The organism is Priestia sp. JSM ZJ58 (assembly GCF_044383985.1).
GTDB classification, from domain to species: Bacteria; Bacillota; Bacilli; order Bacillales; family Bacillaceae_H; genus Priestia; species Priestia zanthoxyli.
This window is the reverse complement of the sequence record NZ_JBISEM010000001.1, coordinates 3,387,161-3,502,033: the sequence shown is the minus strand read 5'-3', so window position 1 is coordinate 3,502,033 and position 114,873 is coordinate 3,387,161. Positions and strand designations below refer to the sequence as shown.

Annotated in this window: 119 protein-coding genes and 3 riboswitches (2 of these 122 only partly in view); of the genes, 81 read left to right on the top strand and 38 right to left on the bottom strand. The window is 38.2% G+C overall.

Annotated features, from left to right (window positions below; all coding sequences use genetic code 11):
• The 9 genes from ACH6EI_RS18285 to ACH6EI_RS18245 all read left to right on the top strand — a co-directional run.
• Window positions 1–470, top strand: the 3' portion of a protein-coding gene (locus ACH6EI_RS18285; RefSeq protein WP_099330752.1) for a 2-hydroxy-3-keto-5-methylthiopentenyl-1-phosphate phosphatase. 196 nt of this gene lie to the left of the window's left edge; only the last 470 of its 666 coding nucleotides appear in the window; the start codon falls outside the window, past its left edge; it ends in the stop codon at window positions 468–470.
• A complete protein-coding gene (locus ACH6EI_RS18280; protein WP_028414166.1) occupies window positions 467–1,105 on the top strand; it encodes a methylthioribulose 1-phosphate dehydratase in 639 nt (212 codons plus the stop codon). The genes ACH6EI_RS18285 and ACH6EI_RS18280 overlap by 4 nt, the downstream gene beginning before the upstream one ends.
• A 15-nt stretch (window positions 1,106–1,120) precedes the next feature.
• The gene (locus ACH6EI_RS18275; RefSeq protein WP_099330753.1) at window positions 1,121–1,636 is read left to right on the top strand and encodes a 1,2-dihydroxy-3-keto-5-methylthiopentene dioxygenase; all 516 of its coding nucleotides are present in this window, start codon (window positions 1,121–1,123) and stop codon (window positions 1,634–1,636) included.
• A 122-nt stretch (window positions 1,637–1,758) separates the two neighbouring features.
• On the top strand, window positions 1,759–2,835 hold the full coding sequence (locus tag ACH6EI_RS18270; RefSeq protein ID WP_063247578.1) for a sugar ABC transporter substrate-binding protein: 1,077 nt from the start codon (window positions 1,759–1,761) through the stop codon (window positions 2,833–2,835).
• 16 nt (window positions 2,836–2,851) lie between these two features.
• Entirely contained in the window at window positions 2,852–4,357 is a 1,506-nt protein-coding gene (locus ACH6EI_RS18265) for a sugar ABC transporter ATP-binding protein (protein ID WP_028414164.1), read from the top strand.
• Entirely contained in the window at window positions 4,354–5,388 is a 1,035-nt protein-coding gene (locus ACH6EI_RS18260; protein ID WP_028414163.1) for an ABC transporter permease, read from the top strand. Before ACH6EI_RS18265 ends, ACH6EI_RS18260 begins: the two co-directional genes overlap by 4 nt.
• 86 nt (window positions 5,389–5,474) lie before the next feature.
• A complete protein-coding gene (locus tag ACH6EI_RS18255; RefSeq protein WP_028414162.1) occupies window positions 5,475–6,815 on the top strand; it encodes a CoA-disulfide reductase in 1,341 nt (446 codons plus the stop codon).
• A 126-nt stretch (window positions 6,816–6,941) separates the two neighbouring features.
• Complete coding sequence (locus ACH6EI_RS18250; protein ID WP_165573317.1) at window positions 6,942–7,079, top strand: hypothetical protein; 138 nt, start codon at window positions 6,942–6,944, stop codon at window positions 7,077–7,079.
• Between the two features lie 277 nt (window positions 7,080–7,356).
• Window positions 7,357–7,596 carry an aspartyl-phosphate phosphatase Spo0E family protein gene (locus ACH6EI_RS18245; RefSeq protein ID WP_013082228.1) on the top strand — a complete coding sequence of 80 codons (240 nt, stop codon included), beginning with the start codon at window positions 7,357–7,359 and terminating at the stop codon, window positions 7,594–7,596.
• A 64-nt stretch (window positions 7,597–7,660) separates the two neighbouring features.
• Here ACH6EI_RS18245 and ACH6EI_RS18240 read toward each other — a convergent pair whose 3' ends face one another.
• Both ACH6EI_RS18240 and ACH6EI_RS18235 read right to left on the bottom strand, forming a co-directional pair.
• Window positions 7,661–8,392 carry a ZIP family metal transporter gene (locus ACH6EI_RS18240; RefSeq protein ID WP_028414161.1) on the bottom strand — a complete coding sequence of 244 codons (732 nt, stop codon included), beginning with the start codon at window positions 8,390–8,392 and terminating at the stop codon, window positions 7,661–7,663.
• Window positions 8,393–8,548: 156 nt separating this feature from the next.
• Entirely contained in the window at window positions 8,549–9,316 is a 768-nt protein-coding gene (locus ACH6EI_RS18235) for a DUF4931 domain-containing protein (protein WP_028414160.1), read from the bottom strand.
• A 199-nt stretch (window positions 9,317–9,515) separates the two neighbouring features.
• Here ACH6EI_RS18235 and ACH6EI_RS18230 point away from each other — a divergent pair, with 199 nt between their 5' ends.
• Complete coding sequence (locus ACH6EI_RS18230) at window positions 9,516–9,986, top strand: MarR family winged helix-turn-helix transcriptional regulator (protein ID WP_033578375.1); 471 nt, start codon at window positions 9,516–9,518, stop codon at window positions 9,984–9,986.
• A gap of 170 nt (window positions 9,987–10,156) precedes the next feature.
• Window positions 10,157–11,851: a M3 family oligoendopeptidase gene (locus tag ACH6EI_RS18225; RefSeq protein ID WP_033578376.1), complete on the top strand. Its 1,695-nt coding sequence runs from the start codon at window positions 10,157–10,159 to the stop codon at window positions 11,849–11,851.
• A gap of 25 nt (window positions 11,852–11,876) precedes the next feature.
• Here ACH6EI_RS18225 and ACH6EI_RS18220 read toward each other — a convergent pair whose 3' ends face one another.
• On the bottom strand, window positions 11,877–13,460 hold the full coding sequence (locus ACH6EI_RS18220; protein ID WP_033578377.1) for a PAS domain S-box protein: 1,584 nt from the start codon (window positions 13,458–13,460) through the stop codon (window positions 11,877–11,879).
• Window positions 13,461–13,800: 340 nt separating this feature from the next.
• Here ACH6EI_RS18220 and ACH6EI_RS18215 point away from each other — a divergent pair, with 340 nt between their 5' ends.
• Window positions 13,801–14,067 (top strand): hypothetical protein, encoded by a 267-nt coding sequence (locus ACH6EI_RS18215; protein WP_049163559.1) that lies wholly within the window; start codon window positions 13,801–13,803, stop codon window positions 14,065–14,067.
• Window positions 14,068–14,119: 52 nt separating this feature from the next.
• Here the strand turns inward: ACH6EI_RS18215 and ACH6EI_RS18210 are convergent, their stop codons facing one another.
• Entirely contained in the window at window positions 14,120–16,234 is a 2,115-nt protein-coding gene (locus tag ACH6EI_RS18210; protein ID WP_049163562.1) for an ATP-dependent Clp protease ATP-binding subunit, read from the bottom strand.
• Between the two features lie 419 nt (window positions 16,235–16,653).
• On the opposite strand from ACH6EI_RS18210, the gene nhaC reads away from it, so the two are divergent.
• The 3 genes from nhaC to ACH6EI_RS18195 all read left to right on the top strand — a co-directional run bounded on the left by nhaC (window position 16,654) and on the right by ACH6EI_RS18195 (window position 19,424).
• Window positions 16,654–18,036, top strand: a complete 1,383-nt coding sequence (nhaC, locus tag ACH6EI_RS18205; RefSeq protein ID WP_155008285.1) for a Na+/H+ antiporter NhaC — start codon at window positions 16,654–16,656, stop codon at window positions 18,034–18,036.
• Window positions 18,037–18,329: 293 nt separating this feature from the next.
• On the top strand, window positions 18,330–19,211 hold the full coding sequence (locus ACH6EI_RS18200; protein WP_014461062.1) for an alpha/beta hydrolase family protein: 882 nt from the start codon (window positions 18,330–18,332) through the stop codon (window positions 19,209–19,211).
• A gap of 87 nt (window positions 19,212–19,298) precedes the next feature.
• Entirely contained in the window at window positions 19,299–19,424 is a 126-nt protein-coding gene (locus ACH6EI_RS18195) for a DUF6254 family protein (RefSeq protein ID WP_013082238.1), read from the top strand.
• Window positions 19,425–19,489: 65 nt separating this feature from the next.
• Here the strand turns inward: ACH6EI_RS18195 and ACH6EI_RS18190 are convergent, their stop codons facing one another.
• Window positions 19,490–20,209: a 3-ketoacyl-ACP reductase gene (locus ACH6EI_RS18190; RefSeq protein ID WP_028414153.1), complete on the bottom strand. Its 720-nt coding sequence runs from the start codon at window positions 20,207–20,209 to the stop codon at window positions 19,490–19,492.
• A gap of 207 nt (window positions 20,210–20,416) precedes the next feature.
• Between ACH6EI_RS18190 and ACH6EI_RS18185 the strand changes: the two genes are divergently transcribed.
• The 9 genes from ACH6EI_RS18185 (at window position 20,417) to ACH6EI_RS18145 (ending at window position 28,173) form a co-directional block, all read left to right on the top strand.
• On the top strand, window positions 20,417–22,015 hold the full coding sequence (locus ACH6EI_RS18185; RefSeq protein ID WP_028414152.1) for a spore germination protein: 1,599 nt from the start codon (window positions 20,417–20,419) through the stop codon (window positions 22,013–22,015).
• A 24-nt stretch (window positions 22,016–22,039) separates the two neighbouring features.
• Entirely contained in the window at window positions 22,040–23,239 is a 1,200-nt protein-coding gene (locus ACH6EI_RS18180; protein WP_028414151.1) for a Ger(x)C family spore germination protein, read from the top strand.
• 11 nt (window positions 23,240–23,250) lie between these two features.
• Window positions 23,251–23,487 (top strand): hypothetical protein, encoded by a 237-nt coding sequence (locus ACH6EI_RS18175; protein WP_033578382.1) that lies wholly within the window; start codon window positions 23,251–23,253, stop codon window positions 23,485–23,487.
• 22 nt (window positions 23,488–23,509) lie between these two features.
• Window positions 23,510–24,631 (top strand): GerAB/ArcD/ProY family transporter, encoded by a 1,122-nt coding sequence (locus tag ACH6EI_RS18170; protein ID WP_028414149.1) that lies wholly within the window; start codon window positions 23,510–23,512, stop codon window positions 24,629–24,631.
• A 72-nt stretch (window positions 24,632–24,703) separates the two neighbouring features.
• Window positions 24,704–24,747, top strand: a riboswitch (PreQ1 riboswitch).
• Window positions 24,748–24,977: 230 nt separating this feature from the next.
• Window positions 24,978–25,643 carry a 7-cyano-7-deazaguanine synthase QueC gene (gene queC / locus ACH6EI_RS18165; RefSeq protein WP_028414148.1) on the top strand — a complete coding sequence of 222 codons (666 nt, stop codon included), beginning with the start codon at window positions 24,978–24,980 and terminating at the stop codon, window positions 25,641–25,643.
• Entirely contained in the window at window positions 25,643–26,083 is a 441-nt protein-coding gene (gene queD / locus ACH6EI_RS18160) for a 6-carboxytetrahydropterin synthase QueD (RefSeq protein ID WP_013055983.1), read from the top strand. Before queC ends, queD begins: the two co-directional genes overlap by 1 nt.
• On the top strand, window positions 26,076–26,807 hold the full coding sequence (gene queE, locus ACH6EI_RS18155; protein WP_025749424.1) for a 7-carboxy-7-deazaguanine synthase QueE: 732 nt from the start codon (window positions 26,076–26,078) through the stop codon (window positions 26,805–26,807). Before queD ends, queE begins: the two co-directional genes overlap by 8 nt.
• Before the next feature lie 98 nt (window positions 26,808–26,905).
• Window positions 26,906–27,403: a preQ(1) synthase gene (queF, locus tag ACH6EI_RS18150; RefSeq protein ID WP_013055985.1), complete on the top strand. Its 498-nt coding sequence runs from the start codon at window positions 26,906–26,908 to the stop codon at window positions 27,401–27,403.
• Window positions 27,404–27,471: 68 nt separating this feature from the next.
• The gene (locus tag ACH6EI_RS18145) at window positions 27,472–28,173 is read left to right on the top strand and encodes an NAD(P)H-binding protein (RefSeq protein ID WP_028414147.1); all 702 of its coding nucleotides are present in this window, start codon (window positions 27,472–27,474) and stop codon (window positions 28,171–28,173) included.
• A 31-nt stretch (window positions 28,174–28,204) separates the two neighbouring features.
• Here the strand turns inward: ACH6EI_RS18145 and ACH6EI_RS18140 are convergent, their stop codons facing one another.
• Both ACH6EI_RS18140 and ACH6EI_RS18135 read right to left on the bottom strand, forming a co-directional pair.
• The gene (locus tag ACH6EI_RS18140; protein WP_033578383.1) at window positions 28,205–28,432 is read right to left on the bottom strand and encodes a hypothetical protein; all 228 of its coding nucleotides are present in this window, start codon (window positions 28,430–28,432) and stop codon (window positions 28,205–28,207) included.
• Window positions 28,433–28,748: 316 nt separating this feature from the next.
• A complete protein-coding gene (locus tag ACH6EI_RS18135) occupies window positions 28,749–28,934 on the bottom strand; it encodes a YkvS family protein (protein WP_013055988.1) in 186 nt (61 codons plus the stop codon).
• A gap of 308 nt (window positions 28,935–29,242) precedes the next feature.
• On the opposite strand from ACH6EI_RS18135, the gene ACH6EI_RS18130 reads away from it, so the two are divergent.
• The 4 genes from ACH6EI_RS18130 to ACH6EI_RS18115 all read left to right on the top strand — a co-directional run bounded on the left by ACH6EI_RS18130 (window position 29,243) and on the right by ACH6EI_RS18115 (window position 31,800).
• Window positions 29,243–30,088 carry a patatin-like phospholipase family protein gene (locus ACH6EI_RS18130; RefSeq protein ID WP_028414145.1) on the top strand — a complete coding sequence of 282 codons (846 nt, stop codon included), beginning with the start codon at window positions 29,243–29,245 and terminating at the stop codon, window positions 30,086–30,088.
• A gap of 17 nt (window positions 30,089–30,105) precedes the next feature.
• Window positions 30,106–30,300 carry a hypothetical protein gene (locus ACH6EI_RS18125; protein ID WP_033578384.1) on the top strand — a complete coding sequence of 65 codons (195 nt, stop codon included), beginning with the start codon at window positions 30,106–30,108 and terminating at the stop codon, window positions 30,298–30,300.
• A gap of 147 nt (window positions 30,301–30,447) precedes the next feature.
• Window positions 30,448–30,774 (top strand): hypothetical protein, encoded by a 327-nt coding sequence (locus ACH6EI_RS18120; protein WP_013082248.1) that lies wholly within the window; start codon window positions 30,448–30,450, stop codon window positions 30,772–30,774.
• A 312-nt stretch (window positions 30,775–31,086) separates the two neighbouring features.
• On the top strand, window positions 31,087–31,800 hold the full coding sequence (locus tag ACH6EI_RS18115; RefSeq protein ID WP_098112871.1) for a cell wall hydrolase: 714 nt from the start codon (window positions 31,087–31,089) through the stop codon (window positions 31,798–31,800).
• Window positions 31,801–31,963: 163 nt separating this feature from the next.
• Here the strand turns inward: ACH6EI_RS18115 and ACH6EI_RS18110 are convergent, their stop codons facing one another.
• On the bottom strand, window positions 31,964–32,323 hold the full coding sequence (locus tag ACH6EI_RS18110) for a YueI family protein (protein ID WP_033578386.1): 360 nt from the start codon (window positions 32,321–32,323) through the stop codon (window positions 31,964–31,966).
• Window positions 32,324–32,999: 676 nt separating this feature from the next.
• Between ACH6EI_RS18110 and ACH6EI_RS18105 the strand changes: the two genes are divergently transcribed.
• The 5 genes from ACH6EI_RS18105 (at window position 33,000) to ACH6EI_RS18085 (ending at window position 36,084) form a co-directional block, all read left to right on the top strand.
• Complete coding sequence (locus ACH6EI_RS18105; protein ID WP_097824009.1) at window positions 33,000–33,284, top strand: hypothetical protein; 285 nt, start codon at window positions 33,000–33,002, stop codon at window positions 33,282–33,284.
• A 230-nt stretch (window positions 33,285–33,514) separates the two neighbouring features.
• A complete protein-coding gene (locus ACH6EI_RS18100; RefSeq protein ID WP_108674520.1) occupies window positions 33,515–34,813 on the top strand; it encodes an NCS2 family permease in 1,299 nt (432 codons plus the stop codon).
• Window positions 34,814–34,986: 173 nt separating this feature from the next.
• Window positions 34,987–35,361, top strand: a complete 375-nt coding sequence (locus ACH6EI_RS18095; protein ID WP_099000146.1) for a cytochrome-c oxidase — start codon at window positions 34,987–34,989, stop codon at window positions 35,359–35,361.
• A gap of 204 nt (window positions 35,362–35,565) precedes the next feature.
• Window positions 35,566–35,829: a hypothetical protein gene (locus tag ACH6EI_RS18090; protein WP_013055998.1), complete on the top strand. Its 264-nt coding sequence runs from the start codon at window positions 35,566–35,568 to the stop codon at window positions 35,827–35,829.
• 48 nt (window positions 35,830–35,877) lie between these two features.
• Window positions 35,878–36,084 (top strand): hypothetical protein, encoded by a 207-nt coding sequence (locus ACH6EI_RS18085; RefSeq protein ID WP_014461041.1) that lies wholly within the window; start codon window positions 35,878–35,880, stop codon window positions 36,082–36,084.
• 57 nt (window positions 36,085–36,141) lie between these two features.
• Here ACH6EI_RS18085 and ACH6EI_RS18080 read toward each other — a convergent pair whose 3' ends face one another.
• The 3 genes from ACH6EI_RS18080 to ACH6EI_RS18070 all read right to left on the bottom strand — a co-directional run bounded on the left by ACH6EI_RS18080 (window position 36,142) and on the right by ACH6EI_RS18070 (window position 42,599).
• A complete protein-coding gene (locus ACH6EI_RS18080; RefSeq protein ID WP_028414140.1) occupies window positions 36,142–36,939 on the bottom strand; it encodes a Cof-type HAD-IIB family hydrolase in 798 nt (265 codons plus the stop codon).
• A 377-nt stretch (window positions 36,940–37,316) separates the two neighbouring features.
• Window positions 37,317–40,760, bottom strand: a complete 3,444-nt coding sequence (gene metH / locus ACH6EI_RS18075) for a methionine synthase (protein ID WP_108674521.1) — start codon at window positions 40,758–40,760, stop codon at window positions 37,317–37,319.
• Window positions 40,761–42,599, bottom strand: coding sequence for a bifunctional homocysteine S-methyltransferase/methylenetetrahydrofolate reductase (locus ACH6EI_RS18070; protein ID WP_047751399.1), 1,839 nt, complete (start codon window positions 42,597–42,599; stop codon window positions 40,761–40,763).
• Between the two features lie 107 nt (window positions 42,600–42,706).
• A riboswitch (SAM riboswitch) is annotated at window positions 42,707–42,813 on the bottom strand.
• 332 nt (window positions 42,814–43,145) lie between these two features.
• Here ACH6EI_RS18070 and ACH6EI_RS18065 point away from each other — a divergent pair.
• The 9 genes from ACH6EI_RS18065 (at window position 43,146) to ptsP (ending at window position 53,710) form a co-directional block, all read left to right on the top strand.
• Complete coding sequence (locus ACH6EI_RS18065; RefSeq protein ID WP_223546455.1) at window positions 43,146–44,180, top strand: YkvI family membrane protein; 1,035 nt, start codon at window positions 43,146–43,148, stop codon at window positions 44,178–44,180.
• Between the two features lie 107 nt (window positions 44,181–44,287).
• Window positions 44,288–44,438, top strand: a riboswitch (FMN riboswitch).
• 274 nt (window positions 44,439–44,712) lie between these two features.
• Complete coding sequence (gene ribE, locus ACH6EI_RS18060) at window positions 44,713–45,372, top strand: riboflavin synthase (protein ID WP_028414136.1); 660 nt, start codon at window positions 44,713–44,715, stop codon at window positions 45,370–45,372.
• 16 nt (window positions 45,373–45,388) lie between these two features.
• Window positions 45,389–46,582 carry a bifunctional 3,4-dihydroxy-2-butanone-4-phosphate synthase/GTP cyclohydrolase II gene (locus ACH6EI_RS18055; RefSeq protein ID WP_028414135.1) on the top strand — a complete coding sequence of 398 codons (1,194 nt, stop codon included), beginning with the start codon at window positions 45,389–45,391 and terminating at the stop codon, window positions 46,580–46,582.
• Between the two features lie 91 nt (window positions 46,583–46,673).
• Window positions 46,674–47,144, top strand: a complete 471-nt coding sequence (ribH, locus tag ACH6EI_RS18050; RefSeq protein ID WP_013056007.1) for a 6,7-dimethyl-8-ribityllumazine synthase — start codon at window positions 46,674–46,676, stop codon at window positions 47,142–47,144.
• A gap of 382 nt (window positions 47,145–47,526) precedes the next feature.
• Complete coding sequence (locus ACH6EI_RS18045) at window positions 47,527–48,399, top strand: hypothetical protein (protein ID WP_108674522.1); 873 nt, start codon at window positions 47,527–47,529, stop codon at window positions 48,397–48,399.
• Between the two features lie 131 nt (window positions 48,400–48,530).
• The gene (gene glcT / locus ACH6EI_RS18040; protein ID WP_013056009.1) at window positions 48,531–49,379 is read left to right on the top strand and encodes a glucose PTS transporter transcription antiterminator GlcT; all 849 of its coding nucleotides are present in this window, start codon (window positions 48,531–48,533) and stop codon (window positions 49,377–49,379) included.
• Between the two features lie 270 nt (window positions 49,380–49,649).
• Window positions 49,650–51,704, top strand: coding sequence for a glucose-specific PTS transporter subunit IIBC (gene ptsG / locus ACH6EI_RS18035; RefSeq protein ID WP_028414132.1), 2,055 nt, complete (start codon window positions 49,650–49,652; stop codon window positions 51,702–51,704).
• Window positions 51,705–51,722: 18 nt separating this feature from the next.
• Window positions 51,723–51,989 carry a phosphocarrier protein HPr gene (locus tag ACH6EI_RS18030; RefSeq protein ID WP_013056011.1) on the top strand — a complete coding sequence of 89 codons (267 nt, stop codon included), beginning with the start codon at window positions 51,723–51,725 and terminating at the stop codon, window positions 51,987–51,989.
• Window positions 51,989–53,710: a phosphoenolpyruvate--protein phosphotransferase gene (gene ptsP, locus ACH6EI_RS18025; RefSeq protein WP_013082261.1), complete on the top strand. Its 1,722-nt coding sequence runs from the start codon at window positions 51,989–51,991 to the stop codon at window positions 53,708–53,710. Before ACH6EI_RS18030 ends, ptsP begins: the two co-directional genes overlap by 1 nt.
• Before the next feature lie 41 nt (window positions 53,711–53,751).
• On the opposite strand, the gene ACH6EI_RS18020 is transcribed toward ptsP, so the two are convergent.
• From ACH6EI_RS18020 to ACH6EI_RS18010, 3 genes are all read right to left on the bottom strand, one after another.
• Entirely contained in the window at window positions 53,752–54,438 is a 687-nt protein-coding gene (locus tag ACH6EI_RS18020; protein ID WP_099000144.1) for an LrgB family protein, read from the bottom strand.
• On the bottom strand, window positions 54,435–54,803 hold the full coding sequence (locus ACH6EI_RS18015) for a CidA/LrgA family holin-like protein (protein WP_014461029.1): 369 nt from the start codon (window positions 54,801–54,803) through the stop codon (window positions 54,435–54,437). Before ACH6EI_RS18015 ends, ACH6EI_RS18020 begins: the two co-directional genes overlap by 4 nt.
• A gap of 497 nt (window positions 54,804–55,300) precedes the next feature.
• A complete protein-coding gene (locus ACH6EI_RS18010; RefSeq protein ID WP_028414130.1) occupies window positions 55,301–56,176 on the bottom strand; it encodes a LysR family transcriptional regulator in 876 nt (291 codons plus the stop codon).
• A gap of 241 nt (window positions 56,177–56,417) precedes the next feature.
• Between ACH6EI_RS18010 and ACH6EI_RS18005 the strand changes: the two genes are divergently transcribed.
• Window positions 56,418–57,194 carry a hypothetical protein gene (locus ACH6EI_RS18005; RefSeq protein ID WP_033578396.1) on the top strand — a complete coding sequence of 259 codons (777 nt, stop codon included), beginning with the start codon at window positions 56,418–56,420 and terminating at the stop codon, window positions 57,192–57,194.
• A 139-nt stretch (window positions 57,195–57,333) separates the two neighbouring features.
• Here ACH6EI_RS18005 and ACH6EI_RS18000 read toward each other — a convergent pair whose 3' ends face one another.
• Window positions 57,334–58,029 (bottom strand): GNAT family N-acetyltransferase, encoded by a 696-nt coding sequence (locus tag ACH6EI_RS18000; protein ID WP_099000142.1) that lies wholly within the window; start codon window positions 58,027–58,029, stop codon window positions 57,334–57,336.
• A 144-nt stretch (window positions 58,030–58,173) separates the two neighbouring features.
• Here ACH6EI_RS18000 and ACH6EI_RS17995 point away from each other — a divergent pair, with 144 nt between their 5' ends.
• Entirely contained in the window at window positions 58,174–58,959 is a 786-nt protein-coding gene (locus tag ACH6EI_RS17995) for an SDR family oxidoreductase (protein WP_099000140.1), read from the top strand.
• A gap of 36 nt (window positions 58,960–58,995) precedes the next feature.
• On the opposite strand, the gene ACH6EI_RS17990 is transcribed toward ACH6EI_RS17995, so the two are convergent.
• From ACH6EI_RS17990 to ACH6EI_RS17970, 5 genes are all read right to left on the bottom strand, one after another.
• The gene (locus ACH6EI_RS17990; protein ID WP_014461024.1) at window positions 58,996–59,607 is read right to left on the bottom strand and encodes a nitroreductase family protein; all 612 of its coding nucleotides are present in this window, start codon (window positions 59,605–59,607) and stop codon (window positions 58,996–58,998) included.
• Window positions 59,608–59,759: 152 nt separating this feature from the next.
• Window positions 59,760–60,923, bottom strand: coding sequence for an aminotransferase A (locus tag ACH6EI_RS17985; protein WP_028414126.1), 1,164 nt, complete (start codon window positions 60,921–60,923; stop codon window positions 59,760–59,762).
• Window positions 60,924–61,019: 96 nt separating this feature from the next.
• Window positions 61,020–61,241 (bottom strand): IDEAL domain-containing protein, encoded by a 222-nt coding sequence (locus ACH6EI_RS17980; RefSeq protein ID WP_028414125.1) that lies wholly within the window; start codon window positions 61,239–61,241, stop codon window positions 61,020–61,022.
• A 203-nt stretch (window positions 61,242–61,444) separates the two neighbouring features.
• On the bottom strand, window positions 61,445–61,639 hold the full coding sequence (locus ACH6EI_RS17975) for a hypothetical protein (protein ID WP_013056022.1): 195 nt from the start codon (window positions 61,637–61,639) through the stop codon (window positions 61,445–61,447).
• A gap of 113 nt (window positions 61,640–61,752) precedes the next feature.
• Entirely contained in the window at window positions 61,753–62,352 is a 600-nt protein-coding gene (locus ACH6EI_RS17970; RefSeq protein WP_013082269.1) for a TetR/AcrR family transcriptional regulator, read from the bottom strand.
• Between the two features lie 297 nt (window positions 62,353–62,649).
• On the opposite strand from ACH6EI_RS17970, the gene ACH6EI_RS17965 reads away from it, so the two are divergent.
• Entirely contained in the window at window positions 62,650–63,555 is a 906-nt protein-coding gene (locus ACH6EI_RS17965; RefSeq protein WP_048020021.1) for a chemotaxis protein, read from the top strand.
• A gap of 50 nt (window positions 63,556–63,605) precedes the next feature.
• Here the strand turns inward: ACH6EI_RS17965 and ACH6EI_RS17960 are convergent, their stop codons facing one another.
• Entirely contained in the window at window positions 63,606–64,073 is a 468-nt protein-coding gene (locus ACH6EI_RS17960; RefSeq protein WP_028414123.1) for a YkyB family protein, read from the bottom strand.
• A gap of 254 nt (window positions 64,074–64,327) precedes the next feature.
• The gene (locus ACH6EI_RS17955) at window positions 64,328–64,840 is read right to left on the bottom strand and encodes a L,D-transpeptidase family protein (protein ID WP_028414122.1); all 513 of its coding nucleotides are present in this window, start codon (window positions 64,838–64,840) and stop codon (window positions 64,328–64,330) included.
• Window positions 64,841–64,942: 102 nt separating this feature from the next.
• Here ACH6EI_RS17955 and ACH6EI_RS17950 point away from each other — a divergent pair, with 102 nt between their 5' ends.
• Together ACH6EI_RS17950 and ACH6EI_RS17945 are read left to right on the top strand one after the other, a co-directional pair.
• Window positions 64,943–66,469 (top strand): Ppx/GppA family phosphatase, encoded by a 1,527-nt coding sequence (locus tag ACH6EI_RS17950; protein ID WP_108674523.1) that lies wholly within the window; start codon window positions 64,943–64,945, stop codon window positions 66,467–66,469.
• A 73-nt stretch (window positions 66,470–66,542) separates the two neighbouring features.
• Entirely contained in the window at window positions 66,543–68,666 is a 2,124-nt protein-coding gene (locus ACH6EI_RS17945) for an RNA degradosome polyphosphate kinase (protein WP_034268157.1), read from the top strand.
• A 39-nt stretch (window positions 68,667–68,705) separates the two neighbouring features.
• On the opposite strand, the gene ACH6EI_RS17940 is transcribed toward ACH6EI_RS17945, so the two are convergent.
• Both ACH6EI_RS17940 and ACH6EI_RS17935 read right to left on the bottom strand, forming a co-directional pair.
• Window positions 68,706–69,044 (bottom strand): hypothetical protein, encoded by a 339-nt coding sequence (locus tag ACH6EI_RS17940; protein WP_014461015.1) that lies wholly within the window; start codon window positions 69,042–69,044, stop codon window positions 68,706–68,708.
• A gap of 145 nt (window positions 69,045–69,189) precedes the next feature.
• Window positions 69,190–70,056 carry a metallophosphoesterase gene (locus tag ACH6EI_RS17935; RefSeq protein ID WP_013082275.1) on the bottom strand — a complete coding sequence of 289 codons (867 nt, stop codon included), beginning with the start codon at window positions 70,054–70,056 and terminating at the stop codon, window positions 69,190–69,192.
• A gap of 171 nt (window positions 70,057–70,227) precedes the next feature.
• Between ACH6EI_RS17935 and fadH the strand changes: the two genes are divergently transcribed.
• The 3 genes from fadH (at window position 70,228) to ACH6EI_RS17920 (ending at window position 72,948) form a co-directional block, all read left to right on the top strand.
• Complete coding sequence (fadH, locus tag ACH6EI_RS17930; RefSeq protein ID WP_028414119.1) at window positions 70,228–70,992, top strand: 2,4-dienoyl-CoA reductase; 765 nt, start codon at window positions 70,228–70,230, stop codon at window positions 70,990–70,992.
• 105 nt (window positions 70,993–71,097) lie between these two features.
• On the top strand, window positions 71,098–72,309 hold the full coding sequence (locus tag ACH6EI_RS17925) for an EAL domain-containing protein (RefSeq protein WP_013056032.1): 1,212 nt from the start codon (window positions 71,098–71,100) through the stop codon (window positions 72,307–72,309).
• 156 nt (window positions 72,310–72,465) lie between these two features.
• Complete coding sequence (locus ACH6EI_RS17920; protein WP_028414118.1) at window positions 72,466–72,948, top strand: DUF3993 domain-containing protein; 483 nt, start codon at window positions 72,466–72,468, stop codon at window positions 72,946–72,948.
• Window positions 72,949–72,977: 29 nt separating this feature from the next.
• On the opposite strand, the gene ACH6EI_RS17915 is transcribed toward ACH6EI_RS17920, so the two are convergent.
• Entirely contained in the window at window positions 72,978–73,214 is a 237-nt protein-coding gene (locus ACH6EI_RS17915; RefSeq protein WP_013056034.1) for a glutaredoxin domain-containing protein, read from the bottom strand.
• Window positions 73,215–73,494: 280 nt separating this feature from the next.
• Between ACH6EI_RS17915 and ACH6EI_RS17910 the strand changes: the two genes are divergently transcribed.
• The 6 genes from ACH6EI_RS17910 to ACH6EI_RS17885 all read left to right on the top strand — a co-directional run bounded on the left by ACH6EI_RS17910 (window position 73,495) and on the right by ACH6EI_RS17885 (window position 77,970).
• Window positions 73,495–73,731, top strand: coding sequence for a YkuJ family protein (locus tag ACH6EI_RS17910; RefSeq protein ID WP_108674524.1), 237 nt, complete (start codon window positions 73,495–73,497; stop codon window positions 73,729–73,731).
• A 382-nt stretch (window positions 73,732–74,113) separates the two neighbouring features.
• The gene (gene cbpB / locus ACH6EI_RS17905; protein ID WP_013056036.1) at window positions 74,114–74,569 is read left to right on the top strand and encodes a cyclic-di-AMP-binding protein CbpB; all 456 of its coding nucleotides are present in this window, start codon (window positions 74,114–74,116) and stop codon (window positions 74,567–74,569) included.
• 99 nt (window positions 74,570–74,668) lie between these two features.
• A complete protein-coding gene (locus ACH6EI_RS17900) occupies window positions 74,669–75,547 on the top strand; it encodes a transcriptional regulator CcpC (RefSeq protein ID WP_013056037.1) in 879 nt (292 codons plus the stop codon).
• A 129-nt stretch (window positions 75,548–75,676) separates the two neighbouring features.
• Window positions 75,677–76,396, top strand: coding sequence for a 2,3,4,5-tetrahydropyridine-2,6-dicarboxylate N-acetyltransferase (gene dapD / locus ACH6EI_RS17895; RefSeq protein ID WP_098112880.1), 720 nt, complete (start codon window positions 75,677–75,679; stop codon window positions 76,394–76,396).
• Window positions 76,397–76,540: 144 nt separating this feature from the next.
• Window positions 76,541–77,668, top strand: a complete 1,128-nt coding sequence (locus tag ACH6EI_RS17890) for an N-acetyldiaminopimelate deacetylase (protein ID WP_098112881.1) — start codon at window positions 76,541–76,543, stop codon at window positions 77,666–77,668.
• A 56-nt stretch (window positions 77,669–77,724) separates the two neighbouring features.
• Entirely contained in the window at window positions 77,725–77,970 is a 246-nt protein-coding gene (locus tag ACH6EI_RS17885) for a YkuS family protein (protein WP_013056040.1), read from the top strand.
• Between the two features lie 35 nt (window positions 77,971–78,005).
• Here ACH6EI_RS17885 and ACH6EI_RS17880 read toward each other — a convergent pair whose 3' ends face one another.
• Window positions 78,006–78,869 (bottom strand): mechanosensitive ion channel family protein, encoded by an 864-nt coding sequence (locus ACH6EI_RS17880; protein WP_071276184.1) that lies wholly within the window; start codon window positions 78,867–78,869, stop codon window positions 78,006–78,008.
• A gap of 356 nt (window positions 78,870–79,225) precedes the next feature.
• Here ACH6EI_RS17880 and ACH6EI_RS17875 point away from each other — a divergent pair, with 356 nt between their 5' ends.
• The 6 genes from ACH6EI_RS17875 to ACH6EI_RS17850 all read left to right on the top strand — a co-directional run bounded on the left by ACH6EI_RS17875 (window position 79,226) and on the right by ACH6EI_RS17850 (window position 86,037).
• Entirely contained in the window at window positions 79,226–79,774 is a 549-nt protein-coding gene (locus tag ACH6EI_RS17875; protein WP_014461006.1) for a peroxiredoxin, read from the top strand.
• A 102-nt stretch (window positions 79,775–79,876) separates the two neighbouring features.
• A complete protein-coding gene (locus tag ACH6EI_RS17870; protein ID WP_028414116.1) occupies window positions 79,877–80,323 on the top strand; it encodes a TlpA family protein disulfide reductase in 447 nt (148 codons plus the stop codon).
• 187 nt (window positions 80,324–80,510) lie between these two features.
• On the top strand, window positions 80,511–81,407 hold the full coding sequence (gene gnd, locus ACH6EI_RS17865; protein WP_025749395.1) for a phosphogluconate dehydrogenase (NAD(+)-dependent, decarboxylating): 897 nt from the start codon (window positions 80,511–80,513) through the stop codon (window positions 81,405–81,407).
• 260 nt (window positions 81,408–81,667) lie between these two features.
• Window positions 81,668–83,404 (top strand): ABC transporter ATP-binding protein, encoded by a 1,737-nt coding sequence (locus ACH6EI_RS17860; RefSeq protein WP_033578405.1) that lies wholly within the window; start codon window positions 81,668–81,670, stop codon window positions 83,402–83,404.
• Between the two features lie 15 nt (window positions 83,405–83,419).
• Window positions 83,420–85,225, top strand: a complete 1,806-nt coding sequence (locus ACH6EI_RS17855; RefSeq protein WP_099000134.1) for an ABC transporter ATP-binding protein — start codon at window positions 83,420–83,422, stop codon at window positions 85,223–85,225.
• Between the two features lie 149 nt (window positions 85,226–85,374).
• Window positions 85,375–86,037, top strand: coding sequence for a potassium channel family protein (locus ACH6EI_RS17850; RefSeq protein ID WP_028414113.1), 663 nt, complete (start codon window positions 85,375–85,377; stop codon window positions 86,035–86,037).
• Between the two features lie 42 nt (window positions 86,038–86,079).
• Here ACH6EI_RS17850 and rnjA read toward each other — a convergent pair whose 3' ends face one another.
• Together rnjA and ACH6EI_RS17840 are read right to left on the bottom strand one after the other, a co-directional pair.
• The gene (gene rnjA / locus ACH6EI_RS17845; RefSeq protein ID WP_013056048.1) at window positions 86,080–87,747 is read right to left on the bottom strand and encodes a ribonuclease J1; all 1,668 of its coding nucleotides are present in this window, start codon (window positions 87,745–87,747) and stop codon (window positions 86,080–86,082) included.
• Between the two features lie 5 nt (window positions 87,748–87,752).
• Entirely contained in the window at window positions 87,753–87,962 is a 210-nt protein-coding gene (locus ACH6EI_RS17840; RefSeq protein WP_013056049.1) for a DNA-dependent RNA polymerase subunit epsilon, read from the bottom strand.
• 549 nt (window positions 87,963–88,511) lie between these two features.
• On the opposite strand from ACH6EI_RS17840, the gene ACH6EI_RS17835 reads away from it, so the two are divergent.
• Window positions 88,512–89,294, top strand: coding sequence for a Cof-type HAD-IIB family hydrolase (locus tag ACH6EI_RS17835; protein ID WP_033578407.1), 783 nt, complete (start codon window positions 88,512–88,514; stop codon window positions 89,292–89,294).
• A 29-nt stretch (window positions 89,295–89,323) separates the two neighbouring features.
• On the opposite strand, the gene def is transcribed toward ACH6EI_RS17835, so the two are convergent.
• Together def and ACH6EI_RS17825 are read right to left on the bottom strand one after the other, a co-directional pair.
• The gene (gene def, locus ACH6EI_RS17830) at window positions 89,324–89,878 is read right to left on the bottom strand and encodes a peptide deformylase (protein ID WP_397377734.1); all 555 of its coding nucleotides are present in this window, start codon (window positions 89,876–89,878) and stop codon (window positions 89,324–89,326) included.
• A gap of 174 nt (window positions 89,879–90,052) precedes the next feature.
• The gene (locus tag ACH6EI_RS17825) at window positions 90,053–90,163 is read right to left on the bottom strand and encodes a YjcZ family sporulation protein (protein WP_016763434.1); all 111 of its coding nucleotides are present in this window, start codon (window positions 90,161–90,163) and stop codon (window positions 90,053–90,055) included.
• A gap of 169 nt (window positions 90,164–90,332) precedes the next feature.
• On the opposite strand from ACH6EI_RS17825, the gene ACH6EI_RS17820 reads away from it, so the two are divergent.
• The 6 genes from ACH6EI_RS17820 to ACH6EI_RS17795 all read left to right on the top strand — a co-directional run bounded on the left by ACH6EI_RS17820 (window position 90,333) and on the right by ACH6EI_RS17795 (window position 96,987).
• A complete protein-coding gene (locus ACH6EI_RS17820; protein WP_028407940.1) occupies window positions 90,333–90,998 on the top strand; it encodes a YkyA family protein in 666 nt (221 codons plus the stop codon).
• A gap of 581 nt (window positions 90,999–91,579) precedes the next feature.
• Window positions 91,580–92,695 carry a pyruvate dehydrogenase (acetyl-transferring) E1 component subunit alpha gene (gene pdhA / locus ACH6EI_RS17815; RefSeq protein ID WP_013056054.1) on the top strand — a complete coding sequence of 372 codons (1,116 nt, stop codon included), beginning with the start codon at window positions 91,580–91,582 and terminating at the stop codon, window positions 92,693–92,695.
• 3 nt (window positions 92,696–92,698) lie between these two features.
• Window positions 92,699–93,676 carry an alpha-ketoacid dehydrogenase subunit beta gene (locus ACH6EI_RS17810; RefSeq protein WP_013056055.1) on the top strand — a complete coding sequence of 326 codons (978 nt, stop codon included), beginning with the start codon at window positions 92,699–92,701 and terminating at the stop codon, window positions 93,674–93,676.
• Between the two features lie 102 nt (window positions 93,677–93,778).
• Window positions 93,779–95,080: a dihydrolipoamide acetyltransferase family protein gene (locus ACH6EI_RS17805; RefSeq protein ID WP_099330765.1), complete on the top strand. Its 1,302-nt coding sequence runs from the start codon at window positions 93,779–93,781 to the stop codon at window positions 95,078–95,080.
• Window positions 95,081–95,083: 3 nt separating this feature from the next.
• The gene (lpdA, locus tag ACH6EI_RS17800) at window positions 95,084–96,496 is read left to right on the top strand and encodes a dihydrolipoyl dehydrogenase (protein ID WP_013082295.1); all 1,413 of its coding nucleotides are present in this window, start codon (window positions 95,084–95,086) and stop codon (window positions 96,494–96,496) included.
• A 248-nt stretch (window positions 96,497–96,744) separates the two neighbouring features.
• Window positions 96,745–96,987, top strand: a complete 243-nt coding sequence (locus tag ACH6EI_RS17795; protein WP_028414109.1) for a hypothetical protein — start codon at window positions 96,745–96,747, stop codon at window positions 96,985–96,987.
• Window positions 96,988–97,036: 49 nt separating this feature from the next.
• On the opposite strand, the gene ACH6EI_RS17790 is transcribed toward ACH6EI_RS17795, so the two are convergent.
• Window positions 97,037–98,557 (bottom strand): glycine betaine uptake BCCT transporter, encoded by a 1,521-nt coding sequence (locus ACH6EI_RS17790; protein WP_028414108.1) that lies wholly within the window; start codon window positions 98,555–98,557, stop codon window positions 97,037–97,039.
• 393 nt (window positions 98,558–98,950) lie between these two features.
• Here ACH6EI_RS17790 and ACH6EI_RS17785 point away from each other — a divergent pair, with 393 nt between their 5' ends.
• Entirely contained in the window at window positions 98,951–99,076 is a 126-nt protein-coding gene (locus ACH6EI_RS17785; protein ID WP_013056059.1) for a GapA-binding peptide SR1P, read from the top strand.
• Window positions 99,077–99,113: 37 nt separating this feature from the next.
• Here ACH6EI_RS17785 and ACH6EI_RS17780 read toward each other — a convergent pair whose 3' ends face one another.
• Window positions 99,114–100,589 carry an aminotransferase class I/II-fold pyridoxal phosphate-dependent enzyme gene (locus ACH6EI_RS17780; protein WP_028414107.1) on the bottom strand — a complete coding sequence of 492 codons (1,476 nt, stop codon included), beginning with the start codon at window positions 100,587–100,589 and terminating at the stop codon, window positions 99,114–99,116.
• Window positions 100,590–101,120: 531 nt separating this feature from the next.
• Between ACH6EI_RS17780 and ACH6EI_RS17775 the strand changes: the two genes are divergently transcribed.
• Window positions 101,121–101,390 carry a UPF0223 family protein gene (locus tag ACH6EI_RS17775; RefSeq protein WP_013056061.1) on the top strand — a complete coding sequence of 90 codons (270 nt, stop codon included), beginning with the start codon at window positions 101,121–101,123 and terminating at the stop codon, window positions 101,388–101,390.
• A 126-nt stretch (window positions 101,391–101,516) separates the two neighbouring features.
• Window positions 101,517–101,768, top strand: coding sequence for a hypothetical protein (locus ACH6EI_RS17770; protein ID WP_028414106.1), 252 nt, complete (start codon window positions 101,517–101,519; stop codon window positions 101,766–101,768).
• Here ACH6EI_RS17770 and ACH6EI_RS17765 read toward each other — a convergent pair.
• Window positions 101,749–102,384: a YktB family protein gene (locus tag ACH6EI_RS17765; RefSeq protein WP_028414105.1), complete on the bottom strand. Its 636-nt coding sequence runs from the start codon at window positions 102,382–102,384 to the stop codon at window positions 101,749–101,751. The two genes, ACH6EI_RS17770 and ACH6EI_RS17765, sit on opposite strands and share 20 nt — an antisense overlap.
• A gap of 268 nt (window positions 102,385–102,652) precedes the next feature.
• Here ACH6EI_RS17765 and ACH6EI_RS17760 point away from each other — a divergent pair, with 268 nt between their 5' ends.
• Both ACH6EI_RS17760 and ACH6EI_RS17755 read left to right on the top strand, forming a co-directional pair.
• The gene (locus ACH6EI_RS17760; RefSeq protein ID WP_013056063.1) at window positions 102,653–102,838 is read left to right on the top strand and encodes a hypothetical protein; all 186 of its coding nucleotides are present in this window, start codon (window positions 102,653–102,655) and stop codon (window positions 102,836–102,838) included.
• Window positions 102,839–103,033: 195 nt separating this feature from the next.
• Window positions 103,034–103,840 carry an inositol monophosphatase family protein gene (locus ACH6EI_RS17755; protein ID WP_014460992.1) on the top strand — a complete coding sequence of 269 codons (807 nt, stop codon included), beginning with the start codon at window positions 103,034–103,036 and terminating at the stop codon, window positions 103,838–103,840.
• A gap of 108 nt (window positions 103,841–103,948) precedes the next feature.
• On the opposite strand, the gene ACH6EI_RS17750 is transcribed toward ACH6EI_RS17755, so the two are convergent.
• Complete coding sequence (locus ACH6EI_RS17750) at window positions 103,949–104,134, bottom strand: YlaF family protein (protein ID WP_028414104.1); 186 nt, start codon at window positions 104,132–104,134, stop codon at window positions 103,949–103,951.
• A 113-nt stretch (window positions 104,135–104,247) separates the two neighbouring features.
• Between ACH6EI_RS17750 and typA the strand changes: the two genes are divergently transcribed.
• On the top strand, window positions 104,248–106,086 hold the full coding sequence (gene typA / locus ACH6EI_RS17745) for a translational GTPase TypA (protein WP_013056066.1): 1,839 nt from the start codon (window positions 104,248–104,250) through the stop codon (window positions 106,084–106,086).
• A 160-nt stretch (window positions 106,087–106,246) separates the two neighbouring features.
• A complete protein-coding gene (locus ACH6EI_RS17740) occupies window positions 106,247–106,564 on the top strand; it encodes a YlaH-like family protein (protein ID WP_013056067.1) in 318 nt (105 codons plus the stop codon).
• Window positions 106,565–106,590: 26 nt separating this feature from the next.
• Here the strand turns inward: ACH6EI_RS17740 and ACH6EI_RS17735 are convergent, their stop codons facing one another.
• Both ACH6EI_RS17735 and ACH6EI_RS17730 read right to left on the bottom strand, forming a co-directional pair.
• Complete coding sequence (locus tag ACH6EI_RS17735) at window positions 106,591–107,025, bottom strand: hypothetical protein (protein ID WP_028414103.1); 435 nt, start codon at window positions 107,023–107,025, stop codon at window positions 106,591–106,593.
• A 1-nt stretch (window position 107,026) separates the two neighbouring features.
• Entirely contained in the window at window positions 107,027–107,227 is a 201-nt protein-coding gene (locus tag ACH6EI_RS17730) for a YlaI family protein (RefSeq protein WP_013056069.1), read from the bottom strand.
• A gap of 185 nt (window positions 107,228–107,412) precedes the next feature.
• Here ACH6EI_RS17730 and ACH6EI_RS17725 point away from each other — a divergent pair, with 185 nt between their 5' ends.
• Window positions 107,413–107,868, top strand: a complete 456-nt coding sequence (locus ACH6EI_RS17725; protein ID WP_028414102.1) for a pyridoxamine 5'-phosphate oxidase family protein — start codon at window positions 107,413–107,415, stop codon at window positions 107,866–107,868.
• A 26-nt stretch (window positions 107,869–107,894) separates the two neighbouring features.
• On the opposite strand, the gene ACH6EI_RS17720 is transcribed toward ACH6EI_RS17725, so the two are convergent.
• Window positions 107,895–108,494, bottom strand: a complete 600-nt coding sequence (locus ACH6EI_RS17720; RefSeq protein WP_013056071.1) for a YhcN/YlaJ family sporulation lipoprotein — start codon at window positions 108,492–108,494, stop codon at window positions 107,895–107,897.
• A 216-nt stretch (window positions 108,495–108,710) separates the two neighbouring features.
• Between ACH6EI_RS17720 and ACH6EI_RS17715 the strand changes: the two genes are divergently transcribed.
• Window positions 108,711–110,039: a PhoH family protein gene (locus ACH6EI_RS17715; protein ID WP_013056072.1), complete on the top strand. Its 1,329-nt coding sequence runs from the start codon at window positions 108,711–108,713 to the stop codon at window positions 110,037–110,039.
• Between the two features lie 38 nt (window positions 110,040–110,077).
• On the opposite strand, the gene ACH6EI_RS17710 is transcribed toward ACH6EI_RS17715, so the two are convergent.
• On the bottom strand, window positions 110,078–110,578 hold the full coding sequence (locus ACH6EI_RS17710; RefSeq protein WP_014460988.1) for a hypothetical protein: 501 nt from the start codon (window positions 110,576–110,578) through the stop codon (window positions 110,078–110,080).
• A 281-nt stretch (window positions 110,579–110,859) separates the two neighbouring features.
• Between ACH6EI_RS17710 and ACH6EI_RS17705 the strand changes: the two genes are divergently transcribed.
• The 3 genes from ACH6EI_RS17705 to pyc form a co-directional block, all read left to right on the top strand.
• Window positions 110,860–111,126, top strand: coding sequence for an Fpa/YlaN family protein (locus tag ACH6EI_RS17705; protein WP_370506486.1), 267 nt, complete (start codon window positions 110,860–110,862; stop codon window positions 111,124–111,126).
• A 143-nt stretch (window positions 111,127–111,269) separates the two neighbouring features.
• Complete coding sequence (locus ACH6EI_RS17700) at window positions 111,270–112,460, top strand: FtsW/RodA/SpoVE family cell cycle protein (protein ID WP_028414100.1); 1,191 nt, start codon at window positions 111,270–111,272, stop codon at window positions 112,458–112,460.
• 133 nt (window positions 112,461–112,593) lie between these two features.
• Window positions 112,594–114,873, top strand: the 5' portion of a protein-coding gene (gene pyc, locus ACH6EI_RS17695; protein ID WP_108674525.1) for a pyruvate carboxylase. 1,170 nt of this gene lie beyond the right edge of the window; the window shows 2,280 of its 3,450 coding nt (coding positions 1–2,280); its start codon is at window positions 112,594–112,596; its stop codon lies off the right edge, out of view.

The window sequence follows — 114,873 nt, the reverse complement described above, 5'->3', positions numbered from 1 at the left end:
TTTCTTATATTTTAGAGACGTCTGCTATTCGAGATGGATTTGATGATTTTATTGCCTATACAAAAGAGCATCATATTCCGCTTTATATTGTAAGCGGAGGAATTGACTTTTTTGTAAAACCGCTTTTGGGAAATCGAGTTGCAGAGGAAATGCTCTACTGCAACGGATCTGATTTTTCCGGTGAGCATATTTCCATTACGTGGCCTCATACATGTGATAAACAGTGTACAAATGACTGCGGCTGCTGTAAGCCAACGATTATTCGCCATCTTGCAGATGAAAGAGATCATATGGTTGTTATTGGCGATTCAATTACAGATTTGCAGGCTGCCAAATTAGCTGACACTGTCATTGCGCGTGACTTTTTAATTAAAAAATGCGAAGAGCTATCTCTACCGTATCGTCCTTTTTCTACTTTTTATGATGTGATTCACCATTTACAAGAATTAACAGAAGAGGTGAAAGCATGAGTATTATGGCTCAGCAAAGATTACACGAGCTTGCAGATATAAAAGATGAGTTGGCAGAGCGCGATTGGTTCTTCGGTACAAGCGGAAACTTAGCGATTAAAGTGGATCAAAATCCGACAACTTTCTTTGTATCAGCAAGTGGAAAAGATAAAAGAAAACGCACAAATGAAGACTTTTTGTTAGTTGATCAATACGGGAAGCCTGCAGAAGAAACGCATTTAAAGCCTTCTGCTGAAACGCTTTTACACGTTAAGATTTACGAGTCAACGAATGCTGGGTGCAGCCTTCATGTACATACAATCGACAACAACGTGATCTCTGAACTGTACGGAGATGAAGGGTTTATTTCATTCAAAGGCCAAGAAATTATTAAGGCACTGGGTATTTGGGAGGAAGATGCGGAAATTACTGTTCCGATTATTCCGAATTACGCGGATATTCCGACACTAGCAGAAGAATTTTCTCACCATATAAAAGGCGATCAAGGCGCGATTTTAATTCGTAACCACGGGATTACGGTATGGGGGAAAAATGCGTTTGAAACAAAAAAAGCGCTAGAAGCCTATGAATTTCTATTTAGCTACCATGTGAAATTACTATCACTTAAAGGCATTAAGCCAAAGGTGCATTTATAAAAGGAGGAAATAAAAATGGCGCAAATTCGCTTACATGTAAATAATAAAAGAATTGAAACTCAAGAGGAAGTATCAGCTTTTCTGGCAAACAATGAAGTTATTTATGAAAACTGGGATATTACAAAACTTCCAGAAAATCTTCGTGAAAAATATGATTTAACTGATGAAGAAAAAACAGAAATTTTAAACGCTTTTGGTGAGGATATTAAAGATATTTCTGAACGCCGCGGCTATAAAGCTCAAGATGTTATCTCGTTATCGGAATCTACACCAAACATTGATGAATTGTTAAAAAACTTTCAGCGCAAGCATATTCATACAGATGACGAAGTTCGCTTTATCGTAAGCGGTCATGGAATCTTTGTTATTCAAGGAAAAGAAGGCGAATTTTTTGATGTTGAATTAGAGCCAGGCGATTTAATTTCAGTACCAGAAAACATTCTTCATTACTTTACACTAATGGAAGATCGTAAAGTAGTCGCTGTGCGAATTTTCGTGACAACTGAAGGATGGGTACCTATTTACGCATAACAACTACTTGTAAAGCATAGGTCATGATCACCCCGCTTTTACATCTAAAAGCGGGGTATTCTTTGGATTATTATAAAACTAACTATTTTTATATGAATAATAAGTATAATAGGAGGAACACCATGAAAAAGAGTAAAAAAATGCTGTGGCCACTTACTTTGCTCGTACTTCTAGTTTTTGCGCTGGCTGCCTGCACGAAAGAACAGCCAAGTCTAAACGAGAAAGCACAGGCAGCTCCAGCGCAGCAAGCGGCTTCTGCTAAGCCTGTACAGCAAGAAGGAAAACAGATTACGAAAGATACAAAAATTGCGCTTATTTCTGAATTTACATCAGGCACTCACGCTGCTCAGTACATAACAGGTGTGACAAAAGCGGCTAAAAAAGCCGGAGTACAGCTATCCGTTTCTGATTCTAATAATGATCAATCTAAAATGGCTGCGTATTTAGACACGGCTATTAACCAAAATGTTGACGGTATTATGATTGACCACGGCCGGGCTGAAACCCTTGAACCTGGCGTGAAGCGCGCGATTGCAAAAGGGATTCCCGTTATTGCAACAGACGTAGAATTAAAAGTAGAAGGCGTTACAACGATTGACCAAGATGATTATATGCTTGCGCTCCAGGGGTTAAAGCAAATGATGCAGGACATTAACGGAAAAGGAAATATTGTATATGCGTTTGTTGGAGGCTTTGCACCGATGGAAAAACGCGACAGCATTTATAAAATTATGATGAATCGCTATCCAGATGTAAAACAAATTGCCACGTTTGGAAGCGCAACGGACAACACCTCTCTAGACACTCAAAATAAAATGGCGGCTGTATTAAAGCAGTATCCAAATAAAGGAGACATTGCAGCCGTTTGGGCACCTTGGGACGAATTTGCAAAAGGAGTCACAAGAGCGATTAAAGAAGCAGGACGAGATGAGATTAAGGTATACGGAGTGGACTTATCTGATGAAGACCTGCAAATGATGCAGGCAAAAAACAGCCCGTGGAAAGCGTCAGCTGCTGTAAACCCAGCTTCAGTAGGAGAAAAGCAGGTTGATCTGCTTCTTAAAAAGATTTCCGGTCAAGAGATCCCTCGTTATTATTCCTTTGATCCGGTTTTAGTCAAACAAACTGACTTGCCTAATCAAACGATTAATATGGACCAGCTTAGTCAGTACGTAGAAGAATGGGGTAAAAAAGAGTAGAAGTGGAGGGACAGACATGACGAACGAGCTTTCAATGAAGAACATTACAAAAAACTTTGGTTCTTTTCAAGCGCTGAACAAAGTTGATTTTACTGTTCAAAAAGGGGAAATTCATGCTTTATTGGGAGCCAATGGTGCCGGTAAAAGTACGTTGATGAAAATATTGTGCGGAGCTTACGACGAGTACGAAGGAAAGATCTACAAAGACGGAGGAGAAATCTCTATTTCTTCTCCTAAAGAAGCGAAGAGCCACGGCATCGGCATTGTACACCAAGAAGTCGATGTAGCGCTGATTCCTTCGCTATCAGTAGCTGAAAACATTGTGTTAGACGTGCAGGTTTCTAAGAAAAGTAAGACATTTGTAAACTGGAAATCTATTTATAAGAAAGCGGAAGAAGCTCTTTCTTTACTTGGTTCTTCTTTATCCGTTAAAAAAAATGTTGTTGATCTAACTCTATCAGAAAAACAGCAGGTGCTTATTGCACGTGCAATTGTACAGAATGTTGATTATTTAATTTTGGATGAACCAACCGCACCTCTTAGTGTGGAAGAGACGAAACAATTGTTTTCTGTGATGAGAGAGCTGAAGAAAAGCGGAGTAGGCATTATTTATATTTCACATCGTCTTCAAGAAGTGGTTGATATTTGCGACCGCTTAACGGTTTTAAAGGACGGACGCTATGTAGCTACAAAAGAAACTTCACATACATCAATTGAAGACGTGATTACGCTCATGTTAGGAACGTCTTCTGTAAAACAGTGGGTCAAAAAATCAGTAGAAGTTGGAAACGAACTTTTACATGTAGAAGCATTATCCCTTCCAGGGCGCCTTTCGAATATCTCTTTTCATGTAAAAGAAGGAGAGGTAGTCGGTATTGCAGGGCTTGTAGGAGCAGGGAAAACGGAGCTTTGCCGAAGTCTATTTGGTTTAGAGCAATATGTCAGCGGCAGCGTTCGGTTAAAAGGCAAGAAACTAAAGTTGAATAAGCAGCCGTATTATTATATTGCACAAGGTCTTTCTCTTGTTCCTGAAGAACGAAGAAAAGAAGGAATTTTTGTTCATGAATCGATTGCCGATAACTTAGTTTTGCCAAGTCTGTCCCGCTTTACAAATTATTCGTTTCTAAAGCGAGGAAAGATCAAAGAAAAAGCGCAGAAAACGACTGGGCAAGTTGGCGTAAAGTCTCATTCTATCGAGCAGTCAGTTGGAACGTTAAGCGGTGGAAATCAGCAGAAAGTAGCAATCGGAAAATGGCTTGTTACGGATTCTGACGTACTGTTGTTCGATGAGCCAACTAAAGGGGTTGATGTGGGCTCTAAGCGAGAGATATTCGACTTAATTACAGGGCTTGTGTCACAGCAAAAAGGCGTTGTTTATGCAACCTGTGAATTCGAGGAGCTGCTAGGGGTAGCGGATCGAATTTATGTTATGTACAACGGGAAAATCGTGAAAGAATTATCCAAAGAAGAAGCAACTAGTGAAAAATTATTTTATTATACAGCAGGAGGAGTAAAAGGATGAGTGCGGAGTATGTAACAGAACCTGTAGCGAAACCAAAGAGAAAAATAAGCGTTTTCGACTTTTTTTACAAATATGGGACAGTCTTAATGATTTTTGTTATTATGATTATTTTTTCCATTGCCACACCTAACTTTTTAACAGGAGAAAACATTAGTGATATTCTGCGCTCTATTTCCATTGTTACCTTAATTGCGCTTGGTGTAACGATATCGTTAACCGTCAACGGACTCGACTTATCTGTAGGATCTACGGCTGGTTTAGCCACTATTTTATCAGCTTCTATGCTCGTTTTACATAGACAAGAAATTGCAGTCGCGATCATTGTTCCGATTATTGCATCGCTTCTCATCGGGTTAGTGAATGCTTTTTTAGTAGTGAAAGTAAAGATTCCTGATATTTTAGCCACGCTTTCCATGATGTTTATCGTACAGGGGATTTTATTAACGTATACAAAAGGCTCAGCTATTTATACCAATATGCCTTTACCAAGCGGAGAAAGAGCTCCGGGAATTTTCATTCCTTCTTTCCTTGCGCTGGGGCAAGGTCACTTTCTAGGTATTCCCGTCCCTGTGATCATTATGCTGCTGACTGTGCTGCTTGTTCATATCGTTTTTTCCTATACAAAGTTTGGTCGTTTTTTCTACGTAACAGGAGGTAACATAGAAGCAGCAAGACTTTCGGGTGTACCGGTTAATCGTTATCGTATGTATGCCTATATGTTTTCAGGTTTGCTTGCTGGAATTGGAGGAGTCGTTTTAGCTGCCCGTATTGGAGTAGGAGAAGTGAACGCAGGCTCACCATTTTTAATGGATGCCGTAGCTGCGACATACATTGGCTTTTCCGTATTTGGAGCAGGGAAACCGAATGTATTCGGGACGCTGATTGGCTCTATTTTAATTGGTGTGCTGTTAAATGGATTAACGATGCTAAATGTTCCGTATTATATGCAAGATATTATTAAAGGAGCTGTATTAGCAGGAGCCTTGGCTTTAACGTATTACCGCTCGAAACAAACATCTACGGCTGTGTAAACAGCCGTTTTTTTTCGTTTGAAATCGGGAAGAATAAGGAAAAACAATAGTATAATCTATTATTTATGTAGAAAGAGGGAGTATAGATGAAACGTGTCGTCATTATAGGAGGAGTAGCCGCCGGAATGAGCGCAGCTTCACAGCTTCGCCGGATGAAAGAAAAAGAAGAAGTGGAAATCCTTGTGTTTGAAAAAGGTGGAGATATCTCTTACAGCGCATGTGGCATGCCTTACTATTTGTCAGGTGTTGTAAAAGAAAAAGACGATTTGATTGCTCGTACGAAACAAGAGTTTGAAGAGCGAAATATCTCCGTCCATCTTTTTCACGAAGTTAAAGAAGTAAACCATACAAAGAAATACATAGTAGCACAAAATGTCAAAACGCACGCTGAAAAAGAGATAACATATGATGAACTCATCATTGCAACTGGAACAACGGCTGTTAAACCTAATTTTATGAGTGATAACATGCCGAATGTATGCACATTAAAGTCATTAGAAGACAGCGAAAGAATCTATACATATCTACAGGCTCACTCCGTAGAAAAAGTCACTATTATTGGTGGAGGATATGTCGGAATGGAAGTAGCTGAAGCAATGAAGGCTTTGGGAAAAGAAGTACGGGTCATTGAACAGGGAAAGCAGATTCTATCTATTTTAGATCAAGACATGGCAGAGCATCTACAAAAGCAGCTAGATGACGATATTTTATTTCATTTCGAAGAAGAAGTGGAAGCATTGCTGCATTCAGATGGTTCCGTCACTCACGTTCAAACAAACCGTCAAACGTACCAAACGGATTTAGTGATTGTAAATGTAGGAGTTCGTCCGAATACGCAATTCTTAGAAAGAAACGGACTAAGAATGCTTGAAAATGGAGCTATTTTAGTAAACGAGAAGTTGGAAACCAACGTGCCTCATATCTACGCAGCGGGAGATTGTGCAACGAGCTATCACCGCGTATTAAAAAAAGATGTTCATATTGCTCTTGGAACCATTGCCAATAAGCAGGGAAGGGTTCTTGGTTACCGATTAGGGGGAGAAAATAGAAAATTTCCGGGTGTTCTAGGTACAAGCATTGTCAAAGTGATGGACTATGAAATCGGAAAAACCGGCATTTCAGAAAGAGAAGCAAGAGAAAATTCTCTTTTATACAAAACCATCACAGCCGGGGCTCCGAGTCATGCTTCTTACTATCCAGGAGCTGAAAAGATTGTGATAAAACTTGTTTATCATCCTGAAACAAAAGAGATTTTGGGGGTTCAAATGATTGGGAAAGAAGGAGTTGCAAAAAGAATCGATGTATTTGCGACAGCTATTACTTGCCGCCTCACAACAGATGAAATAACCATGCTAGATCTTTCGTATGCCCCTCCTTTTGCTACGGTATGGGATGCTGTACAAATCGCTGCTCAAAAAGCTGAATAAAAAAGAGGCTGGGACAAAAGTAGTTGAGTCCAAGTAAAAAAAGAACCATTCATCAACCTGTTTGATGAGTGGTTCTTTTTTTTTTGATGGTGCACATCGTTTTATTTGTTTCGTTCCTTCTAGCAATTGATTGGAGGGCAAGGAGAAGACTCCTGCGGGAAAAGCGGAACAGGTGAGACCCCGCAGGAGCGAAAGCGACGAGGAGGCTCAGCGGCCGCCCGCGGAAAGCGAAGCCTTGCACGGAAATCAATTGCGGTGTCATAAGCAGTCCAGCTCATGTATCTCATTTGTTCGTCTTTCGTTTGGATTTATTTCGTTATGTCTCAACCTCTTTTTTATTCGACAAGCAGCATCTTTTGTCGAAAAACAACTTGTAAAAAAAAGATAAACGGTATTCCTATAGTAATGTAAGCGTTTGTAAATTCCGACAAAATAATTTTTTTGCGAAAAAAATGTCTATTATTGCGACTCTATTTACATATTTAGTAGAATTTGTAATAATGCGTTATAAGCTAATTTCTTTGTCATAGGAGAGGATTTTGTGTTTGGAGTGAGAAATAGAACGAAATCAGAGAGATTATTAGTGGAAATCGTCCAAAAAAGACAAAAGATGGTGCAGCTCGGAGAAGAAAAAGGTCTGACTAATGAAGAAACCGTTACCTGTAGTCAAGAGCTTGATCAGCTCTTACTCGTTTATCAAAAGCAGCGTTTAAAAGAAGAGGAAGAAAAGACATCGTTTGCCACACTGATTAGCCGCTTTTTATCTTTTTCAAAGCTGTAATGCAGGACAAGCATTCGGGATCGGGCAGTGAAACAATTACGCTGCCCGTGGCCTCTCTTCAGCTTTAAAAAATGTTAATTAAAAAAATCATAAACAAAATACCAAAAATAAACGAATAAGTAGCAAATCTTTCGTTTCCATCGCCGTGACTTTCCGGAATTAACTCTTTATAAATAATAAAAAGCATGGCTCCAGCAGCAAACGCTAATCCATATGAAACGAGAGACTCCACAAAATTAGTTAAATAAAACCCGAGTAAAGACGTTACAATTTCAACTGATCCTGTAAGGGTAGCAATTAAAAATGCTTTTATTTTACTGATATTTTGCTGAGCTAAAAATAGCGCGACCAACAGTCCTTCAGGTGCATTTTGAAGACCGATTGCAAGGGCAATTAAGTTCCCTGTATTTTCAACATTTGAAGCGTAGCTAACACCAACAGACAGTCCTTCAGGAAGGTTGTGCAACGTAATAGCGGAAACAATTAAAAGTGCTTTTTCATCAAACTGTATGCCGGTTTTAGAATGCTCAAGATCAATGTGAGGAATATTCTGCTCCAAGAGTGTTAATGTTACCACGCCAAGCAGTAAGCCAATCGCTAAGGAAAAAAAACCGCCGCTTTGAAGAGATTCTGGAATTAAGCTCATAGTAGAAGCTGCTGTCATAATGCCTGCAGTGAGCGCAAGAAGTATATCTTTCCAGCGATGAGTGAGTTCTTGATTCAAAAATAGAATAGGCAAAGCGCCTACTCCAGTCGATAGCGCAGAAAGAATGCTTCCAATTAGTACCTCAGTCATAAACCGTCTCCTTTTACGTATTCTTCTTTTTATCCTCAATTCACATCGTTCTTTTAGTGTATGTTTTTTTGTTTTCTATGAGCATGACTATTTTAAAAATGAACAGCTTTATGCAATAATTTTACAAAAAAGTTGAACCAGTGAAGGTTCAACTTTTTAGGTGAAGTACAGCTCCTGAACTTGGTTAGCAATGTGCTCAAGCTTATTGGAAACTTGAGGAATGCCATATCCTACATACAAAGGAGATGTGGCAAAGCGAGGAATGATTTTCGCTGCAATTTTGCCGTTTTTAAGATTATAAAAAAACAAGTTGTAGCTCGTGCAGCTACGATGAAAATGATTTAATAAATAGTGAGCAGCCGTTTGAAGATAATCTGCAAACGTGTGCAGCTCTTTGTCAAGCTGATCTGTTATCACGTTAAATTCAAAAAAGCCCATTCGAGGTTTTACAGATAAATTAAATGTGACGTGTTCATTTTTGGCAATTGTGACTCCTTCAAACTGCTCTAGCTTCACATTTTCATTTACATCCATCTCATTTAAACCAATAATTTGCATATGAGGATGTCGTAATGATCCTCCGGACATCGGGCCGTGGTTTTTAAAGAAAAGAACAGAAGCATATTCTCCGCTGTTCATCATCGATATCCATCGTTCAGTAGCAAAACTCAGCAAGGTATACAGATGTTCTTTTGGATAAATAGATAGTTCTGACGAACACTCATCGGTCTCAATAATAACCGTCTGATAAGCATCTTGCAGAACGGGAAACTTATTTTTTAGCCAAATGATAGGTCCTTGTTTTTCAATGATGCCTGTAAGAGATTCTACGTCGCAAAAGGGACAGGGGTTTTGCCGGTTAACGATTGTTTCAGGCTTTTGCGAACCAATCGCGGAATTAAATAATAAATGGGTTGGTTTCATAATCATTCACCTTTTTATGTAATGTTCATATGTTTATTGTATTAAAAGCATATGTATAAATCCACTTATATACATTTTTTATCAAAAAAATTGTACAAGCAGAGAGAATAACCGATGAAATAAGCCTGCTTTGATTGACTTTGAAGGGAAATTTTAGTATTATCTTGATATCAAGATAATATCAAAGGAACTGATTAAAATGACGAATGATGTAACTAGAGAAGAGTTAGACCAATCTCTTAAATTATTTATTGTACTATCTCGTGCCAATCGTTCAATTAATGATCATGTGCATAAATTTATTCAACAGCATGGAATGAATCCAACCGAATTTGCTGTCCTAGAGTTATTGTACCACAAAGGCCAGCAGCCTCTTCAGCAAATTGGCGGAAAAATTCTGTTGGCAAGCGGCAGTATTACGTATGTAGTAGACAAGCTTGAGAAAAAAGGCTTCTTGGAGCGCGTTGCTTGTCCGAACGATCGTCGCGTAACCTATGCAGCTATCACCAAGCAAGGCAAGGGAATGATTGAAAGCATGTTTCCGAGTCACGAAAAAAGAATTCATGAAATTTTATCCGTTTTATCTAGCGAAGAAAAGGAAGTTGCCATTTCGATGCTTAAGAAACTAGGGCACTATGCAGATGAATTTTTGCCGGAATCGACTAATTAAGTAAGGAAAGCTCGTTTGTTTCTGTTGAACAAACGAGTTTTTTCTATGACTTCTTTCATGACCAATCGACATAAAAAATAAAAAGTGACAAAAAATTGAAATTAACAGGAATACAGCTGGATAAAAACGAATTAGGTTACATACAGACAATAGAGGAAGGGGAATAAATGATGAAATTTGAGAATTATACATATACGCGACCTGATATGAATGAAATTGAAAAGCAGTTTGAAAAGGCCATTACACATTTTACGGAAGCAGGGTCAGTCAGTCAGCAAAATGAGGCAATTCGTCTAGCAAACGATGCGTATTCTCAGTACAGTACAATGGGGAACATCTGCTATATTCGTCATTCTATCGACACAGCCAATGAATTTTATAAAGAAGAACAAGACTATTTTGATGAAACACAGCCGCTTTTAGAAGGATACGTAGAGAAATTTTACAAAGCTTTAATCTCTTCACCTTTTAAACCGGAACTAGAAGAAAAGTGGGGAAAGCAGCTGTTTTCTCTTGCTGAAATGCAGTTAAAAACGTTCTCTCCTGAAATAGTAAAAGAGCTGCAGGAAGAAAATAAGCTATCATCTCAATATACGAAGCTAGTGGCGTCAGCTAAAATTGTATTTGAAGGAGAAGAAAGAACGTTAGCTCAGCTCGATCCGTTTATGGAGTCATCTGATCGAGAAATGAGAAAAAAAGCAGCAGAAGCGAAGTTTCAATTTTTTACTGATCATGAAGAGGAATTTGATGATATTTACGACAAGCTTGTAAAAGTGCGGACTAAGCTTGCTGAAAAATTAGGCTATAAAAATTTCGTAGAAGTGGGCTATGCTCGTATGTCTAGAATAGGGTACGATGCTGAAATGGTTGCCGCTTTTCGCCAACAAGTGAAAGAGTATATTGTTCCCCTTACTGAAAAACTAAAAAAGCGTCAGCAGGAAAGAATTCAAGTAGAGAGCTTAACTTATTATGATGAACCGTTTCAGTTTGAAACAGGAAACGCAGTGCCAAAAGGTGATGAAAAGTGGATTATTGAAAATGGACGGGTTATGTATAAGGAGCTTTCTAAAGAAACGGACGAATTTTTTTCCTTTATGCTTGAAAATAATTTAATGGATTTAGTCGCTAAAAAGGGCAAAGCAGGCGGAGGCTACTGTACGTTTATTGAAGAATACAAAGCGCCGTTTATTTTTTCAAACTTTAATGGAACATCAGGCGATATTGATGTGTTAACGCATGAAGCAGGGCATGCTTTTCAAGTGTATTCCAGCCGAGATATGGAAACCAATGAGTATCACTGGCCTACGCATGAAGGAGCTGAAATTCATTCGATGAGCATGGAGTATTTTACATGGCCTTGGATGGAGTTGTTCTTTAAAGAGGACAAAGATAAATACCAGTTTTCTCATTTAAGCTCAGGCTTAACTTTCTTGCCTTACGGGGTAGCAGTTGATGAATTTCAGCATGCTGTATACGAACGCCCTGAGATGACGCCTTCGGAACGAAAACAAACGTGGCGAGAAATTGAAAAGAAATATATGCCTTCTAAAAACTATGACGGCCATCACTATCTAGAAAGCGGGGGCTTCTGGCAGCGTCAGCTTCATATTTACACGTCTCCGTTTTATTATATTGATTACACGCTCGCTCAAATTTGTGCATTTCAATTTTGGAAAAAAGATCGGGAAAATCATGAACAAGCATGGCAAGATTACGTTCATTTGTGTAAGCTTGGCGGAAGTAAGCCATTTTTAGAATTAGTAGAGGAAGCGAATTTGATCTCTCCATTCGAAGAGGGCTGCGTGCAGTCTGTAGTAGATGAAATTGAAAGCTATTTAAATAGTATTGATGATAAAAAGCTATAAAAAAAGCCGCGTTTGCGGCTTTTTTTTATTGACATGTTCCTTCTTTCCATAAAGGAATCGTAAGGGTAACGCTGGTTCCTTCGCCCACAGTGCTTTTAATCTCAAATGTTCCTTTATGCTGATACAGAATGTTTTTAATCACAACAAGTCCAAGACCGGTGCCTGATGGCTTCGTGGTAAAAAAGGGCTTTTGAATGTGCGTAAGCAAATTTGAGGGAATACCCACTCCTGTATCTTTAATGAAAATAGTAAGGCCTTTAGTATGCTGAGTAACGTTTAAATGAATTTCTCCTCCGCTAGGCATAGCTTCGAGCGCATTTTTTAATAAATTAATGAGTACTTGCTTAATTTGATTGGCATCACAGCAGATGTATGTATGCGGAGCTTCCACCTGCGTTTTAACTACGACGTTTTTTAATACACATTCTGATTCATACAGAAGAATAACGTCATTTAAAATAGTAGAGAATGCATGTTTTTTCATAACCGTATCATGAGGTTTAGCGAGCAATAAAAATTCTCCAACGATTGAGTTAATACGATTCAGTTCACTCAGCATGATGGTTGTATAAGAATGGTAGCGGCTGCTGTCTTCATGAATAAGCTGAATAAATCCATTCAGGGAAGTAAGCGGATTTCGAATTTCATGAGCGATGCCCGCTGCCATTTCGCCGGCTAAAGATAATTTATCGGTTTGGCGAAGAAATTTTTCTGTTTCCTTTTCTTCTGTAAGATCGCGTGAAATACCAAAAAGCGCAACGACTTGCTGATCACGATTAAAAATAGGTGAAACAGTAATTTCTACGTCAATTATTTTTCCGTCTTTTCGCTTATCTTGGGTTTCAAAGGCTACCAGTTTTTCTCCTTTTTTAACCCTTTCTAATCGGTTTTCAGCGTCGCCTTTTAAGCCAGCAGGAATAAATGGGATGGCTTTTCCGACAATTTCTTCCGCTTTCCATCCGTATATTTGCTCAAAAGCATCGTTTACTTTAATCACTTTGCCGTCTAGACTGAATACGGAAATGGCGTCGCGATTGTATGTGAAAAAAGATTGTAAATACTCTTGAGCTGAGTAAAGTTCATCTTCGGTTTTGTTCATTTTGACCGTCGTAATAGCAATCAATTTTTTAGAGAAATGAGCACAATACAACAAAATAATCATTGTGATCAGCGTAAACAAAATGAAATAAACGATATCTAATTTCACGAAAGTCACAGATGTAAAAAGAGTGTTGCTTACATAAAAGTACAAAACAATTATTATGGACATTAATGTAGAAGTTACAATAGCGATATAGCTATAGTAAATAAAGCTAACAATTATTCCAAGAAACAAAAACAAATAATTAATAACAGCAGGTTCAATAGATGTTATGTACGCAATATAGGCATAATAGCATATAAAAAAAGAATACATAATGATAGCAGGATGAAAATGAAAGTAATACATAGCCGTCACTACCAATAATAAAACCCCTCCGCTTATAAAAACAATCAGATGAGGATCAGCTGCAATAAAGTGGTATAACACAATGTGGACAAAATACAGCAGCCAAAAAATAAGTAAAAGAATAAAATTACGTTTTTTTATGAGGTTGTGTGATTCCATAAAAAATCCCTTTCTTAAATGGTGAATAACTTTATAGGAGAATAACTTCATAGTCAGCTAGTCGCACGATACAGTAATATATCACTCATATTAGCATAGTTACAACTATGTGAATAGCCGAATTGAGCACTTAGACCAAGGAAGATAGATCTAGAATGTGGCTGGTCATAAACTATTAAGGAAATATGAGGGGAATATGAACGAAATGAAGGAGATGTAAAGCTTTTGTGATAACCTTGTAAAAGTGAACTTTTTTCCAATTAGATAGGCTATACTGCCAGTAGAGCCATATGAATGGTGACTACATAGAGGCTCAGATGATTCGAAAGGAGACGGTAAAATGAACAAAAGTTTATTAGTCAAGTTATTTGGATCACTTCTAGCAATTATGTTAATCACAGCATGCAACTCACAAACGGATGAAAAAGATGCAACAGAACAGCAAACTGAACAGTCGGATGATACTCAATCGGAGGATACAACAACAGATGATTCACAGGAAACAATGAAGCAAGACGAAGCAGATGACTCATCTGGGGATGAAGCAGCTGATGATCAAGAAGAATCAACGGATAGTGCGGACGAAAAAACAGATGAAAGTAAATAAACGAAAGTATTTCTATAAAAAAAAAGCGACTCAAGTAGAGTCGCTTTTTCTATTAGTTTTGTACGGTGATTTCGTTTGCTGCATTTAACGTTACGTTCACTGTTGATACGTCCGCATCATCTAACAGTAAATCTGTAATTCGATCTTCAAGCTGTTCTTGAATTGCTCGGCGGAGTGGTCTAGCACCGAATGCAGGGTGATAGCCAAGTTCAGCCAGTTTTTCTTTTACCTCATCTGCTACGCTCAGCGTGATGTTTTGTTCTTGTAATGTTTCTTTTAATTCAGCAAGCATAAGGTCAACGATTTTAATCAAGTTATCTTTTTCAAGGTGATTAAATTCAATGATTGTATCAAATCGATTTAAAAACTCTGGTTTGAAATAAGATGAAAGTGAATCTAAAACGGATGCCTGCTTAAGCGCATCATTTTCTGCGTCAAACCCAACCGTAATTTTCTTTTCACCTACACCAGCGTTACTTGTCATAATGATAACCGTGTCTTTGAAGCTTACTGTGCGACCTTGACTATCCGTTAGACGTCCATCTTCTAAAATTTGCAAAAACATATGCTGAACGTCTGGATGAGCTTTTTCAATTTCATCTAGTAAGATGATGGAATAAGGATTACGGCGTACTTTTTCTGTTAATTGTCCTGCCTCTTCATGACCTACGTAGCCAGGAGGTGAGCCGATTAATTTAGACACCGCGTGTTTTTCCATATATTCACTCATATCTAGACGAACCATTGCATCTTTTGAGCCGAACAGTTCTTCAGCTAATGTTTTGGTTAACTCTGTTTTACCGACACCTGTTGGACCGACAAATAAGAATGAACCAATTGGGCGATGCTTCGCTTTTAATCCAGCGCGAGAACGTCGAATTGCTTTTGCTACTTTTTCGACAGCTTCCTGCTGTCCGATTACTTTTTGAGCTAAGTGCTCTGCTAAATGCTTCATTTTTGCTGATTCATTTTCTTGAAGTTTACCAACAGGGATACCCGTTTTCTTTTCAATAATGGCTTGAATGTCAGCAATATCCACATTCATTTTTTGCTGTTCTTCGTTTAGTTGTTTTTCAAGAGCAGCTTCTTCATCGCGAAGTTTTGCCGCTACTTCATATTTTTCATCCTTTAGCGCCTGCTCTTTTTCTTTTGTAATTTCTTTTAAGCGAGCGGCTGCGTCGTCTTTATTTGTAATGCCTGCCTGTAAGTTCATTTTTGAACCTGCTTCGTCTAGCAAGTCAATTGCTTTATCAGGCAAGAAACGATCTTGAATGTAGCGGTGTGATAAATTTACACAAGCGCGGATCGCTTCATCTGTATAGCTAACGCCGTGATAATCTTCATATTTACTTTGAATTCCTTTTAGAATTTCAACGGCTTCTTCTACAGACGGTTCATGAACCATAACCGGCTGGAAACGTCGTTCAAGAGCCGCATCTTTTTCAATGGAACGGTACTCTTTTAAAGTTGTAGCTCCGACTACTTGAAGTTCACCTCGTGCAAGAGCAGGTTTTAAAATATTGCTTGCGTCCATTGAACCTTCCGCTGAACCTGCTCCTACAAGAAGGTGGATTTCATCGATAAATAAAATCACGTTTTTTCGCTGTTGAAGCTCAGAAATTAACTGTTTCATACGCTCTTCAAATTGACCTCGCACGCCCGTATTAGCTACGAGTGATGCTACATCTAACAGATATACATCTTTATTTAGCAGCTTTGCAGGAACTTTTCCTTCCGCAATTTTTAAAGCTAACCCTTCGACTACAGCTGTTTTACCAACACCGGGTTCTCCAATTAGTACCGGGTTGTTTTTGTTTCTTCTATTTAAAATTTCAATGACGCGCTCTACTTCTTCTTCGCGGCCAATAACAGGGTCAATTAATCCCGTTTTCGCAATTTGAGTTAAGTTTCGACCAAATTGATCTAAAAAGCCTCCGCCGCCGTTTCCTTGCTGTGGCTGCTCCGGTGCAGCTTGTTCGTGCGCCATTTGCTTGAATAAATCATCGATGTTCATAAAGCCGCCACCTCCAAAGCCTGATGGGATTTTATGTTCTTTCATTAGTGCTTGATAACATGTATGACATAAACGATATTGAGATTTTTGATTATTTGTTTGTACATTTAATTGAATAGATGCTTCACGTTTATTACAGTTTTGACAAATCATTTAATTAGCCTCCCTAAATGATTTTAATCGAAGATCAGCAGGTGTTTGACCTTTCTTGACCTTTCGTAATCTCATTATACTTTGACCTTTTTTGACTTTCAAGTCTTTTGCTTAAAAATTTTTTGAGGGAAGTTCCTCGCTTATGTACAAAAGGTAGTACATTAAAAAAACGTGTGTTTTGTGTGTACCCGTTTTATATATATAAAAACATTAGAAGCATTTTGTACAATGATTTGCTTAGATAGAGAATAAATATTAATAAGAAGAAAAGTGGAAAAATGAGTGCAGAGCCTGCCGTTGGATAAAATAAGTTATTGACAGCAAGAAGGATAAAAATTATACTCAAGAAGGTTTGCACTTAACTGCGTAAAAGCATAAAAGCGTTTAAGTGAAAAAGAAAGATAGAAAGGGAATACCTCATGAAAAAAGAAATTTCATTTATACAATCAATAGCGGTGGTTTTGGTGCTATTAGCTATTATTTTTATTTCATTATTTATGTTAAAGCTCCCGCCTCATATTCCGCTAATATTTGGTGTAGCATTTATTAGTGTGATTGGCTTTTTGTTGAAATATAAGTGGACAGAAATGGAGAAAGGCATTTTAGACGGTGTTAGACTTGGCATTAAGCCTATCCTTATTCTAATGCTGATCGGGATGCTCATTGCGATTTGGATGGTAGGAGGAACGATACCGACGATTTTATCCTACGGCTTCCACTGGATTTCACCGCAGTACTTTTTAATTAGTGCTTTGGTTATCACCGTGTTAGTTTCAACATTCACGGGAAGTTCATTAACAACCGTCAGTACGGTAGGAGTCGCTTTATTTGGCGTGGGAACTGCTATTGGTGTACATCCAGGGCTAGCAGCAGGGATGATTGTTTCAGGAGCTGTGTTTGGAGATAAGATGTCTCCATTGTCTGATACAACAAATTTTGCTTCTGGTATCGTTGAAGTACCGCTCCCTAAACATATTCAGCATATTACGTGGACGACGGTTCCAAGTATTGTTATTACAGCAATCATTGCATTGGTAATTGGAATGAACGGAAATCATGAAAGCGTCAATTACGGAGAAATTCAAGGAATTCAAGAAGCATTAAAACATACGTTTAATTTACACGTGTTAACGTTGCTTTCTCCACTCTTAGTTCTTATTTTTTCGATGAGAAGAGTCGATGTATTGCCAACGTTAGTTTTAGGGATTGTAACGGCCATTATTACAGGAATGATTACACAGCATGAATTTACGCTGAGTCAATTGCTAGGGGTTCTTCAAAGCGGGCCGGCAATCGAGTCAGGAAATAAAGTAGTCGATGCGATTGTAAACAAAGGCGGATTACAGTCCATGATGTTTTCTATTTCTCTTATCATGATTGCCTTGTCGCTAGGTGGCTTGATGAGAGCGGTTGGAATTATTGATGCTTTATTAGAAGGATTAGCAAAACAAATCCGCCGCAGCGGAGACGTTATTTTTGCTACGCTTCTATCTTCAATTGGAGTGAACGTTATTACAGGAGAACAGTATTTATCAATTCTTCTGCCTGGGCAAACGTTTAAGCCGCTGTATGAAAAGTGGAACTTAGACCCGAAAAACTTATCACGAACGCTTGAAGACGGTGGAACGGTTATTAATGCTATTATTCCGTGGGGTGTCAGCGGAGCTTTTATTTCAACTGCATTAAATATTCCAGCGGCTGACTATATTCCATTTACATTCTTTAGCATTTTATGTCCGATTTTTTCAATTATTTTAGCATATACAGGCATTGGTATTGCCAAGAAAAAAGCTCAGTCTTAACTGGGCTTTTTTCTTTTTAAAAAAGGACAGGTAAAAAACGACAAAAAAAGTATCATTCCACTTTTCAAATCTATAATTTAATAATACAATTTACTATACGTCTTTCCTATTCATGTACTTGTATGAATTCTTATTTCTTTATTAATGAAGAAATTTGGGTTTTGCGGTATGATAAATAAGCTGTATTGGCGATGGGATGAATGCCCTTTTTAGCAAACATTTAAGAAGGGTAAAGGCAAATGAAAACACTCATTATAAAAGAGAAAAGATATTTATTGAGGAGAGGGTTTCTGTTGAAAAAATGGGGCATCATTGCATTAATCACTGTAGCTGTGCTCGGTGTGACAGCGGTTTTTAACCGAGCTGAAAGTGATGATGTAAATAAAGAAAAATTGAATTTATTATCGCCTTATTCAAATAAAGTAGATGTATATAGCATTACGTATCCTAGTGATAATTTAAAGATAAAAGGGTTTTTAGTACAGCCTAAAGACATTGCAGACAAACATTATCCGCTTTTAGTATATAATCGCGGAGGAAATCGCGAACATGGCATGATTCGCGCAAAAACACTTCAGTATTTGTCATACTGGGCAAGTAAAGGCTACGTCGTTGTTGCGACTCAATACAGGGGAAATGGCGGAAGTGAAGGAACAGAGACGTACGGCGGTAAAGATATTGACGACGTATTAAATCTTATTAAATGGGGAGAACAGCTTCCTTATGTAAATCACCAGCAAAAGGTAGCGCTAGGATATTCACGCGGCGGTATGATGACGTATTTAACGATGAAAAACGGCGTTAAATTTGATGCTGTTGTCGTACAATCAGGTATTACAGACATGTTTCAATTCTACGACCAAAGAGGGCCTGAAATGAAACAAGTGCTGCGGACAATTGTAGGAGATCCGGCGCAGTATCCAGAGAGGTATAAAAGTCGTTCTGTTGTCTACTGGAGCGATAAAGTAAATTCACCTCTTTTAATTTTACAGGGTGATCATGATCGTAAAGTTCATCACACTCAGGCTGAAAAGCTTGTGAAACAACTAGATGAGCAGGGAAAAGAATACAAATATGTACTGTATAAAAACGGAGACCATCCGCTAACTGCTTATTATGATCAATATAACGCGGAAATTGATAAATGGTTTAAAATACATTTAGCTAAGCAGTAAAGAAATTGGAAGCAGTTTTGATGAATGGAAAAGAGCAGCTTGTTTTATCCTACTACATGTAAGCATATAAAAAGGGGATGAAGCAAAATGACTCAGTCTAAAAGTCAAAAAGAGCGTCAGTGGAACGTACGAAAGCAATCACAAAACCCATCGCATGGAAAAGTAAAGTCTTTTGAAGAACTATCAGAAGAAATCACGCCTAAACGTAAATAAGCTAACCATCATATAAAAGAAGACACAAAAAAGGAGAGCTGAAGCTCTCCTTTTTCTATGTTTGTTTATGGATTTGTAGACCACATGCCCGCAGATTTGATAAAAATACGCGGATGCAGCTTTAATTGTGCTACCATAATTTCTGCTAGGTCTTCAGGCTGCATCACTTTATCAGGATTGCCATCCGTTAAGTTTTCTTTATATGCTAATTCCGTTGCTACTGTACTTGGTGTTAGAGCTGTTACACGAATATTGTGTTTGCGCACTTCTAGCGCTAAAGATTCAGTTAAGCCAAGCACGCCAAATTTTGAAGCGCTGTAAGCACTTGTAACGGGAGCGCCTTTTTGACCAGCAGTGGATGAAATATTGATGATGTCTCCACCATTTTTTTCGATTAATTGAGGTAGAACGGCGCGCGTTACGTAGTAAACGCCCATTAAATTCACATCAATGATTTGTTTCCACTCAGCTGGGTCTAGCTCTAAAAAGCCTCCGAATTTACCGATTCCCGCATTGTTGATTAAGATATCCGTTGCCCCTAATTTTGTATGTAGATGCTCAACTGCTGCGTTTACTTCTTCCATAGAAGAAACGTCTGCTGTTGCATAAGCAACTTGTACATCAAATGCTTCCAGTTCAGAAGCAACAGCCTTTAAATCTGCCTCTGTACGAGCAATTAAACCGATATTTACGCCTTCTTTTGCTAATTCAATTGCAGTTGAACGACCGATGCCTTTTCCTGCTCCTGTAATAAGAGCTACTTTGCCTTTAAGTGATTGTGCCATGTATAGACTCCTTTCAATGTTCCGTATAAACATTCTTCATAATAACGAAGAATTATCCATTACTATCCTATAGAAATGCACAAATGATGTCAAAAATAAAGATTATTAAAATGGCTTCAAGTATAAATTTCCTTTTCATACAAAAACTATAGAGACTAAAAAGAAGAAATTCCGTTTCTTTTCGTTCAATGTAGTGGAGGATGAACAATGCGTATTAAAAAACTATCGGAGTTAACGAATAAATCCAAACAGCGGAAAGAAAAAGCTGGTGAATCGAAGGACTCTAAGGCAACTAGTGCTTCTTCCACTGAGGAAGAGCAGAAATTGTCGGAGAGAGTGGGAGATAATATCTTCCACATGAAAAAAGCATTGGGACAGAGCACGGACTTAGTGACAAGAGAGTTTCGAATTTCAATTGAAGAAAAATTCACTTTAGGTGTTGCTTACATCGACGGATTGGTAAATAAAGATGAAGTTGAACACTATGCGCTGGACTCCATTATGCATTATCACGATGAGCATTTAACTCATGATGACGGTGTCGTTAATATGTACGAGTTGATTAAAAGCTATAGTTTGGCGGCCGGTGAAATTATGGAAGCCAAAACATTGGATGATGCTCTTCTTCATGTTTTATCAGGAGATACCGTGCTGTTTTTAGAAGGGTATCAAACGTGTATTGTGGCAAGTACAAGAGGGTGGAGAGACAGGGCTGTTTCTGAACCACAATCTCAGACCGTTGTAAGAGGACCTCGAGACAGTTTTACAGAAACACTGCGAACGAATACCGCATTGATTCGGCGCCGAATAAAATCTCCAAAACTTTGGATTGAATCTCAGCAAATAGGAGAGTTTACAAAAACGGATATTGCGCTCGTTTATATAGACGGCATTGCGGATGAACAGGTCATTCAAGAGGTAAAAGAGCGTCTTTCTAAAATTGATATAGACGGTATTTTGGAGAGCGGATATATCGAAGAGTTGATTCAAGATGAAGATTATACACCTTTTCCTACTATGCATAACACGGAGCGTCCAGACTCCGTGGCAGCAGGTCTTTTAGAGGGGCGGATAGCCATTTTAGTAGACGGTACACCTTTTGTATTGATGGTTCCTGCCCTATTTATTCAATTTTTTCAGGCGGCCGAAGATTATTACCAGCGCGCAGATATTAGTACATTGATTCGCTTAATGCGCTACATGGCATTTTTCTTAGCCCTTTTAACACCTTCTGCTTATATTGCTTTAACTACTTTTCATCAAGAGATGCTTCCTTTTGCTTTGTTAATTAGTATTGCAGCTCAAAGGGAAGGTGTGCCTTTTCCAGCTATTATTGAAGCGTTTATTATGGAAATCACGTTTGAAATTTTGCGAGAAGCGGGAGTCCGATTGCCTCGAGCAGTAGGTTCAGCTATTTCAATCGTGGGAGCACTCGTTTTAGGAGAAGCCGCCGTACAAGCTGGATTAGTATCGCCTGCAATGGTTATCGTTGTATCCATCACCGCTATTAGTAACTTTGTTTCACCGGTGTATGATATGGCCATTGCAGTAAGGATGCTGCGCTTTATTTTAATGGTTTTAGCAGCTACTTTTGGCTTGTTCGGTATTATCCTCGGGCTAATTTTAATGATTTTACATTTATGCAGCTTAAGGTCATTTGGAGTCCCTTATATGACACCTATGGCTCCCTTTGTGAAGCGTGATCAAAAGGATGTTCTAATTAGACGTTCGATCAAAAAAATGAAAACAAGGCCAAAGCTTATTAACGAGAAGAATATTTCACGTCAAAAGACGCAAAAAAACTAAACTGTGCAAAGGTGGCCGGTTACTATGAAAGCATTTCTGATGTTATGTATCTGTTCATTGCTGTTAAGCGGCTGCTGGAGCAGTCGAGAGTTGAATGAGCTAGCCATTACGGTTGCTGTCGGAATTGATAAAGCAGAAGATGGCATTATTGTTACAGTTCAGCTGATTAACCCTGGTGATATTCAGGCCAAAACCCCTACAAACGGGCCTTCTGTTACCACATTCTCTATTAAGGCTTCGTCTGTAATGGAAGGGTTAAGAAAAATAACGACAAAATCCCCGCGGAAAATTTATCTTTCTCATTTACGAATGCTAGTCATTAGCGAAAGCATGGCGGAAGAGGGTATTGCTGAAGTGCTTGATTTCTTTGCTCGGGATCATGAAGTGCGTACCGATTATTTTGTTGTTGTTGCTAAAAACACGAAAGCATCGAGCGTTCTGAACGTATTAACAACAATTGAAAAAATACCAGCTAACCATATGTTTGCTTCATTAGACGTCTCTCAGCGTATTTGGGCACCCACTAGAGGCGTAAAGTTAAATGAACTGATCAGTAACTTAACGAGCGAAGGAAAGCAGGCGGTGTTATCGGGAGTATTGGTCAAAGGCGACGTGAAAAAGGCAGGAGATATGTCGAGCATTTCCCGGACCAATCTGTCCACCCTGCTCAATTTTAAAGGATTAGGTGTCTTTCAAAATGATAAGCTGATCGGCTGGTTCAATGAAGACGAAAGTAAAGGATATAACTATATTACAGGAAATGTAAAAAGTACGTTAATTGTTATTCCATGCGAAGGAAAAGAAAAACAGCACGATATCATCGGAGTAGAAATGCTTCGAACGAACGTGAAGGTAACGGCTTCTATGAAAAACCATAAGCCTCATATTCACGTGGATTTAAAAGGTGAAGCAAACGTGGCAGATGTAGAGTGTCAAGTAAACTTACAGGACCCAGCTGTAATCAATATGCTCGAACGAAAAACAGCAGCGGACGTAAAAGAAAAAATGAATGACGCAGTGGAAAAAGCTCAAAAAGATTATAAAAGTGATATCTTCGGTTTTGGAGAAACGTTTTACAGACAAGATGTAAAGAGATGGTACAAAATGAAAAGAGACTGGAACAGAATTTACGCAGAAGATTTAACCGTCGATTTAGATGCCAAAGTTCAAATCCGTCGCTTAGGCACGTTAAATAACTCATATATGAAGCAAATGAAGCATTAAGGAGAAAGAAAATGGAGGGATTTATCGCCTTACTCGTACTTCTTGCTTATTTGACTAAAAAAATTATGATTAACTTCCGAAAGGAAAAGTATTACCGTGAAATCGTTGTCTATCTTTGTCTTATAGGTATGGGTTTATTCTTTTGGGGAGCCATTACACTCCGTAAAGAAGTACCTACGCCTCTGTACTTTTTAGAGGAACTCATTAAGCCTCTTACTAAAACCGTTCATCATCTGTTATTTACGTAAGCATGTAGGAGAGAAGGGGTGTATGATGCAAATAAAAGAATTTATTACTCCGAAACAACTTCTTTTTCTCATTTATTTTTTTTGTATCGGAAGCGCTATTTTGGCAGTTCCGGCTACGTTATTAGAAACGAATAGACAAAATGCCTGGGTATGTAGTGTGCTTGCTATTGGCTTTGCCCTTTTAATTGTTGCGGTGCTGTTATGGCTGATGCACCGTTACCCTCAGCAAACGTTCATTGAAATAGCTAAAAAAGCGCTAGGTCCTTACGCCGGAGCGTGTATGTCTCTTATTTACATTTTTTTTATGTTCATTCAATCTACGTTTTCCCTTCGAGATATCAGTACATTTATGACGACGCAAATTGTCCCTGAAACGCTGCCTACGTGGATTCATGCTCTTGTGATTTTAGCGGTTATATACGGAGGGTATTTAGGCATTGAAGTGATAGCGAGAACCGCGGAAATCTTTTTACCGTGGATCGTCGTCCCTTTTTTATTGTTAATTTCGTTAAATATTCCTCAGATGAAACTGGATCGTCTTTACCCTTTGTTTGAATTCCGCATGGATGATTTAGTGTTAGGAACCACGTATTTCTTAGGAAATCCGTTTATGGAATTGATTTTTGTGCTAATGATTACGCCTCATATAAAAGATGGCAAAAAGGTAAAAAGAATGATTGTTATCGGCACTGTGGCATCGGGCTTGACGATTACGATTGCAGTTGCGGCTTGTATATTAGCTCTTGGCGCGAATATTGCATCAATGCACAGCTACCCAGTTTATTTATTAGGAAAAATGATTTCGTTAGGTGCAACGATACAGCATGTTGAAGTATTAGTAGCTATTATTTGGATGTTATCTATCTTTTTTAAAGTTGTCATTGTGTTCTATGCTATTCAGTTAAGTATCGCTCAATTATGTAATTTACGGGTGCGCAATTTTTTGAGCTTTCCTTTAGGTCTAATCATTACAGGCGTGGCGTATTACATTATTCCAAATACAGCATACTTCAATTATTTTGAAAAATATTACTGGCCGTTTTATTTATTTGTACTAAGCGTCTGTTTTCCGTTGTTATTTATTGCGCTTTCTTATATAAAGAGAAATAAGGCAGCTAAAGGTGATAGAAGCCAACAAACATAGCATTATTTATACGTATGTGGTATAGTATACGATGACAATTCAAGAAGAAACGCCGTACACGTTTGTATATGTACGGGAGAGGTTCGAAAACTCCCTCTATAAAAAACTAAGATCATCGTTGATGACAAAAGACACGGTTTTAGCGTGTCTTCTTTCACGTGCTTTTCTATCAACACGTCTTTTTGACGTGTATGCTGGCGAGGACGTGTATCTTAGTTGCTTTTTAGGGAGATTGCTGGAAAAGAGCAGTCTCTTTTTTGTGTTATAAAATTAGTCACAAAGGGAACGAACGGTTCAATAAAGTTTCTTCTTCTTTTGATTTCAATCAAAAAGGAGACGAACAATAATGATGAAAAATGAAAAAGCTATTGTTGTATTTAGCGGAGGTCAAGATAGTACAACATGTCTATTTTGGGCTTTGAAAAACTTTAAAGAAGTAGAAACGGTTACTTTCCAATACGGTCAGCGTCATAGTCAAGAGATAGAGGTAGCAAAAGCTATCGCAGCTGATTTAGGTGTGAAGCATACCGTCCTAGATATGTCACTTTTAAATCAATTAGCACCAAATGCCTTAACGCGAGATGATATTGAAATTGAGCAAAAAGAAGGAGAGTTGCCTACAACGTTTGTGGATGGCCGCAATCTGTTATTTTTATCATTTGCTGCCGTACTGGCTAAAAACAGCGGAGGCCGTCATATCGTAACAGGCGTTTGTGAAACTGATTTTTCGGGATATCCAGACTGTCGAGACGTATTTGTGAAATCGTTAAACGTCACGCTTAATTTATCAATGGACTTCGAGTTTGTGATTCATACGCCGCTTATGTGGATTGATAAAGCAGAAACGTGGGCGTTAGCGGATGAGCTAGGAGCGCTTGAATATGTGCGTGAAAAAACATTAACGTGCTACAACGGTATTGTTGCTGATGGGTGCGGCGAATGTCCCGCATGTCAATTGCGAAAACGCGGGTTAGATCAATACTTGCAAACAAAAGAAGGAGGAGAAAAATAATGCTGCAACAAATGTATCCTCAAGTCTTTCATGACTATGAATATGAATTGAACAAAGATATGCAGTTTGCTGCGGCACATTTTGTTCCTCATACAGAAGCAGGAAAATGCCGTCAAGTCCATGGACATACGTATTTTGTAAATTTAACTGTTGCCGGAGATACATTAGACGAAGCGGGCTTTTTAGTAAACTTTGCGCTATTGAAAAAAATTGTTTCTGGTCAATTTGATCATACATTATTGAACGATCATTCTATCTTTAACGAAGAAAATCCAAATGATTTTCCTACAACTGAAGTTGTTGCTCGTAAAATTTATGAGTTGGTTCAAGAATATCTAGACACACTACCAAATAAGCCTTCTTGCGTACAAGTATTCGTGCGGGAAACGCCGACAAGTTACGTGGTTTACCGCCCAAAGAAGGTGAAAAAACGTGGCTAATACAATTCCAGTACTTGAAATATTCGGCCCAACGATTCAAGGGGAAGGAATGGTTGTAGGACGTAAGACGATGTTTGTTCGTACCGCAGGCTGTGATTATTCCTGCAGCTGGTGTGATTCAGCTTTTACATGGGATGGATCAGCTAAAAACGATATTCGTCAGCTAACAGCAGAACAAATTTGGACGGAGCTTAAAGAAATTGGAGGAGAGTGCTTTGATCACGTCACCATTTCTGGAGGAAACCCTGCGCTTATCAAGGCGATTGGTTCACTTGTAGAGCTTTTGCACAGTCATGGGGTAAAAGCAGCTCTTGAAACACAGGGAAGCCGTTATCAGGATTGGTTCCTAAAGATCGATGATTTAACGATTTCTCCTAAGCCTCCAAGTTCATTAATGAAAACAAATTTCTCCGTATTAGACGATATTATAGAGACATTAATAAAGGAAAAACGCATGGCGCACATAAGCATAAAAGTCGTTGTATTTAATGATGAGGACTTTGAGTATGCAGCGTCTGTTCATGAACGTTATCCTGAGGTTCCATTTTTTGTTCAAGTAGGCAACGAGGACTTAACGACAATCGATAATGCGTCGTTAACACAAGAATTGCTTAAAAAGTATGAGTGGTTAATCGACAAGGCAGTGGCAGCTAAAAACATGAACGATGTAAGAGTTCTGCCGCAGGTTCACGCCCTTGTTTGGGGAAATAAACGAGGCGTGTAAGCGCATAGCAAAAAATTTACAAAGAAAAATAAAAACAGATATATACAAAATAAAAAAACGCTGTTAGAATGACAATCGTAGAAAGAGAGGAAATGCAAATGAGCGGTCGAAAAGATGAAGAATTAGAAGGTGTATCACTCCTTGGAAATCAAGGAACAAACTATTTGTTTGAATATTCACCAGAGATTCTAGAAGCATTTGATAACAAACATCCAAATCGTGATTATTTTGTGAAATTTAACTGTCCGGAATTTACGAGCTTATGTCCAAAAACGGGTCAGCCGGATTTCGCAACCATTTATATTAGTTACATTCCAGATGAAAAAATGGTGGAAAGCAAGTCGTTAAAGCTTTATTTGTTCAGCTTCCGTAACCATGGAGATTTCCATGAAGACTGTATGAATATTATTATGAATGACTTAATTAAACTGATGAATCCAAGATATATTGAAGTATGGGGAAAATTCACACCACGCGGCGGGATTTCAATTGATCCATATACAAACTATGGCCGTCCTGGTACGAAGTATGAAGAAATGGCTAATTATCGCCTGATGAATCATGATTTATACCCAGAAACAATTGATAATCGTTAATTCGAACAAACAGGTTGTGTATGCAACCTGTTTTCCATTGCAAAAACAACAGATGAGAAGGTGAAAGAATGTCACAGAGATCAGCATTAGTATTAGGTGCAAGCGGACTTGTTGGTCAAGAACTTTTAAAAATGTTATTAAGCAACAGCTTATATAACCATGTGACAGTGTTTGTTCGAAAAAAGCTACCAATCGAACACACAAAGCTACGTCAGCTTGAAATTGATTTTTCAGAGCTTGATAAGCACGAAGAATGCTTTGCAGTTGATGATGTATATTGCTGTTTAGGCACGACAATGAAAAAAGCAAAAACAAAAGCGAAATTCATTAAAGTTGACTACGAATTTCCTTTAAAAGCGGCTAAATGTGCAGAAAAATATCGCTGCAAAAACTTTTTAACGATTACAGCAATTGGTGCTGATCTTCGTTCGCCATTCTTTTACAGTAAAGTAAAGGGGCAAGTAGAAGAAGATATCGCAAGCTTGTATATCCGTTCTACTCACTTTTTCCGCCCATCGTTATTATTAGGCAAGCGCCAAGAGTTTCGCCTATTTGAAAAGCTTGGGGGATACACGTTAAAGTCGTGTTCATTTTGCCTTGTAGGAAAGTGGAGAAAATATCGTCCAATTAAAGCGTATAACGTAGCCAAATCCATGATGAAAGCTGCACTTGAAGATAAATGTGGTGTTCATGTACATGAAAGCCAAGACATCTATACAGGTGAATGCTATTATTCGTTTACCAACGGCAAGCGCGTGTTATCAAAATAAAAAAAGCCTCTTCATAAGAAGAGGCTTTTTTCTATCTTCCGTCAGCATCCGCGTTCCCATCACCATCACCATCACCATCGTGATCGTGATTAGAAGCAGATTCACTCCAGCTTGTGTAAGAGTTAGAATCTTCTTCGGCATAATTCATGGGTTCAGCGGATGTTTTTTTATTTGAAGTTTGCTTGCGTTTAAAAACGAACTGCACGATGAAAAAAAGAATGACAATAAGTGCAACGATAAACAATACAGTATCAAACATGCTAGTAATTCCTTTCAGTAAGTAGGTAGTAGTAGCTTGTTCTTATTGTCACACGAAAATAAGACCCTTTCAAGAAAAAATGGGGCCTGGTTTTGTTTCTTTAAGGAAACTTTTTTTATCTTAGCCATATATTATTGTATGAAGAAACATTTTAGAAAAGAGGGAGTACAGTGAAAAAAAGTTCGAAGGATGTTAAGGTTCAACAGTATATTTATCTCATGTATAAGCTGGGAATTATTACAGAAGAACAAAAGAATCAGTTCTTTCAAAACCACTAAAAAAGCAACCGTTTTTGCGTTCCGGTTGCTTTTTCCCTTTACATAGCGGGATTAATAATCGTGTAGTTTTTGTGATTGACAACAGTTCGCTGTTCTAAGTCTAAATCCCGGTAGTTTGTCATGTAAGTCAAATCAACAATCACGGAGTTTTCATTTACTTTTTCGACAATGCCCTGTAAGCCATTTTTAAATTCTATCAAGTTTCCTACCTCTGCTATTTTCATCATTCATCGCTCCTTTGTTTTAAATTAGTTCATTATTAATTTTTTAAATAATTTTAATTTTGAAAATAGTAAAACTAGTTAGCGTTTTCTTTTTTTACAATTTTGCCTTAAAACTGGGAATTAGTAAAGGGTTTTTTGAAAAAATATAAAATAAAATTGAAAAAACAAGTAAAATGTGCTGAGGAATAAAAGGAATTGGTAGCTTTAACGAAAGAGAGAAGCAACACAGTTCCATCTTTGTTCATCTTTCGTTATAATAAACGAGGTATAATCTTGTCATAAATTATAAGAATTAGAAGGTGTAGAAATTGAAAGATACTGGACTCGTGCTCGAAGGAGGCGGTATGAGAGGCCTTTATACAACCGGAGTTTTAGATTACTTTATGGAAAGAAATCTGTACCTTCCGTATGTAATTGGCGTTTCAGCCGGCGCTTGTCATGCCACTTCTTATTTATCTAGACAAATAGGAAGAAGTCGCAAAGCTAATTTAGATTTTTTAGAGGATCCTCGCTACTTGTCGTGGAAAAATTATTTTAAAACAAAAGAGATATTTGGAATGGATTTCGTTTTTGATGAAATTCCTAATCAGCTTCTTCCATTTGACTTTGAGGCATTTGCTGAGCGTACAGAGAAGCTTGTAGTAGGAGCAACGGACTGCGTGACGGGAGAACCCGTTTATTTTGATGAGTATGATCGGGATATTTTGACAGCGGTTCGCGCTTCTAGTTCCCTTCCATTTTTAGCACCTGTCGTTACATATAAAGGAAAAGAGCTGTTAGATGGAGGAATCAGTGATCCGATTCCAATCAAAAAAGCAGTGCAGGATGGATATAGAAAAAATATTGTTGTGCTAACGCGAAACGAAGGATATCGAAAAAAGAAATCAAATATGCTTTGGTTATTGAAGCGCAAATATCGTCATTATGATGGGCTGACTCGTGCGCTTGAGAACCGCTATAAATTGTATAATGAAACATTGTCATATATTGAAGAGCAGGAAAGACAGGGGAATATCTTTGTGATTCGTCCGCAATCCCCTCTTGTAGTAGGGCGAATTGAGAAGAATCGTGAGCGTCTCGACGCTCTTTATAACCAAGGATATAAAGAAGCTGAAGCTCAATTTGCGTCTCTGCAAAATTGGCTGAACAGCTAAAAACGAGGTGGAACTGAATGGATGAACAAACAGTAATCAATATGTTAAATGAGTTAAGTGAAGGAAAAGTAACCGAAATTAAAGTTAAAAAAGAAGACTTTCTTGCTTTTCGCCCTTTTTTAGTAAATCGCCCTGATTTCAAACATTTTCGTGGAATCGCCGGACGCGGAGGCGATTTTACCTATACGTATCTAGAAATTCCTAGGAGTTAAACGAAATGATGGCATTATTTGATTATGCCTTATATAATGGATGTATGAGCCTGTACAGTAGAGAATATACTGTTACAAGTGCTTGTGCGTTTATTTAGTAACGTATAGTAAGAGCGAATAAACGTGTTTAGTTATAGGAGGGATATTATGGATGAGTTTCGAAAAAGTACAGCACCTTTTTATTTTGCAGATCATATATGGAAAGATAAAAATGGAATGACGACTTATGGGATGCTGTTAACGAACCGGCCCGAAGATGACGGGGACTATGACCTCCATTCGTTATTAGAAGAAGCATATGTAGATCATAAAAAAATTCTAATTACTACTGTTTACGACAACAGTGAACAGCAGTTGACCGGATACGTGATACATTTATCAGATGATCAAGACGTTTTTACGTTTATGGATGATACGGGTGCTAAGCTAGTGATTGATTTCTATGATGTTGTAGAAATTGAGATCGAAGATTAAAAAGAGCTGAATGTTGATTACAACATTCAGCTCTTTTGTGTAAAAGTAGATGAATTTAAATGTTTATCATAAGAATTATAAGGGAAAAACGAATGAAGAAATTTCTGATTAAACTGAAATAATGCGGGAAAATATACCTGTATTTTAGAAAAATTACCGTGATTATGACAAAAAATAAGGTACAATGTCATATTTGTGTTCCGAACGTAATTTTGTTCATCAAACTTAAAGAAATGTAATTGAATCGTTCGGTGAAACCCCCATATAGCTATGATAGAGTAATACCATACGAAATTTCAGGAGGTATTACCTATGAAACATAGTTATATGAAATCAATGGTAGTAGCTTGTTTAGCTACTCTTTCATTTATAGGTTTTAATGCAACAGCTACGGCTGCAACTAATTATAAAGTAGTCAAAGGCGATAGTCTTTGGAAGTTAGGTAAAAGATATAGTGTAACAATTGACGATATTAAAAAATTAAACAATCGTCAAGGAGATATGATTTATATTGGTGAAACATTAGCTATTCCGAGTAAGACAAAAGTGCTGGCTGCTGAAACAACGGAACCTTCAACGGCAGCACCTGCTAATACGGCTAAGCCAGAACCAAAACCAGAAGCCAAACCTGCAGACCAGGAAACACCTGCAGTTTCGATTTCGTCAAGCGAAAAAGATTTATTAGCTCGCTTAGTAGAAGCCGAAGCAAAAGGCGAATCGTATGAAGGAAAAGTAGGGGTAGCAACAGTGGTGTTAAACCGTGTAGATTCTCCGAAGTTTCCAGATACGGTAACAGGAGTTATTAAACAAGTTGTCGGAAAAGCATACGCTTTTTCACCGGTTCAAAACGGATCAATTAACAAACCTGCTTCAGAAGATTCGAAAAAAGCAGTAGAGCAAGCGTTGACTAGAAAAGATCGTTTAGACGATTCCATTTACTTTTATAATCCAAAAACAGCTACCGATAACTGGATTCGTTCACGTGCTGTAATTAAAACAATTGATCATCACGTGTTTGCTAAATAAAAAAGAGGCTGCAACAAAAGTATTTTAGACGAAGTGAAAAACGAACCATTGATCACATGTTGATCAATGGTTCGTTTTTTTTTTGATGGTGAATATAGTTTTATCTGTCTCGTTCCTTCTAGCAGTTGATTGGATTCATTTCGTTATGTGTCAACCTCTTTTTTTAGTCTAAAAAGATATCTCGTTCCAAACTGCCTTCAGAACCCGTTAAAACTAGACCAATATCGGTATCAGCTTCTAAGTTCTGAACGATGGTAAAAGGCACTTTATGTTGGTTAGCCACTTGAATATAAGGGGAGAGGTATGAATAAGACAAAGAGCCATTTAAAAACAAATGACCGTCTTTCACTTTTTTTAAAAGAGGCTTTATTTTTGCTGCATCCTTTTTCATGACTTGCCCTTTTTTTAGCGCAATTTCAATATTCTCACGTAGAGCAGTTAAGAAATATCTTCTTTCGTCTCTTTTTGTTTCCTTTGCTCCGTACATTCCTCGTTCTAAGTATTCTTCTAGTTGATCAGACATTATGTCACTTCCTTTCGTTATAAACTATAAACGATTATGGATATAAGTAAAAGGGACAGGAAAAAAGGAAAATCACTGTGCTATATCACCTGTTTTTTTTGCTGAGTACAAAGAAAAACAAAAAATGTGTTGAAATTTAGCCTAAAATATTGTTTAATGTAAATAGATAGAAAATCATATCGGTTTTTTATTAAAGGTTTGTAAGCGATTACAGATATACATACATAGCAGCGTTTGGGGAGACGCTCCTATGATTTTATGTTCAAAGCGCATTGTATAAAAAGGGGATTATATAGCTTTAGGGCATATACGGTCAAGCAAAGGGTCAGATAAATTAATAAAAAATCGCTATGTATTTTCATAAGAAGAACGGTCAACATGTTTGTTGAGCGTTCTTTTTATGCTTTCATATTATGTTTATTTCTCATTGCAGCAGCTGCTGCAAATTATAAAGGTGCATTCCTCGTTTCATCTCTCTTATTTTACATAAGTTACATGTAGTATGTTTCAAAGCCTTAAAAAATATATGTTTGTACGCTTGTTTAATCCTAATGAGGTGGTAGAAAATGAATATTTTTTAAGAAATCACAAAAAAAGAGGCGATTGCCTATGCAAGAAGTAGGTGAATAACATATGTAATAAAGAGAATGAAATATAATTTGAGGAGGCATGTATCATGCAAGAATTTGATATTAATGACATAAGAAGACCATTCGGTGGTTTTGGAGGATTTGGTCGTCCAGGATTCGGTTTCGGTCGCCCAGGTTTTGGTTTTGGTCGTCCTGGTTTTGGCTTCGGCCGTCCGGGGTTCGGCTTTGGCTTTGGTCGCCCTTGGGGTTGGGGCTTTGGAGCTCCATTTCTTGGAGGATTAGTTCTTGGAAGTGCACTAGGAGGTCCAGGTTATTACGGTTATCCAGCCCCATATTATCCGCCGTACCCACCATATTATCCTTATTATTAAAACAGTGAGCGCTGATAAAGCGCTCTTTTATTATGTCCAATCCAAGGTATATATAGAATGAATGCAAGACGTTGCGTTTAGAAAATGATAACAGTTTTAAATAAGGAATGAACGCTTAAGCTAAAGAAGACAAGTTTTCCTTGCAACAATTGTTGATTTTGCTATAATAACTTCGGTGGCATTTTTGGTCACTGGGTGGGCGAGGGATAGATGAAAAGAAGGAAATTAGATTGAACGCATTATTTGAAAAGTTGTTTCGTTTAAACGACCACCAAACAACTGTCGGAAAAGAAAGCTTAGCTGGGGTCATTTCATTTCTTTCCATCGTGTATATTATAGCTGTTAATTCAACCATTTTGTCTGATGCCGGTATTCCGCTTGAAGCAGGAATATTCGCAACAGTAGCTTCGGCTTTTGTAGGCTGTGTTATTATGGCTTTTTGGGCAAATGCGCCTCTCATCCTGGTGCCAGGTATGGGGATTAATGCGTTGTTTACGTATACGATGGTTCAATCAATGGGGTTATCTTGGCAAGAAGGGTTATTAGCAGTAGTGATATCCGGCTTTCTTTTTATAGCATTAGCTTTTTCACGACTGTCTGCCAAAATTGTCTCTTCGATTCCGCATTCGCTAAAAGAAGCGATAACAGTCGGTGTTGGCTTATTTTTAACATTTATCGGTTTGCAAAAAGGGAAGCTTGTAGTTCCAAGCGAGAACACTTTTGTAGCACTTGGAGACTTGTCAGATCCGTTTGTAATCAGTACGCTGTTGACGTTAATTATCACAATCGTACTGTTTATCCGAAATGTGAAAGGTAACTTTTTGTTAAGCATGATTGCTGGATCAGTCCTTGCCTTCTTACTTGGTGTAAGAAGCAGTGCAGAAAAAGGACATTCCGCTGGGAGCGTGAACGCCTTCTTTAGCAGCTTTGGCACATTGTCTTTTGGAGCTATTGGAGACGTTGCGTTTTGGGCAGCTGTCTTTTCATTAACAATGGTATTGATTTTTGAAAATATCGGGTTGCTGCATGGTCAGCTAGGTATGATGAATCAAGATAGCAAATTTCCGCGGGCCTTTCAAGCAACAGCTGCCTCAGCGTTACTAAGCGGCGTGTTTGGAACAAGTCCAACGGTGTCTTCTGTAGAAGGAGCATCTGGTATTGCAGCTGGAGGGCGAACGGGTTTAACATCGCTGATTACAGGAGTTTTATTTTTAAGTTCACTTCTGTTTATTCCATTTATCAAGCTGGTTCCAGATAGTGCTATTGCACCTATTCTTATTGTTATTGGAGCATTGATGATTCAAAATATCAAAAACATCAATTTACAGGACTTAACAGAAGGTTTCCCTGCATTTTTAATTATTGCGCTTATTCCTCTTACGTACAGCATTGCTGATGGAATTGCATTTGGGTTCATTGCGTATCCACTGCTTAAATTATTCCTTGGTAAAATGCGTGAAGTATCGATGTTTATGTATGTAAGCGCGCTATTGTTTTTCTTGAATTTTGTGCTGCATTATATTGCTTAAAATAGACGGCTGAGTACTTTTGCTCAGCTGTTTTTTGTGTTTGCGGTAAAGAATCCTCTTTTTAGATATCATACTCCGTATTTCGTGTCCTTTGGTTAATCAGCCGCTTCTAAAATGATGTTTCCTGCGTAAAGTAGTACAGAAGTCGGAGGGGATATAAGGGGGAGAAAACGATGGGAATTAAATTAATTAAAATATCAGCCGTTTATTTTGGAATTGGCATCATATTGGGGTATTATATGTCAATTGTTCACAGCTACGCTTTGACGCCTGTTCACGTGCACATTAATTTATTAGGATGGACGTCGCTTACGTTAGCGGGACTTATTTATTATTTGTTTCCTGCGTTTAGCGAAAGTAAATTAGCTAAACTGCACGTATGGTTGCATAATATAGGATTACCGGTCATGATGATTGGTTTATTTCTCATGATCGTACTAGAAAACCAAGCTTTTACACCCCTAGTGGCAGTAGGAGCAACACTTACGGCTATTGGCGTTTTAATTTTCGTATATCACACCCTTAAAAATTTGAAACCTGAACGATAAACCAAGAAGGTCGTTGACGATGGCTGCTAATTTCAAAAGGAAAAAGAACCAGCTATAGCGAATATACATGTAAACAAGGTGAAAGTGCGATTTACATAAAGGTGTGCTAGGCATCTTTATAAGGAGGGGTAAGCTGCAGGAATTTCTAGCTCTTATAAAAGCCAATAAAAGGGCTGATTATAAGTTTCTTGCGGCGGAGATACTATGGGAGAACATCAACAATTAGTGCGTGTTAGGGAGCTAGCAAATGAAATTATTCGACTTCGTCTTCAAGACCGTACGACTTATGACGAATTAGAGTTGCAAAATAATGTAGAGTTGTTGTCTCGTTCTGTGGTTGACTTAGTAAACATTATGTTAGCCGAAGATGTGGATTCGTCTACGTCTTTAAAAGCTACAGCTTCTAAAATGAAAATGGTGTATAATAACATGCATCAAGCTGAGAAAAAAGATTATTTGCATTTCTAATTGCTAGGCTCCTTTTCGCCACAAACGAAATGGAGGTGTACGAGGCAGATGCTATCGTCACTAACGACTTCTGAAGCTATTGTAGCATCCGTTCTTGCACTGGTTGTCATTGCCGTTTCCATTATCTTTTTTGCCACTCTTATTATGGTTGTTGTTCGACGAGAAAGAATCAGCAGCTTGGTTAATCATGGAGAGCATGCAGATGGGAAGCAAAAAAGCTTAGGTGATTTTTTTCGTTCTTTACGAAAAAAATAAATACCATTTTCTTATTAAATAGATAAAAGCGGTCAATTTAAACGTTGACCGCTTTTTTTAGATTGTTTGCTTATTTTTTTCTAAAACAATACGCGCTGCTTCACTAACAGATGACACAACAGCAGAGGCATGGCGCTGAACAGCTTCAGGAGCTGTAGCCATAGCGAAACTGTTCGGTGTTAATTGAAACATAGGAATATCATTAAATGAATCCCCCACACATGCAATTTCCTCTGGTTTTAGCTGAAGATGATTTAATAAAATTTCAATGGCATTTCCTTTGCTGATATGTTTAGGCATAATATCCAAACACTGCTTGGCAGAAATATATGTATCAATATAATCACCAAACTCTTCGTTCACTTCTTTTTGCAGAGCTACCATTTCATCATGATCTCCAAGAACCGTGATTTTAGATGGAGAAAGAGCGTGACCAAATGAATCTGTCATTTCAATTTGTTCTTCGATAGGGAAAAACATGTGAGTTTCAATTGCTTCAATAATTTCATTTCGCTGCTCTACATAATTCGTGTCGTTTGAACAGACAAGCGTAATACGGTTAGGATCTATCGTTTTTTTATAAAGTTGAACCGCTAAATCATCTTCAAACACTTTTCCATGAAGTTCTTGATTTTCTTTGGTCCACACAAATCCTCCGTTTTGGCTAATGCGATGAAATGTATTATTAATATCAGTAGAAATCTTTAAAATTTCCGTATCCATTCGTCCAGAAGCAAGACAAACCTCTACTCCTTGGCGCTGAAGTTCACTAAGTGCGTCTGCATTATGCTGTTCTACGTATTTTTCTTCGTGTAAAAGAGTTCCATCTAAGTCGCTTACAAATAATTTAATCATCTCTTGAAAATTCCTTTCCCTAAAAAAATTACCTTGATAAGAGTGTTACAAATTTATTACATTCCTTATTCTATCAGTGTTTCCCAAGAAACTCATAAAAAAAGCTCAAACCGGCGGTGAATTCAAAGAGATTAAGACATAACTACATCACTTTTTTTCGCAGGAGTCTTCGCCTTGCCCTCTAATCAACAGCTAGAAACAGCTACATGAAATCTAGTTTGCCATCATAATGAAAACAATCCGAACGGAGTTGATTCTCAATTAAGAATTAACTCCGTTCGAATCTTTCTTCAACTAAAATCCATTTGTCGCAGCCTTTTTTTTAGGTTTGTTCACTGTAAAAAAACAGCCGCGGTCTAAAAGACCGCAGCCATGTTTTACAATACGTTAAAATATTTCGCTTCAGGATGTGCAAAAACAAGGGCTGTAACAGAAGCTTCTGGTTCCATCATGAAACCGTCTGTTAACTGAATGCCGATGTCTACAGGTTTAATTAATTTAAACAGTTTTGCTTGGTCTTCAAGGTCTGGACATGCGGGATATCCGAATGAAAAACGCTGACCTTGGTATTTGGCTGAAAAACGCTCCGCCATTGTAAAGTCAGGCGAATCGGGGAATCCCCAGCGGTCACGAATTTGCTGATGAACACGTTCTGCTAATCCTTCAGCTAGTTCAAGCGCAAGAGCTTGGAACACGTGACTCTTTAAAAACTCGCCGTTTTCTTTGAATTTCGCCGCGCGTTCGCGAATGCCTGTTCCTGCTGTTACAGAGAAGAAACATACATAGTCCATCTCTTTTTCTTTAGGCTTTGCAAAATCAGATAAGCACAGGAACTGTCCTTTTGCTTGTCGAGGGAAGGTAAAGCGTTCAATTTCTGTTTTTTCATCAGCAGGATCATAAATAATTAAATCATTTCCGTCTGCTTGAGCAGGGAAGAACTGATAAATAACCGCTGGTTTAATTAAGTTTTCTTTTAGTGCCAGTTCGAGAAGGTCATCAACGGTTTCTTTTAATTGAACAGCACGCTCGTCTTTTTCAGCAAGCAGCTTATTCACTTTTCCTTTTAGTCCTAAGTGATGGCCTAAAAGCATCTGCCAGTTAATATACGGAAGAACCTGTGCCAAATCGTAGTGTTTGACAACGTGGCGCTTTAAATCAGCCGGTACAAAAACAGGAACATCCGTTGAAATGGCGGATCTTTCTAAAACAGCCGTAGCTGCTTGAGCGGTTTGAGGCTGGCGTTCTCGAACCGTTACTTTCTTTTCTTGACGCGTTTTTAAATCTGCTAAAAGCTGAATAACTTCTTCTTTGTTCTGCAGCTTATTTGCTAACGCTAATCCGTCCATCGCATCTTTGGCGTAGAGGACGGCACCTTCATATTCCGGGGCAATTTTAAAGTCAGTAAATTTACGGGAAAGGGCAGCGCCTCCTACCATAATTGGAACATCAATGCTTGATTGCGTTAAATCTTGTGCAGTTAAAACCATTTGCTGAGCAGATTTTACTAAAAGACCTGACAGGCCAATGATGTCTGGCTTTTCGTCTTTTACTGCTTCAATCAGCTGCTGCGGCGTTACTTTAATTCCTAAATCAATGACTTTAAAACCATTGTTGCTTAAAATGATGTCTACTAAGTTTTTACCGATATCGTGCACGTCGCCTTTAACCGTTGCAAGAATCACTTTTCCTTTTCCAGAATCATTTTCAGTTGCTTCCATATGAGGTTCTAAAAAGGCAACGGATGCTTTCATAACTTCCGCACTTTGAAGCACTTCTGCTACAATCAGCTGGTTGTCATTAAACAAACGTCCGACTTCCGCCATCCCCTTCATAAGCGGTCCGTTAATAATATCTAACGGATCATCATATTGAGCTAAAGCCTGTTCTAAATCAGGAAGCAATCCTTCTTTTGTACCTTCGACAATATACATTGCCAATCGTTCTTCAAGTGTTAACGTAGAAATTTCTACTTTTGCTTCTTTCTTTTTATCACGATAAAAGTCTGTAAACGTGCTTAGCGTTTCATCAGTTGTGTTAAATAATAACGCATTAGCAAGCTCAATTTCAGCTTCTGGAATAGAAGCATAGCGCTCTAATTTTTCTGTATTAACAATGGCATAATCGAGTCCAGCCTGCGTACAGTGATAAAGGTAAACCGCATTTAGTACTTCACGTCCGACTGGAGGAAGACCGAATGACACGTTACTTACGCCAAGAATGGTCAGGCAATCAGGCAGGGCTTCTTTAATCATTTTAATTCCCTTAACTGTTTCTTCAGCAGAACCAATATATTGTTCATCACCAGTCCCTACAGGAAACACAAGAGGGTCAAAAATAATATCTTTTGGATTAAAGCCATGTTTTTTAACAAGCAAATCATGTGAGCGTTTAGCAATCTCTACTTTTCTTTCTGCAGTAACGGCCATGCCTGTTTCATCGATTGTACCGACAACCAGAGCTGCACCGAATTTTTTTACTAGCGGCAAGATTGCATCAAAACGCTCTTCACCATCTTCTAAGTTAATGGAGTTGATAATGACCTTACCTTGCGAGTACGTTAAAGCTTTTTCAATAACTTTCTCGTCAGTTGAATCGATTACAAGAGGAACCTTCACTTTTTTTACAACTTCTTGAATAAATTCCTCCATGTCTTCCATTTCTTCACGGTCTGGATCTGCTAAGCAAATATCAATAACGTGAGCACCATTTTTAACTTGAGCACGCGCAATTTCAGATGCTTCTTCAATTTTTCCTTCCGCAATCAGACGCTTGAACTTGCGAGAACCGATTACATTCGTACGTTCTCCCACAAAAAGAGGGCGCATAGAATCGTCATATACAAGCGGTTCAATACCGGTTACAGCATGATTATGCTCGGAGCGATCAAGCGAACGAGGCGCAACCTCTTTTACTGCTTCAGCAAGTGCTTTAATATGAGCAGGCGTTGTACCACAGCATCCGCCTACAAAGTTCAGCCAGCCTTTATCAGCAAATCCTTTAATTTTTTGAGCCAGCAGCTCAGGGGACTCATGATAATTGCCTTCTTCATCCGGAAGTCCAGCGTTTGGATAACAGCTAACAGCTGAAGTGGCTAGGTCTGAAAGAGAGCGAATATGATCCGTCATAAATTCAGGACCTGTCGCGCAGTTAAGTCCGACTGAAAGAGGCTTCATGTGTTCCAGTGATAAGTAAAAAGATTCGATATCTTGACCAGCGAGAGTTGTTCCCATTGGCTCAATCGTTCCTGAAATCATAATTGGAACTTCTATTTTCAGTTTTTCAAACGCCGCTGTAATGCCTAAAAACGCAGCTTTTACGTTCAGCATGTCTTGACAGGTTTCGACTAGAAGTAAGTCAACGCCGCCGTCTAACAAACCCCGAGCTTGCTCTTCGTACGATTCTACTAACTCAGGGAATGTAATACCTCCCGTAACAGAGAGAGTTTTAGTGGTAGGACCGATAGCTCCAGCTACGAACCTAGGCCATTCGGGAGTTGAATATTTATCGCGGGCTGCACAAGCAAGCTTCACAGCTTCGATATTCAATTCATACGCCAAGTGGCCTAAATCGTATTCATCAAGTACGGTAGATGTTGAGCCAAACGTATTGGTTTCAATGATGTCAGCACCCGCTGCAAAGTACTCTTCATGAATGCGCTGAATCACATGAGGCGCTGTTCGGGTCAAATATTCGTTGCAGCCTTCATATTCTTCGCCGCCAAAATCTTCAGCGGTTAAATCAGCATCTTGAATCATCGTTCCCATTGCTCCATCGATGACGAGTATTCGCTTCTTTAGTTGTTGTTCGATAAGTGAGCTCATTTATATCTTCCTTTCTGATGTAACGAGTTGCTTGTCATGAATATAGCGTGTTAGAATTTCGGTCATTTCATAGCGCATAAACGGCGTAATTAAGTAAATACCGTCAAATAGCTCATATGCTGTATCAATTAAGTTTTTTGCAATCGCAAGGCCTTCGACTTCACCGCGAATCCGGTCATTTCCCGTTGCGTCCATACGTTCTAGAATATCTTCTGATAATTTAATTCCAGGTACTTCATGGTGAATAAATCGAGCATTTCTTGCGCTTGTTAACGGCATGATCCCGATGTATACCGGTGTTGTTAAATGTTTGGTTGCTTCATATACCTCTTCAATTTGCTTAGTTGAATAGAGAGGCTGAGTAATGAAATAGTGAGCCCCGCAGTCGATTTTCTTTTCCAAGCGCTGAACGGCTCGGTCTAAGTGACGCACGTTTGGGTTAAAGGCAGCTGCAATGGAAAAATTGGTTTTTTGACCAAGCGGTTTGCCGGAATAAGATAGTCCTTCATTAAACTGAGCGATTAAACTAATCAAGTCAAATGAAGATAAATCATAAACCGAAGTGGCGCCAGGGAAATCGCCAACTTTTGACGGATCACCGGTAATTGCAAGCACTTGATTCATTCCTAGCGTATGAAGTCCCATTAAATGAGATTGAAGTCCAATTAAATTTCGGTCGCGACAGGTAATATGAATAAGCGGTCGTGCTTTTGTTTCTTGTTGCATCAGTGTTGCCATTGCCAAGTTGCTGATGCGAGGTGAGGCAAGAGAATTATCAGCTAATGTAATAGCATCTACGCCGACTTTATCAAGTGCTTTTGCGCCTTCTAAAAATTTCGTCGGACCAAGCTGTTTAGGCGGATCCAGCTCGACGATAACCGAGCGGCGCTTCTTCACAATTTCGTGCATATGAGGTTTATCCTGCTGCTCACGCTCTTGAACCGTAACGGCTGGTCTCATTTTAACGACTTTGCTTGTAATCGGAGGCAGGTCTTTTAAGGCAGACGACATGGCGCGTACGTGAGCTGGTGTTGTACCGCAGCATCCTCCAATTAAGCGAACCCCTTGTTCGCGGAATAAACGCGCGCTTTCTACAAAGTAGTCTTCATTCGTTTCATATTCCAGCTTGCCTTCCACATACGCCGGAAGGCTGGCATTAGGGTAAGCAGATAAGAAAGCACGATCAGGAAGCGGTACTTCTTCAAGAGACTGAATCATATGATAAGGACCTAAACGGCAGTTTAGCCCGACAACATCTGCTCCCAAGTCTTCTAATTCTTTTAATGCATCTGCTAAAGGACGCCCATCTTGCAGTACGCCAATATCATGCAGGGAAACGTGGGTAATAATAGGCTTATCCGTTTCTTTTCTTGCTAGTGTAAGAACGGTCTTTAATTCTTCGAAATCATAGTATGTTTCAAATAAAAGGCCATCCACGCCTTCATTTAAAAGCCAAAACATTTGTTCACGAATGCTTCGCTTAACCTCTTCTAAGCTAATAGCATTTTTTTGGAAAGAACGAATTCCGCCGAGTGTACCAACCACGTAAGCCTGATCGTTTGCAGCTTGTTTCGCTAATTTTACACCAGCAACATTGATGTCTTTGACTGAATCTTCTAATCCATAACGGGCAAGTTTTTGATAATTAGCAGCGTACGTATTTGTTTGAATAACGTTTGCACCAGCTTCTACATAGGCTCTGTGAATACGAGAAACCTCTTCTGGTTTGGTGATATTTAGTTCTTCAAAACAGCTGTCAATACCGTGTGAGTAAAGGAGGGTACCAGTGGCACCATCCCCAATTAAAATTTTAGACTTTAAATCTTCAAGTAACCCCATGTCAAAACCTCCTTAAATTGTTCCGCTTCTATTTCACGAGTGATTCGTTTTATGCAATATGCCGATAAAATAGAAAAAGTCTTCTTAAGAAGAAGACTTTTTTCGCCTTCTTATCTTCCAAGCAATAAATTGCTTGCTGGATTTAGCACCATGTCTCTAACGACTGGTTGCTGAGGTTTCAAAGGGCCAGTCCCTCCACCTCTCATGATAAGAATCAATTGTATATAATTGAAACATATTTTTTTAAATAGAAAGAATACTTATTTAATAATTTATCTGATTTTTAGAAATTATACAACAGTAAATTGTGAATTTCCAGCAAATATTGAGGAAAATTTAAAAGCTAAAGGGAAAATATCCGTATATTTTGTTTGAAAACTGCCGTTATGTTAAGGGATAAAGGGTTTTCATGAAAAAAACAAGAAGGAAATAAAAAAACGAAAAAGGAACAGCACCGGGTGAGGCGAGGATTTACATATAAAAGGCTCGTCTTTTTTTAACCGTTTCTACATATAGTGAACTATGAAGGGTAGAAGGGTGATGGGCATGAAAAGGTGGAAACTCACGCTGCAGGTTGCTGCTACGTATGTAGGCACCGTTGTAGGAGCCGGTTTTGCAACAGGCAAGGAAATTGTTCAATTTTTTACACAGTACGGGGAACTTGGAATGGTTGGAATTTTGGTCAGCGGCTTGTTTTTTATTTGGCTAGGTTCGAAAATGATGCTGCTTTCGCACGCAATTGGGGCTTCTTCTTATCAGCAGCTTAATACATATTTATTTGGTGATGTACTTGGAAAAGCGGTAAACGGTGTAATGATCGTCATTTTATTTGGAGTAACTTCAGTCATGCTAGCGAGTACGGGGGCAATAGGAAAAGAACAGTTCGGGCTGTGGCCTCCTGTTGGGATGATTTGTACAATTGTTTTAACTTATATATTTATCGCAAGAGGAATTAACGGTATTTTAATGGTTAATTCTCTTGTTGTGCCGATGATGCTTTCATTTGCTTTTATCATCTTTGTGCCAAATGTCAGCTATTTCTCACTGATTCAAACGAAGCCAGACTTAACGCTCGTCACACAGTGGAAGTGGGCGGTTAGTCCCTTTTTATATATTTCCCTAAATCTAGCTTTGGCTCAGGCCGTTTTAGTTCCATTAGGAAGCTCCGTGAAAGATAAGAGCGTGATCAAAAAAGGGGCCGTAATAGGAGGATGTGTACTTACGTTTATGCTTGTTTCTACTCATCTTGCCCTTTCCAATTTGCCTTATTCATTTCAACTTGATATTCCTATGAGTGCCGTTGTTAAAAATATCTCAGCGTGGGTGAATGTTTTATTTACGGTAGTTGTGTTAGGTGAGATTTTTACTACATTGATTGGAAATGTATTTGGAATCGCTAAACAGCTTCAATCATTTCTTCCCCTGAATGACAAACAAGCTTTTGCGTTTATTATCTTGGCATGCTTTATTATCGGGCAATTTGGATATGCTCAGCTTCTTGAGTTTTTGTATCCGATATTTGGCTATATTGGACTAGCTTTTGTATGGATGCTATGTATTAAAAAAGAAAAAATAAGCTAAAAGCTGGATTTTGAAGAGCAGATGTGAAAAAACGAAGTTAAATGATGTGACAAGTCGATTTTACTTTGCTATAATGTAAAACAAATAAGACTCTAGCAGTCGAATATATTATCCTTCGGGGTCGGGTGTAAGTCCCAACCGGCGGTGATAAAGCATATGCTTTTAAGCCCGTGACCCGTTTTCATACGATGTATGTTAGCGGTGGATCTAGTTAAAATCTAGAGCCGACAGTAAAAGTCTGGATGGGAGAAGGATCAGGAAGCACAGTTGTTTTTTTGTGTTGTATTAGGGACAGGTTTGCCTTTTTTAAAGCTACCCTTGTTTTTGTACACAAATTATAACTGTTTATTTCGTATACAATTAGCGGAATTTTGCATAGATAAAACTGATTCAGCTCAGCCGACCCCTTGGACATTTGTTCAAGGGGCTTTTTTATTTTCAGTGGTTGGGGGAAAGATAAATATGAAAAAAAAGCAGCTGCTATTTCAAAAAGGCATAAGAAGTTGGAATAGCGCCAAAGCAGGTGAAGAAAATGTTCACAGGTATTATTGAAGAAATTGGAAAAATAAAACGGATTCAAAAGGCTACAGAAGCAATTGTTCTTACGATTGATGCGAAGACCGTGTTAGAAGATGTGAACTTAGGGGACAGCATTTCAGTTAACGGCGTTTGTTTAACCGTAACGGCTTACTCTCAAAATGAATTTACGGTCGACGTCATGCCGGAGACGATTAAAGCAAGTACCCTGCAGCTTCTAACCGTTGGATCACGTGTTAACTTAGAACGGGCGATGGCTGCAAATGGCCGCTTTGGAGGGCATTTCGTCAGCGGACACGTTGATGGAATTGGAACCATTGTAAGCAAAACACGTAAAGGAAATGCCTTTTATTATGAAATTCAAGTGGATCCTGAACTTCGTGAATTTATGATGTTAAAAGGATCTGTTTCTGTAGACGGAACAAGTCTTACTATTTTTGATGTCAGCAACCAATCATTTACTATTTCTCTTATTCCTCATACGGTACTTCACACAGTCGTGGGAGACAAACAGCGAGGAGACAAGGTGAATATTGAATGCGATATGTTAGCTAAATATATGCATCAGATGATGGCTAACAAGTCAACTCCTGGCGCCTCGAATCGGTCAGGTAATATGAAGGATTTATTGCAGCAGCATGGTTTTACAAATTAACAGTGAGGTGAAAGAGATGTTTCATAAAGTAGAAGAAGCCATTGAAGAGTTAAAAAAGGGAAAAGTGGTTATTGTATGCGACGATGAAGATCGAGAAAATGAAGGAGATTTTATTGCATTAGCCGAAAAAACGACGCCTGAGGTTATTAACTTTATGGCTACTCATGGAAGAGGATTAATTTGTACACCTGTTAATGAAGAAATTGCGCATAAATTGAATCTTCACCCGATGGTAGTGAACAATACGGATGTACATGGAACAGCATTTACAGTAAGTATTGATCATATTTCAAGTACAACAGGTATCAGTGCGTACGAACGTTCTGCTACCGTTATGGCTCTTGTAAATGAAGCAACGGTAGCAAGTGATTTTCAACGACCAGGACACATTTTTCCGTTGATTGCAAAAGACGGGGGCGTTCTGCAGCGTGCGGGTCATACAGAGGCCGCTGTTGATTTAGCCGTGTTAGCAGGAGGAAAGCCTGCGGGTGTTATTTGTGAAATCATGAATGAAGATGGAACAATGGCACGCGTACCGGATTTAACAAAAATTGCAGAGCAATTTGATTTAAAAATGATTACAATAAAAGATTTGATTGCCTACCGCCGCAAACATGACCAGCTGATTAGCCGTGAAGTAGAAGTAAGCTTACCTACGGCATTTGGTGATTTTAAGGCTGTAGGATATACAAATAAACTTGATAATAAAGAACATGTGGCTCTTATCAAGGGTGATATCGATCATAATAGCCCCGTTCTCGTGCGGGTTCACTCCGAGTGCTTGACTGGAGATGTGTTTGGCTCTGAGCGCTGTGACTGCGGTCCTCAGCTTCACGCAGCTCTTACGCAAATTGAAGAAGAAGGACGCGGCATTCTGCTGTATATGCGTCAAGAGGGCAGAGGTATTGGCTTATTAAATAAGCTAAGAGCATATAAGCTGCAGGAAGAAGGATACGATACCGTAGAAGCGAATGAAAAACTCGGGTTTGCTGCGGATTTACGAGAGTATGGAATCGGTGCTCAAATCTTAAAGGACCTTGGAGTCAAACAAATGAAGCTTTTAACGAACAATCCTCGCAAAATTACTGGGCTAAAAGGCTACGACCTTGAAGTGGTAGAGAGAGTGCCTCTTCAAATGCCGGCAGTGGATGCCAATAAAAAATACTTAGATACCAAAGCTAAAAAACTAGGTCATTTATTACATTTATAAGTTTACACTTTTTTTCGTTATAACAAATGAAGCTAATTCATGAAAAGAAATGTAAATAACTATATATTACTACTAGCAGGAGGAACAAGAGATGAATCATTTATATGAAGGAAATTTAGTTGGCACAGGATTAAAAATCGGAATCGTGGTAGGGCGTTTTAATGAATTTATTACAGGGCGTTTACTTAGTGGAGCAGAAGATGCGCTTAAACGTCACGGCGTAGCTGATGAAGATGTAGATGTGGCTTGGGTACCGGGCGCTTATGAAATTCCATTAATCGCTAAAAAATTAGCTGAATCTAAAAAATATGACGCGGTTATTACACTAGGAACGGTTATTCGAGGAGCTACTCCACACTTTGATTTTGTATGTAATGAAGTAGCAAAAGGCGTTGCATCTCAAAGCTTACAAACAGGCGTACCAATTATCTTTGGTGTATTAACAACTGAAACAATTGAGCAAGCAATTGAACGTGCAGGAACAAAAGCAGGAAACAAAGGATGGGAAGCTGCAGCATCAGCTATCGAAATGGCTAACCTTTCAAAAATGATTGAAGGATAATAGAGGACGTTCCAATTTTTGTAAGTTAAAGAGTTAAAAGAGGCTGAAACAAAAGTATGGTAGTTGAAAGAAGATCCGAACGATGAATCGTTCGGATTTTTTCATGGTTAGGGTTACATTACAACGTAGGTTTCCTGTATGTAGGCTTCTAACTGTTGAGTGGAGAGCAGGGCCAAGGCTCCTGTAGGGAAAGCGAAGCCTTGCAGGGAAATCACCTGCAGTGCAGCAAGCCATCCATACTATCTCATGTATCCGATTTGTTCGCCTTTAGATTGGATTGATGTAGTATGTCTCAATCTCTTTTGAATAGAAGCTAGCTATGTATAATTTGGCTAAAACGTCTTACTCTAAGTAATAATTAGGTCGTAAAAGGGAGACGTCTATGCCTCATTATACTGCTTTTTTTGCATTGATTATTATCAGCACAGCCGTTTTGCTTACAGTATTCATACGTAAAAAAGATAAAAAGCTAGTCGTTTTGCTTTTTTTTATCATTGGAATGGCTTATGTACTAGAGTATGTTGTATTTGTGTTGTTTGAAAGTTACGAGTACGATCCTGATTTTATGACCAATGAATATTTTGATAATTTGTTTGGGTCCTTAACTTCTCAAACGTTTGCTTTTCCAATCATGGCTATGGTGGTAGCTGCTTATCAATTAAAATTTCGCTATATTTTAATCATTTCGGCTATGTTTATGGGGATTGAAGAATTATTTTTACACTGGGATATTTATACACATCACTGGTGGAAAACAATTTATACAGGCGTTTTAATGACTATAGGCTTTAGTATTTCAAAGATTTGGTATGTATGGCTAACAGAACGGTATATGACATTTGTACATTACGCTACATTTTTTCTGGGAATGCTCGCCATTACTTCTACTATTATGTTTCTGCTGTTAGCATATTTTCATAACAATTGGTTTTATACAGGATGGTTTGCGTCGGCTACTCATGATTCCGTAAATGCAACGATGATTTATGTTTGTATTGTTACGATTCTCCTCGTTTGGAGTGTAGTCAAAGAATTTTTTATTGGAGCTGGGATCATTATAGCGGGGCTGCGTATAGTAGATATTTTACTAATTCACTATGGGATTTTACTGGTATATATTACCACTTCACTTGTTCTTTTTACGCTTTTACAAGCGGGTATATTCATTCTGAGCGTTATGCTTCAACATTTTATTATGAAAAATTGTTATGGGACGAGTAAAAAAGACGTTGCGTTTCCAGCGAAGAACTACTAAGATAATACGTAACTCAAATAGTTTAGTTCAATAATATTTGAAACAAAGAAAAATGAATTGACGGTTATGCGTATTATTTGTAAGATAGGAAAGCAAATAATAGAAAGCCGAAACAGGGGAGTGAAGGATTCGTGAAAGAGTCCTTTTTTGTAGAAAAGGTACTTAATAATAATGTATTAATTGCTAAACACCTTACCTATGATGAAGTTGTGCTAATTGGGAAAGGAATAGGGTTCAACAAGAAAAAAGGCGATGAAATCGATGCAAAAGCTGTGGAAAAAATGTTTTTGCTAAAGAGTGAAGAAGAGCAAGAACAGTACAAGCAGCTTTTAGCTCAGGTGGATGAAGATGTAATTGAAATGATGAATGATATTGTAACGCATATTCAAAAACGCGTTAATATCCCTTTGAATGAGCATATACACATTTCATTGACAGATCATATCGCCTTTGCGATAAAACGTTTTCAGCAGGGGATGGGTCTTAAAAATCCATTTTTACTTGAAACAAAAGCCTTATATCCAGAGGAATATACGATCGCATCTGAAGTGGTAGAGATCATTAGTCGTAAAATAGGCGTGCAGCTTCCGGTAGGAGAGATTGGTTTTATCGCGCTTCATATCCATAGTGCGCTGACTGAAAAAAACCTGTTAGAAGTGAATCAAGACTCGCAGCTTATTCAAACGATCATTAATGTGATTGAAGAATCGCTTCATCTGCAGGTAGACAAAGAATCTGTACACTATATGAGATTGATTCGTCATTTGCATTTTGCCATTGATCGAGTAAAAACAGGAGAAAAAATAGAAGAGCCAAAAAAAATTGCTTTGCTATTGAAAGAAGAATATCCTCTGTGTTACAATGTGTCTTGGAAAGTGATAAAAGTAATGCAGCAAGCGTTACATTTACCTGTGTATGAAGCAGAAGCAGTTTACTTAACGATGCATTTGCAGCGACTTATAACAAAAACGGATTTATAAAATCATTTCAATACGTGTTACTGATACGATCAGGCATGAGTGAGAAATGAAGCGATGTGTAATTGGATGAGTATATCCATTTGTCGTTTCTTTTTCCTCATGCCTTTTTTTGTTATAAGAAAGCGCAATCATTGAAGACTTCGCCTCATAACACCGGGAAATGTAATGAGTTTTCTAGTTAAAGAAAGCGTTTTATGAAAGCGCGTTAATGATTCACGTATCAAATAAATAGCTTGTTGCACACTAAATATATAAAAGGAGGTAAGCGCCATGTTTAAAAAACTTTTTGGAGTATTACAAAAAGTCGGAAAAGCGCTTATGCTACCGGTTGCGATTTTACCGGCAGCAGGGATTTTACTTGGAGTAGGGACAGCGCTTCAAAACCCTACATTGTTGGATGCAGTACCGGCACTTGGTGCAGACTGGGTTCAATTAGTTTCAAATGTTTTGTCGCAGGCGGGTCAAATCGTATTTGACAACTTATCGCTATTGTTTGCCGTTGGTGTTGCCGTTGGTTTAGCCGGTGGTGACGGTGTAGCAGGTATTGCTGCAATCGTAGGTTACTTAATTATGAACAAAACGATGAGCACAATCTTAGTTGCTACAGGACAGCTAGATCCTGACAAAATGGGTGCTAATCCAGCTTACACTAGCATCTTAGGAATTCCTACGTTAGCTACGGGTGTATTCGGGGGTATCATAGTAGGTATTTTAGCTTCATCCATGTATAATCGTTATTTCAATATTGAATTACCATCTTACTTAGGGTTCTTTGCAGGAAAACGATTTGTACCAATTATTACTGGGGTATTTTCAATTCTTTTAGGTGTTATTATGATTTTCATTTGGCCGCCAATTCAAAGCGGATTAAATGCTTTCTCTACCAACATGATTGATGCAAACCCAACTTTATCAGCGTTTGTATTTGGATTAATTGAACGTTCATTAATTCCATTTGGACTTCACCACATCTTCTACTCTCCGTTCTGGTTTGAGTTTGGTGATTATGTCAATAAAGCAGGTCAACATATTCATGGTGACCAAAAGATTTTCTTTGCTCAATTAGCAGATGGCGTGCCTTTAACAGCAGGAACATTCCAAGTTGGTAAATTCCCGTTCATGATGTTCGGATTGCCAGCAGCCGCTCTTGCGATTTATCACGAAGCGCGTCCTGAAAACAAAAAATATGTAGCTGGTATCATGGGTTCAGCTGCTTTAACATCTTTCTTAACGGGTATTACAGAGCCGCTTGAGTTCTCATTCTTATTCGTAGCACCAGTATTATTTGCAATTCACGCAGTATTTGCTGGTTTGTCGTTTATGGTTATGCAATTATTAAATGTTAAAATCGGTATGACATTCTCAGGTGGGGTTATCGATTACGTTCTATTTGGAGTTATGCAAAACCGCACAGCATGGTGGCTAGTTATTCCAGTAGGTTTAGTTCTAGCAGTTATCTACTACTTCGGTTTCCGCTTTGCAATCCGTAAATTTAACTTAAAAACACCGGGTCGTGAAGATAAAGAAGAAGGAGAAGAAGATGTAAAAGTAGAAGCAGCAGAGCTTCCGACAAATATTTTGGCTGCACTTGGCGGTAAAGAAAACATTACACATTTAGATGCTTGTATTACGCGTCTACGTGTTTCAGTAGATGATGTGGGTAACGTTGATAAAAACCGTTTGAAAAAACTTGGAGCAGCTGGTGTTCTTGAAGTTGGTAACAATATTCAAGCTATTTTCGGTCCGAAATCTGACACGTTAAAAGGTCAAATTCAAGACATTATGAATGGCAAAACACCGGTTGTCACAAAAGAAGAGACAAAAACAATTGAAAAACCTGTTGCAACATCTGAAGTAGGAAGCGATAATGGTAATGATATTGTTTCACCGATTGAGGGAGAATTGGTACCTTTATCGGAAGTACCAGATCAGGTATTTTCACAAAAATTAATGGGTGACGGTTTTGCGATTATTCCGAAAACAGGCACAGTAGTTGCACCAGTGGACGGAAAAATAGTAAACTTATTCCCGACGAAACATGCTTTAGGTATTGAATCAACGACTGGACGTGAAATTTTAATTCACGTTGGTATTGATACAGTTAATTTAAAAGGCGAAGGTTTTGAAGCTTTAGTTGCCCAAGGCGATGAAGTGAAAAAAGGACAGCCTCTATTGAAAATTGATTTAGACTTTGTAAAAGAAAATGCGCCATCGACGATTACGCCGATCATTTTCACGAATTTACAAGCTGATGAAAAAATTGATATCTTAAAGCAGGGCCAAGTTTCTCAACAAGAAGCAAATATTATTAACATTTCAAAGTAAAAAGGAGATTGATTTAACATGGCACAAAAAACATTTACAGTAACAGCAGACTCAGGAATTCACGCACGTCCAGCAACAACTTTAGTACAAGCAGCAAGCAAATTTGATTCTGACATCAACTTAGAATTCAACGGTAAAACTGTAAACTTAAAATCAATCATGGGCGTTATGTCTTTAGGTATTCAAAAAGGCGCTACAATCACTATCTCTGCAGAAGGTTCTGACGAAGCAGATGCACTTGCTGCTCTTGAAGATACAATGAGCAAAGAAGGATTAGGCGAATAATGACAAAGGAAATTCAAGGCATTGCCGCTTCTAGCGGCATTGCTATTGCTAAAGCATTTCGTCTAGAAAATCCAGAATTAACCGTTGAAAAAAAATCAGTAACTGAAGTTGAAGCAGAAGTAGCACGTCTAGAAGCTGCGCTAGAAAAATCAAAATCAGAACTTGAAATTATTAGAGAGCACGCTCGTAAAGAACTTGGAGATGACAAAGCAGAAATCTTTGAAGCTCACTTATTAGTTCTAAGCGATCCTGAACTTATTAATCCAATTAAAGATAAAATTACGAATGAAAATGTAAACGCTGAACATGCACTTGATGAAGTAGCGGCAATGTTTATTAATATGTTTGAGTCAATGGACAATGAATATATGAAAGAACGTGCTGCTGATATCCGTGACGTAACAAAACGTGTATTAGCTCATCTTTTAGGTGTAAACGTTTCAAATCCAAGCTTAATCTCAGAAGAAGTTGTCATTATCGCAGAAGATTTAACGCCGTCTGATACAGCACAGTTAAATCGTAAGTTCGTAAAAGGATTTACAACAGATATTGGCGGACGTACTTCTCACTCAGCAATTATGGCGCGTTCAATGGAGATCCCAGCTGTTGTAGGTACAAAAACAGTTATGGAAGACATTCAAAACGGCGTATTAGTAATTGTTGATGGTTTAGATGGCGAAGTTATCGTTGATCCAAGCGAAGAAACAGTAAAAGCTTACGAGAAAAAAGCCGCTGAGTATGCAGAACAAAAAGCTGAGTGGGCTAAGCTTGTAAATGAAAAAACGGTTTCAGCTGATGATCATCACGTTGAACTTGCAGCTAACATTGGTACACCAGAAGATGTAAAAGGCGTATTAGAAAACGGCGGCGAAGGCGTTGGCCTTTATCGTACAGAATTCTTATATATGGGCCGCGAAGATCTTCCGACGGAAGAAGAGCAGTTTACTTCTTATAAAACAGTTCTTGAACGTATGGAAGGCAAACCAGTGGTTGTTCGTACTCTTGACATCGGTGGAGACAAAGAGCTTCCTTATTTAAATCTACCAAAAGAAATGAACCCATTCTTAGGATTCCGTGCCATTCGCTTATGTCTAGAGATGCAAGACATGTTCCGTACACAGCTTCGTGCGCTTCTACGTGCAAGCGTATACGGTAATCTGAAAATTATGTTTCCTATGATCGCTACTGTTGATGAGTTCCGTCAAGCAAAAGCTATTCTTTTAGAAGAAAAAGCAAAACTTCAACAAGAAGGCGTACAAGTTTCGGAAGACATCGAAGTAGGGATGATGGTAGAGATTCCTTCTTCAGCGGTAATCGCAGATTTATTTGCTAAAGAAGTAGATTTCTTCTCTATCGGAACAAACGATTTAATTCAATACACGCTTGCTGCTGACCGCATGAATGAGCGCGTGTCTTATTTATATCAACCGTATAACCCAGCGATTCTTCGCTTAGTGAATATGGTAATCAAAGCGGCTCACAAAGAAGGTAAGTGGGTAGGCATGTGCGGAGAGATGGCAGGAGATGAGATTGCAATTCCAATTCTTTTAGGCTTAGGCTTAGATGAATTCTCAATGAGTGCAACATCTATTCTGAAAGCTCGTTCTCAAATCCGTCAATTATCAAAAGCTGATATCGAACCTCATTTAGATACAATTCTATCAATGTCTTCTACGGAAGAAGTTATTGAGTTCGTAAAATCAACTTTTCATATTGGATAATAAAAAGGTGTGATCATATATGATCACACCTTTTTTATCTTTTAAGCGAAAATAGTAGGCAGAAGCATATTCGCAAACAGCATTGTAAGAAGTGCTGCTACGATCATGCCAAGGCTAGAAAAAGTACCTTCAATTTTTCCAAATTCAAAAGCTCTTGCTGTACCTGTCCCATGGGAAGCTACTCCTAAAAGAAGACCTCTTGCTAGGGAAGAGTGCAGTGCGAGGAGCTTAATGAGTTTTGGAGCGACTATACATCCCACTACACCGGTTATAATCACAAACATAATGGTAATATTCGGATCTCCTCCTAGCGTCTGAGATACATTAACAGCAATAGGAATCGTAACCGATCTTGGAATCAAGCTATGAACCAGCGTTGATTGTAAATGAAACACTAATGCTAACAGCATGGAAGATATCATGGCAGCAAACGTGCCGAGCCCTACGCTTAAGCTGATTTCAACACGATGTTTTTTGAGTAAATCAAAATACTTAAACATAGGAACAGCAAAAGCAACGGTTGCTGGTCCAAGCATAAAGCTAATAGCACTGGCGCCTTGCTTATAATGATCATAAGAGCCATTCGTTACTAATAAGATGCCAATTAAAAGAATGGGGGCTAGTAAAATAGGGGAAACTAGCATAGACTTATATTTTTTATAGAGCACTTTTGTGCCGACATAAACGAGCAGTGTAAGCGGAAGAGCAATCCATGTGAGTAATGTCATTTTAGCGAACCTTCCTTTCTTCTTGAAATATGTTCTGCAATGATTCCCGTTACAGACATCACAATAATCGTACTGATTGTGATAATAATCACAATCTGGATTCCAAAATGCATCAATACATCTCCATAATTGATGAGTCCAACGACGGCTGGTATGAAAAATAATAATAGTTCTCCCACTAACAGTGTTCCACCTTGTTCAACCCAGCTTAATTTAATTACTTTAAAGTACAGTAAGAAAAACAGTAAGAAAAATCCGATGATACTACCTGGCACTGGGAGGTCAAACCACTGTGAAATACTTTCTCCTATTAAAAACAGAGCCGTTAGTAATAAAATCTGTAAAATCACCATAATCAGTTTCATGATTAGCCTCCTTTATTTATGTTTTTATTCATTCATTCCTAGTTTGTTGAGACAATAATGGAGTCGTCTATGCTGAAAAGACGACTCCATCATGGGAAAAGAGAAACTATTTGGATTTTGCAAATGGGGATACAACTTAAGTAAATGAATGCTACACACTTATCTTACAAAAAAACGACTATAATATGAAATATATAATAACTATGATAACTATTCTTTTTAGTTATAGTCGCAAGAAATCTCTTTACAAATGCGTTGGTAACCTTTTCAAAAAAGAGTTTGTGAAATATAAGGTGTAATTATTTAATAAAAGGCAATCAAAAAAAGAAATTGTGACATGCCTACATCCATTCAATCTAAAGACGAACCAAGGGGATAAATGATTTAGTATGAATGACTTGTTACACCGCCATGAAAAAAATCCGAACGAGTTTGATTCTCCATCAAGAATCAAACTCGTTCGGATTTTTAATTAAACTACTTTTGTCTTAGCTTTGTTAAACTGTACTTTTAATATAATCAATAAAAGCCTGCGTAGCATAAGAGATATATCGATCTTTTTTAACGATTAAAGCAATTTCCCATGGAATAGCATTCTCGAGATTAATTACTTTCATATGCTCCAAATCAAGCTTTTCACATAATGAATAAGGGAAAAGAGCAATGCCGAGATTAGCAGCTACCAGCTCTCCAATGAAGTCCCACTGAGAGCTTTTAAAAGCAATATTAGGCGTAAATCCATTTTTTAAACATTCGTTATAGACCATTTCATGCATGGTGAAGTCTTCATGAAAGGAAATAAGCGTTTCGTCTTTTAACTCTTTTAATGAAATCGTAGAATGCTGAGCCAACGGATGAGATTTATGCACAACAAGCTGCAGCGTTTCTCGAGCTAAAGGAGTCGTAAAGAACATATTTTCATCAACTGGAAGTAAAACGACCCCCACGTCCACTTCTCCTTGTTCCACAAACTTTTGCATTCTTTTAGCGCCATATTCCACTAATTGAATATGAATCTCAGGGTATTGCTCTCGAAATGCTTTAATAATAGTAGGAAAAAACAATGTACCAATAATAGGGGGAATGCCTATTTTGATGGTTCCTCTTTTTAAATGCATTAAATCATAGAGGGAATCCGATAAATCTCGGAGAGAAGATAAAATGCTTTCAGCTTGCTCGTACACAATCATTCCTGCATCGGTAAGCTGGACTTGTTTGCCAGCTCGATCAAACAAAGGTGTGCCGAGCTCTTCTTCTAATGATTTAACCATTTTACTGAGAGAAGGTTGAGAAATATGCAGCGCTTCAGAAGCTCTTGTGAAATTTTTATGTTTAGCCACTTCTGTTAAGTAATGCAAATGGCGAACATCCATTTTGTATACCTCCGTGTTCATACATGCTAATTAATAAGATACACACATTCTACCACATTCACGATCAGCTCTATACCTTTCTTTCCTATCCAATAAAATGATCAGTAGAAGGGGGAGTGAATACAAAAGAAATTGCCAACAATATATATTTACACATTGTTTATTTTAGAAGTATAATATATAAATCAGTAGAACGGTTACATATCGATCACAGAATCAATCAATAAGGTGGTTAGAACGGTTGAGTAAAGCAGATGAAATAAGAGATATCGTTTATATTAATGGCCATGTAAATAAAAAATGCTTTATTACATATGGAATTGAATTTAAAGAGTTTTATCATTCCCTTCCTACGCCGCTTGCAAATATATTATTGTTAAAGCACGGTTTTGAAGACAGTGATTACCATTACCAAACCCATATGGACTACGTAGAAGAAGAACAAATTCATCTTTTAGCAGAGGATGATGTTTATAATTATGGCGATTTTTGTTGGATTGATTTTGAGGATATATCTTCGTTGGATTTGTTAGAACCTCAAGATATTGCAGCGCTGCTGTATTTAGGTCATTTAAAAAAACCGCTCAATTCGCCATTTAATAATAAACTCGGTAATCAATTTGTTTATTTAGCTCACGATGATGGATTTTATAACAAAATCTATTTTCGAGACGTGTATGATATGAAGCATATTTTAAGCCGAATCATTCCGTTAAAAATGTCAGCAATTAAGCAAAAAAGATTTGTATTTAGAAGGAAGAAGTTAGAATATCCGATCTTGCCGCTCGTGTTAGCAAATACGCTTCTTACTTTAACGAATGACGGTTTGTTTATTGATTTTGAACATATGGTTCAATCCCGTAAAGATATTAAAATTCCTTTGTATACAATCGGTGATTTTGACGATATGAATGAAATGTATAATGATCGGTTTGAGCACAAAGAGATGAGTAAATTGCAGGCGCATCTTGTTCTGACTCATAAAGAACTGGAGTGGAGCATTGAAGAAGTTCAATAATCTAAAAAGAAGTTGAGACATAACGTAATGAATCCAATCAACTGCTAGAAGGAACGAGACAGATAAAACTATATTCACCATCACAAAAAAACGAACCACTAATCAAACATGTTGATTAATGGTTCGTTTTTCACTTGGGCTAAAATGCTTTTGTCCCAGCCTCTTTTTGAATAGACGTGTAAAATGGATTTTTCCATTCCATTAGTACGGCGTAGTTGTGTGAATCTTCATCTTCAATATAATTTGTTGCGAGGCCAATAGGCGTTCTGCCACAGCGCATCAAAAAGGTCATAACGGGGTCGTAGAGAGTTCCGGCTGATACAAGGTTCATATATTCAACGGGCGTGTACAAGGAAGACACTGGTGCGTATCCAGGGATGCGGCACCCGCCGAGCAGCCTTTCTAACTTGTAATGAATCACCACGTCATATAAAGACTGCAAAAGAAGCTTGCCAAGCCCCATCGATCGATGCGAAGGAGTGACGCACACGTCTACTACATAAAGCGTATTACCAGAAGGGTCGTGCGTATGAATATATCCGCTTCCTGTTACTTCATCCCATGTGTGAGCCGCATTTCCTTCCACTGAAACAATCGCGCTTGTGATAGATCCGCATATTGTCCCGTCTATCTCCACGCATAGCGCTCCATCCGGAAAAAGGGAAACATGGTTATTTAACTGATCTTTGCTCCATAATAATTCAGAAGGGAAAGGAGGGGGAAAACTTTCTTCTTGAATCCGAATCAACTCATCAAAATCATTCGATGTATATGATCGTACCGTACATATTACAGGCTTATTTTGATGAAAGACAAAGCATTGCTTTTTATACACTGCTTTTTTGCCTCCTTTAAGAAATAATTTTCAGATAATTAAGTATACCATATGGAAAAAAGAAATTATTTCATATTTATTGAAGAATTTGACGAGAACGTGATAAAGTTAAAAAGATTCGAACTATTAGACGAGGTGAAAGAAATGGATGTTGAATTAAAAGGAAAAACAGCGCTTGTATTTGCAGCCAGCCAAGGGCTTGGCAAAGCGATTGCTGCTAGGCTCGCAGAAGAAGGCGCAAACGTTATGATTGCAAGTCGTTCAGAAGAGAAACTAGCCCAAGTAGCAGAAGAGATTTCATACCTTGGAAGCGGACAAGTGTTACATAAAACGGCAGACGTTACAAAAACAGAGGACATTCAAGATGTTATTCAATATACAGTAGATACGTTTGGAACTATTGATATTTTAATTAATAATACAGGAGGTCCTAAAGCTGGGAACTTCCTTTCGTTAACAGATGATGATTGGAAGCATGCATTTGAGTCAAATCTCCTCAGCTATATTCGTATTATTCGTGAGGTAGTGCCCTTTATGAAAAAGAGCGGAGGACGTATTGTCAATATTGCTTCTTCTTCCATTAAAGAGCCAATTGCTGGACTTATTCTGTCAAATACCTTCCGTACAGGAATCGTGGGACTTACGAAAACACTTGCTTCAGAACTAGCAGAGGACGGTATCTTAATTAACACGGTTGCGCCAGGAAGAATTGCAACAGACCGAGTGAAAGAGCTAGATACCATTCGTGCTGAAAAATTGGGAGTAGATGTTTCAGAAATTGAAGAAGAGATGAGAGACCAAATTCCTCTTAAGCGCTACGGTCAGCCTGAAGAGTTTGCTAAAGCCGTTGCTTTCTTTGTCTCGGGAGCGAATTCATATATGACAGGCCAGTCATTTCTAATCGACGGAGGCATGGTGAAATCCATTTAGTTACATAGAAAAACCCTGCAGCTGCAGGGTTTTTTGTTAAATCCAAGTTGTAACTTGATCTAATGGTAAACGATCGCTAGCATGTGCTTCTTTAGCTGCTTTTCCAACTGAAATAAGCATAACTGGAATGTATCGATCCTCAATTTTAAACTCTTCTACAAATTTTTGTGCGTTAAATCCGCCCATTGAACATGTGTCATATCCTTTTGCTTTTGCTGCAAGCATGAATGTCATAGATGCAAGCGAAGCATTTGTAAACGCGGCATCGCGGGCAAAAGCACCGTTTTTATAAGCGCCATTAATTTGTCCTGACAAAATGTTTTTTACGTCTTCTGTCATGTGACCTGCTTCGACTAGTGGGTTGTACACGTCATCTACATTTTTATTGGCTTCTAAATCACCTAACACAGCTACTACAGCGCCTGCTTCTGTAATTTGTTTTTGGTTGTAAGCAATTGGAAGTAGACGTTCTTTCGCATCTTGGTCTGTAATAACAACGAAATGCCAGTGCTGTAAGTTCCAAGCTGATGGTGACTTCACTGTTGCTTCTAAAAGTTCCGTTAATTCTTCTTTGCTTAATTTAGCTGAAGAGTCATATTCTCGAATCGATGTACGTTCATTTACCACATCAAAAAAATCTTTTGTCATAATAAAAACCTCCGTTAAAAGTATGTATTTCTTTAGTGAATCGATGCACATTTTATAATGATACACTATTGAAGTCAATTTATATGCTTCTAGTATACCCGCTCTTATGTGCTATCACTCACAAAAAAATGCATACACTTCTTACCACCGGTTTAACGTGATTGACGAGATGTAAGATAAGCTTCAATTCGATCACAGGCTTCACGCAGCGTGTTCATGGAATACGCATACGACAGGCGTACATATCCTTCACCTTGGGAAGAAAAAGCGCTGCCGGGTACTAGTGCAACACCCGCTTCTTTGACTAACTCCAGGGCAAAATCAAATGAATTACTGTGGAAGTTCTGGATAGAAGGGAAGATATAAAAAGCACCAGTCGGCTTTTCTACGTCAAATCCCATGTTTACTAGTCGGTTATACACATAATTCAGTCTTTGTTCGTATTCTTTTTTCATATCCACCGCATCGTTTTTACCTGCTGTCAGTGCCTCGAGTGCAGCTGCTTGAGAGACAGAAGAAGCACAGCTCACGTTGTATTGATGAACTTTTAAAATATGTTTGGCTAAATAAGAAGGAGCAAATAAAAGACCAATTCGCCAGCCCGTCATGGAGTGAGACTTTGATACTCCGTTAATAACAATTGTTTTCTCTCTCATAGATGAAATGGAGGCAATGGACTGATGTTTTTTATCAAAAACGAGCTCGCTGTATATTTCATCAGATAGTACAAAAATATTTTTATCGCTTAAAAGAGCGGAAATTTCTTCTAATTCTTGCTGTGACAACGTCACGCCTGTAGGATTAGACGGATAAGGTAAGATGACGCATCTTGTTTTAGAGGTCAAATGTTGTTCGATTAAATCCGCAGTTAGTCGAAATCCTGTTTCGGTTGTATCAATATGTACAGGTTTAGCGCCGTTTAACCGGATAAGCGGTTCGTATCCTGGATAAACAGGTCCAGGCAAGATAACTTCGGAATCTTCTTCTAAAATGGTGCGAAGAGCAATATCAATTGCTTGACTAGCTCCAATGGTCACAATTACTTCATCCGCTGGGTTATAGTGCAAGTCATATTTTTCTTTGACAAATTGAGCTGCTGCCTCGCGCAGTTCGATTGTTCCAGCATTGTGGGTATAAGAAGTTTGGTTACCATCAATTGCAGATTTTGCCGCTTCTTTTACATGCTGTGGTGTTAAGAAGTCAGGTTGTCCAATTGTGAGGGATAAAACATCTTGGTATTGTGAGACCATATTATAAAATGTACGTATTCCTGATAGTTCAATTTCTTTGACACGTTTATTGATTAAGTGCTCCATGGTTTCAAATCCTTCCGCGTATTTTCAACTCATTTTATCACAATGAAAATAGGTAAAAAACCACTATTTGCGCATTTTGCAAATAGTGGTTTTAAGTTAGGTGTTATATAGCTTATTATAAGCAGTTGTTAGTTCATAAAATTGTTCTTCATCTCTGTTATCTAACGCATCGTCGATAAGAGATTTCAAATGCTGTTTATTAAAGTTTGTACTCATAGCCGTTAAAATACGATCAGCTTCTTTTGCGTAATAGTGTTGGTAAGGTGTGTACTGAGATGAGTGAGGATAGTGATTCATATTTTTTCGATAAGAACTCATAACATAAACCTCCTTTTTTAAAATAAAACGCAGCTTCTATTATTTGAAATGTACCCTTTCTATATAGTTGTTAACCCTGTTTTTAACTGCGAATGTGCTAAGGTATGTGTTAGGAAATCAGAGGTTCCTTGCTTCACGTTCAATTCTAGATTCAAAAAAATAAGTGCATAAAAAGACCTGCATATATATGCAGGTCTTGTATATTAGTCAGTGTGTATTTGGCCTTCACGCCAATAAACGGGGGAAACGTAGCCAAAATCAACTTCATGATCGTCCAATGTGACAACGCAGTGATCAGAGCCTTCTTGTTCTTTAATATCTTGATATACAGCTTCTTCTACGTTTTCAATAATGGTCATTTCATTATCGTCATTAAAAAGAATGACGGAGCCTTTCATATTACGAACACCTTCTTTTAAGATTATTCATTCACTTTGTGTAGTATAAACCGTTTTGGCTGTAGAGTCCACAGCTATCTTCGATTTCTTGTTAAAAATTTGTGAACAGGCTTTTAGGAATGAATAAGAAACCCTCTAAATAGAAGAGTAACCGACTTGTCTATTCTTTCTTGAAGGGTAGCAGAGTCGGGTTGGTTAGTACACCAGTAGAGAAGGGTGCCAAAAAAATTAAGTATAGCAATAGAAGCCATTTCTTCGGCAGGGATATCGACTATAAGTTCACCTCGGTCTTGTCCTGTTTGAAAAACTTTTGTAAAATGAGCGCGCATTTTTTCAATTTGAAGAATTTCAGATTGTTGAAAGGAACTGTTGGTAATAGCAATATGAAACCAAGAACGGATTAGGTGAGGGTTCGCTTCTTCGTTTGATTGTGCTAGTAATAAAAACAGTTGTTTAACAATGGCAGCAGTTGATTCTTCGGTTTGAAGGAGCTGTTCTAATTTATAGGAGATACGGTTTGTGAAATTAATTCCAAGGTAGTGAAGAACTTCTTCTTTTGTTTTGAAGTAATTAAAAAATGTTCCCTTTGCTACACCCGCTTCATGCGTAATTTGAGACACAGTCGTTTTTTGATATCCCTGCTGTTGGAATAAAGAGATAGCTGCTTTTTGAATGCGTTTTTTTGTTTCTTCTTTTTGTAATCCTCTGTTCATAAATTACACCTCATTTGAATAGGAGTGGTCGTTTGACTCAAGTTCATAAGCTAGTATAGAGAAGTAAAGTAGAGCAAGTAAAAAACTGAGCAGAGGATAAGACGAAAGGGATCAACGCTCATGTTTTTATATAGTATATAATATTCTGTTAATTCGTAAAACAATATTTTATGTATATGTTTTAGGGAAAAAGGATAATAAAATAAGAAAATTTTTCTTTACGGATATAAGAGGCGGTCACTATAATAGGAAATATGAACTATTAGATAAGCGGGTGAGATGAGAGGAGTAAGTGATATGAATCAAGATAAAGGAATACTGTTAGAAAGTGGTACAAACGAACTGGAAATTGTCGAATTTGAGATAGGAAATGTTTTATTTGGCATCAATGTAGTAAAAGTTAGAGAGATTATTAATCCCGTATCTATTACACCTGTTCCAAATGCGCATTCTTACATAGAAGGTATTATAGAGCTAAGAGGAGAAGTTCTTCCTGTCGTTGACATAGCAAAAGCGTTAAAAATGGAACCTTCAAATACGCCGGAAAAAGATAAGTTAATCGTCACAGAGTTCAATCAGCAAAAAATAGTCTTTCACACACACGCAGTAACGCAAATTCACCGTATTTCTTGGAAAGAAATTGAGAAGCCTTCAGATTTGTATCAAGGTTTGGAAACGCAGATTACTGGAGTGGTAAAATTAAACGGGCAAATGCTTCTGCTGTTAGACTTCGAAAAGTTGATTTCTGATGTGAACCCTGATGCCGGTATTAATCAGTCGAAAATAAAAAAGCTAGGGGCTAGAGAACGTTCTAATAAAAAGATTGTCGTGGCTGAAGACTCGCCGCTGCTGCGCCGAATGATTGAAGATACTCTTGCACAAGCAGGTTATGAGAACACGGAATTTTTCGAGAACGGTGAGGAAGCATGGAACTATCTAAGCTCGGTGATCGATGAAGGAGTGGAAATCAGTGATCAAGTCCAGCTGCTTATTACAGATATAGAAATGCCGCAAATGGATGGCCATCATTTAACTAAAAAAGTGAAAGAAAATCCTCAGCTTTCTATCCTTCCAGTTATTATTTTCTCTTCTCTTATCACAGAAGATTTACGTCACAAGGGAAAAATGGTAGGAGCGGAAGGACAAGTAAGTAAGCCGGAAATCGGAGAGCTTGTTGAGTTGATTGATCTCTATATTTTGTAGGAAGACAAAAAAGTGCCTGAAAGCAGATTGCTCCACTTCAGGCACTTTTTTTAAAAATAACTTTTACCCAGCGGTTTAAACACAGGTGCTTGCCGTTTTCTTGGAGTCGAAACAGGGCTTTTAGCCGGCTGTACGAGATAACCCGTATATTTAGATAATAAGCGCTTCGCATAAGATAATGACATAGTCGTTTTGGGATTTCGATACTGATGGTTTAAATGGCCGAGGTGTGATAACTCTTTGAAGTCTTCTTTCTTTGGAGGCATATGGAAAAAGTAGTCTCCAACTGATACAAGTACATCTGATTTTTGTTGACTTTTACCAGGGTTTGGCGAAAAGTGAAGTCCTTCTTTTTTTGCTTTTCCTTCTAAAATTAGTTGATCTAATGCAATTTTCTTTAACGTATATAACTGCTTAGGATCAGGAGCAGCTTTTGCGTGACGATTTACAGTGAAAATAGCTTGTGCAATCTCAGATACAGACGGGGTCAAAGAGCCTTGTCCATTTGCTTGAGACATACGTTCACTCCCTTTCTATCATATCAGCTGTTCAACCTATAAGGTGAAAGCTGATACGTTCATTATAGCGTGTCTTGTCCCATTTGAAAATAATTACACGAAGAAGTATTTTGGTAATTAATGAAATTTCCTATGTATAGGGTTTGTTTTGTTACGCTTCCTTATACAAGTAAAGTGGAACAGCACGCCATACTTTCTATTTTTAAAAAATGCTGCTCGCACAGTTAAACAATCATTGATTAGTAAATCCCGAACTATTGAGCCATTCGTCGAGAGGGTCGAATATAAACACCAGTACCATTTGGCACAATTTGAGCTAGCTCATTTACTTGGGCATTATACATACGAATGCATCCTTTGGATACGGCTTTTCCAATAGAACTTGGATCATTTGTTCCGTGAATGCCATATGACTTTTTAGACAAGCTTAGCCACATTGTACCAAAAGGCCCCCCGGGGTTTGGTTCCCGGTTAACGATAACAAAGTCTCCAGTAGGGGTTGCGCTCAGCATTTTTCCTGCTGCAATGGGATAGACTTTTTGTATGATATTATTTCTTCGTAATTCAAGCTGTTTTTCAGCAATAAACACGTGGATCGTGTAAGGAATGAGCTCTTTATCGGGGAGGTTTGGAATGATGATTACTTGCCCAGGCTTCAGCGCATGATGGCTTACAAAAGGATTAGCCATCCACAGGTCTTCAACCGGAATCCGGTAGTCACCTGAAACGCTTTGCCAGGTTTCACCGCGCTTTACTATATATCTCATTAACTTCGCTCCTTTGATATATGACTATGCTGTAACAGTATACGATTGAAAAAAGTAAAAGTGACTTTTTAAAGTTATTTTGAAAAAGGTGTTGAAATTACATTGACTTATAAGCATGGACTGATTGATATAGGTTCAAATACGATACGCCTTGTTATTTATGAATACAAAAAAGGCAGAGGGTTTAAGCAAATTGAAAACGTGAAAGTAGCTGCACGGATTCGAAATTATTTAGATAAAGAAGGAGTGTTAACGGCTAAAGGAATACATACCTTGCTTGATACGCTTAAAACGTTTGGAGTTATTACCAAGCATTATCAGCTGCTGCGCGTTACCTGTGTGGCCACAGCTACCATCCGTCAAGCGACTAATGCAAAAGAAGTTCTAGCCCTTGTAAAAAAAGAAACGGGCTTTTCTATTCAACTATTGTCTGAATATGAAGAAGCGTATTACGGCTTTGTTGCAGTTATTCATTCCACTTCGATCGAAGAAGCCATTACAATTGACATTGGCGGGGGAAGTACGGAAGTTACATATTTTCGCAATCGAGAGTTAGTGCAGTACCACAGCTTTCCATTCGGTGCCTTATCTCTACGTCTGCAGTTCGTCAAAGGCAATATTCCCACTGCAGAAGAAAAAGCGAAAATCCGGGATTTCGTGATCCGGCATTTCCATGCTGTCCCTTGGCTTTTAAATCGTCATGTGCCGATTGTAGCAATTGGAGGAAGTGCAAGAAGTATGGTGCAACTGCATCAAGGTTTTATCCACTATCCTCTCGCGGGGCTGCATCAATATGATATGAATTTAGCTGATATATTGCATGTGAAATCTGCTATAGGCTCGTTGTCTTATCACAATCTTCAAAAGCTAGACCGCTTGTCAAACGATCGTGCGGATACAATTTTGCCAGCGATTGAAGTATTTCAATCATTATATGAAACAGTGAACGCGACTCGCTTCATCCTAAGCCGCAAAGGCTTGAGAGAAGGGGTGTTATTTAAAGAAGCATCTGATGCTAATATCCAGCCAATGTACCTCGATGTCATACAGCAAAGTTTTCAAGAAATAATGGAAGAGTTTGAAGTAAGTAAAGATTACGTCAAACAGCTTACGCGCACAGCTAGTATGATGTTTCAGCATCTTAGGGAGCAGGGACCGGTTGAGTTAAAAGAGGATGACTTAGCGCTTCTTATAAAAGCTGCGCAAGTGTATGATATAGGAAAGTATATTGATGCGGAATCAAGCAGCCAGCATACGTTTTATGTGCTTGCTAATCGTACAATAGATGGAATTTCACATAGAGAACGTTTAAAGCTGGCACTTGTTTCTTCATATAAAGGGAAGTCTTCTTTTAGGAAATATGTTGCTCCTTTTAAAAAGTGGTTAACAAAAGACGAACAAAAAAAAGTCCAGCTGCTCGGTGCACTTTTAAAAATAGCTGATGGCTTACATGCAACAAAGCGAAATGTTGTTCAACATATTGATGTGAAAAGCGATGAAAACACAGTGACGATTAAACTATTATGTACAAAAACCTTTCTTCCTGAACAATATCAGGCTGAAAAACAGAAAAAGCATCTAGAAAAAGTAGTGAAAAAAAATATTGTTCTTGAATTTACTAAGCTTTAGAATAACGCTGGATCGGTTAGAATATTCAGTATAGCTAACTAGATTAAATTCATTATCCTGGAAGGTGAGGCTAATGTTAGAAAGTAATCGCACTTATAAGCAAACCATACAAGTGGCTGATTCAGCTTATTACAATAATCGTGAATTGAGCTGGCTGGCCTTTAACAAGCGGGTGCTGGAAGAAGCTGTAGATACGAAAAACCCTTTGCTTGAGCGATTTAAATTTCTAGGGATTTTCAGTTCGAATCTGGATGAGTTTTTTATGATTCGGGTAGCGGGGTTAAAAGATCAGGTGAAGGCTGGATTTAACAAACCCGAAAACAAAGCAGGCTTAACTCCTACACAGCAGCTATTCTCTATCTCCAAACAAAACCACGAGCTTGTCAAGCAGCGGTATGATACGTATATTCACACACTTCTTCCCGAATTACAGAAATACGGTGTGGAAATCATTTCGGTTGAAAAGCTGGAGAAATCAAATCTAGATAAGCTTGAACAGTATTTTGACGAGCAAATCTTTCCCGTATTAACTCCTATGGCTATTGATACATACCGGCCGTTTCCTATGTTGATGAATAAAAGCTTGAACTTAGCAGTCGTCCTTTCAGAAAAGTTAAATGATGAGCAGCAAATTGCCGAGATAAAAGGAAGACTAGCTATCGTTCAAGTACCTTCGATGCTAACGCGCTATATTGAAATAGCTACGTCAGATTCTACCCGTCTATTTGTATTGCTAGAGGATGTGATTGCCTATTTTATTAAAAAGTTGTTTAAGGGATACTGCGTTTCTTCCGTTTCTCAATTTCGAATTACCCGCAACGCAGATATGACTATTCACGAAGAAGACGCTCAAGATTTATTAAAAGAGATTGAAGAAGAGTTGCAGAAACGAAAATGGGGAGCGGCTGTTCGGCTTGAGATTAAGAGTCCATACGATCAGGGTGTACTAGCGTATTTAAAGTCAGTCCTTGAAATTGACGATGAAGATGTGTATGAGATCAAAGAACAGTTGGATTTAACCAGTTTGTTTTCGTTTTATAGATTACTTAAATCTACCCATGAAGAGCTCGCTGAAAAAGCCTTTATTCCTAAGGTTACAACACAGTTACACCCGGATCAAAATGTTTTCGATCAAATGATTCAAAGAGACATTTTGCTTCACCATCCTTATGAATCGTTTAAGCCGGTGCTTGACTTTGTTAACTGTGCAGCAGACGATGAAAATGTGCTTGCTATTAAGCAGACGTTATATAGGGTAAGCGGAGATTCTCCCGTTATTAAAGCATTAAAACGAGCGGCTGCAAAAGGTAAACAAGTGACGGTACTAGTTGAACTAAAAGCAAGGTTTGATGAAGAGAATAATGTGCAATGGGCTAAAGAGCTAGAGCGGGCAGGATGCCACGTGATATATGGAATGACGCATTTAAAAACGCATGGTAAAATTACGCTCGTGGTGAGAAGAGAAGGAGAGCATATTAAGCGATTTGTTCATCTTGGTACTGGGAATTACAACGATGCGACGGCAAAGATCTATACGGATATAAGTCTTTTTACTGTCAACCAAAACATCGGGATAGATGCGGCCAATTTTTTTAATTACTTAAGTGGCTATACGCAAAAACCAGTATATCATCATTTATCCGTTGCACCATTTGATATAAGAAACGATTTTTTGCATCTCATTGATCAGGAAATCCAGTATCACAGACGGTATGGCAATGGAAGAATCATTGGGAAAATGAACTCATTGACGGATAAAATTTTAATTATGAAGCTATATGAAGCTTCTATAGCGGGTGTGACAATCGAACTCATTGTTAGAGGAGCGTGCTGCTTGCGCCCTCAAATTCAAGGCGTTAGCGAGAATATCAGAGTAAGAAGCATTGTCGGACGATTTTTAGAACATAGCCGAATTTATTATTTTCATCATAATAAACAGGAAAAGTTTTTCTTTTCATCTGCAGATATGATGACAAGAAATATGGTGAAACGAGTAGAAATTTTATTTCCTATCTTGGATACACATTTGAAAAAAAAAGTGTGGAAGTGGCTTGAAGTTATGCTTGCTGATAATGTAAAAGCACGAGAACAAGATCAAGAAGGGAATTATCATTACGTCATAAAAAAAGAACATGAGCTCTCTATTAATAGCCAAGAGATCTTTTGTCAATATGCTCTTTGCGACGATCAAGAATAACATAAAAAAAGCCGAGTGCTCGGCTTTTTAGTCATGTTATTATCTAGGAATGGGACCACCAGGACCGTATCCAGGTCCGTAGTATGTGTTATAAACAGGAGCACCGCCTCCATAACCGGCACCAGGGTAGCCTCCTCCAGAAAATCCAACGCCTCCAAAGCCGGCACCAGGGTAGCCTCCTCCAGGAAATCCACCGCCGTAAAACGGAACTGGATAAGGATAAGGTGGTGGACAGCACCCAGGTCTGCCTCCAAAACCGCCAACAGCTAGTCCGCCAAGCAGCCCACCAGCTAAGCCAGCAACAAAAGGAAATCCAAAAAAGCGCTCGTCACCATTTGGAATATTACGATATCCTGTATAGGGATATTGATAGTACATAATTTAACCTCCTTGTCAGTTGTCTTTGTAGTGTATGGCTGAACGGAAGCTTTTGAGCCTGGTTTATTTCTTTAAGACTAGAATTAGGCGGTCACGATCAGCTAAAAAAAGACAATCAACATAAAAACGCCCTGTAAGGGCGTTTTTATGTTGATTGCAAGGTGAAAAGCGTAATTTCAGGCGTAGCTAAAAAACGAAAAGGAATGCGCGTGGTTCCTAAGCCTCTATTCACATAAAGCTTCATTTTAGAATCTCCAACTTCGTACATTCCTTCAGGGTAAACCGTCCCAAAGGGCGGTGTAATCAAAGGACCGTAAAAAGGAATTTGAATTTGGCCTCCATGACTATGGCCGGAGAGCTGAAGATCCACTGGAAAAGGAGCTGCTTTGACAGCAACGTCAGGTTCATGAATCATAGCAATAGAAAAGATATCCGGCTGTAATTGTCCTAGCGTTCCCTCATATTGTGGATTCCCAAGCATAATATCATCGAGTCCACAAATATGAATGTAGCTTTTATCGGGCATGGACACTGTGTCAACTTCATTTACTAGAAGTCTAAATCCTGCGTCTTCAATGGCTTGTTTGTAGATATTTGTTCCATATCCTCCATGATCATGATTACCATATATAGCATATTTTCCAAGAGGAGCCTGAAGCCTCTGTAAAATCGGGGGAATTCTTTCTGGATGCGGGTATTCATTAGGTACATCCATTAAATCTCCAGTAAATAATATAATAGTAGGCTTCAAATTATTTATGGTTACCATAAGCTGTTCTAGTTGTAATAAATCATAAGAGAGTCCAAGGTGAATATCACTAAATTGTAAAATTTTTATTCCGTTAAAGCTTTTCGGAATGTTTTTAGAAGTAATTGTATGACGAACAATTTGCAGACGTCTAGGCTCAATATATTTGGCATATGTATACCCAAAAGACGTGGTGAGCAAAGACCCTAACGAAATAGACGCTAGTCCTTTCAAAAAAGATCGTCTTGTATACGTCTTTTTCATGCAAAATCAACCTATTCCTTATAGTTTTCAAGTTTTCATTATAGCATTGTTTTTTTTATCATCACAACGAGAAGTCTGCTTTTAAGTTAAATAGATAAAAGTTTCACTTTATTCAGAAAAAATAGTAAAATAATAGTTGTAAAACACTTATGTTTTGGGGAGGAAGATAAATTGAAGAACAAGGTCGTAATTGTTACTGGCGGTTCAAGTGGAATGGGAAAACATATGGCGAAGCGATTTGCAGAACAAGGTGCTCATGTGGTAATCACAGGTAGGTCAGCCGATCGATTACAAGAGACAGAAAAGGAAATTAAAACGTTTGATGGACAGGTACTTTCCGTGGTGATGGATGTACGCAATCCAGAAGATGTGGAACGAATGGTTCAAGAAACAGACAAGGCATTTGGACAAATTGATTTTTTAGTTAATAATGCTGCAGGAAATTTTATATGTGCAGCTGAAGACTTATCCGTTAATGGATGGAACAGCGTAATTAATATTGTATTAAATGGTACATTTTATTGCAGTTCCGCAGTAGGGAAATATTGGATCGATAAAGGTACAAAAGGAGCCATTACAAACATTGTGGCTACATATGCGTGGAACGCAGGAGCAGGTGTTATTCATTCAGCTTGTGCCAAGTCAGGAGTTTTAACCATGACGCGCACGCTCGCAGTAGAGTGGGGAAAGAAATACGGTATACGGGTGAATGCGATTGCGCCGGGGCCGATCGAGCGAACAGGAGGAGCCGATAAGTTATTTGAGTCAGAAAAAATGAAAGCGCGTACATTGAATTCTGTACCATTAGGACGCCTTGGAACTCCTGAGGAAATAGCAGGATTAGCTAGTTTCTTATTCTCCGATGAAGCATCTTATATCAATGGTGAATGCATCACAATGGACGGGGGACAGTGGCTAAATCAGCATCCTTTTTAAGGTTGGATACGCACTAAAAAGTACAAAGCAAACCTAGAAGGGCTAGCAAAATTATGCTATTCGTATTATACTAACGTAAAGTGAACAAGGAGAGGGGAGAGTTGAGTGGACCCGTTAGATGTATTAACAAACATAGAGAAAACTCTTCCGTATTATCAAGCAATTTTTAGTGCAGATGGACATAGAGTAATTGGCTATGAAGTGTTGGCGAGGTTTCAAAATGAAGGGGAAATTGAAAGTCTCGGCCCATTCTTTCATGATGATGCGATTCCGGATGAATATCGCATAGAAGTTGATTATGCTGTTTTAACACAAGCGCTCGAGCATATGTTGACCCAGGAAGAACAATTTTTAATTTTTATTAATCAGAACCCTAATTTATTAATGAACGATCATGGAGAATCCTTGCTAGAATTATTGCAACTTTTCGAAAATAAAGGATTATCGCTTGATCGAATTGTTCTCGAAATTACAGAACACAATTTTAGTGGAGATTTGGAATCGCTTCAACACTTACTAAAGTATTATCAAACATATGGTATTAAGATTGCAATTGATAATATAGGAAAAGAAAGTAGTAATCTAGACAGAATTGGGTTGCTGTCACCAGATATCTTAAAAGTAGATTTACATATTCTAAGACAAACGGACATGGCGCAGTCGTATCAAGACGTATTGTATTCTTTATCTCTTTTAGCAAGAAAAATGGGTGCTACGCTTCTATATGAAGATATAGAAGCCTCCTATCAGCTGCAGTATGCATGGAGAAACGGAGGCAGATATTTTCAAGGTTATTATTTACATAAGCCGGCTGCTGAACTTGTCGATCCGAACATCTTAAAGGATAAACTAAAGGAACGTTTCGAAATGTATATCGCTCATGAAAAGAAAAAGCTGCTTGCTGTTTACCAGCTGACGGAACGCTTTCAAGATAAAATGCAGCAGGTAATGACAAAGTGCAGAAAGCTAGAAACGTATGACGATATGCTGCCTGTTATTGCAGAAGAACTATCCAACGTGTGTTTTCGCCTTTACATCTGCGATGAAAATGGATTTCAAAAGTCTTCTAACTATGTAAAGAAAAACGAGGATTGGATTCTTGAGCCTGAATATGTAAAGAAAAATTGGAGCTGGCGCCCATATTTTCTTGAGAATATTATTCGAATGAGCTATGAAAAAAAAGGCATATTATCAGATTTGTATAATGATATTGAAACAGGTGAGAATATCCGGACTTTTTCGTATCCGATTGATAATATGCACTATATATTCCTTGATATTTCATATTCTTTTTTATATGAAAGAGACGTTTTGTAGAGAATATATAAGTTGAAGTTAAACCGGCAATCAGCAAAAGCGGTTGCCGGTTTTTTATGTTTTTTTAGAGGGGAACGACAGTCGGTTATAGAGATATGCATAGGCAGGGGAAATTTCGGAATTCTAATAAAAAAGAAGCGAAGGAGCTGAGTTAATTTGAAGAAAATATGCTTACTTGTCTTTTTGATGATGACCTTGTACTCAGGAAAATCTGTTCATGCAGAAGTGTCAGGAGAGATTAGGCATGAAATCTTTATAAATTTGCAGGACGCTTATCAGGCTCAGCTAAGAGCTGCGTCTGCCCATGCTAATCAAGATGCTGCTCGTGAGCTGAAATTATTTTTAGATGATGAGTATGCATCCGTATTTTTTAATGAGGCTCTCTTACAAAAAGCTCAAGGGTATGTCGGAGAGGGACCTGAATATTTAACACACTACATCCCTTTCTTTTCTTTCGATGAACAGACGAAGGTAGCTCTTCATTCCGACCAAAACAAAGCTTATGTCTATCAATTTTTTCCGGCTGTGCATAATGAACGAGTAAAATACCAAGATCATTATGAAATGATCACTTTAGTAAAAAAACAGGGGAAATGGAAGGTGCAAAAGCTTATATATAGTAAGAAACACTCAAAATAGCCGAGAAAAGCTTATTTTGAGTGTTTCTGTTACCCAATGTTCAGAAGCTTCTCAAGCGCTTGAAGGTCAAACCCTCTGATAATTTCCTGATCAACACGAATAGTCGGAGTGGAATAAGACTCTAACTCAGTAGTCATTCGTTTTCGAGCAGAAGCATCTTTAGATACGTCAAATTCTTTATAGGAAACGTGGTGATGCTGTAAAAACTGTTTAACAATTTCGCAAGGTGGGCAAGCTGGTTGTGTGTACAGCTCTATAGATCTCAATGAAAGCACCTCCCTATATCAAAATGAATGGTGTTAAAGTAGAATGAAGTTTTGGATGATACATAGTATATCGCTATGTTATTATAATAAAAAACGACATATATCGCTATAATAAGGCATTTTCTTATGAAAAATCACGTAAAGTACTTGTGTTTTTTTAGTATGTGGCATATAGTGAAATGGTGTCTTTTAAGTATTAGTTTAGATAAAGTACTTATTTGAATTGATATTGTAGAAAAGTCGAATGCGTAATGATGTAATAGGTGAAAGGAGAGATTATATGTCACAATTACAAGGTATTTTAACTCGTCTTGTGAATCTCCGTGAGCAAGCAAGTGGAAGTGAAGCGCCACAACGCTTCTTCGAAGTAGAGGGAAAAAGAATTTGCAGCGTGAAATATCATGCAAAAACTGAAACATACGAACTTGAAGTATATCAAGATGGTGAAAAGCCAGCTATTTATCAATTTGATAACGTTGATATGATTGCAATTGAAATTTTTGAACTTATTCATTAAGGGATAAAGCAAAACGAATGCCGCAAAGGATTTTATACTTTGCGGCATTTTTTTGTTACTGCGTATGGAGTTTTTGCGGTGGCTTCTGTCCTATTTTCCCGAGAAATACCGACAAAGTGATAGCGGATTTTCTGATAAATGGAAGGAAAGGGTCGAATGCTGTAAAAAAAACAAAATAAAAAATTCAGATAATTATGAACTTTCGTTGACACTTGTTTTAAAAAAATCTAGACTTAACATATAAGGGAGAACATCGAGTGTGTCTGCTTCTATTCCCTCTTAAAGGTTCGCATTTACGTAAGCAAGCTATTTTCATTTTGTAGCTTGTTCTTTTTCTCTTTACACACGTGGAAGTTATGAGAAATGGAAGGAGAATGTATAAATGATTGATATTGATCACAATCAGTTAAATCAAATTGAACTTCGAGATTTGCTTGTCACTTCTGATAAAGTTGCTCATGTTCAAGTGGGAAATAATTTAGAACATGCTTTGCTTGTGTTAACAAAGACTGGCTATACGTCCATTCCCGTATTAAACCCAAGGTTTCAGCTGCAGGGGTTCGTGAGCATGACGCTTATTTTAGATTCGATTTTAGGGTTAAAGCGCATTGAATTTGAACGATTAGAAACCATGAAAGTAGAAGAAGTTATGAATCAAAATGTTCCTCGTGTCTCCATGAAAAAATCCGTATTAAAAGTCATAAATGCCATGATTAACCATCCTTTTTTGTGCGTAGAGAATGAAGATGGTATTTTTGAAGGGATTTTAACGCGAAGAAATTTGTTAAAGTCATTAAGGAGGCAGTCCATCATTCTCCCGAAAGAGTCATTTCAATAATTTTTTTAAGAAATCGTGTTTCAGCCTATCTTTCTCCGTTTTTTTCTTATATGATAAAGGTAAAATGAAAGTAAAAAGAGGCTTGAAAGGAATAACTGAATGCAATTAATAGAATGTCGAATGCTCGTTGTATTAGCTCAAGAATTAAATATGAGAAAAGCTGCAGAGAGATTATTTGTATCGCAACCAGCTTTATCACAGAGGCTGCAAACCATTGAAAAAGCATGGGATACACAAATCTTCATTCGTTCGCAAAAAGGACTGTCATTAACGCCTGCTGGAGAAAAGATTGTTCAATTTGCAAAAGAAGTAGTAGAAAAAGAAGATCGGGTTCGCGAGGACTTGCATCATTTAGATAATGAAGTATATGGTACACTCAAATTAGCGGTGGCTTCGATTATTGGACAGCACTGGCTGCCGGCGGTGTTAAAACGCTATATGGATCGTTACCCACATGCTAAAATCTCTCTTGTAACCGGCTGGAGCAGTGAAATGCTTCGCTATCTGTACGAAGATGAGGTACATATTGGAATCATACGCGGAAATCCGGATTGGAAAGGCGTCAAAGAACATTTGTTTACAGATCCTCTTTACCTAGTTGATTCAGAAATTGAAAGGGCAGCGGAAGTAGTAAATACTCATCGACCATTTATTCAATTTAAAAGTGACTCAACGTATTATCAAGAAATTTTAGAATGGTGGCATCGAGAGTTTCATACTACACCGAAGCGTACGATTGTAGTGGATCAGATTGAGACGTGTAAACAAATGGCTTTAAATGGTCTTGGTTTCGCTATTTTACCATCGATTGCTATCAAAGAAGCTGGAAGCCATATTCATCGGACGCCGCTTCTAAAAGCAAATGGCGAGCCAATTACACGAGACACTTCTTTAGTTGGATATGAATCAGCGTTTAAACTGAAGCAAGTTCGAGCATTTGTTGATATTGTACGTGAATACGTAAGAGAAACGGTCTAAAGCGAGCTCAGGTGCTCGCTTTTTTTATTTGCAATCGTTATCTTTTTATTAAAACGATAATGATGCTTGTCATTGTGAAAGCATTTTGTTACATTAAATGAGACATTGCTTACTTAGGAGGAATACATAATGAAAATGATGGATGCTAATGAGATTATCTCATTTATTCAAAACAGTACAAAATCAACACCGGTAAAAGTTTACGTAAAAGGTGAAGTAGAAGGAATTGACTTTGGTTCATCTTCTAAAACATTTGTAACGGGCAACACAGGTGTAGTATTTGGTGAATGGAAAGACATCAAAGCTGCTATTGAAGCAAACGAAGGAAAAATTGAAGACTACGTAATTGAAAACGATCGCCGCAACTCTGCGATTCCTTTATTAGATATGAAAGGAATTAAAGCCCGTATTGAGCCAGGCGCTATTATTCGCGATCAAGTTGAAATCGGCGACAACGCTGTTATTATGATGGGTGCATCGATTAACATCGGTTCTGTAATCGGTGAAGGAACAATGATCGACATGAACGTAGTACTTGGTGGTCGTGCAACAGTAGGAAAAAATTGTCATATTGGCGCAGGTTCTGTATTAGCTGGTGTTATTGAGCCACCTTCTGCAAAACCAGTTGTAGTAGAAGATGATGTAGTAATCGGTGCTAATGCTGTTGTTCTTGAAGGGGTAACAGTAGGTAAAGGTGCCGTAGTTGCTGCAGGTGCAATTGTGGTCGAAGATGTAGCTCCTTACACAGTAGTAGCAGGTACGCCAGCACGCGTTATTAAAGAAATTGACGAAAAAACAAAGTCTAAAACAGAAATCAAGCAAGAATTGCGTCAATTAAACGAAGAATAAGAAAAACGATCAGTTTGCGCTTTTTCTTTGCTGAATTAATAGGTTTTAGCGATTGGGATACTGAATCCTTAAACGTATCATATGGACAAGTTGGAAGCGTGGGCAACCACGCTTTCTTCTTTATTTCGTGAGGAGGACATACACATGGCTGAAAATGAATTTGTGAAAATAAGAAGAGAGCTACATAAAATTCCTGAATTAGGGTTTCAAGAGGTGAAAACACAGCGTTTTTTGCTTGATTATATTAACACTCTTCCGCAAGAGCGCTTAGAAGTAAAGACGTGGAAAACGGGACTCTTTGTTAAAGTACATGGTACAAACCCAACTAAAACAATAGGCTACCGAGCAGATATTGACGGTCTTCCTATCACGGAAGAAACGAATTATTCTTTTCAATCACAGCATGAAGGACTCATGCATGCCTGCGGACATGATATGCATATGGCCATTGGGCTAGGCGTACTGACTTACTTTGCTCAGAATGAAATCAAAGATAATGTACTGTTCATCTTTCAACCTGCAGAAGAAGGTCCAGGGGGAGCACAGCCAATGCTCCAAAGCGATATCATGAAAGAATGGCTTCCAGATTTCATCTTCGCCCTTCACGTAGCGCCTGAATATCCGGTTGGCTCGATTGCACTGAAGGAAGGGTTACTATTTGCTAACACGTCTGAGCTATTTATTGATTTAAAAGGAAAAGGCGGGCATGCTGCTTATCCACATACAACAAATGATATGGTAGTTGCTGCTTGTCAGCTCGTTTCACAGCTTCAAACGATTGTTGCTCGCAACGTTGATCCGCTAGACAGCGCTGTAATTACAGTAGGAAAAATTCAAGGCGGGACGGTTCAAAATATTATTGCGGAGCGAGCTCGCATAGAAGGAACCATTCGCACGCTATCTCCTGAATCAATGATGCGTGTTAAAGAACGAATTGAAGCGATTGTTAAAGGAGTAGAAGTAGGGTATCAGTGTGAAACAGCCATTGATTATGGTTGTATGTATCATCAAGTATATAATCACCATGAAGTCACGCGAGAGTTTATGGAGTTTGCCAAAGCGCAAACGGACGTGGATGTTATTGAGTGCAAAGAAGCAATGACAGGAGAAGATTTTGGCTATATGCTAAAAGATATTCCTGGATTTATGTTTTGGCTTGGCGTTCAGTCTGAATATGGGCTTCATCATGCAAAGCTGCAGCCTCATGAAGGCGCAATAGATACTGCGATTTCACTCATTACAAAATATTTTGAACATAAAGGCAATCAATAAATCGTATAATCATTTTTCCTTATGGCTAAATTAATAGCATGAGGAGGTGGGCAACGATGGCACGAATTGGTGTAGAATACGGTTTAACAGATGTACAGGCTGCACTTCAGCAGCTCGGACATGAAGTGGTACAATTACGCAACGAAAGTGATGCACAAGGGTGCGATTGCTGTGTTGTAACAGGACAGGATTCAAACGTAATGGGGATTTCTGATGCAGTAACGCAAGGCTCAGTTATTACAGCTAGCGGATTAACGGCAGAAGAAATTTGTCAGCAAGTAGGCAACAAGGTACAAGGATAAAAGAAAGCCGAAGGAACAAATCCTTCGGCTATTTTTTATGCATGCTGAGGCTGCTTGGCATCTTCAGGCTGCTTTTTATCAATATTTACTTGATGAGGGAACGGAATATCAATACCGTTTGCGTCAAATGCTTCTTTAAACTCTTTGCGAAGCTGACGTTCAACCCCCCACTGCTCACCGTTTTTAGCTTTGCCAACTACACGAAGCACAACGTCCGACGCGCCTAGACCTTGAACTCCTATTACGCTTGGTCCTTCTACAATGTTTTCATTTGTTGCAGCAACGCGCTCGCATACTTTTTCTAGTACGGAAATTGCTTTGTCAATATCATCATCATACGAAATGCCAATATCAATCAACGCGCGCATATTGCCTCGGGAATGATTGCTTAAGCTTGTAATTTCACGGTTAGGCACATAGTGTAAAGTTCCATCAAACCCGCGAATTTGAGTAGTACGCAGACCTACTGATTCGACAATTCCTGAAAAACTTCCGGTTGTTACATAGTCGTCAACATCAAGCTGTTTTTCAAGAAGTAAAAAGAAACCTGTTACAATGTCGCTAACCAGTCCTTGAGCACCGAACCCGATTGCTAGACCCACAACTCCGGCACCAGCTAATAAAGCTGTCGCATGGATATTTACTGCTTCAAGCAGCATGACGACAAAAATAAAAATAAGTACATATGAAAACACATTAACGGTTAAACTTTTGAGTGTGAGCATACGTCCGCGCGTAGCGTTTTCGCGCTCACTCATTCTTTCAAAGGAACGTTCAATAACTTTTTTACCAATTGCTCGTACAAGTAAAAAGACGATAGTAATGGCAATAAGTTTTAACACAATAACTCCAGCATTGGTAAGAAGCTGTTCCCAGTTGATGTCTTGCATCTTAAACATTCGTTGTTCATCCTTCCTATGTTCTGTTTCAATATTACTAAGTGGGAATTTATTCTGTGGAAAAGATTTTGTAAGAGTATGAGCACATTTGTTTATTCCCGATATTAGACATGCTAAACTGAGAAGGTAAATAAATGCAACCCTTTTATAGCATTTTTTTGCTGAAGTCAGGGTTTAATTTGCCCTCAAGGCGGGCATAACAACTATGTTACCATTATAAGGTGTTGTTTAAATTCATTCTTAATTAATATTGACTAAAAAAACAATATCCATTATAATGAAAACCGTTATAACAGTACATAAGTGAGAATGTTTTATACATTTTCTCATTTAATAATTATTTGGAGGGATCATGTATGCCAGAACGTATGGTAGGTAAACAAGCTCCACGCTTTGAAATGGAAGCTGTATTATCAAACAAAGAATTCGGTAAAGTTAGCTTAGAAGAAAATATTAAAAATGACAAATGGACAGTATTATTCTTCTATCCAATGGACTTTACATTTGTATGTCCAACAGAAATCACTGCACTTTCTGACCGTTATGATGAGTTTGAAGATCTTGACGCAGAAGTAATCGGTGTTTCTACAGACACAATCCATACACACTTAGCTTGGATCAACACTGATCGTAAAGATAATGGTTTAGGTGATCTTAAATATCCATTAGCAGCTGATACAAATCACGTTGTTTCTCGTGAGTACGGCGTTTTAATTGAAGAAGAAGGTGTAGCACTTCGCGGTTTATTCATCATCAGCCCAGAAGGCGAATTACAATATTCAGTTGTAAACCACAACAATATTGGCCGTGACGTTGATGAAACTTTACGTGTTCTTCAAGCGTTACAAACTGGCGGACTTTGCCCAGCTAACTGGAAACCAGGTCAAGCTACTTTAAACGCGTAAGCACAACGTTTAAAAGGTCTAACGTCCACGTTAGGCCTTTTTTTCATCGGATAATAAAGAACATTTAGTTAATAATAGTGAAAATAAGGGAGGCTTTTATTCATGAAATTACGTCAGCCAATGCCTGAGTTAACGGGCGCTACAGAATGGTTAAACGGAGAGGTTACAAAAGAGCAGCTAATTGGCGAAAAGCCAACGCTTATTCATTTTTGGTCAGTAAGCTGTCATCTATGTAAAGAAGCAATGCCTCAAGTAAATGAATTTCGCGACCAATACAAAGAACAACTAAACGTAGTAGCCGTTCATATGCCGCGCTCTGAAGATGATTTGGACTTAACAAAAATTAAAGAAGTAGCAGCAGAACATGATATTACGCAGCCAATTTTTGTAGACAGTGAACATAAATTAACGGATGCATTTGAAAATCAATATGTACCTGCATATTATGTATTTGACAAAACAGGTCAGCTACGCCACTTCCAAGCTGGCGGAAGCGGTATGAAAATGCTTGAAAAGCGCGTGAATCGTGTATTAGGCGAGAACGAATAAATACAGGCAGTTGTAACAGGTGAAAAGCATTCGATGCTTAGTAGAACTTGCATCGAATGTTTTTCTTTTTTGTGTGTAGGAAGTAACTGATAAAGGAAATATAAAAATGTGGATTTTTTCTTGTGAGTTTACACCATACTAACACTAACAACATGATACGAAACTTACTATTGGAGGTAATTTACATATGAAATTAGGTATGATTGGCTTAGGAAAAATGGGAGCAAACTTAGTATTGAATTTACTAGATCATAATCATTCTGTGGTAGCATTCGATGTGAACAACGAAGCAGTACAGAAAGTATCAGAAAAGGGAGCAGAAGGAGCTTCTTCCATTCAAGAATTAGTAAGCAAATTAGAAAAACCACGCATTGCTTGGGTAATGGTTCCAGCCGGAGAGCTCACAGAAAAAGTAATTTCTGAGCTTCAAGAATTACTTGAAGAAGGAGATATGATTATCGAAGGCGGTAATTCTAAGTATAAAGATTCCGTACGACGTGCTGCAGCTTCTGCTGAAAAAGGAATTCACTACTTCGATGTTGGAACGAGCGGCGGAATGGAAGGTGCCCGAAACGGCGCTTGTATGATGATTGGCGGAGATAAAGAAGCATTTGCTACAATCGAACCTATTTTCCGCGACATCAACGTAGAAAACGGCTATCTCTATTCAGGTGCAGCAGGAAGCGGTCACTTCTTGAAAATGGTTCATAACGGAATTGAGTACGGCATGATGCAAGCAATTGCTGAAGGTTTTGATGTGTTAGAGAAAAGTGAATTTGACTATGACTACGAAGCTGTAGCCCGCGTATGGAACAATGGCTCTGTTATTCGCTCATGGTTAATCGAATTAATGGAACGTGCATTTTCAAAAGATGCAAAACTTGACAGTATTAAAGGAGTTATGCATTCTTCCGGTGAAGGGAAATGGACGGTTGAATCAGCTTTAGATTTACAAGTGCCAACGCCAGTTATTGCTTTATCTTTAATGATGCGCTATCGCTCACTTGAAGATGATACGTTTACAGGTAAAGTAGTTGCCGCTCTTCGCAATGAGTTCGGCGGACATGCAGTGGAAAAACAATAAAAAAAGAAGCTGGGACAAAAGTATTTTAGACGAAGTGAAAAACGAACCATTGATCAATATGTTTGATTAGTGGTTCGTTTTTTTGTTTGGGTGAATAGTTTCGTCTTTAGATGGAATTCATTTAGCTATATCCCAACCTCTTTTTTATGACTATTTACCTTTTTTTTGAAAAAATATCTAAAAATTATGGTAATTTATTTCGGGAACCGATATATTTAAATATGTGTGCCACATCTTAACTAAGGGAAAGGACGGGGTATATGGGAACGTTTAAAAAACTAAAAGATTTTTATTTGCCGTACCGAATGTACTTTTTTTATTCTGCTATTTGCTTGTTATTTGTAACCTCCATCACTGTGATTTACCCTATTGTGCTGCAATATACGATTGATCATATCGTGTTAGGAAAACAATATCAGCTAGTCGATAATGTAGCATTTATTTTTATTGGACTGATGATCATCAAAGGAATCTTTACATATATTCAGCAATATTACGGCGACTTATTTGGAATTAAGTCCGTGTATACTCTTCGCAATAAACTTTACCGCAAACTTCAGTATTTACCGTTTTCTTATTATGACAATGCTAAAACAGGGGACTTGATGTCCAGGTTGACAGCTGATGTAGAAGGATTTCGTTTTTTTCTATCTTTTGGCTTCTCAGAATTAATTCGCTTCGTCATTTTACTTACTGCCAGCTTTTCCGTTATGTTCTATTACTCTATTTCACTCACTCTTGTCACAATCTGCCTGCTGCCTTTTTTGGGGGTAGCTGTTTATCGTTTTGATAAACGCGTTCATCCAGCGTTTCGCTTAATTCGCCAATCGTTTGGAGAACTTAATACAAATGTTCAAGAAAATATAAGCGGCATACAGACGGTCAAATCATTATCAAGAGAAAAATTTCAAACCTCTAAATTTAACGATTCCAACGGAGTTTATAAAAATCGAAACATTGAAACAGCGAATGTGTGGGCAACTTATTTCCCCTTAATGGAGTTTATAGGGAATTTATCTATTGTTGGTCTCCTTGCTTACGGAGGAGCGCTTGTTATGAACGGAAGCGTACGTCCTGGAGAGCTTGTTGCTTTCTTTAGCTTAACCTCTTATTTAATGTGGCCTATTATGAATCTAGGGTTTGTTATCAATATGTTTTCACAGTCTAAAGCTTCAGGTGAAAGGCTGCTAGAAATTTTAGAAGAAGAAGAAAAAGTCCATGAGCATGCCGGAAGTTTCTCTATTAATGGAACGGTCGAGTTTCAGCATGTTAGCTTATCCTATCCAAACGAGGATAAAAAATCGCTTGAGAACATATCGTTTTCTGCTTCTAAAGGGAAAGTAGTAGGTTTAATCGGTGCAACTGGAGCCGGCAAAACAAGCTTAACACAGCTGCTCACGAGGTTTTATGAACCGACTTCAGGACAGATCTTAGTTAACCATCGTCCGATTAAAGAGTATCCGCTCTCTGTTCTTCGGAAAGAAATTAGCTTTGTACTTCAAGAAACGTTTTTGTTCTCAAGCAGCATAGGAACCAACATCTCTTATGGCGTGCCGGGTATTTCTAGAGAAGACATTATTGATGCTGCAAAACGAGCGCAGGCGCATGATTTTATTATGGAGCTTCCAGATGGATATGATACGATGCTGGGAGAGAGAGGACTGGGGTTATCAGGCGGGCAAAAGCAGCGTATTGCGATTGCACGAGCGCTTATCTTAAATCCTAGTATTCTAGTATTAGATGATGCCACGAGTGCCGTTGATATGAAAACAGAAAGAGAAATTCAATTGGCTTTAAAAGAAGTGATGAAAAATCGTACGACGTTTATTATCGCGCACCGCCTTTCTTCTTTGCGACATGCCGATGAAATCTTGGTCTTACATGAAGGTCGTATAAAAGAGAGAGGAAGCCATGAAACGCTCATTCAAAAGCAAGGGATTTATAAAAACATTTACGACATTCAATATGAAAGCAGTACGTCGGTGATGAACGTATAACAAGGGAGGAATAGAATGGCAGGCGAAAAAAATAAAGTTGTGCGAGAGCGCTTTTATTATCAAACAGATCAAATCATTGATAAGACGTTTAACTGGAAGCAAATGGCCCGCTTGTTTCGTTATCTTCATCCATATCGAAAAAACTTGCTTCCTTTCTCGTTTCTTATGGTCATTATCACGACGGTCATTAGACTCGCTATTCCTATTTTGATAGGTGTCTATACGCTTGATCATGCTGTAAAAAATAAGAATAGCACGCTGCTCATGCAGTTAGTTTTCATCATTTTTAGCTTGTATATCCTATCTTATATTGCGAATGTCTTTCGGATTAAATGGATGAATCAACTCGGGCAGCACGTGATATATGATTTAAGAAAACATTTATTTACGCATGTTCAAGGGCTGTCGCATCGGTTTTTTGATACGCGTTCAGGAGGCTCTATTCTTGTAAGGATTATGAATGATATTAACTCTCTTCAAGATTTATTTACCAACGGGGTAGTTAACCTGTTTATGGACCTCTTATTGTTAGTGGGAATTGTGGTTATATTATTTTCTCTCAGTCCTGCTTTGACATGTGCTGTTTTAGTCATTTTACCGATTATGTTCTTGATTTCTACAAAGCTGAGAAGAAGAATCCGCCGGTCATGGCAAGTTGTTCGTATGAAGCAGTCAGTATTAAATTCACATTTAAATGAGAGTATTCAAGGCATTCGCGTTACTCAGTCATTTGCTCAAGAACAAGAAAATATGCTGTTTTTTGATCGCATAAACAGTGAAAATTACGAGAGCTGGAGGCAAGCTACTCGAAAAAATGCCATGTTTCGACCGTTTGTAGAATTCACAAATGCTGTCGGAACGGCCATTTTAATTTGGTTCGGTGCTGCACTTATTCAAGATGAGCGGCTAACAATTGGTATTTTTGTATCATTTGCTTTTTATCTGGGGATGTTTTGGGAACCGATTTCTCGTTTAGGGCAAGTGTACAATCAATTATTAATGGGAATGGCTTCATCCGAGCGCATTTTTGAATTTCTAGATGAAAAACCTCTCGTCGCAGATTTGGAAACCGCTACGTCTTTAGAGAATATGAAGGGGAAAGTTGAGTTCAAGCACGTCTCATTTTCTTATGATGGGAAGCGGAAAGCTCTAAACAACGTATCAATTGAAATAAAAGAAGGACAGACGGTTGCTTTAGTGGGGCATACTGGATCTGGAAAAACGTCCATTGCTAATTTAATCACACGTTTTTATGATGTGAACGAAGGGCAGATTTTAATTGATAATATGCCTATTCAAGATATTACGTTAGCGAGTTTACGAGCACAAATTAGTATTGTGCTGCAAGAAACCTTTATTTTTTCAGGAACCATCACGGAGAATATTCGGTTTGGAAAACCGGATGCTACCGATGATGAAGTAATTAAGGCCGCAGAAGCGGTAGGGGCTGCAGATTTTATAAAGCGTCTGAAAAAAGGCTATGATACGGAAGTAGAAGAGCGAGGAAACGTCTTATCGGTGGGAGAGCGTCAATTGATTTCATTTGCTCGAACGCTGTTGGCTGATCCTCGTATTATCATTTTAGATGAAGCGACAGCAAGCATCGATACAGAAACAGAAGTGAAGATTCAACAAGCGCTTAAAACGCTGTTAAATAACAGAACGGCCATCATGATTGCTCATCGGCTATCGACTATAAGAGAAGCAGATAACATCATTGTGTTAGATCACGGAAGCATTATTGAAACAGGCAATCACGGGGAACTTATGCAGCAAAAAGGCGTATATTATTACCTTGTTCAAACCCATGCTACAGCTTAAAAAACAGAAGGAGCTGATCCTTCTGTTTTTCTATGAGAAATAGTAAAGACATATAAGCGTTGTTAACGGGAAAATGAGGTTGATACAAAAGAATTGTGGTAAAATAACGGTAGTTCAGATTTTTTCCTGTACATAATGGAGGAATTCAAATGAAAAAAGAATTTGCAGTCATCGGATTAGGTAGATTTGGTGGAAGTATTTGTAAAACATTAAGCGATCAAGGAATGGAAGTTCTGGCGATTGACATTGATGAAGAAAAGGTAAATGAGTATGCTAACGTTGCTTCGCATGCAGTAGTAGGCGATTCAATGGATGAAGGGGTTCTAAAAAGTTTAGGAATTCGTAATTTTGATCACGTTATCGTAGCTATTGGCGACAATATTCAGGCAAGTATTTTGACGACCCTTATACTAAAAGAGCTGGGGGTTGAAAAAATAACGGTAAAAGCGCAAAATGATTATCATGCCAAAGTATTATCAAAAATTGGCGCCAATTTTATCGTGCATCCCGAACGAGATATGGGACGAAGAATTGCCAATAACATGATTTCAAACAGCGTGCTGGATTATTTGGAGCTATCTGAAGAACACAGCATTGTCGAATTAGTAGCAAGCAAAAGAATGGCTGGCAATACGCTGATTGAGTTAGACATTCGTGCGAAATATGGTATTAACATTGTAGCCATTAAGCGTGATCGAGATATCATCGTTTCTCCTCAGGCGTCCGAAACGATACAAGAAGGAGACGTGTTGATTGTTATTGGAGCAGACGCAGATATCAACCGCTTCGAAAATAAATTTGCCAGTTCCTAATAAAAAAGAGCAGATGCAATTGCATCTGCTCTTTTTCTTTTATTAAACCTCCATAATGATTGGTAAAATCATTGGACGGCGCTTTGTTTTTTCGTAAAGGAATGGAGCCAATGTGTCTGTGATTTCATTTTTAATCTCAGACCATTGTGACGTACGACGTTCCATCACTTTGTTCAAGTGTTTTGTAATGAGGGACTGTGCATCATTAATTAAGTCGCCAGATTCGCGCATATAAACAAAACCACGAGAGATAATGTCTGGACCAGCAGCGATCTTGAAGTCTTTCATATTGATGCTTACAACGACAATAACAAGTCCTTCTTCAGATAAAATACGGCGGTCACGAAGTACGATATTTCCAATGTCACCAATTCCGCTTCCGTCAATATATACAGAGCCTGAAGGGATTTTTCCAGCTACTGAAGCTTCACTGTCGCTTAAAGCTAGCACCTCTCCATTATCCATAATGAAGCAGTTTTCTTCAGGAACTCCACAGTCTGTTGCAAGTTTGATGTGCATCTTCTGCATGCGATACTCACCGTGAATTGGCATAAAGTATTTTGGTTTCATCAAACGAAGCATTAATTTTTGCTCTTCCTGTCCGCCGTGTCCAGAAGTATGAATATCGTTTAGAGCACCGTGAATAACCTCTGCTCCTGCACGGAATAGCATATCAATTGTTTTGCTAACACTTACTGTATTTCCTGGAATAGGTGAAGATGAGAATACAACCGTATCTCCAGGGATAATTTGAATTTGGCGGTGAGTACCATTTGCAATTCTAGATAGCGCTGCCATCGGTTCACCTTGGCTGCCTGTACATAAAATAGTCACGCGGTTAGCTGGAATTCGGTTAATTTGAGAAGGCTCAATGAACGTATCTTTTGGACATGAAATATATCCAAGCTGTTGGCCAATCTCAATAGCTGCTTCCATACTGCGTCCGAATACAGCAACTTTGCGGTTATGCAATACGGCTGCTTCCACTACTTGCTGTAAGCGGTGAATATTTGAAGCAAACGTTGCAAAAATAATACGGCCGTCTACTTTACGGAAAATGTCATGAATGCTGTCACCTACGCGGCGCTCAGACATCGTAAAGTTAGGAATTTCACTGTTTGTACTGTCTGAAAGCAAGCATAGAACGCCTTCTTTACCGATTTCAGCCATTTTTGTTAAGTTAGCCGGTTCGCCCACTGGTGTAAAATCAAACTTGAAATCTCCTGTATGTACGATTTGTCCGTTTGGTGTTTTTACCACAATTCCGTAAGAATCAGGAATACTGTGAGTTGTGCGGAAGAACGTTACCGATGTTTTACGGAATTTAATTACGTCATCTTCAGTAATTTCATGAAGCTGAGCTGTACGAAGCAACCCATGCTCGTCTAATTTGTTGCGAAGAAGTCCAAGGGCTAATTTCCCTGCATAAATAGGAATGTTTAATTCTCTTAATAAGTAAGGAATTCCGCCGATGTGATCTTCATGACCATGTGTAACGAAAAGGCCACGGATTTTATCTGCATTTTTTACCAAATAACTGTAGTCAGGAATAACGTAGTCAATTCCTAAAAGCTCATCTTCAGGGAATTTAATTCCTGCATCGATAAGAATAATTTCATCTTGAAACTGTACGGCATACGTATTTTTACCGATTTCGCCTAGTCCACCCAGGGCGAAAACTGCCGTTTGATTATTTTTTACAAATTTCATTTTCATCATATCTCCAATACTTTAAAATCTTCATGCTGTTGTTCATATTCTAGATAGTCTCCAGTCACTGCTTGAACAAACTCAATATTAATTGAACGTGCTTTTAACTTTTTACGAACGTCACGCTCAGAATCTGCGTTCACATACACTGTTTTTGTATTTTCACGTACAGCTACTTCACTCATTTTTTCTTGAAAATAAACTTTAAAAATCATAACAAAAATCTCTCCTTAATTCCGAAATTCAAATAACTTATTTTATTATATTATAAAATGTGTATGTATTTCATGTATTTTCTAAAGAAACTTGCTTTCACTACATTTTAGTCATCTAAATATAACAAGTCAATTAATTATAGAATAATATTAATAGGAAACGGATACAAGACTATATTTTCCGGGCGTATAAAAAATAAGGGCTATTCCATTGTACGATGCAGACACACACTCTGCAAATTTTACAACAGAAAGCCCTAAAAAAATCGATTATGCCATCGTTTTTTTACGCAATAATTCATTCCAGCGTTTTAGCAGCCTTTTTCGAAAATCTTTTAACATGATTTTTCAGCTCCTTTGTTTTTTTGCGATACCTGCCTGTCTCTCTCTGTACTTTTATTATATGATGAAAAGGGAGAGGTTTCTCGTGGTTAAATATGGAAAAAATGTAAATAGGAACGTCCATTTATAGAGAAATCAGTGCTTGTTTGGTATAATTGGAAATGCCTAACAAAGAGATAAAAAATTATAAAAAATAAGGTGATAAACGTGGAACGAAAGATTATTTTTTTTGATATTGATGGAACGTTATTGGATCATGATAAAAAACTGCCTGCTTCTACAAAAAAAGCTGTCCAGCTGTTAAAAGAGCAGGGGCATGAAGTGGCAATTGCAACTGGAAGGGCTCCTTTTATGTTTAAAGATCTGCGTGAAGAGTTGGATATTCAAACATATATTAGCTTTAATGGTCAGTACATTGTCTTAAATGGAGAAGTTCTTTACAAAAACCCGTTAAATAAAGAAGAGCTTCAGGATTTAACGGCTTTTGCTGTTGAGCATGATCATCCTGTCGTATACATGGATCATGAAGATATGAAATCAAACATTGAATTTCATGATTATATCGAATCCAGCATCAGCACGCTGAAAATTGGATTTACCCACCCTCACCACGATCCTGCTTATTTCAAAGGGCGTGAAATTTATCAATCCCTCTTATTCTGTACAGCGGGAGAAGAAGCTCCTTATGAAGAAAAATTTAAGAAATTTGACTTTATTCGCTGGCATGAATTTTCAACTGATGTTCTCCCAAAAGGTGGATCAAAAGCGCGAGGAATTGAGACCATGATTGAAAAGCTTGGCTTTGATAAAAAAGATGTATATGCATTCGGAGACGGCTTAAACGATATCGAAATGCTTGAGTTTGTCGGAAATGGCGTAGCGATGGGAAATGCGGAAGAAGTCGTGAAAGAAGTGGCTGATCTTGTTACAAAAGATGTAGCAGAAGGTGGTATTCTCCACGGATTAGAGCTAGTAGGATTGTTAAAATAAGAAAAAACGCGAGCTCTAGCTCGCGTTTTTTAGCGTTCATATGGAAAAGCATTTTCAGGTTCTTGAAATGGATGTTCTTTATTAATGTAATCATAAAACATAATTCCGTCTAAATGATCAATCTCGTGCTGAAATACGACAGCAGGAAGGCCTTTCAAACGAATTTTCACTTCTTCGCCTTCAAGCGTTGTGCCTTTTACTGTGATGCGTGCATATCGAGGAACAAATCCTGGGATATCTTGATCGACAGACAAGCAGCCTTCACCGCCTGTAAGGTATGTCTTTTCAACTGAGTGGCTAATGATCTTAGGGTTAAATAATGCATAGCTGTATAGCTTGCCTTTTTCATCCGTAACGTGTACCCCAATCATTCGTTTTGATACATTAATTTGAGGAGCGGCAAGTCCGATACCAGATCGCAGTCCATATTTAGCAGCAATTTCAGGGTCTTGGCTGTTTTTCACATATTCTAATAAGTTATGTAAAATCTTTTTGTCTTCTTCAGAAGCAGGTAACGGTACTTCTTTTGCTACTTCTCGCAGCGTTGGGTGTCCGTCTTGGATAATATCGTTCATTGTAATCAACTTTCACATCTCCCTAGGCTATTTTATAGGTATAAAGTGTACCAAATCCGTATAAAAAAGTCATTACCTCGACCTTGACCACATAAATGTTTCTACTAATTATATGTATCAAACATTTGGAAAAACATGCATAAGAAAAAATAAAAGCGGCAGTTAGCCGCTTTTATTGTATAATTACCAGCCGCCACAGCTGCAGCCGATAATAACTAATAAAATGAACAGTACGATTAATAACACGAAACCTTTATTAGAACCGCCGCAGCCATATCCACCATAACCCAACATAATGTAACCTCCCGTAGTTATCAATCCCAAGGTAAAAAGTAATAAACTCCCTTTTTTTCACGATTGGGTTAGTATAATATATTAAAAGGTGGAAAAAGGGTGTAGATAAATTGCTAATTTCCTACAAAAATTGTATAATGACCCATGAATAAGGGAGGATTTACCAAATATGAAATGCGTCGGAAGATATATAGTTATTGGCATTGCTGCTATGTCACTAGCAGGCTGTGCAGAGGGCTCATCGCCTGAACTTGAGGTATATAATGGATTAGAAAAAGTGGTAGCACAAGAAAAGCAATTTGCTGATCAGCAAAAACCGTTAGCTGATTTAGAACAGCAAGAAAATGCGATATACGACCAAATTATTGAGCTAGGGATTAAAGATAAAAAGAAAATAAAAAATAAAGCACAAAAAGCGCAGCAGTTATTAGATGAGCGTGAAAATAAATTACAAAAAGAAGAAAAAAGCATCAGCGCTTCGCAAAAACAGTTTGAAGCGACAGAGCCAAAGATCCAAAAGCTAGAGGACGGCAAAGCAAAAGAAGAGGCGCTTGAACTATCTTCGTTAATGAAGAAGCGTTATAAGGCCTACCAGTCCTTACATGATGCCTATCTTCATTCCATTGAATTAGATCGTCAGCTATATACGCTCTTTGAAAAAGACAATGTGAAATTAGAGAATCTTGAAACACAAATCGCTTCGATCAATGCTACTTATAAAGAAGTTGAAAAGAAAAAAGAAACGTTTAACACACTAACAGCTGACTATAACAAAGCCAAAGAAGATTTTTATAACAAAACGAAGTTAAAGGTGAAAAATAGCGAGGATAAATAAGAAGGCCTGTGAAGTTTACAGGTCTTTTTTTTTGGCTGAAAAGGAAGGTTTTCTGAAATAAAGAAAGAGTTTCGACACGATTCAAGTAAAAATTACAAAAGGTTATTGTTTTAAAAAATCGTTTATTTGTGGCAAGATAGGAGATGTGCAGACGTAAAAAAAGAGAAGGTTATTATAAAACATATAATACAGTTTGTATCTGTGTAATAGTACAGCGTGTCTTTTTTATGTGTTTTATTTCACAAACTAAAAAAGCGTAATTTCTTGATGTAAATGCATTGACGAACTGTTTTAGTGTATTGTAAACTAGGTAGCGTAGTAAGTGTTGTATTAATCATTTTTGCAAAATAATTAATACAGTTTAACGAAACGCTCGTTTCGCTTAAACTTTCCTTTTACGTAAATGTTTGCACAGAATTCGCTGGGGAATACATAGAAATGTTAAGGATTAGCGAATTCAAAAAGCTACTCGACAAAATATGACTTTTACTTGTCCATTTGGGACATTCTAAAAGCGTGTATGTTTGTTTGATTAGTAAAATGAATTTATACGGCTTAAATGAAAGGAAGAGGTGACTTAGATGGCTGCTAAAACTAAAAAGGCTATTATTGATGTATCAAAGCAACTTGATAAAATCGCTGAGCAGTACCAAACGTTCCAAATTCTTAATGAAGAGGGCGAAGTAGTAAATAAATCAGCGTTGCCAGATTTATCTGACGAAAAATTAAAAGAGTTAATGACTCGCATGGTATACACTCGTATTCTTGATCAACGTTCAATTTCATTGAACCGTCAAGGTCGTTTAGGTTTCTATGCACCAACTGCTGGGCAAGAAGCTTCTCAAATCGCTTCACATTTCGCATTAGAAAAAGAAGACTTCATTTTACCTGGGTACCGTGATGTGCCTCAGTTAATTTGGCATGGTCTTCCACTATATCAAGCGTTCTTATTCTCTCGTGGTCATTTCCACGGTAACCAAGCGCCAGAAGGTGTAGATGTACTTTCTCCACAAATCATCATCGGTGCACAAATCGTGCAAACTGCTGGCGTGGCACTAGGTCTTAAAAAGCGCGGTAAAAAAGCAGTAGCGATCACTTATACAGGTGACGGCGGAGCTTCACAAGGTGACTTCTACGAAGGTATGAACTTCGCAGGTGCATTCAAAGCTCCAGCAATCTTTGTTGTACAAAACAACCGCTTTGCAATTTCAACACCAGTTGAAAAGCAATCTGCAGCACGTACAATCGCTCAAAAAGCAGCGGCTGTTGGTATCCCAGGCGTTCAAGTAGACGGTATGGATGCACTAGCAGTATACGTTGCAGTAAGCGAAGCTCGTGAGCGTGCAGTAAACGGTGAAGGTCCAACTTTAATTGAAACATTAACTTACCGTTATGGTCCACATACAATGGCTGGTGACGATCCAACTCGTTATCGTACAGCTGAGCTTGACACTGAGTGGGAAAAGAAAGATCCACTTGTTCGCTTCCGTAAATTCTTAGAAGCTAAAGGCATCTGGAATGAAGAAGAAGAAAACAAAGTAATCGAGCAAGCTAAAGAAGATATCAAACAAGCTATTAAGAAGGCTGACGATTATCCAAAACAAAAAGTTACAGATTTAATGGAAATCATGTACGAAACTATGCCTTCAAACTTACAAGAGCAATATGAAATCTACAAAGAGAAGGAGTCGAAGTAAGCCATGGCGCAAATGACAATGATTCAAGCGATTACTGATGCGTTACGCACAGAAATGAAAAACGACGAAAACGTATTAGTTTTTGGTGAAGACGTTGGCGTAAACGGTGGAGTATTCCGTGCGACTGAAGGTCTTCAACAAGAATTCGGCGAAGATCGCGTATTCGATACGCCATTAGCTGAATCTGGTATCGGTGGTCTTGCTGTGGGTCTATCGACTCAAGGTTTCCGTCCGGTTCCTGAAATTCAATTCTTTGGTTTCGTATACGAAGTACTTGATTCTGTATCAGGTCAAGCTGCACGTATGCGCTACCGTTCTGGCGGTCGCTGGAATGCACCAATCACATTCCGTTCACCATTTGGTGGAGGCGTTCATACACCAGAACTTCACGCTGATAGCTTAGAAGGTATCGTAGCATCTCAACCTGGTCTAAAAGTTGTAATTCCTTCAACTCCATACGATGCAAAAGGTCTTTTAATTTCATCAATCCGTGATAACGATCCGGTTGTATACTTAGAGCACATGAAGCTTTACCGTTCATTCCGTCAAGAAGTACCTGAAGAATCATACACTATTGACTTAGGTACAGCTGATGTGAAACGTGAAGGTACAGACGTAACGCTTATCGCTTACGGTGCAATGGTACACTCATCATTAAAAGCAGCTGAAGAACTAGAAAAAGAAGGTATCTCTGCTGAAGTAGTGGACTTACGTACAGTTCAACCTTTAGATATCGATACAATTCTTGCATCAGTTGAAAAAACTGGTCGCGTAGTAGTAGTTCAAGAAGCTCAAAAACAAGCTGGTATCGCAGCTAACGTTGTAGCTGAAATTAACGATCGTGCAATCTTAAGCTTAGAAGCACCAGTATTACGTGTAACAGCACCGGATACTGTGTTCCCATTCTCTCAAGCTGAGGGCGTATGGTTACCAGACCACAAAGACATCGTTGAAACAGCTAAGAAAGTACTTGAATTTTAATTAGCATTTTACTGTGATAGAAATCAGCTTTGTGCTGATTTCTGTCTTAGATAAAATAAACACTAACAAATTGAACGCAACTAACTAGGAGGGTGAAGACACGTGGCATTTGAATTTAAACTGCCGGATATCGGTGAAGGTATCCACGAAGGTGAAATTGTAAAATGGTTCGTAAAAGCTGGAGATGAAATTGATGAGGATGATGTACTAGCAGAAGTACAAAATGACAAAGCTGTTGTTGAAATCCCATCTCCTGTAAAAGGTAAAGTATTAGAAGTAAAAGTTGACGAAGGTACAGTAGCTACTGTAGGACAAGTTATCGTTACTTTTGATGCTCCTGGATACGAAGACTTAAAATTCAAAGGTGACGATCATGATGATGCACCAGCAGAAGAAGCTAAAGAAGAAGCTTCAACTCAAGAAGTGACTGAAGAAGCAACAGCTCCTGCAGCACAAGCTGATGTTGATCCTAACCGTAAAGTAATTGCTATGCCTTCAGTGCGCAAATATGCTCGTGAAAAAGGTATAGACATTAAAGCTGTTCCTGGTTCAGGTAAAAACGGACGTATTGTTAAAGATGACATCGATAGCTTCTTATCTGGTGGTTCTACAGCTACAGCAACTGCTGAAGCTCCAGCTAAAGAGGAAACTGCTTCAGCTGAACCAAAAGCAGCAGCAGCACAAGCTATTCCTGAAGGCGACCTACCAGAAACTCGCGAGAAAATGAGCGGTATCCGTCGTGCAATCGCAAAAGCTATGGTTAACTCTAAACACACTGCTCCACACGTAACATTAATGGATGAAATCGATGTAACAGCTCTTGTTGCTCATCGTAAAAAATTCAAAACAGTTGCAGCAGATCAAGGTATTAAATTAACATTCTTACCTTACGTGGTAAAAGCGTTAACTTCAGCACTTAAGAAGTTCCCAGCTCTTAACACTTCAATTGATGATTCTACAGATGAAGTAATTCAAAAACATTACTACAACATCGGTATCGCTGCTGACACTGAAAAAGGTCTTTTAGTACCAGTTGTGAAAAATGCTGATCGTAAATCTGTATTCGAAATTTCGGATCAAATTAACGACCTTGCTGGAAAAGCACGTGATGGTAAATTAGCTCCTGCTGAAATGAAAGGCGCTTCTTGTACAATTACAAACATCGGTTCTGCTGGTGGACAATGGTTTACTCCAGTTATCAACCACCCAGAAGTTGCAATTCTAGGTATCGGACGTATCGCTGAAAAACCAGTTGTACGCGACGGTGAAATTGTAATTGCTCCAGTATTAGCATTATCACTAAGCTTTGACCACCGTATTATCGATGGCGCAACAGCTCAAAACGCTCTTAACCAAATCAAGCGTTTATTAAATGATCCAGAATTATTATTAATGGAGGCGTAATAAATGGTAGTAGGAGATTTCCCAATCGAAACTGATACTCTTGTCATTGGTGCTGGCCCTGGTGGCTACGTTGCAGCAATTCGTGCAGCTCAATTAGGTCAAAAAGTTACAATCGTAGAAAAAGGTAATCTTGGAGGCGTATGCTTAAACGTTGGTTGTATTCCTTCAAAAGCATTAATCGCTGCAGGTCACCGTTTTGAACATGCTAAACATTCTGAAGACATGGGGATTATCGCTGAGAACGTAACAGTTGATTTCTCTAAAGTTCAAGAATTCAAAAACGGCGTTGTAAACAAACTTACTGGCGGTGTTGAAGGCCTTCTTAAAGGTAACAAAGTTGACATCGTAAAAGGTGAAGCTTACTTCGTTGACAGCGAAACTGTACGTGTAATGGATGAAAATTCAGCACAAACGTACAAATTCAAAAATGCAATCCTTGCAACTGGTTCTCGTCCAATCGAGATCCCTGGATTCAAATTCTCTGAGCGCGTAATCAACTCTACAGGTGCATTAGCGCTTAAAGAAGTTCCTAAAAAATTAGTTGTAATCGGCGGAGGTTACATCGGTACTGAGCTTGGTACTGCTTTTGCTAACTTCGGTACAGAAGTTACATTTGTAGAAGCTGCTGATGAAATTTTAGCTGGTTTTGAAAAACAAATGAGCTCTCTTGTTAAACGTAACCTTAAGAAAAAAGGAAACGTTGAAATCTATACAAAAGCAATGGCTAAAGGTGTTGAAGAAACTGCTGATGGCGTACAAGTTACGTTTGAAGTAGGCGGAGAGTCAAAAGTAATCGATGCTGACTACGTATTAGTTACTGTAGGTCGCCGTCCTAACACTGATGAGCTTGGTCTTGAGCAAGTTGGCGTTAAAATGACTGACCGTGGTCTTATCGAAATCGATAACCAAACTCGTACATCTGTAAGCAACATCTTTGCAATTGGTGATATCGTAACTGGACCACCACTTGCACACAAAGCTTCTTACGAAGGTAAAATCGCAGCTGAAGTAATCGCTGGCGAACCTGCTGAAATTGACTACTTAGGAATTCCAGCAGTTGTATTCTCTGAGCCTGAGCTTGCATCTGTAGGTTATACTGAAGCACAAGCAAAAGAAGAAGGATTAGCTGTTAAAGCTTCTAAATTCCCATTCGCTGCTAACGGACGTGCGCTTGCACTTAACGCTGCAGAAGGCTTCTTGAAGCTTATCACTCGTAAAGAAGACGGAGTAGTTGTTGGTGCTCAAATCGCTGGACCTAGCGCATCTGACATGATCGCTGAGCTTGGTCTTGCTATCGAAGCTGGCGTAACAGCTGAAGATATCGCATTAACAATTCACGCTCACCCAACATTAGGTGAAATCACAATGGAAGCTGCTGAAGTAGCTATTGGAAGCCCAATTCACATTGTAAAATAATGTTTTTAAAAAGCTGATGCGTATGCATCAGCTTTTTTTTTGAAGAAAACGGTTTTCATCAAGTATCAGATGCTTGTCAGACAGTTTTTATTGCTGATGAGTATCTCCTTTAGAAGAAACGTGTAAAAAGCGCTGAGGCAGTCTTAAATGAGCTCTAGATGCATACATATGAAGTGGGACGTGCTTTCCTTATAGGTAGATAAAAAATTGCTTCTTTGGATAACGAATGAAAAGGCGGCGAAGGAGCTATGAAGACATATTTCGTTTGGAGCTTACACATTGTTATTTGGATAGGTTATTCACTGGTTGAATTGCTATCAAAACGTGATCAATTGACATCTAAAATTATTTTGTTTTTAGTATTTGCTTATTTAGCTTACGGCATAGCAGAAATGAACGTTAAATCTAAAAGACTGGCGCTTATGATGACGGGCACAACGTCAGCTGTCTGCTTGACGTGTTATCAACTAATTTTATTTTGCACGGCGTAAGAGTGCATAAAAAAAGCGTTAGCTTATATAAGCTAACGCTTTTTTTATCTTACACAGATTTCTTTTCTTTTTTTAATGCGCCTTCTTCTTTAAATGCTTTCATTAATGAGAAGACCGTTAACACCAGCACAATTGAAAATGGAAGTGCTGCTATAATCGCAGCCGTTTGGAGTGCATCCAAGCCACCTGTCCAAAGCAGAATGATTGCTGTTAACGATTGAATTAAGCCCCACGTAAGCTTAATAGAGCCTGAAGGATTTAGATCACCATTTGTTGTCTGCATTCCTAAAACAAATGTAGCTGAGTCAGCTGATGTAATGAAGAATGTAGCAATTAAGCAAATAGCGACAATGGACATGAACGTACCAAATGGAAACTGTTCAAGTACGTAGAATAAAGCAACTTCTGTTCCTTTATTATTGATAACATCCATAACAGGAAGATCCTTGAAAAAGTCTAAGTAGACCCCAGAACCTCCGAATACGGCAAACCATAATCCGCCAAATACGGTCGGAACAGCTAGTACACCAATTAAAAATTCTCGAATGGTTCTACCTCGTGAAATACGAGCAATAAACGTACCAACGAACGGTGCCCAGGCGATCCACCATGCCCAGTAGAAAATTGTCCAATCTTGAACCCAGGTGCTGTTATCAAACGGGCTCAATCGAAAACTCATCGACGGCAAGTTTTGAATGTAGCTGCCAATTGTTGTAACGAATAAGTCCATAATAAAGTTGGTTGGACCTGCAAATAACAAGAATAGCATTAACAGAATAGCTAAAACAATATTAATGTTACTCAAATACTTAATACCTTTGTTCAGACCTGTCTGTGCTGACAGCATGAACAAGAACGTCACGATAATAATAACAATTAATTGAGTCGTGAAATTATTATCAATACTTGGCGACAAGTAAGAGGCTCCACCAGTAATTTGAATAGCGCCCAGTCCTAGAGATGTTGCCACCCCAAAAATAGTTGCAAATACGGCGATGACGTTTATGATCGTTCCAAGAGGTCCATCAACACGTTTTCCTAATAGTGGACGTAAAATATTACTGATTATGAACGGGTAACCTTTTCTAAATTGAAAATATGCAAGGGCCAGTGCAAGAACGGAATAAATAGCCCAAGGATGTAAACCCCAGTGGAAAAACGAATAACGTAGAGCTGCACGAGCTGATTCTGCTGTACCGCCTTCACCAGAAGGTGGAGTATGAAAATGATTGATTGGTTCTGAAACACCCCAGAATACAAGTCCAATCCCCATACCAGCACTAAATAACATAGCAAACCACGAGACATAACCATACTGAGGCTTTTCGTCAGGTTTACCTAGTTTAATGTTTCCGTACTTTGAAAAAATTAAGTACAGCGTAAAAACTAAGAATAATGTAGCTGCTAATAAATAATACCAGCCAAATTTCTCGATGATAAAACTATGTATTGCCGATGTGACAGGTGTAAGCGCTGCGCTTCCTAGCACAGATTCCGGAATAACACCCCATACGATAAATACTGCAGCAATAATAACCGAAATGATAAAAACAGGAGTCAGTTTTTTCATCGATTATCACTCCTTTCCTATTCTATTTTACATAACATAGTTTCTCATATAACCTTTTTAGCTATACATGAAACCACATGGTTATACATTCTAGTAAAGTTTGTATGAAATGTCTACCCTATTAGTAAGAAAAAAAGGCAAGATCTCAAATTCTTATTTTTCGTAATTATTTTAAAGTGCCGAAATAGATATGAAATTAGACATAGTTTTTTCATATAAATAGAGATGATGCTAAGGGGTCAGTTTTTTGAAAACAAATATAACATTTATGAGAAAAATATTTTTAATGTGACATACTAATTAGTTGTTGACATATTTAATGTGACATAATAATATAATATCAAGAGTTGTAAAACGCTTACAAAAAAAGACGGTTAAAGGGGAGTTTACAAAATGGGAACAATCGTATGTCAAACATGTAACTGCACAATTGATCATTTCGAAGATGAGAAAGTGACGCGATTATACTCAACATGTAAAAGCGGAGAATGTCAAAAAGCAGATGAAGATTTAGATTAATTCAATAAAAAAAAGGTGCGGAATTTCGCACCTTTTTTTATTGAATTGCTTTATGTTCTTTAATGACACGAAATGTCTTTAATTCAAAATCTTCCGGACCCTGCACTGGTAAACCTGCCTCTAAGTTTGTTTCAATGTAGGTTAAATTTTCCTCAGTGATGATTTCCCCAGGAATAAAAATAGGAATACCAGGAGGATAGACCATTACAAATTCTGCAATAATACGACCTGCTGACTCATGAAAAGGTACCACTTCGGTTTCAGCGTAAAAAGCATCACGAGGTGTTAAAGCCAATACAGGAATATCAGGTAATAAAATAGCCGGTTTTGCCGTTGTCTCAGAAAGGTTATGGAATTTTGCGGATAACTCACGCAGAGCTGTGACAAGACGTGAAAGATCTTCTTCTGTATCTCCGGGCGTGATAATACATAGAATATTATAAAGGTCAGACATTTCCACTTCGATATTATGAGCTTCACGCATCCATTTTTCTACGTCATAGCCCGTAATTCCTAAATCTGAAACAGAAATAATTAATTTAGTAGGGTCTAAATCATACGTAGCTTTTGTGCCTAAAATTTCTCTGCCTATACATCGGATATGCTCAATTGTATTAATTTCTTTTCGTGCTTTTTCAGCAAGAGAAATTGCACGTTCAGCCAGCTCTTTTCCTTCTGTAGCTAGACGTTTTCGTGCAACATCTAAAGAAGCCAGCAGCAGATAAGAGGTTGATGTTGTTGTCAGCATGCTTAAAATAGACTGTACGCGTTTTGGAGAAATTAAGCCTTCGCGTATGTTTAAAATGGAACTTTGCGTCATAGAACCGCCTAATTTATGCACGCTTGTTGCTGCCATATCTGCACCGGCCTGCATAGCAGACAGAGGCAAATCATCATGGAAGTGAATATGAACGCCGTGAGCTTCATCAACAAGTACAGGCACTTGATACGAGTGGGCAATTTCTACGATTTTACGAAGGTCTCCGGAAATTCCAAAGTAAGTTGGATTGATAACAAGCACTGCTTTTGCTTCAGGGTGCTGCTTTAAGGCTTTTTCTACAGAGTCCGATGTAATACCGTGAGAAATGCCAAGATTTTCGTCAATTTCAGGATGAATAAAAATAGGCGTAGCTCCTGAAAAAACAATCGCACTCATAACAGATTTATGCACGTTTCTAGGAACGATAATTTTATCTCCAGGTCCACATGTCGCCATAACCATTGCCATAATTGCTCCGCTCGTTCCTTGAACAGAGAAAAAAGTATGATCAGCACCAAATGCTTCTGCAGCTAAATCCTGCGCTTGTTTGATAATGCCTTTTGGCTGGTGAAGATCATCAAGGGGACCGATATTAATTAAATCAATGGATAAAGCATCATCGCCAATAAATGAGCGGAATTCAGGATCCATTCCATTTCCTTTTTTATGTCCAGGGATATGGAATTGTGTTGGGTTTTTCTTAGCGTGATTAACTAATCCAGTAAATAATGGAGTTGAAAATTGAGAAGACAACTTTGCTATACACCTCTTTTATCATAAATTGTCAGTCCCTCTAAGCAAAGCTTAGAGGGACTTTGATTGTTTTTTTATCAAATTACAGCATTCAATTTTATATACCAAAAACTAATGGCTGTTGAATTATACATATTAAAATATCAGATCTTTTTTCTACAAAAGAAATTCAACAGAAATTCTACTCCGCAGTTTTCTTGATTTTAACCATTATATAAATGAATGAAACGCGTATGTTTACTACTGTTTGATAATATAAATACAATTTTTAGTTAAAAAAATACAAGTAATTGTAAACTGCTTATTACTTATTATTTTATAGTTCTTTATGTTTTGAAAATCCCCATAAAACAAAAGAATTATAGCACTTATTAACCTATTTGCAAAGATATTTTAAAGAGAAAATAAAAAGAAAAAAAAGGAGAAATTCTTTTGGGTGAAAAGAGAATAAATTTTGTGTACATTATAGATTGTGATAGAGTTAAGAATATAGATATACATAGAATGAAGAAATAAATGGAGTGATGAGAAGTGGAATATCAATACCCTATCTCCCTTGATTGGAGTACAGAAGAAATTATTGATGTAGTGAAGTTTTTTGAAAGCATTGAACGAGCTTATGAAAAAGGTATTGAGCGTGATCACCTAATGGCAGTCTATCGCCGATTTAAAGAAATTGTGCCAAGTAAAGCAGAAGAAAAAACAATCTGTAACGATTTTGAAGACCAAAGCAAATACTCTTCTTATCGAACGATTCAAAAAGCAAAGGCTGCTTCTTCTGGAGATATCATAAAAATGTAAAAACTGAGACTGGGACAAAAGTAGTTTAGCCGAAGTAAAAAACGAATCATTAATCAAATTGTTTGATTAATGATTCGTTTTTTTTGTTACGGTGAACATAGAGTTTATCTGTTTCGTTTCTTCTAGTTGATTGGAAGGCAAGGCGAAGACTCCTGCGGGGAAAGCGGAACAGGCGAGACCCCGCAGGAGCGCAAGCAACGAGGAGGCTCACCGGCAGCCCGCGGAAAGCGAAGTCTTGCAGGGAAATCAACTGCGGTGTCACAAGCGTTTTTCAGCTTATGTATCCCATTTATTGGTCTTTCGATGAGCTTCCTTTCGTTATGTGTCACCCTCATTTTTTTATATCAATTCGTTAAAATTATGCATATGCTTTTTTAGTTAGTTCATATAATGGAGTTACCGTATGAAATGTTTGTTCAATACGAGCCATCCATTCTTCGCCGTTCATTGCAATCGCTTCTTCTTTTGGAATCGTAATGCCGCATAGGATCTCAGCTTTTTTAACCGTCTCTAGACGTTCAAACAAACTCTCTAAGTCTTCAGAAGATAAGTCGCCCATTTTTTCACTATCAGGTTTTGTATGATCTTTCGACCAAACAAACGAGTCTGGGATATTTTGACAAATCTCCTCCATGTTTTGTTTTAGCAGCTTTCCAAATTGTTCTTTAATAGGTGATTCGTAAATGACGGCGAACCACACAAAGACGTGTGTTTCCCAAAGGCCAATTTGAAAATGAGGGAGCTTTTTATACCCGCGTTTACTGTTAGCAAAGGCTACCCACGTATCTGCTGGCGGGTTAACTGTTCTTCGTGCATGTTTGGCAATGTGTACGAACATTTCATCTCCACAAAGTGAAGAAAGAGTAGGAGCAAAATGATTGCTCAATTGTTCGAATTTTGGGCGTATCGTTGTCTTGATGGCTTCCATACGTGCATCAAGCCCCTCGATACGGAATACGTTAAAGTCATCTTGTGAAAATCCTGAGAATGCCATGTGAAACCTCCGTTTTTTTAGTGAATATGTATAGCTGCTGTGCATCTATGCAAGTAAGTATGATTTACGCGAAGATTCTACCACATGAAAAGCATAAACACCAATTAATTCGCATATGCTTGTCAAAACGTGTCTATCATTTTTTTATAGGTAATCACACAATTTAGTTGCATGAGATTAGGTTTCGACATAGACTATATCAATCAAAATATCTGAAAATTTAGTTTTCTATAAGTGGGTTCAATAATTTGAGAGGGGTGTTTGAAACATGAAACAAGTGGTGAATATGTATAAGAAGAATGATGGACAAAAAAGATTAGGTGTAATTCGGTTGGAGTTAGATTACGAGTTAGCGACGTTATATGAAGCCATGATGGAGAATAATGAGGAACAAAAACAAAAATGTAAGCGAAAGCTCGAGAAACTTCGTGAAGAAATGATATCTCTTCAGTAGCAGACACGGGAATAAAATAGAACAAATATGGGTAAACTGTAAAAAAGGATTAAACTGAATGAGCAGATTCATAAGTGGTAACAGAGCACGTGGGAGAAGAAGCGGCAGTTCTTCTCCCACGTGCTCTGTTAATTGACATCTTGCAGAGGTTTTTTTAAGCTTAAATAAGAGACGTATTTTTGAGGGGGAATTGAGATGACACAACGCTGGAAAGAAATTGATACATACGTTAAAGAGTGGCTAAAAGAAGCTGGACAAAAAATTCAACAGTCGTTTAGTAAAGAACTTCTCATTCAAACGAAATCGAATCCAAATGATTTAGTAACAAATATGGATAAAGAAATTGAACAGTTTTTTATCTCAAAAATCAATGAAACCTTTCCGGAACATCATATTCTCGGAGAAGAAGGATATGGGGAAGAGCTTGAATCAGAAGAAGGAACGATTTGGATTATCGATCCGATCGACGGTACGATGAACTTTGTTCATCAGCAGCGAAATTTTGCTATTTCCATCGGTATATTCGAAAATGGTGTAGGACAAGCAGGTTATATTTATGATGTTATTCATAATGAGCTGTATCATGCTTTAAAAGGACAGGGCGCGTTTATGAATGACATCCAATTGCCGAAACTTGAACCTGTACCAGTTGAAGAAGCTATTATTAGCTTAAATGCAACGTGGGTGACGGAGAACCGCCGTATTGATCCTTCCGTATTAAGTCCGCTTGTGCGTAAAGTAAGAGGGACCCGTTCATATGGATCCGCAGCTATTGAGCTTGCTTACGTAGCGGCTGGACGCTTGGATGGATACATTACTTTACGTTTGGCTCCATGGGACTTTGCTGCCGGTAAAGTGTTGATTGAAGAAGTTGGAGGAGTCATGACGGATTTAGAAGGGAAGCCGTTAGAGATTCTTGAAAAAAGCAGTGTATTTGTAAGCAAACCAACATTACATGACGAAATCTTTCGTACGTACCTTGAAGGAAAGTGGAATAAATAAAATAGAAGTGAAGACTTACGTGTAGTCAAAGAATTTTGTGATGAAAAAACGTCATGAACCATTTTGATGTTGCAAATGGCCATGACGCTTTCAATCATCGCAAAAAAATTACAGCTGCCCTTTTTCTCGCATTTTTTTCTTAGTCGTAAAGCCAAGACCCATTACAACAATTAAAGCTACGATAGCTAAAATGACCCCGAGAGCGCTTCCTTCTCCGATAAATATGCCAATTGACATAATAGCTGCAGTTGCGATGAATGCATATAAAACGAATACCCACTTAATGTTTCTCATGTTGATTCCTCCCATTTGTAACGGATATTTATAGTGTACAACAAAATCATTCTGCAATTCTAGAGTTAGTGTGATATAATAGCTTAGTTATTACAAGCATAGGAGTGAAATGCGTGAACATTCGTAAAGATTTACGTAATATTGCCATTATTGCCCATGTAGACCATGGGAAAACAACGTTAGTAGATAAATTATTACATCAGTCCGGAACATTCCGTACTAATGAGCATGTTGAAGAACGTGCGATGGATTCAAATGACCTTGAGCGTGAGCGTGGAATTACAATTTTAGCGAAAAACACAGCTATTAATTATAAAGATACGCGTATCAACATTATGGATACGCCAGGACATGCTGACTTCGGTGGAGAAGTTGAGCGTATTATGAAGATGGTAGACGGTGTTCTACTTGTAGTAGACGCATACGAAGGATGTATGCCTCAAACGCGCTTTGTATTGAAAAAAGCATTAGAGCAAAACTTAACGCCGATTGTTGTTGTTAACAAAATTGACCGTGACTTTGCTCGTCCAACTGAAGTAGTTGATGAAGTAATTGACTTATTTATTGAACTAGGTGCAAGTGAGGAACAAATTGAGTTCCCTGTTGTTTATGCTTCAGCAATCAACGGAACGGCTAGCACGAACCCTGAAAAGCAAGATGAGAACATGTCATCTCTATTTGACTCAATCATCGAGCACATTCCAGCACCAGTAGACAACAGCGACGAACCACTTCAATTCCAAGTGGCAATGCTTGACTACAATGACTATCTTGGTCGTATCGGTGTAGGGCGCGTATTCCGCGGAACAATGAAAGTAGGCCAGCAAGTTGCATTAATGAAGCTTGACGGTACGGTAAAACAATTCCGCGTAACGAAATTATTCGGTTTCCTAGGCTTAAAGCGTGTTGAAATCGAAGAAGCAAAAGCAGGAGACCTGATCGCTGTATCAGGAATGGAAGACATCAACGTAGGTGAAACAGTATGTCCGTTTGACCACCAAGATGCACTGCCAATTTTACGTATTGATGAACCTACTTTACAAATGACGTTCTTAGTAAACAATTCACCGTTTGCTGGTCGTGAAGGTAAATTTGTTACATCTCGTAAAATTGAAGAGCGCTTAATGTCTGAACTTGAGACAGATGTAAGTTTACGCGTGGAAAATACTGATTCACCGGATGTATGGGTCGTTTCAGGACGTGGAGAACTTCATTTATCTATTTTAATTGAAAATATGCGTCGTGAAGGATATGAGATTCAAGTATCAAAACCTGAAGTAATCGTTCGTGAAATTGATGGCGTTCGCTGTGAGCCAGTTGAACGTGTGCAAATCGACGTGCCTGAAGAACATACGGGTTCTATTATGGAATCAATGGGTGCTCGTAAAGGTGAAATGGTTGATATGATTAACAACGGCAGCGGTCAAGTTCGTCTGATCTTTATGGTTCCTGCACGTGGTTTAATCGGTTATACAACTGAGTTCTTATCGTTAACTCGTGGATTCGGTATCATTAACCATTCATTTGATAGCTACCAACCAATGCAGCAAGGTCAAGTTGGAGGTCGCCGTCAAGGTGTGCTTGTTTCTATGGAAAGCGGTAAATCATCTACTTATGGAATCCAAGGCGTAGAAGACCGCGGTACAATTTTCGTGGAGCCAGGTACAGAAGTATACGAAGGTATGATCGTAGGAGAACACACTCGTGAAAATGATATCGTTGTTAACATCTGTAAAATGAAGCAAATGACGAATATGCGTTCTGCTAACAAAGATCAAACAACAGGTATGAAAAAACCTCGTATTATGTCTTTAGAGCAATCACTTGAATATTTAAACGAAGATGAATATTGTGAAATCACACCAGAATCTATTCGTCTACGTAAAAAAATTCTTGATAAAAATGAACGTGAAAAAGCAGCGAAAAAGAAAAAATACGCTGACACGAAATAATAAAAAAAGGAAGTCGTTAGCTTTATTTGCTAGCGGCTTGTTTTTTATCAATTATATCAGAATTTTCTATTTTTTGAAAGCGTTTTATAAAGAGATAATTTGGAAAGGAAAAAGGTGGCTTATATCGAATAATGTAAAGTAAGGAATAGGGGGAAGGAAGATGGATGTAAAAGAACACCTTTCATTTTTTGCTGCTTTGTATCAAGTAGATGAACATGCAAAAATAGGAATGTGGCTGTTATACTTTACTATTTTAGGGCTATCTGTTCTTGTGTACAAACTCGGGTTTGCAAAGAAGCTGCCGCTTTTAAAATCTGTGGTTATTTATCTATTTTTAGCTTTTGGATGTACGATTTTAACGTTTTTAGGCATTTTTTTACCTGTAGCTGAAGGGCTTGTGGTTGCAGCGCTTGTATTAATTATTTATAAAATACGGCTGTATCAGGCTAAAAAGCAAAACTCCACGTTGGGTTCATAAAAGACTACATAAAAAGACGCTTGTAGCTACAAGCGTCTTTTTAGTATGATATAGCCGAAGACAAGAGCGGCTGCGAAAATTAAATGGCCAGCTGTCCAATAAAAAATTGCTACTGCATCATCCACCGCAGGCGTAGGCTTAAGCGCAAGCAGCGTCAACGGAAAATACAAAGGAATGGTTGGAAGTGTTAATAAAAAAGAACACAATACGATTTTTCGAATAGACATATTGTTTAATTTACCTACTATGTAAACAAAAACGATCCCAATTGCAACGGCAATGAATAAATGAAAAACAAACTCCACCCATTCAGGCCATTGAATAGGGCCAATGATAGGAATAAAATCAACATTTAATAAAAGGGTATAAACTTGTTTGCCGGTTAGCCATTCTATCCATTTCAAACATAACCCAAGGGTAATCCCGCTGAACATGCCAATACTTATTCCTAAACGGAGCACCTTACCAATCCTCCTCTGTCTTTTTCGACTCATATAGTTTAAAGTTACCAGTAGCTATGCGTTCTTTTGTTCGTTTTTCAATCCGTTCAGAACATTCATTGCACATATATGTATGGATAGGACGGTTGCGCAGTCGTTTTGCCACGAGCGTTTCATCCTCAATTGTTTCAATTTTATCGCACATGACACATTGTACTCTCATTTCTATCACCTCAACTTCTCTATACATCATTCTAGCCGAAAATTCTTGTTTTATAAAGTTTTTTTGCGGTGCTATCTCTCAGGAGAAAAGGAACGATAGGAAAACATTCCTAAAGAAGCAGGTAATTTTGCTTGTTAGCTCGAAGATAGTAACTAGTAAGTACATAAACAGTAGGAGGGATGAAAATGGCCAACGAAGTCGAGACTCAATTAGTAGATGCATTATACGATGAGCTACAGACAGAGAGATTTGCAACCATTTCAACTATTGATTTTGAAACAAACGCTCCAAATGTTAGTGCCATTTCGTGGTTAGTAGCTCCGACTAAACAAAAAATTCGATTTGCCGTAGATGTCAAATCGAGGATTGTAGAAAACATTAAACATACGAATAAAGCAGTGGTAAATATTCTTGCTAATGAATCATGCTACTCAATCAGCGGAATAGCTGAGGTAGTGCAGGAAAAGTTAGAAGGAGTAGCTTTAAAGTTGACACTAATTGAACTAGATATTAATGAAGTAAGAGATGTCATGTTCTATGGCTCTAAGATTTCAGTAAACCCTTCATATGAAAAGACCTATGATCCAGTAGCAGCCGCTAAACTCGATAAGCAAGTAATTGAAGCGATAAAAAAAGCTTAGCAGCGGCCTGCCGCTAAGCGACTTTCTTATTCATTTTTTTGAAGATGATTATTAGATTGTTTTTCCTGCTCATTCTTTAAATTTTGCTCTTGTTTATTATTTAATTTTTGATTGTTTGTATCTGTTGAACTAGGATTTCGGCGGATTTCTTCTGCAAATTCAGGCATCACTCGGTTTACAATGGCTGCTAATTCATCTAAAAATCCTGTAACCGGCCGACCTTTGCGAATTTCATTTCCAATTTGTTTTAGCCGAGCGACCGTATCAGGATCTGCAATAACAACAGAGTTAGCGCCGTACGGATCAGCTTTCAGACCTTCGGCAACTGTATATTTGATTGAACTTACTTCTGAACGATCAATATCTTTGCCGACGTCAATGCCTACGATTGCATACTTGCCGAGCACAATGGCAGTAGCATCATTTACATTCGGAACGCTTGAAGCCAGTTCAACTAAATGCGCTGATATTTCATTAGCAGTACGCTTGTGAGAGCGTTCAGGAGATGAATTTTTGACCTGTACAATTCGATCTGTCTTTTGCCCTTCTTCAACGTCTGCTTGATTATTGTTGCAGCCGGTTAGTGTAATAAAACATAAGCTAATGGATAGAAAAAATTTGTTCATGTGGGAGACTCCTCCTTATGAATGACTCATTTTTTGTAGTAATTTGTATTTAGTTTCTAATAGTTCTTCTATCTTTATACACGTGTTCATATATTTAAAGAAAATGGTCCGTCCATTTAAGGTCACTTCACACATGTGCGTTACATAGTATATAAATGGATGGGTGCCTTGTTTCACTCCTTACAGGAAAAACAATCGGAGTAGGAGGCTGAATTATTGGGAAAAATTTATGTATTAGATACGAATGTTTTATTACAAGATCCGCATTCAATTTTTTCATTTGATGATAACGAAGTAGTGATTCCAGCCGTTGTACTAGAAGAAGTTGATTCGAAAAAAAGAAATATGGATGAAGTCGGACGAAATGCAAGGCAGGTATCCAAACTCATTGATAACTTGAGACAACATGGAAAGTTATATGAGAAAATCCCGTTAGAAAATGGGGGCCATTTGCGAATTGAACTCAATCATCGCTCTTTTCAACAGCTTCAAGAAATCTTTGTGGAAAAAACAAATGATAATCGAATTTTAGCTGTTGCTAAAAATTTATCCCTTGAAGAGGAAACAAAAGAAGATGGACGTGAAGTGATACTAGTGAGTAAAGATGTGTTGGTACGTGTGAAGGCTGACGCAATCGGTTTAAGAGCAGAAGATTTTTTAAGTGATCGAGTAGTGGAATTCAATAGTATTTATACAGGCTTTTCAGAAGTCTATATTGCAAAAGAACTGCTGAGTCAATTTTACGAAAAAGGAGAGCTGCTAACGTCTCAAATTGCAAACCACTCCTTTTTTGCAAATCAATTCTTAGTGATGAAAGATGCATTTGGAGGATCCGGATCAGCCATCGGCATTGTTGATCAAACAACAACGAAAGTAAAAAAACTTTTATTTGAATATGATCATATCTGGGGAATTAAACCTCGAAATGTTCAGCAAATTATGGCGTTAGAACTTCTTCTTAGAGACGACGTTCAACTGGTCACGTTAATTGGAAAGGCAGGTACGGGGAAAACGCTGCTTGCTTTAGCTTCAGGACTTATGCAGACGGAAGATCTAGGGTGTTTTAAAAAACTGCTTGTAGCTCGTCCAATTGTTCCTTTAGGGAAAGATATTGGATTCTTGCCAGGAGAAAAGCAGGAGAAGCTTCGTCCATGGATGCAACCAATTTATGATAACCTAGAGTACTTATTCAACACTAAAAAACCTGGAGAACTGGATGCGATTCTAGCGGGGCTGAGTTCAATAGAAGTGGAAGCCTTGACGTATATAAGAGGCCGAAGCATTCCGGAACAGTTTATTATTATTGATGAAGCACAAAATTTAACGAAGCATGAAATTAAAACAATTTTAACAAGGGTAGGGGAAAAGAGTAAAATTGTGCTTATGGGAGATCCGGCTCAAATTGATCATCCTTATTTAGATGAGTATAACAACGGATTAACGTACGTAGTTGAAAAGTTTAAAGAGCAAAAAGTATCGGGCCACGTTCGGTTAATCAAAGGAGAGCGCTCCGGGCTAGCACAATTAGCAGCTGATATTCTTTAAAAAAAAGTGGGGTCCCTTTTGGAACCCCACTTTTTTTATTATGTAACGATGATTTCTTCCACATATTTAATAGGGTTATTTCGGTTAGATCCGTCCGGTAAATAGACATAGATAGGCCCGTCTTCTCTAAGAGGCTTTCCGTCTTGGCTGAAACCAAAGATTAGTTTTTGCGCTTCTTCTAATGAAAAAGAAATCAGCGCGTCTTTTGTTTTAAATGAAACGTTGGTAGCGTCTTCAGTAGGTGAAGCGTTTGCTAGAAAAGGTGCAAATAAAATCCCAAATGTTCCATTTACTAGCTCCTGTTTTTTGAATTTCTTTTCGGTTTTTAACGTAGGAGGAAAGACGGCTCCTTCTTGAATTTCACGGTCCCAATGCTTAGAAACAGCCTTTGTGTACGCTTCTGTCTCATCTTTTTGCTCTGGTGGATGTTCAAAGAAAACGTCCATATCGAGCTTGCGGTCATCGAAAATCCACACGCTTGGGTCGAGTGTCAGCGTATATTTTACTTTTCCTTTTAACATAATAATTGAATTCATCATAAATGCCCCCTTGCTAAAAGTATAAGCGCTTTCTCCTTATTTGTCACTTTGATGAAAAAATTTAGTTGAGAGTGATTCTCGTATGATATAATGTAAGAGTCAACGAAAGTGCGAAATTTCCTACATCTATGGTAATGGTTTTGAGAAAGTAACAGTATAAAAAAGACGGCCAGCCTCACGGACATGTTTATCCTTGCTTTTTTGGAGCATAGCCTTTAAAATTGAGAGATAGATTAGGTAATCGCTCGCGAACGGAGGGATTGAGTTTGACGCCTGAGACAATGATAGATCATCGTGAAAAAGCGTATGCGTTGTTAAAAGCTGATGCAGATAAGATTTTGCAATTAATTCAAGTTCAAATGGATAACTTAACAATGCCACAATGTCCTCTCTATGAAGAGGTTTTAGATACACAAATGTTTGGTTTATCAAGAGAAATTGATTTTGCAGTTCGTCTTGGTTTAATTGATGAACGTGTTGGAAAAACATTGCTAGACCGCCTCGAGCGTGAACTTTCTGCACTGCATGAAGCGTTTACAAAAAAATAAAAATCACGCGATCGAAACTCAAACTATATACAAACGTAGTTTGAGTTTTTTATTACAGGTGGTTGAAATTTCCTAATTTACTCAAATTTGTACATAAAAGATGAAACGAAACAGAAACACGTCATTTTTAAAGGAAGAGGGTTATGGTAAAAAAAATATTTAGGCATTTTGACTATTCAATTGTAATTCCAGTGCTGCTTCTTTGTGCGGTTGGACTAGTTATGGTTTACAGTTCAAGTATGATTGTAAGTATTACAAGATATCATACGTCAAGTGATTTCTTTTACAACAGACAAAAAATGTGGCTTGCGTTTACGCTTGTATTGTTCATTTTAACAATGCTAACACCTTACAAGCTGTATCCTAAAATACTGCCTTATGCGATTCTGGGCATTTTTGTACTGCTTTTGCTTGTGTTTGTAATGGGGCATACGAGTAACAATGCGCAAAGTTGGCTGCAGCTTGGCGGAGCAAACATGCAGCCGGCTGAGTATGCCAAGCTTGTTGTCATTTTATACTTATCATATGTTTTGTCTAAAAGGCAAGAGTATATTGACAACATCAAAAAAGCTTTTTTTGGACCTATGGGTCTTGTATTTCTAATATTAGGTTTTGTAGCGATTCAGCCTGACCTTGGAACGGGATCAATTATTTTTGCGATTTCCGTTACCATTATGCTATGTTCGGGAATCTCTAAAAAAACCTTTTTCCGCATGTTAGCACTAGGTATTATTTTGCTTACGGTCATTATTACGATTGGTTTTTTTACAGGTCAGTTTACTGCCAATCGAATCGGCCGTTTTACCGGTGCGTCAGATCCGTTTGCTAATGCTCAAGGAACCGGTTATCAGCTGGTTAATTCATATTTAGCAATAGGTACAGGAGGCTTAAAAGGCCTTGGTTTAGGAGAAAGTGTACAAAAGTATGGTTATCTTCCCGAGCCCCATACCGATTTCATTATGGCCATTATTGCAGAAGAATTAGGATTCTTTGGAGTTATGCTCGTGCTGGGCCTTTTAGGCTTCTTAATTTTCAGGATTTTAATGCTGGCTAAAAAATCTCAGGATCCGTTTGCTAGCATGATTTGTATTGGAGTAGCCAGTATGATAGGTATTCAAACAGGCATCAACCTTGGAGGGCTTACGGGACTCATTCCGATTACCGGCGTCACGCTTCCGTTTATCAGTTACGGGGGGTCTTCGCTACTAACGCTGATGGTGTCTATGGGAATTATTGTAAATATTTCATTTTTCGTAAATTATCAAAATAAAAAACAGAAAAATACGGAAAATATTGTGCTACATCCGAACAATACATCAACAACAAGCGATTGATTTTCGTAAAAAAATTGTGTAAAAAAAGCAAAAATTTATTGGAATTTTATTATTTTCCATTGATTTTTGCTTTTCTTTTATCCAATTTTGCTATATATTGAAGTTTATACGAAATTGAGAGGAGATTAGCAACATGAGTTTTGTAACTAAAAAAATCAAAAAAGTATTAGTAGCAAACCGGGGAGAAATTGCGATTCGTGTATTTCGAGCATGTACTGAACTGAATATTCGGACTGTTGCAATTTATTCGAAGGAAGACGCAGGTTCTTATCACCGTTACAAAGCGGATGAAGCCTATTTAGTAGGAGCGGAGAAAAAGCCGATTGATGCTTATTTAGATATAGAAGGCATCATCGACATTGCTAAGTCTCATGATGTAGATGCTATTCACCCTGGCTATGGTTTTTTGTCAGAAAATATCCAATTTGCAAAACGTTGCGAAGAAGAAGGCATTATTTTTATTGGCCCAAAATCCAAGCATCTTGATATGTTTGGCGATAAAGTAAAAGCACGTCATCAGGCTATTCAAGCAGATATTCCCGTTATTCCTGGTACAGATGGTCCTATTGATTCAATTGACGAAGCAAAAGAATTTGCTAATCAGCATGGATATCCTCTAATGATCAAAGCAGCTTTGGGCGGAGGCGGTCGAGGCATGCGTATCGTTCGCGATGCAGACAGCCTGAATGAATCTTATGATCGTGCCAAATCAGAAGCAAAAGCGGCTTTTGGTAATGATGAAGTATACGTCGAGAAACTAGTTGAAAATCCAAAACATATTGAAGTGCAAATTTTAGGTGATGAACAAGGAAATGTTGTGCACCTTTACGAACGCGACTGTTCAGTGCAGCGTCGTCACCAAAAAGTAGTAGAAGTAGCACCAAGTGTTTCTATAGATGAAGACTTACGTCTCCGCATTTGTGAAGCAGCTGTGCAGCTGATGGAAAAAGTGCAGTACATAAATGCTGGTACAGTAGAATTTTTAGTATCAGGAAACGATTTTTATTTTATTGAAGTAAATCCACGTGTTCAAGTAGAGCACACAATTACTGAAATGATTACAGGTATTGATATCGTTCAATCGCAAATTTTAATTGCGGACGGCTACGCACTTCACAGCAAGGAAGTGTCTATTCCTGCACAAGACCAAATTCACGTACATGGATATGCAATTCAATCTCGTGTAACGACAGAAGACCCGTTAAATAACTTTATGCCGGATACGGGTAAGATTATGGCTTATCGTTCTGGTGGCGGTTTTGGCGTACGTTTAGATACGGGAAACAGCTTCCAAGGTGCTGTCATTACGCCGTATTATGATTCACTGTTAGTAAAAGTAACAACATGGGCCTTAACATTCGATCAAGCCGCATCAAAAATGGTACGGAACTTAAAAGAGTTTCGTATTCGTGGAATTAAAACCAATATTCCATTTCTTGAAAATGTAGTAAAGCATGATAAGTTCTTAACAGGCGCTTATGATACATCCTTTATTGATACAACGCCTGAACTTTTCGTCTTCCCTAAGCGAAAAGACCGCGGAACTAAAATGCTTACATACATTGGGAATGTTACGGTAAACGGATTCCCGGGTGTATCGGAAAAGAAAAAGCCAATCTTTACGAAACCGCGTGTTCCTAATGTCGATATAAAACAACCAATTCCAAACGGAACAAAGCAGATTTTAGATGAAAAAGGCGCTGAAGGGCTAGTAAATTGGGTGAAAGAACGCAAGGAAGTGCTATTAACGGATACAACCTTCCGTGATGGCCATCAGTCTCTTTTAGCAACGCGTATTCGTACAAACGACTTAAAACAAGTAGCTAACCCAACTGCACGCTTGCTTCCGGATTTATTTTCTATGGAAATGTGGGGAGGAGCAACGTTTGATGTCGCTTATCGATTCTTAAAAGAAGATCCGTGGGATCGCTTGCTTACTTTACGTCAACAAGCGCCAAACGTTCTTTTCCAAATGCTTCTTCGCGCGTCAAATGCGGTTGGATATAAAAACTATCCTGATAATGTAATCAAGGAATTTGTTGAAAAATCAGCTTATGCAGGTATTGATGTTTTCCGTATCTTTGACAGCTTAAACTGGGTGCAAGGAATGACTCTTGCAATTGACTCTGTTCGTCAAACAGGGAAGATTGCAGAAGCAGCGATGTGTTATACAGGTGATATTTTAGATCCGACGCGCCGTAAGTATGATTTGGATTACTACAAGAACTTAGCAAAAGAGCTTGAGCAGTCTGGAGCACATATCCTGGGCATTAAAGATATGGCGGGTCTTTTAAAACCACAGGCAGCTTATGATTTAGTATCGGCTCTAAAAGAAACGGTTGATATTCCAATTCACCTTCATACGCATGATACAAGCGGAAACGGTGTATACACGTACGCAAAAGCAATTGAA

Bases quoted from the DNA above. Each gene is read 5' to 3' on its own strand.
- queD (WP_013055983.1), top strand. From the start codon at position 25,643: ATGCTGCAACAAATGTATCCTCAAGTCTTTCATGACTATGAATATGAA.
- ACH6EI_RS18170 (WP_028414149.1), top strand. From the start codon at position 23,510: ATGATGCAAATAAAAGAATTTATTACTCCGAAACAACTTCTTTTTCTC.
- ACH6EI_RS17945 (WP_034268157.1), top strand. From the start codon at position 66,543: ATGTTAGAAAGTAATCGCACTTATAAGCAAACCATACAAGTGGCTGAT.
- ACH6EI_RS17725 (WP_028414102.1), top strand. From the start codon at position 107,413: ATGGCCAACGAAGTCGAGACTCAATTAGTAGATGCATTATACGATGAG.
- ACH6EI_RS17855 (WP_099000134.1), top strand. From the start codon at position 83,420: ATGGCAGGCGAAAAAAATAAAGTTGTGCGAGAGCGCTTTTATTATCAA.
- ACH6EI_RS17760 (WP_013056063.1), top strand. From the start codon at position 102,653: ATGAAACAAGTGGTGAATATGTATAAGAAGAATGATGGACAAAAAAGA.
- ACH6EI_RS17975 (WP_013056022.1), bottom strand. From the start codon at position 61,639: ATGAAAGGCTCCGTCATTCTTTTTAATGACGATAATGAAATGACCATT.
- ACH6EI_RS18135 (WP_013055988.1), bottom strand. From the start codon at position 28,934: ATGAAAATAGCAGAGGTAGGAAACTTGATAGAATTTAAAAATGGCTTA.
- ACH6EI_RS17870 (WP_028414116.1), top strand. From the start codon at position 79,877: ATGAAATTACGTCAGCCAATGCCTGAGTTAACGGGCGCTACAGAATGG.
- ACH6EI_RS17820 (WP_028407940.1), top strand. From the start codon at position 90,333: ATGAAATGCGTCGGAAGATATATAGTTATTGGCATTGCTGCTATGTCA.
- ACH6EI_RS18265 (WP_028414164.1), top strand. From the start codon at position 2,852: ATGACGAACGAGCTTTCAATGAAGAACATTACAAAAAACTTTGGTTCT.
- ACH6EI_RS18095 (WP_099000146.1), top strand. From the start codon at position 34,987: ATGGGAATTAAATTAATTAAAATATCAGCCGTTTATTTTGGAATTGGC.
- ACH6EI_RS17985 (WP_028414126.1), bottom strand. From the start codon at position 60,923: ATGGAGCACTTAATCAATAAACGTGTCAAAGAAATTGAACTATCAGGA.
- ACH6EI_RS17700 (WP_028414100.1), top strand. From the start codon at position 111,270: ATGGTAAAAAAAATATTTAGGCATTTTGACTATTCAATTGTAATTCCA.
- ACH6EI_RS17765 (WP_028414105.1), bottom strand. From the start codon at position 102,384: ATGGCATTCTCAGGATTTTCACAAGATGACTTTAACGTATTCCGTATC.
- ACH6EI_RS18230 (WP_033578375.1), top strand. From the start codon at position 9,516: ATGACGAATGATGTAACTAGAGAAGAGTTAGACCAATCTCTTAAATTA.
- metH (WP_108674521.1), bottom strand. From the start codon at position 40,760: ATGAGCTCACTTATCGAACAACAACTAAAGAAGCGAATACTCGTCATC.
- ACH6EI_RS18020 (WP_099000144.1), bottom strand. From the start codon at position 54,438: ATGACATTACTCACATGGATTGCTCTTCCGCTTACACTGCTCGTTTAT.
- ACH6EI_RS18010 (WP_028414130.1), bottom strand. From the start codon at position 56,176: ATGGATGTTCGCCATTTGCATTACTTAACAGAAGTGGCTAAACATAAA.
- ACH6EI_RS18085 (WP_014461041.1), top strand. From the start codon at position 35,878: ATGCTATCGTCACTAACGACTTCTGAAGCTATTGTAGCATCCGTTCTT.
- ACH6EI_RS17960 (WP_028414123.1), bottom strand. From the start codon at position 64,073: ATGTCTCAAGCAAATGGACAAGGCTCTTTGACCCCGTCTGTATCTGAG.
- ACH6EI_RS18125 (WP_033578384.1), top strand. From the start codon at position 30,106: ATGGATGAACAAACAGTAATCAATATGTTAAATGAGTTAAGTGAAGGA.
- rnjA (WP_013056048.1), bottom strand. From the start codon at position 87,747: ATGAAATTTGTAAAAAATAATCAAACGGCAGTTTTCGCCCTGGGTGGA.
- ACH6EI_RS18065 (WP_223546455.1), top strand. From the start codon at position 43,146: ATGAAAAGGTGGAAACTCACGCTGCAGGTTGCTGCTACGTATGTAGGC.
- ACH6EI_RS18270 (WP_063247578.1), top strand. From the start codon at position 1,759: ATGAAAAAGAGTAAAAAAATGCTGTGGCCACTTACTTTGCTCGTACTT.
- ACH6EI_RS17990 (WP_014461024.1), bottom strand. From the start codon at position 59,607: ATGACAAAAGATTTTTTTGATGTGGTAAATGAACGTACATCGATTCGA.
- ACH6EI_RS18115 (WP_098112871.1), top strand. From the start codon at position 31,087: ATGAAACATAGTTATATGAAATCAATGGTAGTAGCTTGTTTAGCTACT.
- ACH6EI_RS17710 (WP_014460988.1), bottom strand. From the start codon at position 110,578: ATGATGAATTCAATTATTATGTTAAAAGGAAAAGTAAAATATACGCTG.
- ACH6EI_RS18070 (WP_047751399.1), bottom strand. From the start codon at position 42,599: ATGGGGTTACTTGAAGATTTAAAGTCTAAAATTTTAATTGGGGATGGT.
- ACH6EI_RS18180 (WP_028414151.1), top strand. From the start codon at position 22,040: ATGAAAGCATTTCTGATGTTATGTATCTGTTCATTGCTGTTAAGCGGC.
- ACH6EI_RS18090 (WP_013055998.1), top strand. From the start codon at position 35,566: ATGGGAGAACATCAACAATTAGTGCGTGTTAGGGAGCTAGCAAATGAA.
- ACH6EI_RS17935 (WP_013082275.1), bottom strand. From the start codon at position 70,056: ATGAAAAAGACGTATACAAGACGATCTTTTTTGAAAGGACTAGCGTCT.
- ACH6EI_RS18240 (WP_028414161.1), bottom strand. From the start codon at position 8,392: ATGACTGAGGTACTAATTGGAAGCATTCTTTCTGCGCTATCGACTGGA.
- pdhA (WP_013056054.1), top strand. From the start codon at position 91,580: ATGGCTGCTAAAACTAAAAAGGCTATTATTGATGTATCAAAGCAACTT.
- ACH6EI_RS18055 (WP_028414135.1), top strand. From the start codon at position 45,389: ATGTTTCATAAAGTAGAAGAAGCCATTGAAGAGTTAAAAAAGGGAAAA.
- ACH6EI_RS17900 (WP_013056037.1), top strand. From the start codon at position 74,669: ATGCAATTAATAGAATGTCGAATGCTCGTTGTATTAGCTCAAGAATTA.
- ACH6EI_RS17980 (WP_028414125.1), bottom strand. From the start codon at position 61,241: ATGAGTTCTTATCGAAAAAATATGAATCACTATCCTCACTCATCTCAG.
- ACH6EI_RS17965 (WP_048020021.1), top strand. From the start codon at position 62,650: ATGAATCAAGATAAAGGAATACTGTTAGAAAGTGGTACAAACGAACTG.
- ACH6EI_RS17730 (WP_013056069.1), bottom strand. From the start codon at position 107,227: ATGAGAGTACAATGTGTCATGTGCGATAAAATTGAAACAATTGAGGAT.
- ACH6EI_RS18110 (WP_033578386.1), bottom strand. From the start codon at position 32,323: ATGTCTGATCAACTAGAAGAATACTTAGAACGAGGAATGTACGGAGCA.
- gnd (WP_025749395.1), top strand. From the start codon at position 80,511: ATGAAATTAGGTATGATTGGCTTAGGAAAAATGGGAGCAAACTTAGTA.
- ACH6EI_RS17885 (WP_013056040.1), top strand. From the start codon at position 77,725: ATGGCACGAATTGGTGTAGAATACGGTTTAACAGATGTACAGGCTGCA.
- ACH6EI_RS18275 (WP_099330753.1), top strand. From the start codon at position 1,121: ATGGCGCAAATTCGCTTACATGTAAATAATAAAAGAATTGAAACTCAA.
- ACH6EI_RS17970 (WP_013082269.1), bottom strand. From the start codon at position 62,352: ATGAACAGAGGATTACAAAAAGAAGAAACAAAAAAACGCATTCAAAAA.
- ACH6EI_RS17750 (WP_028414104.1), bottom strand. From the start codon at position 104,134: ATGAGAAACATTAAGTGGGTATTCGTTTTATATGCATTCATCGCAACT.
- ACH6EI_RS18030 (WP_013056011.1), top strand. From the start codon at position 51,723: ATGGCACAAAAAACATTTACAGTAACAGCAGACTCAGGAATTCACGCA.
- ACH6EI_RS17705 (WP_370506486.1), top strand. From the start codon at position 110,860: ATGATAGATCATCGTGAAAAAGCGTATGCGTTGTTAAAAGCTGATGCA.
- ACH6EI_RS17940 (WP_014461015.1), bottom strand. From the start codon at position 69,044: ATGTACTATCAATATCCCTATACAGGATATCGTAATATTCCAAATGGT.
- ptsP (WP_013082261.1), top strand. From the start codon at position 51,989: ATGACAAAGGAAATTCAAGGCATTGCCGCTTCTAGCGGCATTGCTATT.
- ribH (WP_013056007.1), top strand. From the start codon at position 46,674: ATGAATCATTTATATGAAGGAAATTTAGTTGGCACAGGATTAAAAATC.
- cbpB (WP_013056036.1), top strand. From the start codon at position 74,114: ATGATTGATATTGATCACAATCAGTTAAATCAAATTGAACTTCGAGAT.
- ACH6EI_RS18195 (WP_013082238.1), top strand. From the start codon at position 19,299: ATGACTCAGTCTAAAAGTCAAAAAGAGCGTCAGTGGAACGTACGAAAG.
- ACH6EI_RS17840 (WP_013056049.1), bottom strand. From the start codon at position 87,962: ATGATTTTTAAAGTTTATTTTCAAGAAAAAATGAGTGAAGTAGCTGTA.
- ACH6EI_RS17740 (WP_013056067.1), top strand. From the start codon at position 106,247: ATGGATGTAAAAGAACACCTTTCATTTTTTGCTGCTTTGTATCAAGTA.
- ACH6EI_RS18145 (WP_028414147.1), top strand. From the start codon at position 27,472: ATGTCACAGAGATCAGCATTAGTATTAGGTGCAAGCGGACTTGTTGGT.
- ACH6EI_RS17755 (WP_014460992.1), top strand. From the start codon at position 103,034: ATGACACAACGCTGGAAAGAAATTGATACATACGTTAAAGAGTGGCTA.
- ACH6EI_RS18225 (WP_033578376.1), top strand. From the start codon at position 10,157: ATGAAATTTGAGAATTATACATATACGCGACCTGATATGAATGAAATT.
- ACH6EI_RS17790 (WP_028414108.1), bottom strand. From the start codon at position 98,557: ATGAAAAAACTGACTCCTGTTTTTATCATTTCGGTTATTATTGCTGCA.
- queF (WP_013055985.1), top strand. From the start codon at position 26,906: ATGAGCGGTCGAAAAGATGAAGAATTAGAAGGTGTATCACTCCTTGGA.
- ACH6EI_RS18140 (WP_033578383.1), bottom strand. From the start codon at position 28,432: ATGTTTGATACTGTATTGTTTATCGTTGCACTTATTGTCATTCTTTTT.
- ACH6EI_RS17910 (WP_108674524.1), top strand. From the start codon at position 73,495: ATGTCACAATTACAAGGTATTTTAACTCGTCTTGTGAATCTCCGTGAG.
- ACH6EI_RS18220 (WP_033578377.1), bottom strand. From the start codon at position 13,460: ATGGAATCACACAACCTCATAAAAAAACGTAATTTTATTCTTTTACTT.
- ACH6EI_RS17955 (WP_028414122.1), bottom strand. From the start codon at position 64,840: ATGAGATATATAGTAAAGCGCGGTGAAACCTGGCAAAGCGTTTCAGGT.
- ACH6EI_RS18120 (WP_013082248.1), top strand. From the start codon at position 30,448: ATGGATGAGTTTCGAAAAAGTACAGCACCTTTTTATTTTGCAGATCAT.
- ACH6EI_RS18175 (WP_033578382.1), top strand. From the start codon at position 23,251: ATGGAGGGATTTATCGCCTTACTCGTACTTCTTGCTTATTTGACTAAA.
- ACH6EI_RS17890 (WP_098112881.1), top strand. From the start codon at position 76,541: ATGGCTGAAAATGAATTTGTGAAAATAAGAAGAGAGCTACATAAAATT.
- ACH6EI_RS18015 (WP_014461029.1), bottom strand. From the start codon at position 54,803: ATGAAACTGATTATGGTGATTTTACAGATTTTATTACTAACGGCTCTG.
- ACH6EI_RS18185 (WP_028414152.1), top strand. From the start codon at position 20,417: ATGCGTATTAAAAAACTATCGGAGTTAACGAATAAATCCAAACAGCGG.
- nhaC (WP_155008285.1), top strand. From the start codon at position 16,654: ATGAAAAAAGAAATTTCATTTATACAATCAATAGCGGTGGTTTTGGTG.
- queC (WP_028414148.1), top strand. From the start codon at position 24,978: ATGATGAAAAATGAAAAAGCTATTGTTGTATTTAGCGGAGGTCAAGAT.
- ACH6EI_RS17720 (WP_013056071.1), bottom strand. From the start codon at position 108,494: ATGAACAAATTTTTTCTATCCATTAGCTTATGTTTTATTACACTAACC.
- ACH6EI_RS17875 (WP_014461006.1), top strand. From the start codon at position 79,226: ATGCCAGAACGTATGGTAGGTAAACAAGCTCCACGCTTTGAAATGGAA.
- ACH6EI_RS18210 (WP_049163562.1), bottom strand. From the start codon at position 16,234: ATGATTTGTCAAAACTGTAATAAACGTGAAGCATCTATTCAATTAAAT.
- ACH6EI_RS17880 (WP_071276184.1), bottom strand. From the start codon at position 78,869: ATGTTTAAGATGCAAGACATCAACTGGGAACAGCTTCTTACCAATGCT.
- ACH6EI_RS18280 (WP_028414166.1), top strand. From the start codon at position 467: ATGAGTATTATGGCTCAGCAAAGATTACACGAGCTTGCAGATATAAAA.
- ACH6EI_RS17850 (WP_028414113.1), top strand. From the start codon at position 85,375: ATGAAAAAAGAATTTGCAGTCATCGGATTAGGTAGATTTGGTGGAAGT.
- ribE (WP_028414136.1), top strand. From the start codon at position 44,713: ATGTTCACAGGTATTATTGAAGAAATTGGAAAAATAAAACGGATTCAA.
- ptsG (WP_028414132.1), top strand. From the start codon at position 49,650: ATGTTTAAAAAACTTTTTGGAGTATTACAAAAAGTCGGAAAAGCGCTT.
- ACH6EI_RS18190 (WP_028414153.1), bottom strand. From the start codon at position 20,209: ATGGCACAATCACTTAAAGGCAAAGTAGCTCTTATTACAGGAGCAGGA.
- ACH6EI_RS18255 (WP_028414162.1), top strand. From the start codon at position 5,475: ATGAAACGTGTCGTCATTATAGGAGGAGTAGCCGCCGGAATGAGCGCA.
- ACH6EI_RS18260 (WP_028414163.1), top strand. From the start codon at position 4,354: ATGAGTGCGGAGTATGTAACAGAACCTGTAGCGAAACCAAAGAGAAAA.
- ACH6EI_RS17860 (WP_033578405.1), top strand. From the start codon at position 81,668: ATGGGAACGTTTAAAAAACTAAAAGATTTTTATTTGCCGTACCGAATG.
- ACH6EI_RS17785 (WP_013056059.1), top strand. From the start codon at position 98,951: ATGGGAACAATCGTATGTCAAACATGTAACTGCACAATTGATCATTTC.
- dapD (WP_098112880.1), top strand. From the start codon at position 75,677: ATGAAAATGATGGATGCTAATGAGATTATCTCATTTATTCAAAACAGT.
- ACH6EI_RS18215 (WP_049163559.1), top strand. From the start codon at position 13,801: ATGAACAAAAGTTTATTAGTCAAGTTATTTGGATCACTTCTAGCAATT.
- ACH6EI_RS17825 (WP_016763434.1), bottom strand. From the start codon at position 90,163: ATGTTGGGTTATGGTGGATATGGCTGCGGCGGTTCTAATAAAGGTTTC.
- ACH6EI_RS18105 (WP_097824009.1), top strand. From the start codon at position 33,000: ATGCAAGAATTTGATATTAATGACATAAGAAGACCATTCGGTGGTTTT.
- ACH6EI_RS18235 (WP_028414160.1), bottom strand. From the start codon at position 9,316: ATGAAACCAACCCATTTATTATTTAATTCCGCGATTGGTTCGCAAAAG.
- ACH6EI_RS17995 (WP_099000140.1), top strand. From the start codon at position 58,174: ATGGATGTTGAATTAAAAGGAAAAACAGCGCTTGTATTTGCAGCCAGC.
- ACH6EI_RS18080 (WP_028414140.1), bottom strand. From the start codon at position 36,939: ATGATTAAATTATTTGTAAGCGACTTAGATGGAACTCTTTTACACGAA.
- ACH6EI_RS18045 (WP_108674522.1), top strand. From the start codon at position 47,527: ATGCCTCATTATACTGCTTTTTTTGCATTGATTATTATCAGCACAGCC.
- ACH6EI_RS17810 (WP_013056055.1), top strand. From the start codon at position 92,699: ATGGCGCAAATGACAATGATTCAAGCGATTACTGATGCGTTACGCACA.
- ACH6EI_RS17795 (WP_028414109.1), top strand. From the start codon at position 96,745: ATGAAGACATATTTCGTTTGGAGCTTACACATTGTTATTTGGATAGGT.
- lpdA (WP_013082295.1), top strand. From the start codon at position 95,084: ATGGTAGTAGGAGATTTCCCAATCGAAACTGATACTCTTGTCATTGGT.